Below are 115,081 nucleotides of genomic sequence, written 5' to 3' on the forward strand. Positions count from 1 at the left end.
CGCATCAAGCTGAAGCTAAAAGGGCTGAGTCCTGTGATGTACAGAACTCAGCCCTCACGGCCCTAGCCTAAAACTGTCCAACTTTGCGGGGTCAGTTCAGCCGCCTCGTGCGGCTTTTTTTATCAACTCAGCTGCAAAAGCGAAGCGGCTACTGCAGTTGCGAGCGGAAGAGGTTGAGTAAAAGAGATTCTGATTCAGAGAGTCAAAGTAACGCAGACGGGGGCAAGTCTTGATGCCGGAAGGAGGCGGAATGAAGCAGGATCTAGCAGCAAGTGCTGCGAAGGCGATGCCTGTAGTTGGTGGAAATTATTGGCTGTGGCTCAGCAGCCATGACATCAATTGGTGGGTGGCCGTCGCAACGCTTGCGTACATCGGAGCTAGCTTCGTATTCGCGTTGAGAAAAGACCGCCGTGCGCGGAGGGCAATGGCTCGCGACTAGTTTGAACGTGCACGTCGTCAACGTTCGGACCCGATAAGGCATCCGGGCATCTTCGTTTCTGGAGCACCGAATGGCTATTGTGGAACAGAGGGGGGTAGTAGCGTTGGTGGGAGCCAGCGTCGCTGTAGTTCTATACTGCATTGTGCCGCGATTTGAGGGCGTTTCTCCTCACGGATACGTGGATCCGGCGGGCGTCGCAACAAAGTGTAGTGGCGATACGCAGGATGTTGTCGTCGGAAAGCAATACACCACCGGCGAGTGTCAGACATCATTGAACGAAGCGCTACGCACGCATGCTACGGATGTGCTTAGATGTACCCCTGGACTGAAAGGTCATCCGAATTAACTTGCGGCTGCTGTGAGCTTTGCCTATAACATCGGCGGGCGAGCTTACTGTAACAGTACGACCGCGAAGCGGTTCAATTCTCACGACTGGCGAGGCGCCTGCCGCGCGATGAATCAGGCGGACGACGGAAGAGCGCAATGGATTACTTCTCACGGTAGGGTGCTACCTGGTCTGGTGAGGCGTCGCGCTGAGGAACGCGCTCTCTGCGAACTAAATTTGTGACGAGGCGTGTCCATTGAAACAGTTGGACAGACGTCGTGTTCCCATTGTGAGATTTCGCGAAGAGCCTGCTCAGTCCGGTGTCTTTGCGTGCTTTACCGGCATTATGTACTGTGCATGCGGTATGCCCGAATTCGTTTCGGGTTGAAGTAGGACGGACTTGGTCAGGGCCCCAGCGGTTGAATTTGGAAGCTGCAATGACTCGCCTGCGTCCAAGTACGGCTTCGCAAGAACAACCACCCTTCTGGTGGGGAGCAACTCCAGGAACGGGGAAATCCGCACTTGGTCGTCGGTTGGATTCGTAATTCGAAGCGTCCCGTTTTCCTCCCGGAATAGTAGCTTGGTCCATGGCTCTGTGTTTCCTTTTAACTCGGCTGGTCCCGAGGAGAGCGTGGTTGGGATTGTTCCAGCACTTGACCAAAGAGTTGAACTGATAGACTGGGATCTCGCTTCGGAAGATCGTGTGTTCTCACGAGGTGCGAGAGATATGACGTCGACACTCAACGGCTTGGCTTCGGGTGAACATCGTTTGGAGCGATTGCATTTAGCAATTTGATAAAAACTATGATCGATATAGCGATTGCTGTGGACGGGCGCCTGTCCGAGAAGAAGCCATGTCAAGATGGTTGATATGAGATCGTCGGTTGTCATTCTTATAGCGTTGAGAGCCAAAGCAACTAAGGTAAGAGATAGCGCAGACAACATCAATCAGACGCTTTACCGACATGAGTCGGACATGTACTAAAGAGCGTCTTTTCGGTCTGGTCGTGCTACGGCCCGCGCGTTTTAGGTTGCCATTTTTGAAAAGGGAGGAGAAGGATGTTCGTGAGCCCTGCATGTCGATTGCGGCGGTTCTCGAAGCCTTAGATTGTTCATGTGTTCTCACGTCATATCGGGACTTGTTGCCGGTGCCGTTGGCCTTGTAATCGGAGGCACTATCATTCACGCAGCTGATGGTGTACAGCTTGCGAAGGAGGAAGCTGTTCATGCACGCGACAGTGAAGCGTGCGCGCAAAAGATCAAGACTTATTCGGAGGGCGTTGCGAGGGCAGTCACGGATTCGATCGCCACCCACAACGCGGCAGTTGCTCGTATTGACGCACTCGATAAGCAACTTCACGCTGAAAAGACACTCCATGACGTGGAAAATGCTAAGAATCGTGCCGCTATCGCTGATGGCATTCGCCGGCTGCGCGTTGCAGCCGCGAGTTTGCCCGCCTCAAATCATATCGACGCCTCGAATCCAAGTTCCGCCACCGGCGTCCTGGGCGATGGAACCAGTGCGCAAGCCGAGCTATCACCAGCAGTTGGAAGAGCTCTTTTCGCAATAGTGGATGACGCCGACGAAGACGCGCGCGCAAAAGCCGGATATCTGCAGCGCTATATCTGCGCGCTACAGCAGGAACAGATCATTGCTGGTAGCTGCAAAGACTCGGCTCTCCCGGAGTGACATCTTCCGGGATTGCTTGTTTTGGCGTTTTGACGAGGCTATGTTAGGTCGAATCACAAATCGCTGAGCAATGGCTCTGTGTTGTGCACGCTTTAACAGTTACGAGGCCCGATCGCTCTTCGTAAGAATTCGAACTTTATTGCCTCACTACGTGCGACCTGCACCGGCTTCATTCCCGCACCGTGGCCTCCTTCGTTTACTTCACGATACCAAACGTTGCTGTGTCCTTGCGCCTGCATTTTCGCCACCATCTTGCGGGCATGAGCCGGATGCACGCGGTCATCGCTTGTCGATGACGTGAAGAGCGCTGGAGGATATGCGACGTGTGCATCCACGTTCTGGTAAGGAGAATAGGATAATAGATAGCGAAGATCATTTTCGTCGTTCGGGTCGCCGTATTCGTCGATCCATGATGCGCCCTGCAGCAGCAAGTGAAACCGCGCCATATCGGTAAGTGGCACTTCCGACAGCACCGCGCCGAACAGATCGGGGCGCTGCACCATGCACACTGCGGTGAGCAAGCCGCCGTTGCTGCCGCCTCGAATCCCGAGTTGCTTCGGCGACGTGACGCCCGAGTCAATCAGCGCCTGCGCCACCGCGATGAAATCTTGAAATGACACTTGCCGGTTTTCGCGCAGCGCCGCCTGGTGCCACGCTGGTCCGAATTCGCCGCCGCCGCGAATATTGGCAACCGCGTACAGGCCGCCACGCTCCAGCCATGCGATACCCGTGGTCGCCTCGTATCGCGGTTCGAGCACGACTTCGAAGCCGCCGTATCCATAAAGAAGGCAGGGCCGTGGGGCGGTGTTCCTCTCGATATCCTGACCGATCAGCCAGTAAGGAATACGCTCGCCGTCTTGCGCAATAGCGTGACGGCGCACGACTGACATGCCGTTCGCGTCGAATTGAGCGGGCAATCGCGCTAGCGGCTGCCATGGCGCGTCGTTGGCCAGATCGGCATAATAAAGCGTCGGAGGAGTGAGGAAATGTTCGACTAGAATAAGGACTGTGTCGTCGCGTTCACTGTCGATTGCACTCACCCATGTTGGGTTTGCTTCTGGCATGGGAAAACTGTGCCGCTGCCAGGAGGAGTTAAAAGAAAATGGTGGGCGCATGATCGTCACATGCGACCTACCATTCTCCATCTCAGAGACAATCAACCAGTTTTTGGTGTGATCGATTCCTGCGAGCACCCGACTATTGGAGGGCGTAAACAGCGCTGAAAAGTCTCGTGCCCCAGCAAGGAAAGCGTCTCGTCGGATGACAATTAGCGACCCTGCCTCATGGCGTCTCCCACCAACTGTCCATTGCTTACGCAGTGTTACCAGAAGCCAGCCGTCCCAATAGTCAGTTTCAGCATGCGTTGGCAGGTCATATTGCATCCAACGACCTACGGTCTCATCAAACCAAAAGTGCATCGTGTCGTAGAACGTCGTGGTACGCAATGCAGAATCCAACTTTGCGATTGGATCATGGAAGGCTAGCGCAACCATATCGCTCTCCGCGCCTTCGAATACCACGGGTGCATGGGCGAGATGCGTACCGCGGGTCCAGAGGCGCGATTGCCGGGGTAACCCCGACGTTGTCACAGCGCCATTAGTATTGATAAGGCTATCGTCCCAACCGACGTAGACAGCGTCGCGGTTGATCCATGAAATGATGTGCTTTCCGACGTTGAGCACGTTGAAGCCGTCGTCTATGAACTGCTTTGTTTCAATATCGAACTCACGCACTATGCATGCGTCGGACCCCCCGGGAGAGATTCTGATCAACGCACGCTCATAGTTCGGATACAGCAAGGCGTAACTACTCATCGTCCAATGGATGTCATCCTTCTTGGATACGTTTAGGTCAAGCGCGCCGACATCCAAGATGGTTTCCCATTCCGGTCTACCAGCAAGCCATGCAGACCAGGCCGTGCGTCGTAGAATGCCCAGAGGATGCTCGTCGTCCTTCCATGTGTTGTAGGCCCAATCGCCATAGCGCCCGCACATAACAATCCGGCCCTGCGACGTATAAGCCCGTTCGAGTCGCGCTGTGAGTGCGCGCGCGTCAGGTGACTCGCCGAAATCGGCTTCAGTGCGGGAAGTCTGGGCTTGAATCCAAGCCTGTGCGCACGGATCGGTGCACGACTCCAGTCCTATGAAAGGATCGGGATCTCTGGACCGCGGCCGGACGAGACCGTCGCAATGGCTTTTATTCAAGGTCATCATTGAGGAAGATTCTAAGGTTCTTTTGGAGTCCAGCCGGCGACTCGGAGACAGCGTTAACTTCAGTGAGCGCTGCGCATTTAAGTGTCACTGCCGTGCAGTCGATTTGCCGGCGACTTCCCAGTTAAGGTCGGCTAGACAGTTCTCTTTTGGGTCAGCGCCGTGCCGTCATTTGAAGGTTCGAAGCCTAAAATGTTCGGCTGCTAGCCACGGTCGCAGCTGCAGATCGACCGACGATGTAGGAATACCGGTCGATGTTTCGACGGAAATACGAATTGCGGATGGCGTTACGCCCAACGCGACTCCACGGCAGAGCTGCCACGACTGCGGTGCGATGTAACGTTGCGGAAGCACAAAAGTCCGGCGGCAGGGAACCAAGGCGACGACCGGCGAAAGAAAGGCGATATGTGCGCTACGATTTTCGATAATCACGTCGCCAAATTTGTTCATCGAAGCACAAAGCGATTCGCATGGGTGGTCTTCCGGTGTTAATCCTGCCGGCCGAACCAGCAAGGGAATGGATGTTTCTGCCTCTTGCGTGGCAGCGTTGGCGTAGGACTGGAACCATTCGAAACGCGCTCGGAACAACTGTTCGGTTTCGGCGTCTGCCGTAAGCAGAATGTATTCGACTGCTGCAGACTCTCCACTTTGCAACTCCATCATGAGTGGCGTGACCATGACGGAGGTCGTCTGCGTTTCGGGGAATCGTTGAATTGACGGTAGAAGTACTATTGCAGAATCGCCCACGTTTTGGACGGCCAATTTCGCCTGCTTTGAGTTCGTATCGATGGTAATGGAGCGCGCGCCGATGGCTAGAGAGTTAAACAGCGCGGCACTTTCGCTATTTTGACTCGAGATCGTGTTTTCCTTATTTGACACCGTCTTCCCTCTATCCAAGAAAAGCTTCTTTCCGCGATGAAGTCTAGAAATAATCGATCGTGATTTGGAAATCAGCGATTGGGTCGACATATAATTTCCCTCCCTCGTTTGTGTTTCTCATTAGCTGCCGCAGCCTGTGTTGCGCTGTGCCTAGGTAGTTTGGCTTGGTCTTGGAGCAGAAACAATCGGACCGATCGCGCTATCGACTCGAATGTGTCCGACGCGATACCAGCACGAAGTCAGTCCGATTGCAGTTTCCCGGGCAGTATCGCCACGCTCGACGGTAAATTCGTACGAGTCAGATTGAGGGCAGCCGCTCATTCATTTAATCTGACTGGCTTTCGTCTGTAGGGTGACGTGCGATGCTCTGCGGTATACATCGACGCTTCATGGGTTGGCTATAAATGTGTATAAAGGTTATCTCTGCTGAAAGCCACCCGCTGACAGCGCTTGGAATCGAAGCTCTCATTCAGCGCTACAAGGGAATGCACTTAGTGGCTGCTGTGCGAACAAGTAAAGAATTACCAACCGTCGTGTCGACTCACGATTTCCACGTGGTAATTACAGATCAGGAGGCGGCGTGTGAGACAGTTGAAGGGTCGTTCAGACCATTGCTGAAAATAATCCTGGAAGACCATCCCGCAGTCGGGGTGGTCCTCCATTCCTGCATCCGTAATCCAGCATATGTTTCGACTCTAGCGCAACTAGGCGTTCATGCGATTCTAGACAAAGAGGACATAATCGAATTCCTGCCGGTCGCTATACTGGCCGCTTACGCAAAAGCTAACTATATATCTCCTAAATTAGCGAGTTTCGCGAGTGCGCCAGCTTCAGCCGCTGATGTCAGACCGTTGTCTCGATGCGAAATAAATGTGCTGAAGTCGGTCTTGGCGGGATTGTCGGTGAAGGAGATATCACTGACTCTATACAGATCGAAACAGACAGTGAGCACGCACAAAAAGAACGCAATGCGGAAACTGCAAGTTAGCTCTGACGCAGAATTATTTCGGGCTTTTTCAGAGCGAGACTTTGCGATTGTTGAGTTGGGATCGTCTTATATGAGTAATTCTGTAAAATGCAACTAGAAAGCCGTGCGACTGTGCCTGAAAGCTGCAGGATATTGAATTTATTGGCAATTGGCCTTATCGTTATTCTGATAATGTCTGGTTGTACGAATTTGCGCGAGGAGAACTATCAGGCGTTTAAAGTAGGTTCTGAAGCATCGCCGACAAATGCTGTTGGAGAAATAGAGGTGTATCGAGCTGAGGATCTTTCAAGTCGAGTCAAGGAGTTCTTGGCGCACGGCTACGTCGTTGTAGGTGTTACCGCTTTGGTCAAACGCGACGAGAGTAATGACCGCGACGAGATAACCCGCTTCGGAAAGGATAACGACGCCAACATCGTGATTATGTGGGACGTACCTGCCAAAGATTCAAGCAGAGTTATACCCTCTGGCCTTCCACCGCAATTTTGTCGGTTCGCAGGTAGCCAGTGTGGTGCAACTAGCATGCTCTGGGCAAATCGCGCCTATGTATATGTCGCAATGGCCAAAGCGTCTCACGACAGGAACACGGAGCCACTGGCTCGTCAAGAACCTGCCATGTCTGACACGGCTCTTCGTGCGGGACGGGCGAGGGCGTCCTAACTGACTAGGTATCCACCGACCGCGGTTTCATCAGGGTCCCGCATCGATCTTGAGGCGGCCCTTTTTTGCGATGTCGGCGACACTTAAGTTCGTATAGCGCTTCAAGTTACGCCAGTCCTTGTGACCGGTGACGGCCGCAACTTCGGGAATGTCCCAGCCTGCCTCGAAGAGAGCGCTCGTGGCTTCATGCCGAAGATCATGTAGCCGAAGACCGACTATTCCCTTCGCGTCGCAAGCTTGCTTGAAGTATTTGCTCGCAGTGCTCTTGTTGAAGCGAAAAATAAACTCATTCTTGTGCGGCGGTAGGCTTGGGTCTGCAGCCCGCCTAATCGCGTAGTCTTCTGGGACTGGATAGCGCGGCTGCCTTGTGATGATCTCGAATGAATTGCCGATGAGCGGGACCCATTCATTGTTGCCAACCTTCTGCCTCGGATGTTTTCGGTCTCGTACAAGCGCCAAGTGCCTCTCGGTGTCGATGTCGTCCCAGCGTAGGGAGAACAATTCCCCGCGGCGGAAAGCGCACTGTATGGCGATTCGCAGAAGATCTGGCATGGCTTGCTCACGCTCAGGGTGTTCGGCAAACCAAGCCAGAATTTGTTCGATCTCCCCGTTGGAAGGACGGCGATCGCGCTTTTTTCCTGGTCCGATCAAGTCCAAATGGTGCAGGGCAGGCCGCGCAGTGCCGACTGCGTCGGGTAAAACAATGTCCAGGAGGGAAGCGGTGTGACGCATCACTGTGCCGAGCTTCGACAGGTCCATGTCGATCGTGTAACCGCCAGCACCGCCCGCTTTGCGCGCTTGAGCGAACTTGACGATACGCTGCGTGTTGAGCTGCGTTGTTAAGCAGTCACCGAACGCATCGGCAAGTCGTTGCAGAATATAGTCCTCATTCGACTTTGGTTTGACTACGCGGCCAGACTCGGCACGGGCCTCGCGATATTTGCTGATCAACTCGTCGACGGTGACCGCGTGCGCGTCGATCGCAGTTTGCCCCTTGTCGATCGCCGTTTCCTGTTCACGCGCCCATGCTTGGGCTGCGCTTTTGGTCTTGAAGGTCTTTGTTATACTCTGCCCGCGACGGCGCACTTGGGCGCGCCAGCGGCTACCAATTTGCAAGATTGAAGCCACTCGTTGTCTCCGAGGTTGTAGCAGTGCCAGATCAGTGAAACAGCTCTTCGGTGAAATTCGTAGCAAAATTGTAGCAAGCGAAGCGGTACATTGGTTCAAACTGCGTGTCACGGTGCTTCATTTAGGGTGAAGGCGAAAGGCCGGAGACGCAGGCGGGGAAAGGGCGGAGGCTGGTTGAGCGGTCTTCTGGTGCTTCCCACTGCAAGTACTATCTCCCCGTAGTTCAATGGATAGAACGAGTGCCTCCTAAGCGCTAGATGCAGGTTCGATTCCTGCCGGGGGGACCACGGCCCTCTCATGCATTCCGGATGAATTCGCCATCCGCGTCGCCCATCTCCCGCTGTCGAGCGGGACGACATTCGCCATTCCAGCATTCCCCCTCATTACCAGGCGCGCTTCAGCACGCTCCCGCGTTGTTTTCCCTTCGTCGTTGCAACGATCTCCACACTCGTGCCTCGCGCCTGAATGGTGCGAGCGTTTAAGAATCGTCCTAGATTCATCTCAAGAAAATTCTTATAAAGTCCTACAAATTCCTGACGAATGCTGTCAGATGAATTTCAAAAACACACGTTGATCCCGGCGCCCAACGCTGGCGATCGCTTCGTCAAGATCAATCAGGACAAAGAATGAAAAAGAATGTGCTCACACTCGTCGTCATGCTGAGCGGCGCCGCTTGCGGTGCGGCTCATGCCTCTGGCGGCACGTTGACGATCAACGGCCAGCTCACGGCCAGCACCTGCCAGATCAGCGGCAACGGCGGAACCGGTGACGACACCGTCCCGCTGCCGACCATCGCGGCATCGGACTTCACTGAAGCCGGGCGTTCCGGCGGCAACACGTCGTTCAACCTCGCGTTGACCAATTGCACACCGGACACGGGCAACGTGCATGCCTTCTGGGAGAGCGGCGCCAACACGCTGCCCAACGGCAATCTCAAGAACACCGGGACGGCGACCAACGTCGAAGTCCAGCTGGTCGACGTCAACAACGGCACGAAGGTGATCGACGTGAGCAAGACCGACGGCGCGCAGAACGCGCAAAACGTCGCGATCGCAGGCGGCCGGGCGACGCTCCGGTACGCGGCCCAGTACGTCACGCCCGCAGGCGGCGCGACGGCCGGCACGGTGAGCACGGTCGTGACCTACTCGATGTCGTATCAGTGACCGGCTCCAGCCGGGCCTCGGAGACAAGCCAGATGACGTTCCGACGACGAGCCCGCGAGCCCGCGTTCATCGGCCTGCTTGTGTCGGTCTGGCTGGTGCTGACGCTGACGGCGTTTCCGGCATGCGCGTCCGTCGTCATCGCGGGTACGCGGGTGGTCTATCCGGCCGCGGAGCAGGAGGTGACGCTCAGGCTGTCGAATGTCGGCAAGTCGCCGGCGCTTGCCCAGGTGTGGCTCGACGAGGGTGATCCGAAAGTCGATCCGAGCCTGCTCAATCTGCCGTTCATGCTGACGCCGGCGCTCGCGCGCCTCGACCCGGGCAAGGCGCAGACGGTCCGCATCGTCTACACCGGTGAGCCGATGCCGCCGGATCGCGAGAGCCTACTGTGGTTCAACCTGCTCGAAGTGCCGCCCAGTCCGGCCGAAGCCGTGACCGGCCCCAACTACGTGCAGCTCGCCTTCCGCACCCGGCTCAAGTTCTTCTTCCGCCCGGCGGGCCTGGCGGGCCGGGTCGAAGACGCGCCGGACGCGCTCGAGTGGCGCATCGTCACGGAAGGCGGCAAGTCTGCTCTGCGGGTTTCGAATCCGTCGAGCTACTACGTGACGATCATTTCGGCCCGCGTCGGCGGGAGCGATCCGGCCGCGCGCTTCGATGCCGGCGACATGGTCGCGCCCGGCGGCGCGGTCTCGCTGCCGCTGTCGGCCACGCCCGCGCCGGGTGGCAACGTGTCCTTCACCACGCTCGATGACTACGGCGCGCCGGTGAAGCACGAAGCGTCGCTCAAGTAGCACGCGGCCGGCGGGACCGGATGGTCTCCCATCCGCCGCCGCGCCGGTCTTCGGATTACCGCATTCGGTTCCATCAACCCTCGCACCCCGATGCCGGAGCGTTCTCGCTGCGGCAGGGGGCGCTTTCGCCTGTTCGCCGGGCATTCATGAAGAAGAATCGCTGCTCGAGGCCGCGTGCGTCCAACCCCGACTTCCTGTCGCTGAACCCGGCCGGCGTCGCGGTGTTGCTGGCGGTCGTCGCCACGAATGCCGATGCGGACAGCACGGCGCTCGCGCCGCCCCCCGAGACGGTGCGCTTCAACGCACGCTTCCTGAGCGGCAGCGCGGCGGCGCAACTCGATATCAGCCGCTTCGACCGCGGCAATCTCGTCGCGGCGGGCACGTATCGCGCGGAACTGAACGTGAACCAGACCTGGATCGGCACGTCCGATGTCACCTTGCGCGAAGTGAACGGCCCCGGCACGGCTGCGCAGCCGCTCTTCGACCGCGCGCTGCTGACGCGTATCGGCGTGGATCTCACGAAGCTGGGCGATGCCGCGCACGCGACGCTCGACACCGCGAAGTCCGCCGTGCTGCCCGAGCTGATACCCGGCGCGAGCGCCGTGTTCGACATGGGCGAACAGCGCCTCGACGTCAGCGTTCCGCAGGCGTGGATGAGCCGCACCGCGCGCGGCTGGATCGATCCGAAGTTCTGGGACGACGGCGTCCCGGCCGCGCTCGTGCAGTACAGCGGCAATGTGTATCGCTCGAACGGCAACGGCGTGTCGAACACGCAGAGCTATCTCGGCGTGAATGCCGGTGTGAACCTCGGTCCGTGGCGCTTTCGCTATGGCGGCAACCTCACCAGTGCGACCGGCGCGGGCGTGCGCGGCCAAAGTATCCAGGGCAATGCGCAGCGCTCCATCGTGCGGCTGAAGAGCCAGTTCACGCTCGGCGACACCTACACGGACGGCTCGGTCTTCGATTCGTTCGGCCTGCGCGGCGTGCAGATCGGCACTGACGACCGGATGTATCCCGAGTCGCAACGCGGCTATGCGCCGACCGTTCGCGGCATCGCCAACACGAACGCCCGGGTGCAGGTCACGCAGCGCGGCAACCTGATCTACGAGACCACGGTGGCGCCGGGGCCGTTCGAGATCGACGATCTCTACGCGACGGGCTACGGCGGCGACCTGCAAGTCACGGTGACCGAAGCGGACGGCAGCCGGCACACGTCGCTGCTGCCCTATGCCGCGCCTGTCAACGCGCTGCGCGAAGGACGCTGGCGCTACAGCGTCGCTGCGGGCCAGTACCGCAACACCAGCGGGAGCAACACGCCGTTCGTGTTGCAGGGCAATCTCCAGCACGGCCTCAATCGGTTCATGACGCTCTACGGCGGGACGATCGTGTCTTCGGGCTACTGGTCGGCGGCGGCGGGCGTGGCGCTCGACACGCCGGTCGGCGCGTTCGGCTTCGACGTGACCCAGGCGAACACGTCTCTGCCGAATGTGCCGCCGCGCGGCGGCCAGAGCCTGCGCGTGTCCTATTCGCGCAGCTTCACGCCGCTGCAAACCGATGTGACGCTCGCCGCGTACCGCTATTCGACGCAAGGCTTCCTGAGCTTCACGGATGCGATGACCCTGCGCGATGCCGCGACGTCGGGCAATGCGTCCGCGCTGACGGGTAGGCAGAAGGGACGTCTGCTGCTGACCGTGAACCAGAGCCTGTGGAAGTACGGCTCGATGTACCTGTCAGGTTCGACGCAGATCTACTGGAACCGCACCAGCCGCGACACGTCGTTCCAGGCCGGCTACAACACGTCGATCCGTCGCGTGGGGGTGAACGTCTCGGTGTCGCGGGAACTCGATTCGAGCACGTCCCGCTGGGGCACGCGTTTCATGGTGAGTCTCTCCGTGCCGCTGAGTCTCGGCGCGAGCCACGCTCACTCGGTGACGAGCTTCACGCGCGATTCCCGCGACGGCAGCAGTCAGCTCCAGGCGTCCTTCACCGGCGCCGCCGGCGCGAACCATCGCCTGAACTATGGCGTCACGACGGGGCGGCAGTGGCGCGGCCCGCAGACGGACGACAGCATCAACGCGAATCTCGGCTTCCTGTCGCCGGCGGCGCAGATGCAGCTGAATGCCGGCCGCGCCAACGGTTATACGCAGGTGGGCGGCGGGCTGTCAGGGTCGATCGTCGCGTATGGCGACGGCGTCGTGTTTTCGCCGCAGAGCGGTGACACCTTCGCCGTGATCGAGGCCGACGACGCCACGGGCGCGAACGTATCGAGTTCGCCGGGCGTGCGCATCGACGGAAGCGGCCATGCGCTGATCGCGGGCTTGCAGCCGTACGCGCTTAACCAGGTGGGCATCGACGTGAAGGGACTGCCGATCGGCCTGCGCCTGAAGACCACGGAACAGCGCTTTGCCCCGACCGCCGGCTCGGTCGTGCGCGTGCAGTTCGACACGGAAGATCGCGGACCGGCGATGGTCGTGCGCCTCAGGCGCGCGGACGGCCAGCCGCTGCCGTTCGGCGCGGAAGTGCTGAATCCGCAGGGCGATGTCGTGGGCACGGTGGGGCAGGGCAGCCGCGCGCTGGTCTACGGCGGAACGGACGGCGACGAATGGATGGTGAAGTGGGGGGAAGGCGCCGACAGACAGTGCCGGGTGCGCGTCGCATGGCCGGCTGCATCGAAGGCGCAGACCCGGGCGATCGCGGCGTTCACGGAAGCGAGTTGCCGATGAGGTTGGCAGTCCCCACACGAGCAAGCAACAGGGAGATGGACATGATTGCGCAGCGCTTCAGCTTCAGACCGGCCGCATGGTTGCGGCTCATCGCACTGATGGCGGCGGGGATCGCCCGGACAGCGTCCGCGTGCGACCAGGACCCTTCCGCGACCTGCTACAGCTGCTGGCCTCCGCAGTCGCTCACGCTGCCCTCGGGCGTTTCGGTGGCGGCCGACCTGCCGCCCGGCGCGCTTCTGACGCAATGGGTCACGAGCCAGCTCGTGGAGTTCGTCTGCAGGCCGCAGAACAACACGGTGGGAATCGGCATGTATCTGAGCGGCGATGCGAGCGTGCGCACGGGCATCGAGGTTTCCTACAACGGCGCGAGCATTCCCGTGCTGGCCACTGGCGTTCCGGGCGTGGGTATCGCCATAGCCATGCAGTTCGAATCGGCCGACGGCTCCCGGACCGCATGGCAGGGTACACAGCGAGGCGGGCCGATGAATTACGACGCGTGGAGCCCGATGCTCGCCGGTCAGTCCGGGTCGAAGACGGTCGGCGCCCAGACGGCGATCGCCCTGGTCAAAACCGGCCCCCTCATGAGCAGCGCCTGGGTGAGGGGCAACCAGATCATGCTGTTGCAGCCTTATGTGGACGCCGTGGTTCCGCCGACCGTCGACATCTCGACGACCTCCATCATGTTCACGCCGATGACCTGCACGACGCCGGACCAGAGTGTCGACGTCGGCACGTTCTCGGCCTCCGATTTTCCGGCCGTCGGCTCGCTGTCGCCGCCGCAGGCGGGCAAGGGCATGTTGAACGTGCAGTTCCTCAACTGTCCCGGCGGATCTGACGACCCTGGCACGTCGACGGGCCTGATTCACTCCGTCACGTACACCATTTCTCCGCAATACGGCGAGGCCGTGAACAATGTCGCCGCCTTGCAGCCCGGCGCCGGCTCGGCGACCGGCATTGGCGTGCAGTTGCTCAATGCCGCCGGCAAGGTCGTGCCGTTGAACACGCCGCAGACGCTGAGCGGTTATAGCAGTCTCTTCGGCGGCACCTATCAGGTGCCGCTGACCGCGCGTTTCTACCGGACGGGCCCGGTCACGCCGGGCAACGCGAGCACGGTCATGACCATGACCGTGCTGTACCAATGACGGGCGCGTGCCCGCAAATTCCCGACGGAGCGTACCGAATGCGCGGCATCCGGCTCATGGCGGCAGTTTCGATGATGCTGTGCGCCCGCGCGGCGCTGGCAGGTTCGCAGGCCACCTTCAGTTTCTACGGCTCGATTCTCGCGCCGTCCTGCGTCCCTGATCCCGCAACGCTGCCGCAGGTCATCACGCTCGCCACCGTGCCGGTCGCGGAATTCGTCGCCACCACGAGCGGCGCGAAGGCGTTCGTCATCGAGCTGTCCGGCTGCCAGCCGCAGACGCCGGTGAGCATGTCCGTGAGCGGCACGATCGATACGTTTCCCACCGTGCTCAAGAACCTCAACGGCAGCGCGACGCAGGTGGGCGTGCAGCTGCTGCTGGCGAGCGGGCCGGGGGCGACCACCGGCACGCCCATTCCGGTCAATGGCGACGCCGTAGCGCTGGGCACCAGCGGCCCGACCGGCACGATGATCATCCCGCTGGTGGCGCAGTACTACCGCCTCGGCGCGTTGTCGGCGGGGACGGTCGGCGTGATGGCGACCGTGACCTTCACTTACAACTGAAGCCGCGGGAATTATTCAGGGTTTGAAACGAAGCGCGCCATTTCCACCCATAATGCGCATGTCCCGGCCACGCCCATCCGGCTCAAGCGCTCATGACGGAAATCCAGACCGCGGTGCTCGTCTTCGTGCTCCTGCTGGCCAGCACGGGGCTGGGCGCCATCGTGCGGCCGCTGTTGCCCGAGGAACACAAGGCGCAGGAAACGGTGCAGCTGCTCCAGTTGCTGGTCGGCATGCTGGTGACGTTTGCGGCGCTCGTACTCGGCTTGCTGACTGCCTCGGCGAAGACTGGCTTCGACACGACCAACAACGACATGCGCACCTATGCCACGGTGCTCATCGAGCTCGACCGCACGATGCGCGACTACGGTCACGATCTCGACGAAGCCCGCGCGCTGCTGCGCGCCTATACGGCGGCGGCGATCGCCAGCACCTGGCCCGACGAGCCGCATCCGCCGGGCGACTATCCGGCCATTGCGCCGACCCCCAAGAACGGCGATCTCGCGAGTTCCGAACTCGGCACGCTGCTCGGCCAGGCCCAGCACCGCGTGCGTCTGCTGCAGCCGGCCGACGCCTACCACCACGCGCTCGCCAACGAAAGCGCCGAGCGTTTCGAGCAGCTCATTGCGCTGCGCTGGAAGCTGATCGAGGAGGCGCACGGCACGCTGTCCTATCCGTTCGACCGCATCCTGGTGGGATGGCTGCTCATCATCTTCCTGTGCTTCGGCCTGATCGCGCCGCGCAACGCGCTCTCGCTGGTGACGATCATGCTCGGCGCGCTGTCGATCGCGTCCGCCGTGCTCGTGATCGTCGACCTCGACACGCCCTTCACCGGTCCGATCATGATCGCCAGCCAGCCGTTGCGCGACGCGCTCGCTTATCAAACTCACTGATGCTCTATACCGATCCGCGCCTGGTCGCGCTCTACGACGTCCTCAATCCGTTCGCCGCCGATACGGCGTTCTATCTGTCACTGGCCGATGGGGCCGCGCACGTCGTGGATCTCGGCTGCGGCACCGGGCTGCTCGCCTGCGAAATGGCGAAGCGCGGCGTGCGCGTGACCGGCATCGATCCGTCGCCGGAGATGCTGCGCGTGGCGCGGGCGCGTCCGGAAGGCGACCAGGTGACGTGGATCGAAGGCGACGCCGGGGCGCTGCCGTTCGTCGGCACGCCGGCGGATCTGCTGGTGATGACGGGGCACGTCGTGCAGGTGTTGCTCGACGACACCGCGTTGCTGGCGGCGCTGCAGGCCGCGCGGCGCGCGCTGCGTCCCGGCGGGCGCATCGCGTTCGAGAGCCGCCATCCGGCGGCGCGGGCATGGGAGGACTGGACGCCTGAGCGTTCGATGAAACGCATCGAGGCGCCCGGCGGCGGCACGGTCGAAGTCTGGCAGGAACGGCATGCGCAACCCGATCCGGCGTCGACCGGCCGCGTCGCGTTCACGACGCATTACCGGTTCTTGTCGACAACGGGTGGGGCGGATGGCGCGGAAACGCTCAGCGCCGAAAGCGAGTTGGGCTTCCGGACGGCCGATGCATTGACGGACTTGCTGAAGCGCGCGGGTTTTGCGCACATCGACTGGTATGGAGACTGGACGCGCGCGCCGCTGGATGAGACGAGCCGCGAGTTGATCGCGGTGGCGCGCTGACAGCACGTGCGCCGCGCCGAGCGCGCGGCGGCAACGATCAGAATTCGACGGCGACGAAATCCGCCTTGCCGACGTCGCACAGCGGGCAGCGCCAGTCGGCGGGAATGTCTTCGAAACGGGTTCCGGCCGCAATGCCTTCGTCGGGCAGGCCTTCTTCCTCGTTGTAGACCCAGCCACAGATCAGGCAGACCCAGCTTTTGAATGCGATGACTTCGCTCACGGCAGACTCTTGATTCAGAAAGAATGAACGGGCCGCACTGTACACGCCCGGCCGACCGGACGCTTGACTGCGCACCCGTGCGGCGAGCCGCATCTTACAGGAATCTGCGCTTTCGCCGTGCGGGCGCGACGGCGTGCCGCGGCGCTCAAGCTTTGCAGCGGTGCTTCGCAGTGGTCCCGATGTGAGGCCCGGGACGCCCGGTGTATGCTGCTGCGAGTTCCGGACGCCATCGACCGGTTTACCTTGCATGGAGAACACGATGCTGAAGAAGACACTGTTGGGTGCGGTGCTGTCGGGCGCGATGCTGATGTCCTTCACGAGCGCCGCGCAGGCGCAGGCGCGGGTCTATTTCGTCCAGCCGAAGGACGGCGCGACGGTCACGAGCCCGGTGCATGTGCAGTTCGGCGTCGACGGCATGTCGATTGCGCCCGCCGGCACGATGACCGAGGGCACCGGCCACCACCACGTGCTGGTCGACGGCAAGCCGCTGCCGAAAGGCACCGTGATTCCGGCGAACGATACCTCGCTGCATTACGGCAAGGGCCAGACCGAGGCCGACATCAAGCTGCCTCCCGGCGATCACACGCTGACGCTGCAGTTCGGCGACGGCGCGCATCGCTCGTACGGTCCGGAAATGAGCCAGACCATCAAGATCCACGTGCAGTAACCCGCGCAACGGCCGGCCGCGCCGTTGCGGTCGTCCGTTCGGCCAGCACCGGGGGCGCGCGACCCTCGCGCCCGGCACGCCCGGTACAATGGACGCTTCCCTTGATTGCCGGGCACGCCGGCAATCCTTCGCCATTCATCCGGTTTTCCCATGTCGCTTTATTCCATTTCGGACGCGCAGCTCGCGTTCGGCCACGTTGCATTGCTGGACCACGCCGACTTCTCGCTCGAAGCGGGCGAACGCGTCGGGCTGATTGGCCGCAATGGCGCGGGCAAGTCGTCGCTGCTCAAGATCGTCGCGGGCCTCGCCGCGCCCGATGACGGCCTCATCACGCGTCAGGGCGAGCTTTCCACGGTCTACGTGCCGCAGGAGCCCGAATTCGATCTCGACGCCACCGTGTTCGACATGGTGGCCTCGGGCCTCACGGAGGCACGCGCGCTGCTCGACGAGTTCGACGCCGTCACGCATGCGCTCGCCGACACGCCCGAAGGCGCCGAGCACGACACGCTGCTGTCGCGCATGAACGTGCTGCAGGCGGCGCTCGACACGCGCGATGCCTGGAACTGGCGTACCCGCGTGGCCACGACGCTCGCGCAGATCGGCCTCGATGGCGACGCCCGCACCGGCGCGCTGTCCGGCGGCATGAAGAAGCGCGTGGCGCTGGCGCGCGCGCTGGTGGTCCAGCCGGACGTGCTGCTGCTCGACGAACCCACCAACCATCTCGACTTCGAAGGCATCCGCTGGCTGGAGGAACTGCTCGTCACGCTGCGCTCGGGCCTGTTGTTCATCACCCACGACCGCGCGTTCCTCGACCGCGTGGCCACGCGCATCGTCGAACTGGATCGCGGGCGCTTGCTGTCGTATCCGGGCAATTTCAGCGCGTACCAGACGCGCAAGGCGCAACAGCTCGAAGTCGAGCAGGTCGAACAGGCGAAGTTCGACAAGCTGCTCGCGCAGGAAGAAGTGTGGATCCGCAAGGGCGTCGAGGCGCGCCGCACGCGCAGCGTCGGGCGCATTGCGCGGCTGGTCGAGATGCGCAATGAACGCGCCGAGCGCCGCAACGTGCAGGGCAACGTCAGGCTGGACGTCGGCCAGGGCGAGAAGTCGGGCAAGATCGTCGCCGAGCTGACCGAGGTGACCAAGCGCTATGGCGCGCGCACCATCGTCGACCAGTTCACGGCCACCGTCATGCGCGGCGACAAGATCGGCTTCGTCGGTCCGAACGGCGCGGGCAAGACCACGCTGCTCAAGCTGATCCTGGGCGAACTGCAGCCCGACGAAGGCCGCGTGCGCACCGGCACCAACATCCAGGCGGCGTACTTCGACCAGATGCGCGCCCAGCTCGATCTCGACAAGTCGCTCGCCGACACCATCAGCCCGGGCAGCGAATGGGTCGAGGTGAACGGCGTGAAGAAGCACGTGATGAGCTATCTCGGCGACTTCCTGTTCGCGCCGGAGCGCGCGCGTTCGCCGGTGCGTTCGCTGTCGGGCGGCGAGCGCAACCGCCTGCTGCTGGCGCGGCTGTTCGCGCGGCCCGCCAACGTGCTGGTGCTCGACGAACCCACCAACGACCTCGACATCCCCACGCTCGAACTGCTCGAGGAACTGCTCGCCGACTACGACGGCACCGTCCTGCTCGTGAGCCACGACCGCGCGTTCCTCGACAACGTCGTGACCTCGGTGTTCGCGGCGGAGGGCGGCGGTTTGTGGCGTGAATACGTCGGCGGCTTTTCCGATTGGCAGGTTCAGCGCGAACGTTCGGAGCGCATCGCGGAAGAGGCGGCGCGCCAGACGGCGAAGGAAGCGCCGAAGGATGAAACGCCGAAGGACAGCGCGGCAGGCCGCAATGCGCAGCGCACCGTGAAGCTGTCGTTCAAGGAGCAGCGCGAGCTGGAGGGGCTGCCGGCGCGCATCGCCGCCCTGGAAGAGGAGCAGAAGTCGATCGGCGCGCAGCTCGAGGACGGCTCGATCTTCGCGCGCGACGCGAAGGAAGGCGCGCGTTTGTCGGAGCGGCACGCGGCGATCGAAGACGAATTGCTCGTGGCGCTGGAGCGTTGGGAGGAACTGGAAGCAAAACGGAAGTGACGCGCTTGCCGGGCGTCCGCATCCGGCCTGAGCCCGTTTCACAGACCGCTTGACTGCCCCGCCAGCCGGGTGTTTTACGCTCCCGAGGTGGGCGCGGCGAGCGAAAACCGCTATTCTCCTAGCGCGGCACGGAGCGCCGGGCGGGTCGATACCCCGCCGCAGGCCGTTCCGGCCAGGCAATTTCATCAGCATTCGCCGGCATGCCGGGCGTCACGCGAGCGTCACGTTGCAGCAATTCCGCGCGCGCCCGAGTGCCGGATCAACGTTCAACTATGTCCACGAAAAAATCCAGCGCAATGGCGACAGGAACCGACCGAGGCAAGCGGCCTGTCATGCATGCCAAGGCAGCCGGTTACAGCGAAGCATCGATCAAGGTGCTCAAGGGCCTGGAACCGGTCAAGCAGCGGCCCGGCATGTACACGCGGACCGAGAATCCGCTGCACATCATTCAGGAAGTGATCGACAACGCCTCCGACGAGGCCTTGGGCGGCTACGGCAAGCAGATCACCGTCACCGTGCACAATGACAATTCCGTGTCCGTCGAAGACGATGGCCGCGGCATTCCGTTCGGCCTGCATCCGGAAGAAGGCGTGCCGGTCGTCGAGATCGTGTTCACGCGGCTGCACGCGGGCGGCAAGTTCGACAAGGCCGCAGGCGGCGCCTATACGTTCTCGGGCGGGCTGCACGGCGTCGGCGTGTCGGTGACGAATGCGCTCGCCACGCGTCTCGAAGTCACCGTCTGGCGCGACAACAAGATCGCGCAACTGGCGTTCGCCAATGGCGACGTCGTCGAGGAACTCACGACGCGCGCGGGCGAACGCGGCGCGAAGAAGAACGGCACACGCGTGCGCGCGTGGCCGAACCCGAAATATTTCGATTCGGCGAACCTGCCGCTCGGCGAACTGCAACGTCTGCTGCGCTCGAAGGCCGTGCTGTTGCCGGGCGTCGAAGTCGTGCTCGTCATCGAGAAGACCGGTGAGCGCCAGACCTGGAAGTACGAAGACGGCCTGCGCGGCTATCTGCTCGAAGGCATGGGCGGCAGCGAACTGCTGATTCCGCTTTTCGAAGGCGAACGCTTCGCCGAAAGCTCGAAGAACACCGAGGAAACCTTCGCGGAAGGCGAGGGCGCGTCGTGGGTCGTCGCGTGGAGCGAGGAAGGGCCGCTGCTGCGCGAATCCTATGTGAACCTGATTCCGACGCCCGCCGGCGGCACGCACGAATCCGGCCTGCGCGACGGCCTCTTTCAGGCCGTGAAGAACTTCGTCGAGATCCACAACCTCCAGCCGAAGGGCGTCAAGCTGCTCGCCGAAGACGTGTTCGCGCGCGTGTCCTTCGTGCTGTCGGCCAAGGTGCTCGACCCGCAGTTCCAAGGCCAGATCAAGGAACGTCTCAACAGCCGCGACGCCGTCAAGCTCGTGTCGTCGTTCTCGCGGCCCGCGCTCGAGTTGTGGCTCAACCAGCACGTCGAATTCGGCAAGAAGCTCGCGGAACTCGTGATCCGCCAGGCGCAGGCGCGCACCCGCGCCGGCCAGAAGGTCGAGAAGAAGAAGAGTTCAGGCGTCGCGGTGCTGCCCGGCAAGCTGACCGACTGCGAGTCCACGGATATCAGCCGCAACGAGATCTTCCTCGTCGAGGGCGATTCGGCGGGCGGCTCCGCGAAGATGGGCCGCGACAAGGAATTCCAGGCCATCCTGCCGTTGCGCGGCAAGGTGCTGAACACCTGGGAAACCGAGCGTGACCGGCTCTTCGCGAACAACGAAGTGCATGACATCGCGGTGGCCATCGGCGTGGATCCGCACGGTCCGGACGAGCAGGTCGACTTGTCGAATCTGCGCTACGGCAAGATCTGCATCCTGTCGGACGCGGACGTGGACGGCGCGCATATCCAGGTGCTGCTGCTCACGCTGTTCTTCAAGCATTTCCCGCAGCTGATCGAACGCGGCAATGTGTGCGTCGCGCGTCCGCCGCTGTTCCGTGTCGACGCCCCCGCGCGCGGCAAGAAGCCGGCGCAGAAGCTCTACGCGCTCGACGAAGGCGAACTCGAAGCGATTCTCGACAAGCTGCGCAAGGACGGCGTGCGCGAAACGGCGTGGACCATCAGCCGCTTCAAGGGCCTGGGCGAGATGAGCGCCGAGCAGCTCTGGGACACGACCATGAACCCCGACACGCGCCGCCTGCTGCCGATCGCGCTGGGCGATCTCGGCTTCGACCTCACGGTGTCGCGCATGACGATGCTGATGGGCAAGGGCGAAGCGGCATCGCGGCGCAGCTGGCTCGAAGAGAAGGGCAACGAGGTCGAAGCGGACATCTGAGCCTGCTCAGAACTCGACCTGAGATACGCATAACGGAAATTCGATGGGAACCACAGACGATCTCTTCGCCGCCCAGACCGCACCGGACGGCGAACAACTGATGCTCGGCGAGTACGCCGAACGCGCTTACCTGTCCTACGCGGTGAGCGTGGTGAAGGGCCGCGCGCTGCCGGACGTGTGCGACGGCCAGAAGCCCGTGCAGCGCCGCATCCTGTTCGCGATGAACGAGATGGGCTTGTCGAACAACGCGAAGCCGGTGAAGTCGGCGCGCGTGGTCGGCGACGTGCTGGGCAAGTATCACCCGCACGGCGACCAGTCGGCGTACGACGCGCTGGTGCGGCTCGCGCAGGACTTCTCGATGCGCTATCCGCTCATCGACGGGCAGGGCAACTTCGGCTCGCGCGACGGCGACGGCGCCGCGGCCATGCGTTACACGGAAGCGCGCCTGACGCCCATCGCGCATCTGCTGCTCGATGAAATCGACCAGGGCACGGTCGACTTCATGCCGAACTACGACGGCTCCTTCGAAGAGCCGAAGCTGCTGCCCGCGCGGCTGCCGTTCCTGCTGCTGAACGGCGCGTCGGGCATTGCGGTGGGTCTCGCGACGGAAGTGCCGTCGCACAATCTGCGCGAAGTCGCGCAGGCGGCCGTCGCGATGATCCGCGATCCGAAGATCGGTCACGCCGGCCTGATGGAAAAGCTGCCGGGACCGGACTTTCCGGGCGGCGGGCAGATCATCTCGTCGCAGGCCGAGATTTCGGCGGCCTACGAAAGCGGACGCGGCAGCCTCAAGGTGCGCGCGCGCTGGAAGATCGAGGACCTCGCGCGCGGACAGTGGCAGGTGGTGATCACCGAACTGCCGCCGGGCGTGTCGAGCCAGAAGGTGCTCGAGGAAATCGAGGAACTCACCAACCCGAAGATCAAGCTCGGCAAGAAGACGCTCACGCCCGAGCAGGCGCAGACCAAGCAGACCCTGCTCGGCCTGCTCGACGCCGTGCGCGACGAGTCCGGCAAGGACGCGCCAGTGCGGCTCGTGTTCGAGCCGAAGTCGAGCCGCCTCGACCAGACCGAGTTCGTCAATTCGCTGCTCGCGCATACGAGCCTCGAATCGAATGCGTCGATCAACCTGGTGATGATCGGCGCGGACGGCCGGCCGCGGCAGAAGGGCATCGTCGAGATCCTGCATGAGTGGATCGGCTTCCGCTTCGTCACCGTGACGCGGCGCACGCAGCATCGGCTCGGCAAGGTCAACGACCGCATTCATATTCTCGAAGGACGGATGATCGTCTTCCTGAATATCGATGAAGTCATCCGCATCATTCGCGAATCCGACGAACCGAAGCAGGCGCTGATCGCGCGTTTCAATCTTTCCGAACGCCAGGCCGAGGACATTCTCGACATCCGCCTGCGCCAGCTGGCAAGGCTGGAAGCGATCAAGATCGAACAGGAATTGAAGGACCTGGGCGAAGAGAAAGCCAAGCTCGAAGAACTGCTCAACAGCGATGCCGCGATGAAGCGTCTGCTCATCAAGGAAATCGAAGCCGATGCGAAGCAGTACGGCGACGACCGCCGCACGCTGATCCAGCAGGCCACGCGCGCGACCTTCGAGGCGCGCGTCGTCGATGAACCGGTGACGGTCGTCGTGTCGCAGAAGGGCTGGGTGCGGGCGCTGAAGGGACATGGACTCGATCCGGCCGGCTTCACCTTCAAGCAGGGCGATGGCCTCTACGCGGCCTTCCAGGCGCGTACGCCGGATTCGCTCATCGCGTGGGGCAGCAAGGGCCGGGTGTATTCGGTGTCGGTTGCGGCGCTGCCAGGCGGACGGGGCGACGGCGTGCCGGTCACGTCGCTGATCGAACTCGAATCGGGCACGCATCTGCTGCATTACTTCGCAGCGAACGCAGAGCAGCAACTGCTGCTGGCGTCGAGCAACGGCTTCGGCTTTATCGCGAAGCTGGGCGATCTCGTGAGCCGCCAGAAGGCGGGCAAGGCGTTCATGACCATCGACGAAGGCGCCGCGCCGCTCGCGCCGATGCCGGTCATTCCGGGCGCGGCCTATGTGGCGTGTCTGTCGAGCGCGGGGCGTCTGCTAGTGTTCGGCATGGACGAGATGAAGACGCTCTCCGGCGGCGGGCGCGGCGTCACGCTGATGGCGCTCGATCCGAAGGAAACGCTGCGGCAGGCGCTTGCCATCGACGCGCGCGGCGTGGTGATGATCGGCACGGGACGCGGCGGCAAGATCAGGGACGAGAAGCTGGCTGGCTCGCAACTGCAACTGCATCTCGGCAAGCGGGCGCGGAAGGGACGGGCGCCGGATTCGACGCTGAAGGTGGCGGAATTGAGGCCGGTGTTCGAGGGATAAGCTTCAAGACTGCTTCGGCATCGTATGGAACGCCTCGTCGCACGCATGCGGCGAGGCGTTTTTATTTGGCTTCTTGCCGAATACACAGGAACTGGTGGGCAGCGTCCTAGTCGAACGGCCAAACTTGAATCCCCAAGCCCACGACGTCAGCCCAACAACACAATGAACAAAGCCATCGAAGCCGCGCTCTTCCTGCATCTCCTCGGCGTTGCCGTATGGATTGGCGGCATGATCTTCGCGCATTTCTGCCTGCGTCCCGCGCTCGGCGACCTCACGCCGCAACTGCGCCTGCCGCTGTGGGAAGCCGTCTTCACGCGCTTTTTCAACTGGGTTGCAGCGTCGGTGCTCGTCATCCTGCTCTCGGGCGGCTTCCTGCTCGCCGAGTTCGGCGGCACGCACGCTGCGTTGCCGCTGCATGTGATGGCCGGACTCGGCGTCGTGATGATGCTGATCTTCGGGCACATCCGCTTTGCGGTGTTTCCGCGCATCCGGCGCGCGGTGCAGGCGCAGAACTGGCCCGACGGCGCACGCGCCGTCGGAACCGTGCGCAGGCTCGTCGTGATCAATCTGGTGTTGGGTATCGTGACGATTGGTGCAGCGGTGTTGTCACGCGGTCTGTGAAGAGCGCTTGAGGTTGCGGCTGCGGCGGGGCTTGCGGCTCCAGTTGCGGACCGTCCTTCAGATAGCCTTCCTTTGAAGGATCGCGCATGCACAGCGACACCAGCCCGGCCACGGCGCACAGGGCGGTGACGTACCAGTAGAACATGCTTTCGATGCCTGCCTGCTTGAGCCACAGCGCCACATATTCCGCCGAGCCGCCGAAGATCGCATTCGCCAGCGCATAGGACAGGCCCACGCCGAGCGCGCGCACGTGCACCGGGAACATCTCCGCCTTGATCAGGCCGCTGATCGACGTATAGAAGCTGACGATGCACAGCGCCGTGACGATCAGCGCGAACGCCGCCAGCGGATTGCTGACATCCTTGAGCGTGTGCATGAGCGGCACCGTGCACAGCGTGGCGAGCGAGCCGAAGCAGATCATCGACTTGCGCCGCCCGATGCGGTCGGACAGCGCGCCGAACAGCGGTTGCAGCAGCATGAACACGAACAGCGCGGCCGTCATCACGTGGCTGGCGGTCTTTGCGTTCATGCCGGCCGTGTTGACGAGATACTTCTGCATGTAGGTCGTGAACGTGTAGAACACGAGCGACCCGCCGGCTGTGAAGCCGAGCACGGTGACGAAGGCGCCCTTGTGCCGCCAGAGCCCGCTGAACGAGCCGGCCTCGCTGCTGCGGCGGGATTCGGCCGTGGTGGTTTCATCGAGCGAACGTCGCAGCAGCAGCGCGATGACCGCCGCGGCCGCGCCCACCAGGAAGGGAATGCGCCAGCCCCAGGCCTTGAGGCTTTCCGTGCTGAGGGTCTGCTGCAGGATCACCAGCACGAGCAGCGCGCAGAGTTGCCCGCCGATCAGCGTGACATATTGAAACGACGCATAGAAACCCCTGCGGCCTTCGAGCGCGACCTCGCTCATGTAGGTGGCGCTCGTGCCGTATTCGCCGCCCACCGAGAGTCCCTGGAACAGACGCGCGATCAGCAGCAAGGCGGGCGCGAGCGCGCCTATTTCGGCGTAGCCGGGCAGCAGCGCAATGACGAGCGAGCCGCCGCACATCATCAATACCGACACCATCATCGACGCGCGTCGTCCATGCTTGTCCGCGAGACGGCCGAAGAACCAGCCGCCGATGGGACGCATCAGGAAGCCCGCGGCAAACACGCCCGCGGTGTTGAGCAGTTGCGTGGTCGTGTTGCCTGCGGGAAAGAACGTGGACGCGAAGTAAATGGCGCAGAACGAGTAGACATAGAAGTCAAACCATTCCACGAGATTGCCTGACGACGCCCCGACAATGGCGACGATGCGGCGTCGTGTATCCCGTTTATCTCTCGTATTAGTTGGGCCGGTCATTTGCGGGTCAGTTGATTCCTTCATTGCTGATTATCTCCATGGTTGTCATCAAGCAGGTGGATTGAAAATCGCTCTTAGAAAAGTCTTAATTGTTATGGGGCCACGTTTAGGAATTATTCTTGTATTTTTCTTAAGCCACGCTAAATATAGGCAAAAAAATCAGTCATCCTTTATACAGGATATTAAAAAGCGATTTGTATAAAAATTCATCGCATGAGCTAGTGAAATTGCGTCGACCATGGCATTTCGTCTTTTCCAAAAAAGACGGCCGCTCACATCCCTCTCGATCAATTTCCTTTGCGGAGCTCGTATGATTTCAGTGTCCAGCGACTATTCGAGAAGCACTCAGACGTCGGGGGCATCCAGCGACACCTCGGATGATCCGCCGCCGGCCCAGCAGCAGCCTTCGCCGGACGCGCAAGGGTCGTCCTCGCAAGGTTCGGACGGCTCGGCTTCGGGATCGGCGCAGACGGATTCGGCCTCCGAGTCCTCGCAAAAGTCGTCGGCTTCGGCGAGCCCGGAAGATGCTCAGGATGCCCAGGCTATGCAGAACTCGCAGAATGCGCAGACCCCGTTGCCCTCGTCGGATACACAAGCCGGGCAGATGTCTCCGAACGAGCAGGGCGTCAAGGATCAGCGCGCATCGGGTGTCGGAACGCAGGAGCAGCTGTCGCTCGAACAGCCGTTGCCGGACAAGCAGTCTGCACCGGACTCCGGGTCTTCAACGACGACATCGGACAAGCAGCCTGCACCGGACTCCGGGTCTTCAACGACGACGTCAGGCACACAGCAAACCGCGACCGACAAACCGGTTGACGCGATGAATTCGCGCGATCTCGCGGACTCGCTCGTCTGGCAAAACGACCTGGCGGCGGCCGGCGATCGCTTCGATTCCGCGGTCGATGACTCCATGAAGGACGTGAAGGACGGCAAGGACACCACCGACCATGTCATCGCAGCGGGCAAGGCGCTCGATGACGTTCAGGACATCATGGGGCAAGACAAGCTGAACAGCGAGCAGCAAGACAAGTCCGACCGCCTCGCCAAGGCATTGGACAACCGGAAGGACAATGACACGCTCGAAACCCTCGGCAAGAACGCCAACGTCGATCTGAAGCCGCTGGCGAAGAACCATGATCTCGACAACTTCAACAAGTATGGGAAATACCCGAGCATCTTCGCGCGGTCGACGCTTTTCGACGAAGGCCGTTTCAACAATTCTCAGGTGCTGAAGAACTGGGGCTGGTTGTCGAAGTATCAGACTCCCGGGCAGAGCCGCTTCGACTGGATGGGTCCCAAGGGCCGGCTCGCGGTGCTGCTGGGTTCGCGGATGCTGGCGGCGACCAACATCTTCACGAAGGCGGGCTCGATGTTCATGTCGGGCATCCAGAAACTGAAGGACGGCAAGGATCCCACCGACGACTTCATCGGCGGAGGCGCGGCGATGGGGCAGGGCTTGAACGAGGTCACGATCGGCGCCGGTACGGATCTCGGGAACCACGCGGCCAAGCAGTGGCAGCAGAAACAAGCGCAAGCGGCCAAGACAGAACCCGCCACAGGCCCGGAGAACGGCACGAACACCAATGGCACGTCGCCTGCTCAAAACGGCGGAAACACCAACGGCACGTCGAGCCAGCAGATCGGCCCCTCAACGAGCGCGGAGGATACCCGCTCGATCCAGTCGCTGAACGAGCAGGTCGACACCGATCTCGGCCATGTGAATGGCGATATCGACGGGCAGGTCACGGGTCGTCAAAACGAACTCCAGAAAAGTGTTTTTGACAGGCTGCAAAGCACGCATCCCGATAACCGGCGGCTGATCCTGCAGCGCGGGGTCGCGGAAGTCTTCCCCGAATACAACGGCATGGCGCAATTGGGCGACCAACTCAAGAACGCCGCGAAGGAAGATGCGCAAAACGCCCACGAGAATCTCAAGAAAATAGAATCCGATTCGCAAGCCGAGATGCAGAAGCTCCACGATCTGGGCTTCGAGACCGTCGATGCAGCGCGCAAGTCGGAGAACGCCGCTGCACTGGAGTCGGTCAGCCGTCTGGACAATCTGGGCCAGCTCAAGCATGACGCCTACGACCAGTTCGATCGTGCGATGAACGAGCGGGAGGCGCTGATGAAGGACGCCCCGGCCTCATACAGGGAGTTGGGACAGGCGTTGAACAATGTGGATCCGGAGGTCCGGCAGTCCAGGCTCTCCGAGTGGATGGATAGTTACGGCAAGAAGTTCACCCAGTACCAGGATACCTTTCTCGCGCATACCGATGCGTATCCCGACTGGTTCAAGATCTCCAAGCCCTTGCGCACGCAGCTGGTGCCGTCGATGATCGGCACCGCGTTCGGCGCGCTCGGTTTTGGCGCCTCACTCCACTCCTATCTGCAGAAGCAGCAAGCGGGCACATTGACCCCACAGGACAAGATCAATCTGGGGGCGCAGGTGTTCAATCTGGTGGGCGGCATCGTGGGCTTCGTGCCGTTCGTCGGGCCGGTTGCAAGCATCATTGCCACGGTGATCGGCGGGGTCATGGGCGGTATCGCCGATGGTTATCAGGGCTACCAGCTGAGCGAAGCTCAAAACGATCTGCTGAACAAGTATCGCGACCAATGGAACAATACCCACTCCCAGGCGGACCAGATCTGGGATGGCTTCGATGGAGGTTGATCGTTCCTGGCCATGCCGCGTTCGCCGGCAGCATGGCCGCCGGCCCGTCGTTCGTGCGGGCAGCCGCCCCTACCGTCCGCCGGGCTCGTCCGTGAGCGCGGGGCTCGACGGTTCCCGGCCGGCATCATTGCGTGAACGCGGCGCCTGTCCGCGCGGCCAGCCGCATACGCCGAAGCGGTCGAGCAGCGCCTGCACGCCGTCCGCCGGCACGGGCCGCGAGAACAGGAAGCCTTGCGCTTCCACCGGACCCAGCGCTGCAAGCCACGCGATCTGCTCGTCGCGTTCAGTGCCTTCCACCACGACCGTCAACCCAAGCGAACGCGCGAGATTGACGATGGCCGACACCATCACGCACACGCTGCGATCCTCGGGAATCGCCTGGATGAAGGAGCGGTCGACCTTGAGCGTATCGACGGAAAAGCGGTTCAGATACGACAGCGACGAATAGCCGGTGCCGAAGTCGTCCAGCGCGATGCGCACGCCCAGGCGCTTCAGCGCGACGATCTTCTCCTGCACGAGCTCCGGATATTCGACCATCACGGTTTCGGTGATTTCGAGTTCGAGCTTGTCCGGCGGAATGCCGCTCGCCTCGATCGCGCGTGCCACCGTCTCCAGCAGATCGCCGCGCCAGAACTGCACCGCCGAGATGTTCACGGCCAGCGACAGCCCCGTGTAGCCGTCCTGCTGCCATTGCGCGAGCTGCCTGCACGCGGTGTGGATCACGAAATCGCCGACTGCGACGATCAAGCCCGTGGATTCCGCCACCGGAATGAACTCGTTCGCCGGAATGAGCCCGTGCTGCGGATGATTCCAGCGCACCAGCGCCTCGAAGCCGGTGATGCAGCGGCGCGTCAGATCGATCTTCGGCTGATAGACGAGGAACAGTTGCTCCTCGGTGAGCGCGACGCGCAGCTGCTGTTCCCACTTCATCAAATGATCCGCGCGATGCGACAGCTGCGGCGAGTAGAACTGATAGCAGTTGCGGCCCGCGTCCTTGGCGCTGTACATCGCGAGGTCGGCCTTTTTCAGCAAGTCGATCTCGCTCTCGTTCGACACCGAGAACAGCGCAATGCCGATGCTCGCATGCAGCACGAACGCGCTGCCGCGTACGTCGAAGGGCGTGGCGAACATGGTGGAGATGTCGTCGGCGAGCGTGACGGCGCGCTGCTCGACTTCGTCGCCCTTCACGACCACTACGAACTCGTCGCCGCCGATGCGCGACAGCGTGCCGCTCTGACCCACCGTCTCCGCGAGCCGCGAGGCCGTCATCTGCAGGACGATGTCGCCGGCATTGTGGCCGAGCGTGTCGTTGACGGTCTTGAAGTTGTCGAGGTCGATGAAGAGCAGCGCCAGCCGGCCGATGTTCTCCTGCTGCGCGACGTCCTGGCGCAGCGCGCGCAACGTGGAGTAGCGGTTGCGCAGGCCGGTGAGCAGGTCGTACTCGACCAGGTGCGTCATCTCGCGCTCGCGTCCGAGCAGCTTGCCGATCAGACCGGTCGCGACCGCGAAGAAGCCGAGCATGGCGAGCGAGATGAAGCTCGCCATCAGCAGATAGACGTTGCGCGTGTGGTTGTAGTCGATCATCTCTTCGCGTTCGGAGAGACCGACGAGCACGCCGAGCGGATATCCGTCGATATGCCGGTACGACACGATGCGCTTCACGTGATCGATGGGATCCACGTAGATGCCCGACGCGTGATCCAGCGTGGGATACACGCCGCTCGCGGTGAAGTCCGCGCGGGCGCGGCTGCTGGCGGCAGCGCTTGCATCGCCGCCGTTGCCTTGCGCTGCGGCCGTGGCGGCTGCGGCGCCATCGGCCAGGCCGCCGCCCGTGCTGCGCGCGAGCACCGAGCCGCTGTCCGACACCACGGCGATCACGCCCTCGCGGCCGATCGACGCGACGTTGTAAAAGTCGCTCGTGAAATAGGCCGGGTCTTCCGACACCACCACCACGCCGGCGAACGAGCCGTCCGGATGATTGAGCCGCCGCGTGAACTGCAGCGTCCACAGGCCGGACACGCGGCCGCGCACCGGGCGGCTGACGTAGAGGAGGTCGTCGTTGGAATGCGCGTGGACCTTGAAGTGCTCGCGGTCCGACAGGTCGATGGGTTTCGGATGCGGGTCCGAGGTGTTGCCGACCAGCGTGCCGTATTCGTCGATCAGCGAGACCTGCACCAGCGTGTCGCTCTGCACGACGCCTTTCTCGACGGTGGCGATCAGATCGAAGTTGTCAGGCGATTTCTCGTATTCGTATTTGACGAAACGGGTGATCTGGTCGACCTGATGAATGGCCTTGATGGTGTGCTGCTCGAGCGCCGCCGACAGAATGGCGGCGGAAGACATGGATTCGTGAGTGGTGGCTTCGCGCTCGACCGAGAGCCGGGCGAAGATGACCGCCCACAGCAACACGAGCACAAAGGTGCCCAGCACCGGAATGGCCAGCAACGCCCGCCGCCGCCGCGCCGCCGGGGCGCTTGTGAGGGTGTCCGGGACGGCATGCGTGCGCGCCCGCTTCATGGCGCTCCCTGCAACGCTGGATCGCGTAGCGCCTGACGTGCTGCGAACTGCGCGAAGTGGATGAAGCGATGCATGTGCGGAGGCGTTCGGCCGAAACGAGTGACTATACCGCGCGCAGTACGCCGCGGCTGAGGGATGGACATTCTTTGGCAGATCCTGTCCGCGGCGTCATCCTTGCGGGTGACTTTCGCTTTGCTCACCGTTCTCGACAGCGTTTGCCGTTGCGCTGGCGCCGCTGCAGGATTATTCGAGTCCGGATTCAAGCCGCGCCCCTGCCGGGTCCGTCGCATTGCCGCCGCCACGTCCGACGCTTCTTTTTATCCCCATTGGTCAGATAGTAGCGAAGGCTCCTGCTTTAAGAAAGAGGCCGCCTTTGGGGGTATACGCGCGCCGGAGGGGAAATGCGCAGGTCATTGTTTCAGCTACGGAAATTACCGTCGATCACAGTTACCGAATGGCCGCCGATCCACACCGGCGCGCCATCCGCCTGGTCGTCGTAAGTGACGCTCACGCGGCCGTCGCGGCCCAGCGCGGTGCCCTGACGAACCGTGTAGTGCGCGCCCGGACGCTTGCCTTGCTGCGTCAGCAGCATGGCGAGGGCGGCATTCGCGCTGCCCGTGACCGGATCCTCGATGTTCTCCGCACCCAGCAGAAGCGCGCGCAGTTCGAAGGTCGCCGGTCCGCCGGGCGCGTGCGGCCCGTAGATCACGATGCCGTGCGTGCCCGTCTCGGCGACGATCTGCCGGACTGCTTCGCGCGACTCGCCGGCCAGCGTCAGCGCAAGACACTGCGACGCGTCGCGCACGCGCACCACGAGCCAGGGCGCACCGTTGTCCACCGCGGCGGGCGGCGCTTCGGGATCGAGTGCTGCGGGGGCGAGCGCGGCCGCAAGACGGGCGTTCTGCGCTGCGGTCAAAGGCGTGATGCGAGCCGGCGGCGCGGCGAAGGCCCACTCGCCGCCGGCGCGTTCGGCGAGTGTCACCAGGCCGACGCCGCATTCCTGCACCAATCGTCCGGGCGTCTTCGGCGTATAGCCGGCATCGATGAGCGCGTGCGCGCTGCCGAGCGTCGGATGCCCGGCGAACGGCAATTCCACCGCGGTCGTGAAGATGCGCACGCGGTAGTCGGCGCGGGCGTCGGTCGGCGGCAGCAGGAAAGCGGTTTCGGACAGATTGGTCCAGCGCGCGATCTGTTGCATGCGTTCGGTGGAGAGGCCGTCGGCATCGAAGATCACGGCAAGCGGGTTGCCCTTGAACGGCACGGAGGTGAAGACATCGACCTGCTTGAACTGGACGACCCGTTGGTCGGCGGGTGAGGACATGAGCTTTTTCTCGCTGGAGCAGGGCATAAAAAAACCCGACGCATCGCTGCGTCGGGTTTCGCGGATGAACGGCGAACGGACGCGCGCTTCAGTTGACTTCGGCGACTTCCGCAATCAGTTCGATCTCGACGCACGCGCCGAGCGGAATCTGCGCGACGCCGAAGGCGGAACGCGCGTGCTTGCCGGCATCGCCGAACACGTCCGCGATGAGCTCGGACGCGCCGTTCGTCACGATGTGCTGCTCGGTGAACTCGAAGGTCGAATTGACGAGGCTCATGACCTTGACGATGCGCTTGACGCGGTTCAGGTCGCCGACGTGCGCGTGCAGCGTCGCGATCAGGTCGATGGCCACATTGCGCGCGGCCGCCTTGCCTTCTTCCGTGGAGATGTCGGCGCCGAGCTTGCCGGCGTGCACCTTGCCGTCCTTCTTCGCGATATGCCCGGACAGATAGACCGTGTTGCCGCTCTGCGCGCTCATCACGTAGGCGGCCGCCGGCGCGCCTGCCGTGGGCAGGTCGATGCCGAGTTCCTTCAGCTTGTCGTACACATTCGATGCCATCGGTTGCTCCTTGACTTCAAGCGGGTGAAGGGGCGCGCGGCGCCCCGGAAAATCAGAGGCTCGCGCGGATCAGCGTGCCGAGCCGGCCGACGCCTTCGTCGATCGTCGCGGGCGGCACCGTCACGAACGACAGGCGCAGCGTGTTGTGCGCGGCTGTGTTGGCGTAGAACGGACCGCCCGGCACGAAGGCCACGTTCTGCGCGACGGACTGTTCGAGCAGCTTCATCGTGTCGATGTGCTTCGGCAGCGTCAGCCACACGAACATGCCGCCTTCAGGACGATTCCATTCGACGCCGGCGGGCATGTGGCGTTGCAGCGCGTCGAGCATCGCCTCGCACTGGTCGCGATACAGCGTACGGATCTTCGGCACGTGCTGGTCGAGGAAGCCGTCCTTCACCACTTCGTAGACGATGCGCTGCGTGAGGCTCGGCGTGTGCAGGTCGGTGGCCTGCTTGGCCTGCACGAGTTTGTAGTGCAGCTCCTCGGGCGCGATGATGTAGCCCACGCGCAGGCCCGGCGCCAGCACCTTCGAGAACGAGCCGAGATGCACGATGTGATCGGGCGCCATCGAAAGCAGCGTGGGCAGCGGGGCGCCGGCGTAGTCGAGCGCGCCGTAGGGATCGTCTTCGATCACCGGGAAGGAGGCGGTCTTCGCAAGGGCGGCGAGCGCCTGGCGGCGCGCGAGCGGCAGGCGGCGGCCGGTCGGGTTCTGGAAATTGGGCTGTGCGTAGAGCAGGCGCGCGCCGGCGGTGAGCGCGGCGTCGAGGCCTTCGGGAATCAGGCCGGATTCGTCGGTGGGCACCTGCACGTAGTCAGGCTCGAACAGCGAGAACGACTGGAGCGCGCCGAGATAGGTCGGCGTTTCGACCAGCACGCGGCTGCCCGGATCCACCAGCGTCTTGCCGAGCAGGTCGAGCGCCTGTTGCGAGCCGGTCGTGATCAGCACCTGCGACGGACGGATCGACGCGCCGTTCACCGAATAGCGCGCCGCCACCCATTCGCGCAGCGGCAGGTAGCCTTCGGTCGCGCTGTACTGGAGCGCCGCGGACGGCTGGTCGCGCAGGATGCGCTCGGACGCGTGACGCATTTCCTCGACCGGAAAGGTCGCGGGCGAGGGCAGGCCGCCCGCGAAGGAAATGACCTCCGGCCGCTCCGTGACTTTCAGGATTTCGCGAATCGCCGAGCTGGTGAGCTTGCGGGCGCGTTCGGAGAGTTGCCACGGGGTGGCGCGGAGATCGGCTTGATTCATGGGGTGCCTCGGTTGGCTTTGGAATGGTCCCGCGTTGGGTCAGAAATCGGGGTGCGCGGGCGAGCGGCGCACGCGCAATCCAGCATTATCGCGCGTGCGCGTCATCTTGCGTGCGTCGGGCGGGCGGCGGGCGCCGGCACTGCCTGAGTCTGCAGCGGCGCGGGACGCACGGCGGCGCGGCGGCCGAGCACGACGGTCACGATCACCGCGGCCGCGTATAGCCACGTCGAGCCGCTCACGTGCTCGCCGAAGAACAGCGCGGAGAAGGCCATCGTGAAGAAGATCTGCAGCAGCTGCACCTGGCCCACGCGCGCGATGCCGCCCATCGCCAGGCCGGCGTACCACGCGAAGAAGCCGATGAACTGCGAGAACAGCGTGACATAGCCGAAAGCCAGCCACACCTTGAGCGAGAGCGGCCCGGGATGCGCCGCGTGATGCGCCCACGCGAGGCCGCCGACCGGCAAGAGCAGGAACGGCGCCGACAGCACGAGCGCCCAGCAGATCACCTGCCAGCCGCCCATCTGGCGGGCGAGCCGTGCGCCTTCCGCATAACCGAGCGCGCCGATGCCGACCGCGACCAGCATCAGCAGGTCGCCCGCCTGCAGGCCGCCGCCGCCCGTCTGCACTGCGAATGCGACGACGATTGCGCTGCCCGCGAGCGCGCTGACCCAGAACAGCTTCGACGGCCGTTCGTGCGAGAGCCACGCGGCATAGATCGCGACGCACAGCGGCTGGAGCCCGTTGACGACCGCGCCGTGCGACGCGGGCACGTATTTCATCGACCACGCCGAAAACACCGGAAACGCGATGATCACGCCCAGCGACACCACCGCCAGGCTCCTGACTTGCGGCCAGGTGGGCCACTTTTCGCGCCGCCACGCGAGCAGCGCGGCGGCGGGCAGGGCTGCGACGAGCGCGCGGCCGAGACCGTTGAGCAGCGGATGCACCTCCGCGACGACGATGCGCGTCATCGGCAGCGTCAGGCTGAAAATGACGACGCCGATCAGGCCGAGCAGCATGCCTTCGGTTTCGCGGGTTCTCATCGTGGGGTGTCTCCTCGGATCGGATTTAGATGTCTTGTGGGGGTGTGCCGGGCAGGTCGAGTTGCTGCGGCGCCTGCGTATCCGTTTTCTTCGCGCGGCGGCGTCTGGCTGCCTGCAGCGCCTCTTCCTCGCGCGCCTGGGCCTGTTCCGCGGATTCGCCGAGCGTGAGCGTCGAGCCGTCCGGCAAGTCGAATTCCGCCACCAGCACCGGCGCGCCGGAGGTCGCCTCGATGTGGATCAGGTGCGCCGCGCCGAGCCACGCGAGCTGTTCGGCGATGCGCGCGGCATCGGCATGAAAGCCGCTCAATGCGCGCAGTGCGATGCCGCTGGGAGGCAGCACGTCGCCCGGCAGCAGCGGCGTGTCCCACTGGATCAGCGACGGCAGCACGCCTTGTCCGGCGCCTTGCCACGCGGGGAACGCGCCGTCGTCGGGGACGGTCAGGCCCCAGGTATTGGCGCCGCGCGACATCGCCGCGACCGGCGCGATGCGTTCGGGATACTGCTCGCGCCAGCGCGTCAGCGACTTTGGCCGCTCCACGCGCGCCACCCAGTGCACCAGCTGCGGACCGTGTTCCGCGATGCGCTGTTGCTGCGCCGGATCGTCTAGCCCGAAGAGACGCGGCCGCGGCGTTGCCACGGCGGGCGCGGCCGGATCGATTGCGATCACTTCCAGATAGGCGCCGCCCCACAGGTTCAGCAGGCGATTGTGCGTGCGCATCGACGGATGCGCGCCACCGGGCGCCGTCTCCACGCCGAACTTCGTGGCAACGAATTGCGCGCCTTCTTCAAGCGTGCGCGCGGCGATGACGAGGTGGTCGAGTTTGAATCGGGAATCGGTCATGACAGGCGCGGTTGGACTGGAAGGGCCGCCTGGCATGACGCAACGCTCAAGCATTGCGTCATTCGGCGACCCCGAAAGGAGAATGTAGCGTCTCCTACCATAACAGTAACGGTACAATCGACCCAGCCGTGTTCGGTACAGTTTTTGATGAATTCAGAACATTCCAGAACGCATCGGCAATGCATCGGCAACCCGCCCGGAGGTCCGCATGTCCGTCCCGCTCGACCAGATTCCCGCCCCCCACGACGCCGCGCAGCTCACCCTCGTGGACCAGCTCGTGCAATGGGGCCGCCGCCGCATCGACGAACGCGTGTTCCGGCCCGGCATGCGCATGCCGTCCATCCGCAAGCTCGCGCTCGACAAGGGCGTGTCGCGTTTCACCGTGGTCGAGGCCTATGAGCGGCTCGTCGCGCATGGCTATCTGGATTCGCGCCGCGGTTCCGGCTTCTATGTGCGCGAGCGGGCCGCGCCGTCGCTCGTCGCCCGGGGCGAGGCGCCCGCCGCCGCTTCGGAGCGCGAGCCGTTGCAGAACACCATCGACGTGGTCTGGCTGCTGCGCAACATGCTGCACACGTCGAGTCCGGAGAAAGGGCCGGGCCTGGGCTATCTGCCGGGCCGCTGGCTCGACGGCGAACTGATCACCAACGCGCTGCGCGCGCTGTCCCGCCTGAGCGGCGCGCACATGCTCGGCTTCGGCACGCCGCAGGGCTTCCTGCCGCTGCGCCAGCAGTTGCAGACGCGGCTGGAAGAACTGGAGATCGGTGCGTCGGCGGCGCGGCAGATCGTGCTGACTTCGGGCATCACGCAGGCCATCGACCTGATCGCGCGGCTCTATGTGAAGCCGGGCGATGCGGTGATCGTCGGCGATCCGGCGTGGTTCCAGATGTTCGGGCGTTTCGCCTCGCAGGGAGCGCGGCTCGTCGGCATGCCGTACACGCCGGACGGCCCCGACCTCGACGCGCTCGAGACGCTCGTCGCCACCTGGCGGCCGAAGATGCTGATCATCAACTCCGTGCTGCAGAACCCGACCGGCACTTCGCTGACGGCCGCGCAGGCATACCGGATCCTGCAACTGGCGCAGGAATACGACTTCATCGTCGTGGAAGACGATGTCTACGGCGACCTGTGCCCGACCAACTTCCCGGCCACGCGCCTGGCCTCGCTCGATCAGCTGAAACGCGTGATCTTCCTGGGCAGCTTCTCGAAGACGCTCGCGGCGAACCTGCGGGTCGGCTATATCGCGGCCGCGCCGGACGTCGCGAAGGCGCTGGCCGATCAGAAGATGCTCGTCGGCATGACCAGTCCGGAGTTGAACGAGCGGGTCGTCTACAAGATCCTGACCGAAGGACACTACCGGCGGCATGTCGAGCGCCTGCGCACGCGGCTCGACGGCGTGCGCGACAAGACTGCGCGCATGCTCGAGAAAACCGGCCTGCGGCTGTTCTCGACGCCGTCGGCGGGCATGTTCCTGTGGGCTGACGCGGGGGTCGATTCCGACGGTCTCGCTGCCGCCGGCCACGAAGCCGGCTTCCTGCTGACGCCGGGCAGCCTGTTCTCGCCGCAACAGTCGCCGACCACCTGGATGCGCTTCAATGTCGCCAATTGCGGCGATCCGGCGCTGCCGGAAATGCTGTCGAATTATCTGGACCGTGCGTCGCGGCGCAGCGCCTGAAGTCTGAAGCGGGGCGCTAACGCCTTCGTCCGGGCAGATTGCGCCGCGCGGACGGCGTCCGGATGAATTCGGCCAGCACGGTCTCGAACAGCGCGAGCGCGCCGGGCATCTGCCGGTAGCGCTGCTCGTAGAGCCGGTGCTGGCCGTCGCAGAAGCGCAGCGCGAAATAATCCGCGAGCAGGTTGCCTTGCGCTTCCATGTTGAAATCGGCGAGACGCTTGCCGGCGGCCAGCCGGTAGGCATAGGACAGCCCGATGCGCAGCGCGCCGCGCCATCGGACCGGATAGCCGAGCTGGAATTGCCAGACGTGCGTCATCTCGTGAATGAACCACATGCGATTGCCGAGGTCGCAGCACGAGAAATCGTCCTGACAACAGGCGCGCGGAAAATAGAGGTGGCCGTTGGGCGCCATCGCGGTGCGCGGCGGCTGCAGGCCGAACGGCAGATAGGCGCGGGCATGGACGCGGACCGCCGCATAGTCGATGGCGTCGCCGAACACGAGCCGCGCCATGCCGGTTTCGCCCGGCGTGAGCGGACGGCCTGGCGGTGCGCGGCGGAACAGGAGCGGCATGAGGGTACGGGCGATGCGGCGAGGTCAAAGACGCATCATAAGACCTGGCCTGGGACGGCCCTTGAAAAACGCGGGACCGCCCCGATATCGCTCGGATTGACGGCTCAGGCGGCGCGCGTTTCGCCGCCCGGGCCGTCAGCATCACTTCAACACAGATAAATCAACACAGAGGACCCGGACATGGCGCAAGAAACCATGAGCTTTCAGGCAGAAGTGAAACAGCTTCTGCACCTGATGATTCATTCGCTGTACAGCAACAAGGAAATCTTCCTTCGCGAACTCATTTCCAACGCCTCCGACGCCGCCGACAAACTGCGCTTCGAGGCCATCGAGAACAGCGCGCTGTACGAGAACGATCCGGACCTGCGCATCCGCGTATCGTTCGACAAGGCCGCGCGCACCGTGACCATCGACGACAACGGCATCGGCATGAGCCGCGACGAAGCCATTTCGCATCTCGGCACGATCGCGCGTTCGGGCACCAAGGAATTCTTCTCGAAGCTCTCAGGCGACCAGCAGAAGGATGCGGCGCTGATCGGCCAGTTCGGCGTGGGTTTCTATTCGGGCTTCATCGTCGCGGACAAGATCACGGTCGAAACGCGTCGCGCCGGGCTGCCGGCGGAGCAGGGCGTGCGCTGGACCAGCGCGGGCGAGGGCGATTTCGAAGTCGAGGACATCGAGCGCGCGCAACGCGGCACCACCATCACGCTGCATCTGCGTGCTGACGAAGACGACCTGCTGTCGTCGCACAAGCTCAAGTCGATCATCCAGAAGTATTCGGATCACGTTGCGCTGCCCATCCTGATGAAGAAGGAAGAATGGGACGCGGAAAAGAGCGAGATGGTCACGCAGGACGAAGACGAGACCGTCAACCAGGCGAGCGCGCTGTGGACGCGGCCGAAGAGCGACATCAGCGACGAGCAGTACACGCAGTTCTACCAGCACATCTCGCACGACCACGACGAGCCGCTCGCGTGGACGCACAACCGTGTCGAGGGGCGCAGCGAGTACACGCAACTGCTGTACGTGCCGAAGCACGCGCCGTTCGACCTCTGGAACCGTGAGCATCGCGGCGGCCTCAAGCTGTACGTGAAGCGCGTGTTCATCATGGACGACGCCGAACAACTGCTGCCCGCGTATCTGCGTTTCGTGAAGGGCGTGGTGGATTCGGCGGACCTGCCGCTCAACGTCTCGCGCGAAATCCTGCAGGAGAGCCGCGATGTGAAGGCGATCCGCGAAGGCGTGACGAAGCGCGTGCTGTCGATGCTGGAAGATATCGCGAGCGCATCGGCCGAAGCCACCGACGACGCCGGCAAGCAGAAGTACGCGAGCTTCTGGAGCGAGTTCGGCCAGGTGCTGAAGGAAGGCGTCGGCGAGGACTTCAGCAACCGGGAACGCATTGCGAAACTGGTGCGTTTTGCCTCGACGCACAACGACAGCAGCGAGCAGACCGTTTCGCTCGCGGAGTACGTCGCACGCATGAAGCCCGAGCAGACGAAGATCTACTACGTGACCGCCGACAGCTGGCAGGCCGCGAAGAACAGCCCGCACCTTGAGGTGTTCCGCAAGAAGGGCGTGGAAGTGCTGCTGCTGACGGATCGCGTCGACGAATGGATGCTGTCGTTCCTCAATGAATTCGACGGCAAGCCGCTCGCGAGCGTTGCGCGCGGCGACCTCGATCTCGGCGCGCTCAACGACGAAGAGAAGCAGCAGCAGGAGAAGGTCGGCGAGGACATGAAGCCGCTCGTCGAGAAGATGAAGGAAGCGCTGGAAGGCAAGGCGAAGGATGTGCGGCTCACGTTCCGTCTCACTGATTCGCCCACCTGCCTGGTGGCAGACGAAGGCGACATGAGCGGCTATCTGCAACGCATGCTGAAGGCCGCGGGCCAGCAGGCGCCGGAGATGCAGCCGATTCTGGAAGTGAATCCGGAGCATCCGCTCGTGAAGGCGCTCAACGCCGACAACGCCAACTTCGCGGACTGGTGCCATCTGCTCTTCGATCAGGCCATGCTGGCCGAAGGCGGCACGCTGGAAGATCCGGCGAGCTTCGTCAAGCGGACCAACGCGCTGCTGCTCGCGCGCTGAACAGTCTGAAAGCAGGGTGATGCAGGCGCCGCCGGGCAACCGGCGGCGCCTGTTTTCATTTGCGCTTGCGCTCCTTGTTCGACTGCGCGAGCACGGACGCGGCGAGCTTTTTGGTGTCCGGCGCGTATTTGCTGCTATGGAGCACTTCGCTGGCTTTGTGCTCCATCTCGGCACCGGTTTGCTTGCGCGTATGCGATTGGGCCAAGGCGGATGCAGCAAGGCTCTTGGCCGTTGCCGACGCCTTCGGGTCATGCAATGTTTCCGACGCCAGATGCGCAACCGGTCTGGACGTTTGTTTCTTGTTTATCGACATTCTATTTGCCTCTCGGGATGAAGCCGGCGCGGCGCGCGACCGGCATTTCAGTCTCCGCTTCTGACATGCCGCGCACCATACGATTCGTCCTAAGCTGCGGTCGGCATGGGTGTATGGCGGGCGTTGGCAGGCGGCCTTTATAATCGCCGCCATGTCCATGCCGACCGATCCCACCGACGCGCACTGGCGCGTCGTCCCCTGTGCCGTTCTCTCCGATGCTCAACAAGACTGGCTGACGCGCGGCGGCTCGCTGACTGCGCATCTGCGCACGCTGGGCGCCGTGACCGTCGATGTCACACGCGAAGCCGTCAGTCTTCCCTGGCGGGACGAAGCCCGCGCGCTCGGCATCACGCCGCGTACGCCGGTGTGGCTGCGCGAAGTGGCGTTGAAGGTCGACGGCACGCCCTTCGTCGTGGCGCACAGCATCGTGCCGCTGGCGGTCAGCACTGGCACATGGCAATCGATGCGCCGCCTGCGCACGCGTCCGCTCGCCGAACTGCTGTACAGCGACAGCAGCGTGTCGCGTTCGGCGCTCGCGAGCCGCAGGCTGACGGCGCGCCATCCGCTCTACCGGCTGGCTTTGCAGCAATCGCACGATGTCTCACCTACGCTCGTCGCGCGCCGTTCGGTGTTCGAGCGGCACGGTGCGCCGCTGATGGTCACCGAGTGCATGCTCGATGCGCTATGGACCAGGCTCGCCACGCTCCATGGTCCGCATCGGCGCGAACATGCGCGCGCGTATGGGCATCTGAGTTCGCATGCGAAGCGCGTCGTGCGCGGCGAAGCGAAATGACGCTCGCCGGATTCGAGCCGATCGGCGATCACGCCACGCATACGCTGATTCTCGGCAGCTTTCCGGGCGTCGCTTCGCTGGCGGCGGCCCAGTACTACGCGCATCCGCGCAATCAGTTCTGGCGCCTGGTGGGCGCAGCGATCGGCGAGCCGCTGCACGAACTCGCCTACGACGACCGACTCATGCGGCTTCTGGCGCATGGCATCGGCCTGTGGGACGTGCTGGCGGCCTGCGAGCGCGAAGGCAGCCTCGACAGCGCGATCCGCCATGCGTCGCCGAATGACTTCGCCGTGTTCCACACGCGCTTTCCGGCGCTGCGCCGCGTCTGCTTCAACGGCAAGACCTCGGGTCGCTTCGCGCCGGTGATCGGCGCCGCGGGCTACGCGACGCGGGTGCTGCCGTCGTCGAGTGCGGCCAATGCTATGCTCTCGTTCGACCAAAAACTGCGTCTCTGGCGCGACCTCCTCACCCATGACGACACTGATCAAACGCGCCTCCGCTGAAGCCCGCGCGTTCGGACGCAAGCAGGACTCCAAGCACGCCGGCAAGCAGAAGCAAAAGCAGAAGCGCGCCGCGCGCGAGCACGATGACGACGATCTCGCGCACGCGCCGCGCATCGAGGCGCCGCGCAAGCCGCGCTTCGCGCCGGTGACGTTCTCGGAAGAGGGCGGCGTGCGCTACCTGCACTTCGGCACGGAATGGGTGCAGGGCGCGATGCGTCTCCGCAAGCCCGATCAGATCGAACTCGAATACGTGCAGCAGATGATGGCCTGGCTGCTGTTCATCGAGACGCCGGAGCGGATCGTGCAGCTCGGGCTGGGCGCGGCGGCGCTGACCAAGTTCTGCTACCGCTTCCTGAAGCGCGCACAGGTCGAGGCGGTGGAAGTGAATCCGGCGGTCGTGATCGCGGCCCGCGCGATGTTCGACCTGCCTTATGACGATGCGCGCCTCACCGTCACCGAGCGCGACGCCTGGGAGTTCGTCAACGATCGCGCGAATCACGGCACGACCGGCGCCATGCAGATCGACGTGTATGACGCCGCGGCACAGCGTCCGGTGCTCGACAGCGTGTCGTTCTATCGCGCCTGCCGCGCGTGCCTGACGCCGGCGGCGGGCGTCGTCACGGTGAACCTGTTCGGCGATCATCCGAGCTTCGTGCGCAACATGCGGCATCTGAACGAGGCATTCGATCATCGCGTGATCGCGCTGCCGGAAGTGCACGACGGCAATCGCGTCGCGCTGGCCTTCGCGGGGCCCGCGCTCGACGTGCCGCTCAGTGCGCTCGAGGCGCGTGCGAAGCTGATCGAGGATCAGCTGGGATTGCCCACGCGCAAGTGGGTGAAAGGTCTGGTCGAAAGCGCGGGCCTCAAGCCAGGCGAATCCTTTCGGATCTGACGACGCTGGCCCAACGCAAAAACGCAACACAAAAGCGCGACGCCCAGGCGCAATGCCGCGCTGGTCACGCCTCCCGGCGTGATTACAAAATTCTTTCAAATCAGGGGAATAGTCGGGATTCCCCTTGCTTGACCGGGTTTTAAGGGTCCATATACTCCTCCTGTTATTTCGGGGCGCTTTCAACGGCCGCCAGGCCAGTAACGTGGCGTGCAAACCGATACGACAACCGGCACGTCATCCGTCCGGACCGTAGACCAAAATCAAACAAGAGGAGAGGACCGTTCATGGCTCAAGAAGCTGCGACCGGCACTGGACAACCGCGCAACAAGCACTGGCTGTGGCTTTTGATCCTTCCGTGGATCGGTGTGGTATGGGTGCCGTTTTATAACAAGATCGAGCCCGTGTTGTGGGGCTTCCCGTATTTCTACTGGTACCAGTTGTTGTGGGTGCTGATCAGCGCGGTGATCACCGCGGTCGTCTATAAGAAGACCAAGGCGCTGCCCTCGAATCGCAAGAGCGGAGGCGCGCGATGATGAATTCCACCGCAACCTTCGTCTTCGTCCTCTTCTTCGTCGGCGTCACGATTCTCGGCTTCATCGCCGCGCACTGGCGCAAGGGCGATCTCGCCCAGCTCGACGAATGGGGTCTCGGCGGCCGTCGCTTCGGCACCATCGTCACCTGGTTCCTGCTCGGCGGCGACCTCTACACGGCCTACACCTTCGTCGCGGTTCCGGCGCTCGTGTTCGGCGCGGGCGCGACCGGCTTCTTCGCGCTGCCGTACACCATCCTCATCTATCCGTTCGCGTTCGTCGTGTTCCCGAAGCTGTGGAGCATCGCGAAGCGTCACGGCTATGTGACCGCCGCCGACTTCGTGCATGCCCGCTACAACAGCCGCATGCTGGCGCTGGCCGTCGCGCTGACCGGCATCGTCGCGACCATGCCGTATATCGCGCTGCAACTGGTCGGCATCGAAGTGGTGATCGGTGCGCTCGGCTTCTCCACGCAGGGCCTCGTCGGCGATCTGCCGCTCATCATCGCCTTCGCGATTCTCGCCGCGTACACCTACACCTCAGGTCTGCGCGCACCGGCGATGATCGCCGTGGTGAAGGACGTGCTGATCTACATCACGATCATCGCCGCGATGATCGTGATTCCGGCGCAGCTCGGCGGCTTCGGCCACATCTTCGGCATCGTGCCGCCCGAGAAGATCCTGCTGAAAGCGCCCGACGCCGCGAGCCTCAACGGCTACAGCGCATATGCGACGCTGGCGGTGGGTTCCGCGCTCGCGCTGTTCCTGTACCCGCACTCGGTCACGGCCATCCTGTCGTCGAATTCGGGCAACACGATCCGCCGCAACATGTCGCTGTTGCCGGCGTATTCGCTGGTGCTCGGCCTGCTGGCGCTGCTCGGCTACATGGCGCTCGCCTCGGGCGTGAAGGACATGCCGGAATACGCGCCGTACTTCAAGGCCTACGGCGCGAACTTCGCCGTGCCGGCGCTGTTCCTGCACTACTTCCCGTCGTGGTTCGTGGGCGTGGCGTTTGCGGCAATCGGCATCGGCGCGCTGGTGCCGGCGGCGATCATGTCGATCGCGGCCGCCAACCTGTATACGCGCAACGTGCACCGCGAGTTCGTCAATACGTCGATGACGCCGGAGCAGGAAACCAACGTCGCCAAGCTGGTGTCGCTGATCGTGAAGGTGGGCGCGGTGGTGTTCATTCTCGCGCTGCCGCTGACCTATGCCATCCAGCTGCAACTGCTCGGCGGCATCTGGATCATCCAGACGCTGCCCGCACTGGTGCTCGGCCTCTACACGCGCGTGCTCGACCATCGCGGCCTGCTGATCGGCTGGGCGGTGGGGATCGGCGTCGGTACCTGGATGGCCGTGTCGCTGCAGCTGAAGGGCTCGATCTATCCGCTGCATCTGTTCGGCTATGTCGTGCCGGGCTACGCCGCCGTGTGGGCGCTGATCGCCAACCTGATCGTGTCGATCGCCGTCAGCCTGCTCGTGCGCGTCCTGGGCCTCAAGCGCTCGGAAGACCGCACGCGTCCGGAAGATTATCTGGACATCGTGGAAAGCTGATCGAGCCGTCGCTGATGCCGCTTTTGCCGCACCGGGCGCTGACCCGGCGCGGCTCACGAAAAGCTGGTAAAACGCCCGTAGCAGCCGCTGGCCGCTACGGGCGTTTTGTTTGTGCGACGCGCGAGCCGGCCGGACGAACGATCATGTTCATCGACGCGAGCGAACCATGTTTTCTCCGACATCGACGTCAGTCAGACACGGCCGTCTGTCGCGTCTGTTCAGCTGGATTGCATCGCCGTACTTTCGCTATCGCCACGCCAACCTGATCCACGGCGTGCGGGTCGCGCTGGCCGTGGCGATGTCGATTGCCGTGACCACCGGCATCGACGTGCCGCACGGCGTGTGGGCGACGGTCTCGGTGCTGGTGGTCGTCGGCGGCTTGCAGCACTACGGCAACATTCGCAAGAAAGCCGCCGAACGCGCGATCGGCACGATGCTCGGCGCGGCGTTCGGGCTCGTGCTGATCGCGGCGCAGGCGCTGACCGGCTCGCTGATGCTGTTCTTCGTGCTGATGTGCGCGATCGCGGGCGGCTGCGCCTACTATGCGATCGGCAAGGCGGGCTACGTCGCGCTGCTCACGGCGATCACCATGGTCATCGTCTCGGGCCACGGCGACCTGCCGTTCACGACGGGCCTGTGGCGCACGGCGAACGTGATGATCGGCGTGGTGATCGCGCTCGGCTTCTCGTTCGTGCTGCCGCAATACGCGACCTATTCATGGCGCTACCGGCTCGCCGACAATCTGCGCGAAGGCGCGAAGATCTACGGCGCACTGCTCGAAGGCGTGCCGCTGCTGCCGGAGGACATGGCGAAGCGCTTCTTCCGCATGAGCCAGCGGCTCGTGCAGTCGCGTGGCCTGCTGGAATCGGTATCCAAGGAAACGAACCTGCCGATGGCGCGGCTCGAGGAAATCCAGCGGCTGCATCGCGCGATGCTCGCCGCGCTCGAAATGCTGGTCACGTCGATGCCGGAAGTGACCTCCGTAGGCGGACATCGTTTTGCGCTCGGCTGCTCGCCGGGCGAAGTCGCGGTGCGCCGTCAGTTGCTGCAGATGGCGCGCGCGCTGCGCTTCGGCCGCGTGAGCCTGCTGCATCATGCGCTGGAGATGGAGACCGCGGCCGTGGAATCGGCGGTGTGCGCCGAGACGCCCGGCGATCACGTCACGGAAGGCATGCACTGGCTCGCGATGCGCTTCGTCGAACAGGCGGAGCGCTTGCGGCTGCGACTATCGGAAGTGGAACGGCAGTGGAACATCGAGGGCGCGCGGCCGTTCGGCGCGTGATGCTCTCGGCGCTTCCGGAAATGAAAAAGGACCGCGCACCGGATCGGTGCTGCGGTCCTTCTTATCTCAGGCGAGGCCGGCGTTACTGCAGCGCGGTGATCAGCTTCTCGAGCTTGATGGCGTCGGCAGCGAAGGCGCGGATGCCTTCCGCGAGCTTCTCGGTGGCCATGGCGTCGTCGTTGACGGCGAAGCGGAAGGTCGGCTCATCCACCGCGATTTTCTCGACGTTCTCGTTCTTGCTCGCTTCCGGAGACAGCTTGCGCTCGACGGTGTCGTTGCTGTCGGCGAGTTTCTTGAGCAGGTCGGGGCTGATGGTCAGCAGGTCGCAGCCCGCCAGTTCCGTGATCTGACTCACGGTGCGGAAGCTCGCGCCCATCACCTCGGTCTTGTAGCCGAACTTCTTGTAGTACGCGTAGATGCGGCGCACCGACTGCACGCCCGGATCGTTCGCGCCGCCGTTCTTGACTTCGTCCCATTCGGCGCCGGCCGACTTCTTGTACCAGTCGTAGATGCGGCCGACGAACGGCGAGATCAGTTGCGCGCCTGCGTCCGCGGCGGCGACGGCCTGCGCGAGCGAGAACAGCAGCGTCATGTTGCAGTGGATGCCTTCCTTCTGCAGCACTTCGGCGGCGCGGATGCCTTCCCACGTCGAGGCCAGCTTGATGAGCACGCGCTTGCGGTCGATGCCGGCGTTCTCATACAGCTTGATAATCTCGCGGCCCTTGTCGATGGACGCCTTGGTGTCGAACGACAGGCGCGCATCGACTTCGGTCGAGACGCGGCCCGGGACGATCTTGAGAATTTCGGTGCCGAAGGCGACGAGCAGATTGTCGATGATCTGCGGCATCGGCTTCTTCGCGTGCTCCTTGACGGTCTTTTCGAGCAGCGGCTTGTAGTCGTCCTTCTGGACGGCCTTCAGGATCAGCGACGGATTGGTGGTCGCGTCTTCCGGCTTGAACGCGATGAATTGCTGGAAATCGCCCGTGTCGGCGACGACGGTCGTGTACTGCTTGAGCTGGTCGAGAGCGGATGTCATGTCGAGTCTGAGACGCGTGGCGCCTTGTCAAAGTGCGGTAACAAACCCGCGGATTGCCCATGATTGCGACGCCGCGCGGCGATTTTGATGGCAGTTGCCATTGAAATCACGATCGCGCGGCGCGCCCCTGAAAACCATTCCGTCATTCTAGTCCCGCGCGCGGAAAACGCGCTGATCGCGTGCGCGTCCGGTTCGACCGGGCGCGGGCTTTACCGTTCATCGCGCATTTCTTGTGCCGTCGCGCGGCACGTCTCAATCGGCGGACGAATCACGCGCGCCGGGCATTGAGCACCAGATGCGTCGCCAGGCCCGCGATCAGCCCCCAGAACGCCGGTCCGATCGACAGCAGCGTGAGTCCTGACGCCGTCGTCATGAAGGTGACGAGCGCCGGTTCGCGCTGCCGCGGATCCTGCATCGCATTCGTAAGGCCGCTCATGATCGAGCCGAACAGCGCCAGCGCGGCCACCGACACGACCAGCGCCTTCGGAAACGACGCGAACAGCGCGGCGATGGTCGCGCCGAACACGCCGGCGACGAGATAGAACACGCCGCACCACACCGCCGCCGTATAGCGCCGGTTGCGGTCCTCGTGGGCCTCGCGGCCGGTGCAGATGGCGGCCGTGATGGCGGCCAGATTCACGCCGTGCGAACCGAACGGCGCGAGCAGCAGCGAAGCGAAGCCGGTGGCCGAGATGAGCGGGGCGGACGGCGTGGTGTAGCCGTCGGCGCGCAGGACGGCGATGCCGGGCACGTTCTGCGAGGCCATCGCGACCACGAACAGCGGAATGCCGATGCTGATCGCAGCCGACACGGAGAACGCGGGCATCGTAAAGACGGGATGCGCGAGCGCGACGTGAAAGCGCGAGAAATCGAGCAGCCCGAGCGCGCCCGCCATGGCGATGCCCGCGGCGAGCGTCGCGGGAATCGCGTAGCGCGGCGCGAGGCGCTTGCCGGCGAGATAGGTGAAGAACATGACGAGCACGAGCGGCGTCTGCGCCTGCGCGGCGTGAAAGATCTCGATGCCGATCTCGAACAGGATGCCCGCCAGCAGCGCCGCCGCGATGCCGCCGGGAATGCGCTTCATCAGCGTGTCGAACCAGCCGGTGAGGCCGACGGCGGTCAGCAGCGCCGCGCACACGACGAACGCGCCGATCGCTTCCGCGTACGGGACGTTCGGCAGCGAGGAGACGAGCAGCGCGGCGCCCGGCGTGGACCAGGCGATGACGATCGGAGCGCGGTAACGCAGCGACAGTCCGATGGTGCACACCGCCATGCCGATGGACAGCGCCCAGATCCACGACGAGATCTGCGCATCGCTGAGATGCGCGGCCTGGCCGGCCTGGAACATCAGCACGAGCGAACTGGTATAGCCCGTCATCATCGCGACGAAGCCGGCGACGATGGTGGAGAGGGACGAGTCGAACAACGGGCGCAGCGCGACGGGCGCCGCAGACGGGGCTTTCATGGTGGTTCTGCTTCTGTGCTTTTTATGGATTTATTTCGACAGCGCGCGCATCGCGCTTTCGAGGCCGGACATCGTGAGGCCGTACATGCGATTGCCGAGGATCTGGCGGATCGCACCGATCGACTGGCGGTATTCCCACAGGCGCTCGGGTTCGGGGTTGAGCCACGCGTGATGCGGGAACTGGTCGGCGAGCCTGCGCAGCCACACGGCGCCCGCTTCGGCGTTGTTGTATTCGACCGAGCCGCCCGGCTGCAACACCTCATACGGGCTCATGGTGGCATCGCCGACGAAGATCAGCTTGTAGTCCGGCGTGAACTTGTGCATGACGTCGAGCGTCGGCGTGCGTTCCTGATGACGGCGCCGGTTGTGCTTCCACAGGTAGTCGTACACGCAGTTGTGGAAGTAATAGAACTCGAGATGCTTGAACTCGGCCTTGGCCGCGGAGAACAGCTCTTCGACGCGCTTGATGTGGTCGTCCATCGAGCCGCCGACATCGAGCAGCATCAGCACCTTCACGTTGTTGTGACGCTCGGGCACCATCTTGATGTCGAGCCAGCCGGCGTTGGCAGCGGTGCTGCGGATGGTGTTGAGGAGATCCAGTTCTTCGGCCGCGCCTTCGCGTGCAAAGCGCCGCAGCCGCCGCAGCGCGACCTTGATGTTGCGCGTGCCGATCTCGACCTGGTCGTCAAAGTCCTGATAAGCGCGCTGGTCCCACACCTTCACCGCCGTGCGGTTCCCCGACGATTCCCCGCCAATGCGAATCCCTTCCGGGTTGTAGCCGCCATGTCCGAACGGCGACGTGCCGCCGGTGCCGATCCACTTGCTGCCGCCTTCGTGACGTTCCTTCTGTTCGTCGAGCAGGGCCTTGAGACGCTCCATCAGCTTGTCGAGACCGCCGAGCGCCTCGATGCGCTTCTTTTCCTCGGCGGTGAACTCGCGATCGAGACGCTTCTTGAGCCAGTCGAGCGGAATGTCGAAGGCTTCGTCGGACAGTTGCGCGAGCCCGTGGAAGTAGGCGCCGAACGCGCGATCGAACTTGTCGAAGTACTTTTCGTCCTTCACGAGCGTCATGCGCGCGAGGAAGTAGAACTCGTCGAGCGACGGCGCGATCACCTGCGCCTTCAGCGCCTCGAGCAGCGTCAGGTATTCCTTCACCGAGACGGGCAGCTTCGCGTCGCGCAGCGAATAGAAGAAGTCGATCAGCATGGCGCGCTCACCATCGGCTCAACGATGATTGCGGTTCATGAACAGGAGCCGCTCGAACAGCGCGACATCCTGCTCGTTCTTGAGCAAGGCGCCGTGCAGCGGCGGCACGATCTGCTTGTCGTCGGCCGAGCGCAGCGCCTCGGGCGCGATGTCTTCGGCGAGCAGGAGACGCAGCCAGTCGAGCAGTTCGGACGTGGACGGCTTCTTCTTCAACCCTGAAACCTGGCGCAGCTCGAAGAAGCTCTGCATCGCCGCGGCGAGCAGGTCCTGGCGGATGTTCGGAAAATGCACCTCGACGATGGCCTTCATCGTCTCGGCATCGGGGAAGCGGATGTAGTGGAAGAAGCAGCGGCGCAGGAAGGCGTCGGGCAGCTCCTTCTCGTTGTTCGACGTGATGATGACGAGCGGGCGCTGCTTTGCCTTGATCAGCTCGCGCGTCTCGTAGACGTAGAACTCCATGCGGTCGAGTTCGCGCAGCAGATCGTTCGGAAATTCGATGTCGGCCTTGTCGATTTCATCGATCAGCAATACGCTCGGCTGGTCGGATTCGAAGGCCTGCCACAGCACGCCCTTGACGATGTAGTTGCGGATGTCCTTCACGCGTTCGTCGCCGAGCTGCGAGTCGCGCAGGCGCGAGACGGCGTCGTATTCGTACAGACCTTGCTGGGCCTTCGTCGTGGACTTGATGTGCCATTGCAGGAGCGGCATGCCGAGCGCGCCGGCCACTTCCTCGGCCAGCATGGTCTTGCCGGTGCCGGGTTCGCCCTTGATCAGCAAGGGCCGCTGCAGCGTCATCGCGGCGTTCACCGCGAGCTTGAGATCGTCGGTTGCGACGTACTGCGATGAGCCCTCGAAACGCATGACGAAGATCCGGTCGGAGAAAAAAATCCCAGTATAAGTCAGAAGCCCTTTCGGCATCGGGGGCCGCCGGGTATCGTGTGAGCCGCTTCATGCGCAGGTTCGGCGCTGCGCCGGGGTGGGTCCGGAGCGAGCGCGCAGGCGGGCTCGTTGCTTGTACAGGGACGAATTGTCGCAGCGAAGCGCGGTCCTTTTCAGGCGATTCCCCTTGCCAGCAAGGCTGCGAGAGGGTGCGCGTGTGGACGGAGGGTAGGTCGCGCGGTACAATTAGCGCGATTTTTTTGGCCTGCGTGGCGCCAGACCCTGCAGCAGCAAACAGTCCCGAGAAGGTTGTATGCGCTCGGCGCGGGCCGCGGCCTTGTGAGCGCCGGATTTCCCCTCAAGCCAGGTTAGAAGAGCTATGAACAATTTTGTCGGCAAATGTGCCGTGATTGCAGCGCTGTCCGGTCTCGCCGGCTTCGCGACCCAGGCGTCGGCCGACGTCGTCGGTAACGCGAAGGCCGCAGAGGGCAAGGTTGCGATGTGCATCGGCTGCCACGGCATCCCCGGCTATCGCACCGCGTACCCTGAAGTCTACGAAGTGCCGATGCTGGGCGGCCAGAACGCGCAGTACATTGCCAATGCGCTGAATGCCTACAAGAAGGGCGACCGTCATTTCGACACGATGCGCGCCATCGCGACCACGCTGTCGGATCAGGATATCGCCGATATCGCCGCGTACTACGCCGCGCAGACTCCCCAATCAAAGAACAATCCCGACAAGTAATCCGCGCGTGACACCGCAAAGCGACAACGGGAAGGAGAATTCATGAAGCCCTCGAAGGCACTTCGCAGCATCAAGGCAGCATGCGCGGCGGCGCTGATCGGCATGACGGCGTTCGGCACGGCGCACGCGGCCGACATCAGCAACGGCAAGGCGCTGTCCGACAGCCACAACTGCGCGGCCTGCCACGGCCCCGGTCTCAACAAGCCGGTGAGCGGAGAGTATCCGCGGCTCGCGGGCCAGCATGCCACGTATATCTACTGGGCACTGCGCCAGTATCAGATCGGCGGCAACAATCCGAACTTCGGCCGCAACAACGCCATCATGTCGGCACAGGTGCAGAGCCTCTCGCCGAGCGACCTGAAGGATCTCGCGGCGTACATCGAGTCGCTCGACGGCAATCTCGTGCTGAAGAAGTAAGGGCTGAAGCCCCGGCAGTTCAATCGACACCCCGCGCATGCGGGGTGTTTCATTTGGTGCGGCGTGCTGCGGAGCTCAGTCGCGCGAGGCGCGCCGTTCGATCAGCGCGAGATAGGCGTCAGTATCGGGCGGCGTGTTCGAGCGCTGCGCTTCCCAAATGACCTGGCCGAGACAGTCCATGATCGCGTGCTGCGCGTCGTGCGGCGAACCGAGGCGCGCGACCAGTTTGTCGTGTGCGCGCCGGATGCCCGGCGGCTGGTCGATGGACAACTGTTCGCTGATGGCGAGGTGCATCGACAGATGCAGGAACGGATTGGTCTGGCCGCGATCGGGCGAATAATCGGCGTCGCGCGCTTCGGGATGGGCCAGTGCGTCGTGATATTCCGGATGCTCGCTGATCCAGTCGGCAGCCATGCTTTCGAGCGGCGTCAGGATCTCGCCGGCGCGCTCCTTGCGCCAGGCGTCAGTGAAGAACTGGCGAACTTCGTCGCGGCTGGGATTGAACATAAGGTGCTGATTCGATTGCGGGTTTTCGTAGCCCGGTATTGTACGCCCGCAGTGCTTTTCGACGCTCAAACCCGGCTCACTCCACCGGCGCGGGCGTCTTCGGACGGTACTCGCACAGCGGCTCGATCACGCAATGCCAGCACTCGGGCACGCGCGCCTTGCAGACGTAGCGGCCGTGCAGGATCAGCCAGTGATGCGCGTCGTGGAGGAATTCCTTCGGTGTGAATTTCTCGAGCGCGCTTTCCACTGCGCGCACGTCCTTGCCGGGGGCGAGACCGGTGCGATTGGCGACGCGGAAGATATGGGTGTCGACGGCGATGGTCGGTTGCCCGAACGCGATGTTCAGCACGACATTAGCCGTCTTCCTGCCGACGCCCGGCAGCGCTTCGAGCGCTTCGCGATTGTCGGGCACCTCGCCGCCGTATTGATCGATGAGAATGCGGCACGTCGCGATCACGTTCTTCGCTTTGGTGCGATAAAGCCCGATCGTGCGGATATGTTCCGTCACGCCTTCTTCGCCGAGCGCCAGCACGGCCGCCGGCGTGTTCGCGAGCGGAAACATCTTGCGCATCGCCTTGTTGACGGAGACGTCGGTGGCCTGCGCGGAGAGCATCACGGCGATCAGCAACTCGAAGGGCGTCGTGTATTCGAGTTCGGTGACCGGGTGCGGATTCAGGCTCTGCAGCGTTTCGAAGATCGCGTGGCGCTTCCTGGCGTTCATGGGTCGAGGTCCGTGTTCACGCGGGTTTATCGGGATCCGGCTGCGCGGGCGTGCTGTCTTCTTTCAGGCCGAGACGGCGACGGCGCGCGTCGGCGGCGTCGATCTGCGCCTGCACCGCGGGGCTCACGTGCTCCGTATTCTTCGGTCCCGCACCGAGCTTCGCCATCTCTTCCTTCTTCTTGCGCGCGCGGTCCAGCGCGGCCTGGATGATCGCGCGCTTCTTCGCTTCGGGATCGTCTGCCGGGGCGGGCGGCGCGAGCGGCGCAGTCTGCGGCGTGGAGGCCGCCGCGCTGGCCTCCGCTGCCTGCGCGGTGCGCGATGCCTGGCGCGCGTTCGCCTTCGCTTCGGCGGCGGCGCGCTCGCGCTCGAGACGCGCCGTGCGGCGGTCGTGACGCGTGCGGGCGGCATCGGCTTCGGGCTGGCTCCAGGCGTCCCAGCCGGTGCGCGTGCCAGTGACGGGAATCATCGCGATGCAATCGACCGGGCAGGGCGGCACGCACAGATCGCAGCCCGTGCACAGTTCCGTGATGACCGTATGCATCTGTTTCGCCGCGCCGACGATGGCATCGACCGGACACGCCTGCATGCACAACGTGCAGCCGATGCACACGCTTTCGTCGATGACGGCCACCGGCCGCGGCCGTTCGATGCCATGCGTCGTGTCGAGCGGGATCACCGGCTTGCCAATCAGCGCCGCAATGCGCGCGATGCCTTCGGCGCCGCCCGGCGGGCACTGGTTATGGTTGGCCTCGCCGGCGGCGATGGCTTCGGCATAAGGCCGGCACGCCGGGTAGCCGCACTTGGTGCATTGCGTCTGCGGCAGCAGGTCTTCGATGCGCTCGGCGAGCGTCCTGGAAACGGTTGCGGTCACGGGGGAAGTGCTTTGATGCCGGGGAATGGCGCAGCGTGGATGCGGAGGGTGCCGCGTTGGCCGGATGCTTCGAAGGCGCCGAAATTGCCGAAAGCGCTGCGGGTTCGAAGCAGCTCGCACACTGCCAATTCCAGGCCGGTTGCATGTGGGTGGGTCGCGCGTCCCGTCAGCGGGCGCGCGCCCGGTTTTGTCCGTCATTATCGCCGAAGTCGGCAGGGGCGTGACGGCTAGCTTTCAATCCCAATTGCCAACGTTCTTCGATATGCGCATAATCAAATCGCTTTCGATTGACCGCAGGACGGTGTTCCCCAATCACCTTGGCGCGCCCGTTCACGTCATGTCTCCCGTCCCGGGTTGCGTGACGCTCATCCGGCAACGCGGCTCCCGAATCATGCCACCATGAATCAGCCGAAAATCAAAAGAGATCCTGAAGGCACCCGGCGTCGTATCCTGCTTGCCGCCGCGGAGGAGTTTGCAGCCGGTGGCCTGTTCGGCGCCCGCGTCGACCAGATCGCGCGCCGGGCCGAAACCAATGAACGCATGCTCTATTACTACTTCGGCAGCAAGGAGCAGTTGTTCACGGCGGTCCTGGAGCATGCGCTGTCCGCGCTCGTCGAAGCCGAGCGCACGCTCGAACTGGATGGCGTCGCGCCCATCGAAGCCATGACGCGGCTCGCGCATTTCGTCTGGGATTACTATCGCGATCATCCCGAACTGCTGCGTCTCATCAACAACGAGAACCTGCATGAAGCGCGCTACATCAAGGGATCGAACCGGATCCGCGAGCTGATTTCGCCCATCGTCACGACGCTGACCGCCATTCTCGAACGCGGCCAGAAAGCCGGGTTGTTCCGCAATGACGTCGAACCGCTCAAGTTCTACGTCACGCTCTCGGGTCTCGGTTATTACATCGTGTCGAACCGCTTCACGCTGGAAGCGACTTTCGGACTGGACTTCAACGAAGCCCATCAGCGCGAGCAGATCGTGCGCATGAATACCGAACTGTTATTGGCCTATCTGACGCGGCGCTGAAGGCCGTGTGGGTCGCAGAAAACAAAACGTCGCGCCTGGAAGCAGGCGCGACGTTTTTGTTGATGCTGCGCTGAAAGCGGACTTCAGGCGGGCACGGCTTCGCTCTTCGGCTGCTTGTCGTGTTCGAGGATGAACTCGCGCAGTTGCGGATACACCATCGTGCGCCAGCGGCGGCCCGAGAAGATGCCATAGTGGCCGGCCTTCTCTGCCGTGAAGTGGCGCTTGTTCTTCGCAGGCAGGCCGGTGCACAGGTCATGCGCGGCGCGCGTCTGGCCGCTGCCGGAGATATCGTCCAGCTCGCCTTCAATGGTGAACAGCGCCGTGTGCTTGATGTCCTGCGGACGCACCATCTCGCCATTCACTTCCCACGTGCCTTCCGCGAGCCGGAACTCCTGGAACACGATGCGGATGGTCTCGAGGTAATACTCGGCGGCCATGTCCAGCACGGCGTTGTATTCATCGTAGAAGCGGCGATGTTGCTCGGCGTCGTCGTCGTCGCCGCGCAGCAGGTTCTGATAGAAGTCCCAATGCGCGGTCAGATGGCGCTCCGGATTCATCGCGACGAAGCCCGCGTGCTGCAGGAAGCCCGGATAGACCTTGCGGCCGACGCCCGGATAGTTCGCCGGCACCGTATAGATGACGTTGTTCTCGAACCATTCGTAGGAATGCTCGTTCGCCAGCGAGTTGACCGACGTGGGGCTGCGGCGCGCGTCGATCGGGCCGCCCATCATCGTCATCGTGCGCGGCGTGTCTTCGCCGCGGCTCGCCATCAGCGAAATAGCGGCGAGCACGGGCACGGTCGGCTGGCACACCGAGATCACGTGCAGGTCCTTCGCGCCGATGTGACGGATGAACTCCTGGATGTACTCGACGTAGTCGTCCAGATGGAACGGACCGTTTTCGATCGGCACCATGCGGGCGTCGAGCCAGTCGGTGATGTAGACCTTGTGATCCTGCAGAAGGGTTTTCACCGTGTCGCGCAGCAGCGTCGAGTGATGGCCGGACAGCGGCGCGCACACCAGCACGATGGGTTCGTTCTTCAGCTTGGTGACGGTGGCGCTGTCGTCGGCGAAGCGCTTGAAACGGAGCAGCCGGCAGAAGGGCTTTTCGATGACCGTCTGCTCGACGATGGGAATGTTGTGACCGTCCTTGACGATCTGATGCAGTTCGAACTCCGGCTTTTCGTAATCCTTGCCCAGCCGATAGAGCAGTTCGTAAGCCGCGGCGAAGCGCGTGGAGCCGGGCACGTAGGCGAGGGGGCTGGCCGGGTTGACGAAGGACTTCGATGCGGCCTGAGCCCATGCTGTGAGGGGAGACAGCACGGCTCGCTGGAATTCGTGAATTTGATAGAGCATGGTTGCCCCGGTAACTCCGGTCGGAACCGGTACCCCGTTGATGCCTGCGACCCGAAAGACGGCCCGGCGACGACGTTCAACGGTACTGGATGATCCCCGGCTGCGCGGCGGGCTGACGCCGCACGACCGAGGCACTGTCTTTCTGCGATCACTGACGCTTCACAGGAAGCGATGCGCTTTGAACACTAACGAAACTTAACGACCGCAGCTTCTTCGATCTTGAGTGCAAGATTTTCCGGCTAATGCGCGTTCGATTCAATCGGTCGGTCGAAACTGCCGGCTTTTACACAACACTTCAGATATTGCTTAAAACAGGATACTTTTTGTGCGTTGCACCAATATTACCGTCCGAGCATTATTCTCGCCAGCAAAAACAAGCATTTAGGACTGCCCCGAGGCTGCGTCGATCTCCGCCTGCGCCGCGTCTTCCGCGTGGCCTTCGGAGCCGGAGGGCTGGCCGGTCGCCTTCGCCATCTCCTCTTCGTGACGCATCAGGTTCATCCCGGTGTGCACGAGCGCCACGTGCGTGAAGGCTTGCGGGAAATTCCCCACCATCCGGCGCGCCACGGTGTCGTATTCCTCTGCCAGCAGGCCGACATCGTTCGCCAGGCCCACGAGCCGCTCGAACATCGCGTGCGCTTCGTCGATCCGGCCCTGCAACGCCAGGTTGTCTACCAGCCAGAAGCTGCAAGCCAGAAATGTGCCTTCCCCCGGCGGCAAGCCATCCTCGACTTCGGTCGTGTGATAGCGCTTGACGAGACCATCGTGCGTCAAAGTGGTCTCGATCGCATGTACGGTGCCGATTACTCGCGGATCTTTTGGCGGCAGGAAACCCAGCAACGGGATCAGCAGGAGGTTGGCATCGAGCGCTTCGCTGCCGTAAGCCTGCGTGAACGAGTTGAGCTTCGGGTTCCAGCTCTTCTTCAGCACCTCGGCGCGGATGCGCGAGCGCATGTCGCGCCAGTGATCGATCGGGCCCGGCAGCTCGAAGGTTTCCGCCGACTTGATCGCGCGATCGTACGCTACCCACGCCATCACCTTCGAAAACGTGAAGTGCTGACGGCCGCCGCGCACTTCCCAGATGCCTTCGTCGGGTTCCTGCCAGACGGTGTCGAGATGCTGGAGCATCGCGCACTGGATCGACCAGGCGGTTTCGTCGCTCTGCAGGCCGCCCACGCGCGCGAGGTGCAGCGCGTTCATCACTTCGCCGTAGACATCGAGCTGCAACTGGTTGACCGCGCCGTTGCCGATGCGCACCGGCGCCGCGCCCTCGTAGCCCGGCAGCCAGGGCACTTCCCACTCAGGCAGGCGGCGCTCGCCCGCGATGCCGTACATGATCTGGATCTGCGCCGGCGAGCCGGCCATCACGCGGCCCAGCCAGGCGCGCCAGGCGCGGGCTTCGTCGTAGTAGCCGCCGCGCATCATCGCAAGCAGGGTGATGGTCGCGTCGCGCAGCCAGCAGTAGCGATAGTCCCAGTTGCGCGTGCCGCCCAGCTGTTCCGGCAGCGAGGTCGTCGGCGCGGCGACGATGCCGCCGGTCGGCTCGTAGGCCAGCGCCTTCAGCGTGATGAGCGAGCGGCGGATGGCCGGCGCCCACTGGCCGGTGAGTTCGCTGTGGCTCGACCATTCGCTCCAGTGGTTTTCGGTGCGGGCGAGCTGGGTGTGGGGATCGTGCGCGGGCGGCACGCGCAGGTGCGATTGCGAATAGCACAGCGAGAAGGGCACGCGTTCGCCCGGGCTGATATCGAAGCACGCGGTCGTGCGCATGTTCTCGCCGACGAGATCCACCGGCGTGCGCAACACGGCGAGATCGGGACCGGCGATCGCGCGGATGCCGCTGTCGTCGGGAAGACGGCTGACCCAGGGCACCGCCGAGCCATAGTCGAAGCGCAGCACCAGTTCCATCTTCATGCGCACCGTGCCGCGCCGTCCGACGACGATGCGCACGAGTTCCGAATGGCCATTGCGCAGGGGCATGAAGTCGATGATCGTCACCGCGCCCTGGGGCGTCTCGAAGTCGGTCTCGAGCACCAGCGTGTCGCCACGATAACGCCGCGTGATGACGGGCGTTTCGCCATCGGGCATCTCGGGGGCGAGCAGCCAGCGGCCATGTTCGGGCGTGCCGAGCAGCGCGGCGAAGCAGGCGGCGGAGTCGAAGCGCGGCCAGCAGAGCCAGTCGACCGAACCGTTGCGGGAGATCAGGGCGGCCGTGTGGCCGTCGCCGACCATGGCGTAGTCTTCAATCAAAGCGGGCATAAGCGAACATCTTCCTGCTTGCGGCGTGCGTAATGGGTCCACGCGCGCCGTGGGTTGAGCAAAGGATCCGGGACGCTGCACATCCTGGACGAAGCGCGGCGTCGTCGGACAAGGGTTTTGGATCGCGCCGCGTGCATGCCTTCTGGCCGCATTCTGCCGCAATCGTTCGATACGGGCAGGGAAACGCGCCATCTGGAAGCACGTCGTGTCGGCTCAGGCATGCGACTGCATGCCGCGCCGGTCTGGCGGAAAAAGACGGATCCAGCGCCGTTCCAGCCATTGATCCGCCTTTCGGCTGATGTTTAGAATGAGGTTTCGTGAAAGGATGCAGCGCCGATTCACGGGCGTAGCGCGATAAGCTGCTTTCACGAGTCTTTCCGTTGTGTTGCATTCGTCCTGTTTAATTGGTCCTGCTCATTGTCGCCACACGTGCGCAACGAGTACCGCCTTTAACGTAGCGTTTTCGAGGAACGGAATTCCATGCTCTATCCGTCGAAAGCCGATTGCATCGCCATTCTTTCTGCCGCCAGCGACATGCCGGACACGCAAGCGCTGCTCACGCTCGATCATCGGCATCTGGGCCTGTCGCGTAACGCCATGGAAACTGCCGCCGCTTTTCTCACTGAGCGCGGCTGCTTCAACCGCTACACCTTCGGCGTGAGCGGGGTATCGGTGGGCGCGCTGTCGCTGCAAGGGCGGCTGCGTCTGGATCGGCTCGCCAACGGCTGAGCCGCTGTTCCCGGCACACTTGCGCCGGGCTTTTCCGACTGAACACCTCTGACGCGGATGCGCGGCGCGAGCCGTGCATCCGCGTTCGCGCGTCTGTCGCAGCGGGAAAGGCGTGCGCGCCGCAGTGCTCAGAAATGCGTCGAGCCCATGCCGAACAGGCCGATCAGCCCGATGACGATCAGATAAATCGCGACAATGAAATTCAACAGTCGCGGCATGATGAGAATCAGGATCCCGGCGATCAGCGAAACCAGCGGTCCCAGTGCGAGATGTACGGTCATGGCGGCAACTCCTGTTGTTGGTTCGAATCGGTTGGCCCGTCGTGCGTGGTGTATCTTGGACTCGACACTGTCTTCTTGAAGTCCCGAAGCCGTCATGCGCCTTGCATGCCGTCGCTACCTTCGAGGCGCTTTGGAGCAGAACTTGCTCCCGCACGTCGTCGGCCATGCGAGGCCCGCGCAGGCTACGGTCGCGCATCGCCCCCTGAACAACACGCAGCAAAAAGACGATGAGGAGGTTTCATGCATTCGAGCCCAATCGGCGCATTCGGCGGCGTCACCACGCTCCCCCGCACCTTGCAAGACGCGCGCCTGACGCGCCGCAGGCCGGTGGCCTGGGTGCGCGGGATTGCGCTGATGCTGTCGCTGGCGGCAGCGCAGAGCTTCGCGCAAACGCCCGCCGCGCCGGCCTCGACGAGCAGTGCGGCGGACGGCGCGGCGGGCAATGCGGCCGGCTCGCAGGTCTTCGATCTGCTCATCGGCACCTATACGGCCGGCGGCAAGAGCGAAGGCATCTACGTCTATCGTTTCGACACGGCCAACGGCGAACTGTCGCGCATTGCGTCGGCGCAGACGGTAAATCCGTCGTATCTCGTCGTGAGCCGCGACCGGAATTACGTGTACGCCGTGAACGAATTGCCCGGCGACAACGGCCCCGCCTCGCAGCGTGGCGGCATCAGCGCGTTTCGCTTCGATCGCGCGAGCGGACAGCTGAGCTTTCTCAACCGGGTCTCTTCGGAAGGCAACGATCCCTGCTATCTCGCGATCTCGCCCGACGGCAAGTATCTGCTGACAGCCAACTACTCGGTCGCGTCGAATCCGGGCGGCAGCTTCGCGGTGTTCCCGCTGGCCGCCGATGGCCGAGTAGGCACCTCCGTCCTGACCGTGCATCACGAGGGCGCCGGTCCGGTGAAGGGACGCCAAGACAATTCGCACGTCCACTCGACGGTGTTCTCGCCTGACGGCAAGTATCTGTTCGCGCAGGATCTGGGCGTCGACAAGGTGTTTTCCTACCGCTACACGCCGGACCCGGCCGCGAGCAGCCGTGGCCTGTTCGGCCCGACCGAAGCGCGCTACACGCCGATCAAGCCAGGCTCCGGCCCGCGCCATCTGGTGTTCGACGCCAGCGGCCGGCACGCGTATCTGACGACGGAACTGAGCGCGTCCGTGCTCGTGTTCGACTACCGCGACGGCAAGCTGACGCAGACGCAAAGCGTGCCGATGTTCGCGTCGGGCTTCCGGGGCAAGATTGGCGGCGGGGCGCTGCATCTCTCGCCGGACGGACGCTTCCTGTACGCGACCAATCGCGGCGACGCGAACGAACTGGTCGCGTTCTCGGTCGATCCGTCGAACGGCCAGCTGAAGCTGCTGCACCGTTATCCGACGCTCGGCAAGACGCCGCGCGAATTCGCGATCGATCCGACCGGGCGCTGGCTCGTCGTCGGCAATCAGGAAAGCGACAGCGTCTACTTCTACCGGCGCGATCCGCAGACGGGCGAGCTTGCGTCGGATCCGAAGCAGCTGTCGATCGGCTCACCGGTCGATTTCAAGTTCGTTTCGCCTTCCTGAACGCGGGCGTTTGACGCGCCGGCGTTCCGACGACGATGAAGCGAAGCCTCCTCATGCTGTTCACGGCGTTTGCGCCGTGCGCGCCGCTCGTGGCGCATGCGGCCGATGGCCAGTGCGACTACCAGCGCGACTGGATGGCGTCGGCGTGCGAGCGGGTGACGCGCGTCGCGCGCGACGGCACCTGGGATCTCTACGTGACGGGCTATGGCTGGCACATCGACGGCTTCGACAACCGCAAGGAACTGAATCCGTGGTCATACGGCGGCGGCCTGGGCAAGCACTGGACGGGCGCCGACGGCAACGAGGACATCCTGTTCGCTTTCGCGTTCTCGGATTCGCATCACAACGTCGAGCCGATCGGCGGTTACGCGCGCCAGTGGTACACGAAGCCGGTGCTGGGCGGTTTGCAGGCGGGCGGGGGATTCTTCGTCGGCGTGACCGCGCGCAGCGACGTGGCGCACTATGCGCCGTTGCCGCTCGCGTTGCCGGTGGGTTCGGTGCGATACCGGCGCGCGTCCGTCATGGCGACGATCATCCCGCGCATCCCGGGCCTCAACGACGGCGACGTCGCGTTCTTCTGGGGGCGCTACGAGTTCTAGTACGATGCGACGCACCGCCGTTCTTCGGCTCTCATGCAGCGAAAGCCTCGGTTGATGCAGACACAAGGCAACAGCAGGGAAGCACTTTGAATACGACCAGACCGATCGAAGCGCGCGAACGCGCGACGGACTCTCACCACCCCGGCGAAAAAAGCGACGCCTCGGCGCCGCCGGGTTTCATCACGGCATTTCGCTTTACCGGCGGCCAGGCGCTGCGGCTGACCTGGGACGAGGCGCGTGCGTCGATCGTCGGCGAGAACATGACGTGGCTGCATCTGTCCGCCAACGACGACACCGTCGAAGGCTGGCTCGAAGGCGTCGCGTCGATGCCGGATGTGGCGCGCGAATTCCTGAACGGCGAGGACAAGCGGCCGCGCGTGCATATCGGCACGAACTTCATGTATGGCGTCGTGGCGGATCTCGAACTCGTCGCGAAGACGGCCAATGCGGCCGCGCCCGATGCGCGCGAGGCGAACCGCGCGACCGGCGCGCTGCGCTTCTATGTCGACCGGCACCGGATGATCACGGTGCGCGCGCGGCCGCTGCAATCCACCGACCGCCTGCGTCATGCGCTGCTCGAAGGCACGACCTTCCGCGATCCGGTGGATCTCTTCGCGGGCCTGATCCGCGCGCTGAACGACACCTTCGCGGATCGCATCGACGAACTCGGCGACTGTCTCGACGATGTCGAGGAAACCGTGCTCGAAGGCGGGCATTCACGCTGCCGCGCGCTGCTGGGCGATGTGCGGCGGCGCATCGTGGAGGTGAAGCGCTTCATCGATCCGGAGCGCAATGCGCTGACCCAGCTCGTGCTGCGCCGGCTCGAATGGGCCGAGCCGCGTTCGATGGAAGCGCTGGTGCAGGCGATCCAGGTGCTCAATGGCCTCGGCGGCGGGCTTGAAGGACTTTACGAGCGCGCCAAGCTGCTGCAGGACGAGATCGCGGCGGCGCTCTCCGAGGACATCAACCGCAAGCTGCTGTGGCTGGCGATCATGTCGGCCTTGCTGTTGCCGGCGACGCTCGTGACCGGCATCTTCGGCATGAACGTGGCGGGACTGCCGGGCACGAAGGACCCGGCGTCGTTCTGGGTGGTCGTGGGCGTGATGACGGCGTGCGCCGCCATCACGATCTTCCTGCTGCGCCGCTTGCGGCTCTGGTGAGGTCCGGGCCCGCGCCCGGACGCCGGCCTTACTCGCCCGGTCCGGGCGGCGCGAGCACTTCGCGGTTGCCGTTGCTGCCCATCGGCGAGACCAGGCCGGCGCTTTCCATCTGCTCGACCAGCCGCGCCGCGCGGTTATAGCCGATGCGCAACTGCCGCTGCACCGACGAAATCGACGCGCGCCGCGTCCGCACGACGAAGGCCACGGCTTCGTCGTAGAGCGGATCGGCTTCGGCGTCCGGCGTGTCGCCGAACAGGTCCTGGGTGCCGCCTTCCGATGTCGGACCCGACAGGATGCCTTCCTCGTATTCCGGCTCGCCGAACTGCTTCAGATGCTCGACCACGCGATGCACTTCGTCGTCGGCGACGAACGCGCCGTGCACGCGCTGCGGATAGCCGGTGCCGGGCGGCAGGAACAGCATGTCGCCGGCGCCCAGCAGCGATTCCGCGCCCATCTGGTCGAGGATCGTGCGCGAATCGATCTTCGATGACACCTGGAACGCCACGCGCGTCGGAATGTTCGCCTTGATGAGGCCGGTGATGACATCGACGGACGGACGCTGGGTAGCGAGAATCAGGTGGATGCCGGCCGCGCGCGCCTTCTGCGCGAGCCGCGCGATCAGCTGCTCGATCTGCTTGCCGGCGACCATCATCAGGTCGGCCAGTTCGTCGATGATGACGACGATGAGCGGCAGCGTCGAGAGCGGCTCGGGCGCGTCGGGCGTGAGCGAGAACGGGTTCGAGAGCTTCTTGCCGGCGGCTTCGGTGTTGCGGATCTTCTGGTTGAAGCCCTGCAGGTTGCGCACGCCGACCGCCGACATCAGGCGATAGCGCTTCTCCATCTCGCCGACACACCAGTTGAGCGCGTTCGACGCGAGCTTCATGTCGGTCACGACGGGCGCGAGCAGATGCGGGATGCCTTCGTAGACCGAGAGCTCGAGCATCTTCGGGTCGATCATGATGAGGCGCACGTCCTCGGGCTTCGCCTTGTAGAGCAGCGAGAGGATCATCGCGTTGACCGCGACCGACTTGCCCGAGCCGGTCGTGCCCGCGACCAGCATGTGCGGCGCCTTCGCGAGATCCGTGACCACCGGATTGCCGACGATGTCCTTGCCCATCGCGATGGTCAGGTTCGACTTCGACGTGCGATAGACGTCGTCGCGGAGGATCTCCGAGAGGCGGATCATCTGGCGCTTCGGATTGGGCAGTTCGAGGCCCATGCAGGTCTTGCCGGGAATCGTCTCGACGACGCGGATCGACGTGAGGCCGAGGCCGCGCGACAGATCCTTCATCAGGCCGACGATCTGGCTGCCGCGCACGCCGAGCGCCGGCTCGACCTCGAAGCGCGTGATCACCGGTCCGGCCGATGCGCCGACCACCGTCACCGGCACCTTGAATTCCTGCAGGCGTTGCTCGATCAGCTGGCCGGTTTCGAGCAGACGCTCTTCGGATACGGGCTCGCTTTCGTCGGCGGCGGGCTCGAGCAGGTCGAGGCCGGGCAATTCGACGGGCGACGCGTGCGGTGCGTGGAATTCGAATTCGGTCGAGGTGAAGCCGCGTACGGGCGCGCGGGGTTCGGCCGGGGAGGGCGCTGGGGCCGGTGTCGAGGCCGGTGCTGCAGCCGGTGTGGCGGTCGTCGTGATCGGAAAGCGCACGATGTTCGAGCGCGACGCCCATTCGTCGCCCGCCACCTGGCGCCAATCCTCGTCTTGCTCATCCTCCAGCGCTTCCTCGACGGGTGCGTCGAGCATGTGCAGGCGCGGCGGCGCCGGCGGCTCGACGCTGTCGAGCACGGTTTCGGGCAGGTCCAGCCACGGCGGCGTCTGGTCGGCGTCGCGCAGGGCTTCGTCGGGCGGCGTCACGGCAGCAGACGGCTCGCTGATTTCAGGCAGCGGCGGTTCCGGCGGGAGGGCGGCTTCCGGTGCAGGCTCTGCGGCGTGTGCGTCGATTTCGGGTTCGGGTTCGGGCGGCGCGGGCGGCATGACAGGCAGCGGCGATGCCAACGGCTCAGGCACGCGCATCTCGAATAAAGGCGCAGGTTCGACGAGCGCCGGCGCAATCAGGTGCGCGTCGATCAGCGGGGTGTCGGTGAAATCGTCGTGCTCGCGATGTGCGTGCGGTTCGGCAATCGCTGTCTGCTCGACATCAGTCTCGCTCGACTCGTGCGAGGTGGACACGGTCTGAGCGGGCAAGGTTTCGTCGCTCGCCGGCTGGCCCGATCTCGCCATCGCCACGTGTCCGCGCGCGAGGCTCGCGCCGGCCAGCGAGGTCCACAAGGCCGTTTTCTCCTCGATGGAACGCAGCGTCGCCTGAATCGATTCGGGCGCGGGCGGAGGGCCGGCCGGTGCGGGCGGCGTCGGCGGACGGGAAAACGCGGGCGCGACCAGCGGGGCGGGCGTGAATTCGCGCGCGACGGGTGCAGCGCCCGGATTCAACGGTGCGCGTCTGACGCCGCCGGATGCAGGTTGCGAACCCGTGACCGGGCCGCGTGCAGCGGTGCGCGCGCCTGCGGCGGCGGGCGCGGGCGCCGTGGCGAATGCGCTCACCGAACTCGCCGCGGGCACAGTGCGCTGTGCGGGCATCGACGTGGGGGTTCCGCGCGGGCGGTTCACGCCCGGATTCACGCCCGGGTTGATGGGAGCGGGCTTAGGGGTGGCGGGCGCGTCGGCGGCGATGGAGGCCCGCAGGCCCGAACCCGACGCCGCGAACGCGGACGCCTGGCGCGCCGGATAAGGTGAACGGCCGTCGCGGGCGGCGACGGAAGACGGCGTACCGGGCTTCAGCCAGCCAGCAGGCGCGACGGGTTCGCTCGGTTGCGGACGGAGCGCGGCATCGCCGATGTCGGCGGCTCCGTGCGTGTTGCGGGTAGCGCTCTTGCCCACGGCGGGCGGGCGCCACGGCGTCGGCCGTTGATAGCGGCTGCCGCGTCTGGCCGTAGGCAGGCCGAGCGTCGGTTCGTCGGGCGGTACGCGCGACGACGGCGCGTCGAAGCGCTCGGCACGCACGCTGCGCTCTGGGACATCGCGCGGGGCACGCGTGGCGCGGGCCTGCGCGCGGCGCTCGAACCAGCCGGCCGACTTGTCGCGGGCCGATTGCGCTGATTGCGCTGATTGTGCTGATTGTGCCCGGCTTTCCCGGGGCCGCGCTTCGGCGGAACGTTCGCGGGGCGTGAGCCAGCTTTGCGGCAAGCCGAAGCCGAAGGCCTCGTCGGCCCAGGCGAGCACGCTGCGCCAGCTGAACTCGACCAGCCACGGCAGGAAGATGGCCAGCACCAGCGCGGCCAGCGCGCCCGCGCCGGCCGGATGCGCCAGTTCGCTCAGGGCCGATGCGAGCGCGCGCCCGCATCGGTTGATGTTCAACTGCGTCTCGAGCGAACGAGTCAGCGTTCCTTCGAGGATGCTGCTTGAAAGCAGCACGGCGATGAAGCCGAGCCAGAGGCGGATCGTGCCGGGGCCGCGGCGCGCGGCGCCGCCCGGCAACGCCAGCCTGACGAGGCGCCAGAGCAGGAAGCCGAACCAGATGACCGATGCACCGAACCAGCCGAGAACTACCATGTGCATGCCTGAGATTGAACCAATGTTGAATGAGACTGGAAGTGCTGCCCGGCCGGGCGTGTTGCGCGAGGAGGCCGGGCGGTTGGAGCGAGCAGTTTAACGGGTGGCGCGTCTGCCCATGTGCCTGCGCATGTGCTTGCCCCTGTGCCTGCCGCAAGCACGCAACACATGCGTTCATGGATTCGCCATGTTCGCTGTGCGCACGCCGGGTTCACTTGGCGTGCGGCGCGAAGACGAGGACCTGGCCGTCCTCCAGCGTGAGCTGCAGCGACTGCGGCGGATTCATCTGCACGCCGCTTTTCGCGACATGCGCGAGGCCGTCCAGATAGGGCTGCTCGAGCGCGGCACCCGTGCCGCCCGGGCAAGCCATGCGTGTGCCCGCGAGCGGACCGAAGCTGAGCTTGCCGTCCTTCAGGTCGTACGTGCCGGCAAAGCGGTTGCAGCCCGCGAAGCCGCTCGCGCGTCGGCGGCCGCTGGAGGTCGAGAAATCGAGCGTGAGGGGCTGGCCGGAACGGGCGGCATCGGTTTGAGCGGTGCCCTGGACATCGCCCGGGAGCGCGCGGGTCTGGCCGTTCGCATCGGTCCAGCGGGTCAGCTGCCATTGGGTGTCGTCGAGCAATTGCGTCGCGGCGGGATTGTACGGATCGGTGGGCGGTGCGCTCGCGTCCGAATGTTTCGGGATCGCGCAGCCGGCAACCAGGCTCGCGACCACGAACGCTGCGCCCGCTCCGGCGGCCGTGCGCGTGACCCGCGAGAAGAAGCGCGACGAAAAACGGGACGATGGACGCGCAGCGGATGCGCGAAAGAGGGACGTGAGCATCGATGATCCTGGAGCGGGCGAAACCGTAAGCGTATCGCACTCGTCCTACGATTTGTCCAGCGACAAAGCGCAACAAGCAGCAACAAGCGGCAAGTGAATTGTCGCCGCAACGATTGCGACGGGCAGGGAATTCAATCGTGCCGATGCAGGTCAACCGGCGAAATGCCGAGGCCGCCGGCGAACTTTCGGTTCTGTCCGCTGGCCAAACGGACGAGTCTCGCGGCGCGGACGCTGCGTGTTAACATCCGGCCCAATTCTGCGGATTCCGCCGCCGCAGCACGTTCAGCATTCAACACTTCACGTTTCATTCCGGAGCACGTCATGTCCATCGTTTCACCCCGCACAGCCGCGACCGGCCCGCAAGCCGCCAACACGGGCGCATCGCGCATCGGCACGCCGCTGTCGGCGCACGCCACGCGCGTCATGCTGCTGGGCGCGGGCGAGCTCGGCAAGGAAGTGATCATCGCGTTGCAGCGGCTGGGCGTGGAGGTGATCGCCGTGGACCGTTATGCGAATGCACCGGGTCATCAGGTCGCGCATCGCGCCCATGTGATCGACATGACCGACGCCGCCGCGCTGCAAGCGCTGGTCGAACAGGAACAGCCGCATCTGATCGTGCCGGAGATCGAGGCCATCGCCACGGACGCGCTCGCGGCCATCGAAGCGGCGGGCCAGGTCACGGTGATCCCGACCGCGCGCGCCACGCAGCTCACGATGAATCGCGAGGGCATTCGCCGGCTCGCCGCCGAAACGCTCGGCCTGCCCACTTCGCCTTACGCCTTCGCCAACTCGCTCGACGAACTGAAGGCCGCGATCGGCCGGATCGGTTTTCCGTGCGTGGTGAAGCCGGTGATGTCGTCGTCGGGCAAGGGGCAGTCGGTGCTCAGGAGCGAGGCCGACGTCGAGCCCGCATGGCAGTACGCGCTGGCCGGCGGGCGCGTGAATCACGGGCGCGTGATCGTCGAGGGGTTCGTCGATTTCGAGTACGAGATCACGCTGCTCACAGTGCGTGCGGCGGACCCCGTCAGCGGCGCGACGCAGACGTATTTCTGCGAGCCGGTCGGCCACGTGCAGGTGGCGGGCGACTATGTCGAGTCCTGGCAGCCGCAGGCCATGAGCCCGGTCGCGCTCGAACGCGCGCGCGAGGTGGCGGCCCAGGTGACGACGGCGCTCGGCGGGCGTGGCTTGTTCGGCGTCGAGCTGTTCGTGCGCGGCGACGACGTGTGGTTCTCGGAAGTCAGCCCGCGCCCGCACGATACGGGGCTGGTGACGCTGGCCACGCAACGTTTCTCGGAGTTCGAACTGCACGCGCGGGCCATCCTCGGCTTGCCCGTCGATACGGCCTTGCGCACGCCCGGCGCGTCGGCTGTGATCTATGGCGGGCTGGACGAAGCGGGCATCGCGTTCGAGGGTGTCGCGGAGGCGCTCGCGGTGCCGGGTGCGGACCTGCGCCTGTTCGGCAAGCCTGAGAGCTTCGTGAAGCGCCGCATGGGCGTCGCGCTGGCGACGGGCGCTGATATCACCGAAGCACGCGAACGCGCGCGCGAGGCGGCGTCGAAGGTGCGGCCTGTGAAGGTTGAATGAAGCGGGTTGAATGAATGCGCGGCTGATCGGGCCGACGGGAGCAGACAAGTGAAAGCAAGCATGCTGGCCGCGCTGATCGCGGTCACCCTGGGTCTCTCGGGATGCGGACTGGCGGCCGCGCCGTGCCGGATTGCCTCGGCGGGACTGAAGATCGTGCCGGTGGTCGGGCATGTGGCGGCCGCGCCCACCGACGCCTGCGCCGACGTCATCGATCCCTGACGGCGGAACACCTGCCGGATGCACATGCGAAGCCACCGCGCCGACCTCAACACGAACCCGAAACGAACCATGAAGACACTTCCCGCATTCGCCATTGCCATGGTGCTCGGCGCGCTGGGCGCCCAGGCCGCGCAGGCCATGCCGCTGACCGTGCCGCAAATCCAGACGGCAACGACGCAAAATGTGCGCTACGACTGCAAGGACGGCAAGACCGTGTCCGTGCAGTACACCAACGCGCGGAATCATCAGAGCTTCGCAACGCTGACCGTCGACGGGCGCAAGCTGCTGTTCGTCGGTGTCGTCGCGGCATCGGGCGCGAAATACGTCGCCGATCAGTACACATGGTGGACCAAGGGCCCGCAGGCCAACCTCTACGATGAGATGGCCGCGAAAGACTCGCCGCCGCTGCTGGCCGATTGCGTCGAACGCAAGTAATACGGTTAGTACGGCCGGGAGCCAGGGCATCGGAACCTGCCCAAGCGTGCGGCAGGCTCCGCGCCGCTGCGGGCGGCCCGCCGATGCGGCCGGAGCGCTTGTGCAGGCGGTGCTACAATATGCGGCTTTACGGCCTCGGTAAGTGCGTGGTCGGGCAGTACCCGGTGGGGTGGCGTCGCTTGCGGCCACGCTGTCGGAGCCAGGCGCCAGCGGCCAACCGAGCATTGCCGCAGTGGTCCGGGGCTGAAATAGCTGGCCAAGGGCCTGCAGCGAAATGGCTCATTCGCGGCTCATTCGCCCGCTGCACGGCGCCCGACAGGCCGGCAACGCTTCTCCGTCCGGCGGCGACGCTGCCATGGAAACGTCACGGAAAGCGTGTTCCATCGACGCAGACCTGCAAGCCGCAGATTCCGCAATTGAACAGGGCGACCCGGGCTCGCTCACGAACGCAGTGCCCGGCATCACGCGCCCGCGCGCGTCCGACGCGCCGCGAACGCACCGAAACACATCCGCGTAGGGAACCGGACTGGACCCGGACTGGACCGAATGCCACCGAAGTCATCGGTCGCGCCAGATCGACCGGTTCCTTATGCTTTCCGCATCGAGCGGATTTTTAGCGATAGCCAAATATAGTCACCATGTCCGATTCCGTCGCCACGAACCCGTCCACCGCCGAGGCCGCCGCGCCTACGTTCGACCAGTTCGGTTTGTCCGCCGACATCCTGAAAGCGGTGCGCGAGTCCGGCTACACCACGCCGACGCCCATCCAGGCACAGGCCATCCCGGTCGTGCTCGCCGGCCGCGACGTCATGGGCGCCGCCCAGACCGGCACCGGCAAGACCGCCAGCTTTTCGCTGCCCATCATTCAACGGCTGTTGCCGAACGCCAATACCAGCGCGTCGCCGGCGCGCCATCCCGTGCGCGCGCTGATGCTCACGCCGACGCGCGAACTCGCCGACCAGGTCGCCGCAAACGTGCAGACCTACTCGAAGCACACGCCGTTGCGCAGCACGGTGGTGTTCGGCGGCGTCGACATGAATCCGCAGTCGGACGCGCTGCGCCGCGGCGTCGAGATCGTGATCGCAACGCCGGGGCGTCTGCTCGATCACGTCCAGCAAAAGACGGTGAATCTCGGCCAGGTGCAGATGCTCGTGCTCGACGAAGCCGACCGCATGCTCGACATGGGCTTCCTGCCGGACCTGCAGCGCATCCTGAACCTGCTGCCGAAGGAGCGCCAGACCTTGCTGTTCTCGGCCACCTTCTCGGGTGAGATCAAGAAGCTGGCGTCGACCTACCTGCGCAACCCGCAGACCATCGAGGTTGCGCGCAGCAACTCGACGAACGCGAACGTGCGGCAGATCGTCTACGAAGTTCACGAGAGCGACAAGTCGGGCGCAGTCGCGCAACTGATCCGCGACCGCGAGCTCAAGCAGGTCATCGTGTTCTGCAACAGCAAGATCGGCGCGAGCCGTCTGGCGCGCGTGCTGGAACGCGACGGCATTGTCGCTACCGCGATTCACGGCGACCGCTCGCAGAGCGAGCGCATGCAGGCGCTCGACGCGTTCAAGCGCGGCGAAGTCGAAGCGCTGGTCGCGACCGACGTGGCCGCGCGCGGGCTCGACATCGCCGAGCTGCCCGCCGTCATCAATTTCGACCTGCCGTTCAATGCGGAAGACTATGTGCACCGCATCGGCCGCACGGGGCGCGCGGGCGCATCGGGCGACGCGCTTTCGCTGTGCAGCGCCAACGAGCGCAAGCAACTGGCGGACATCGAGAAGCTGATCAAGCGTCCGCTCGAAGTCGAGCCGCTGGAAGTGAAAATGCCCGCTCGTCGCGACGGGTCGGGTTCGTCTTCGCCGCGTCGTGAAGAGCGCTTCGGCCGTGCGGAGCGGGGCGAGCGCAGCGAGCATCGTCACGCGCCGCGCGAAGACGGTGCTCGCCGTCGCGGGCCGGCCGGGCATGATCGTCCGCGCGGCCGCCAGCAGCCGGTCGACGAGTTCTTCCTGAAGCCTTACGAGCCGTCGCCGTCGGCGATCAAACGTCAGGACGAAACGGTCGAACCCGAACGCAAGAGCACGCCGAAGCAGCCGCTCGCAGCCTTGCTCGGCGGGCTGGGAATGCCGCGCAAGACGTCGTGACGTCGTGATGTCCTGATTGCATTGCTGAGTGAATGAACAAGGCAGCCCGCGCGGCTGCCTTTTTCTATTGCGCGTTCTATTACACGTCCGGCCCGTAGCGTTTCGCCCATGCGCTGGTCGCTGCGCGATAGAAGGCGTCGAGCGTATCCGCCGACACCTCGATGCCCAGATGCCGCGCGGCCTCGATCAGCGCGCCGAGCGGCGCGTGACGGTCGAGCGGCGCGGCGCCCGTCTGCTTGCTGAGCTTCTCGCCGCTCGCGCTGTTGACCACCGGCACATGCAGATAGTCCGGCGTCGGCACGCCGAGACACCGTTGCAGATAGATCTGCCGCGCGGTGGAGTCGAGCAGATCGGCGCCGCGCACGACATGCGTGATGCCGGCTTCGGCATCGTCGACGACGACCGCCAGCTGATACGCCCACAGTCCGTCCGCGCGCCGCAACGCGAAATCGCCGACTTCGGTCGCGAGATTCTGGGTCTGCGGATCCTGCCAGCGATCGATGAAACGGATGCATGCCGCATCGCCGTCCGGCACGCGCAGGCGCCATGCGCGCGCGGGTTTGCCATGCAGACCGTCGCGGCACGTGCCGGGGTAGGCGAGCGTTGCGTGGCGTTCATGGGCCTGCACGAGCGAATCCGCGATCTCGCGCCGCGTGCAGCCGCACGGATAGACGAGCCCGGTCGCCTGCAAGCGCTCGAACGCGGCCTGATACGCGGCGTCGCGCGTGCTTTGCCAGACCGGCGGCGCATCCGAATTCATGCCGAAATGCGCGAGCGTCGCGAGTATCTCGTCGGCGGCGCCGGCGACGGTGCGCGGTGCATCGACGTCCTCGATCCGCACGATCCAGCTGCCGCCGTGTGCCCGCGCATCCAGGAAGCTCGCGAGCGCGCTCACGAGCGAGCCGGCATGCAGCGGACCGGTCGGCGAGGGCGCGAAGCGGCCGCGGTAGGTCATCGGGCGTGGCTCAGGCCGCCTGGCTGTCACCGGTCTTTGCGTCCGGATGGCACGCGGGACAGGTCTTGCCCGGCGTGTAGTACGGCGACTTCTGTGCTTCGGCCGGCACCACCGCGCGGCAGCCGAAGCATTGCGCGGTTGCGGTCGGCTGGAGCTCGGGGTTGAGCGCGGTGCGGTAGTCGAACACGAAGCACTCGCCCGCGTAGTGCGCGCCGCCGACTTCCTCGAAGTATTTGAGAATGCCGCCTTCGAGCTGATACACGTGATCGATGCCCACTTCCTTCATGTGGATCGCGGCCTTCTCGCAGCGAATGCCGCCGGTGCAGAAGGACACGACCGTCTTGCCTTCGAGATCCGCGCGATTCTGCTCGATGACTTCCGGAAACTCGCTGAATTTCGTGATGCGGTAATCGAGCGCATGCTCGAACGTGCCGACATCGACCTCGAACGCATTGCGCGTGTCGAGCATCACAACCGGACGGCCTGCGTCGTCGTGGCCGCGGTCGAGCCAGGCTTTCAGCGTGGGGGCATCGACGGAAGGTGCGCGGCCGAGTTCCGGCCGGATGGCGGGCTTCTTCATCGTGATGATTTCGCGCTTGAGCTTCACCAGCATGCGGCGGAACGGCTGCTTTTCGGAGAGGCTTTCCTTGAACTGCAGGTCGGCGAAGCGGCCGCCGAAGAGCGCGTCGCCGCGCAGGTAATCGATGAAGGCGCGGACTTCGGCAATCGGCCCGGCGATGAAAAGATTGATGCCCTCCGGCGCCAGCAGGATCGTGCCCTTGAGGCCGAGCGCGTTGCAGCGTTCGGTGACGAGCGGCCGCCAGGCCGGGCCGTCTTCGATGGTGACGAATTTATAGGCGGAGAGGTTCAGGATGCTCATGATCGGACGGCGCGCGAAACGGCTGTAACGGGTAAAAAGTGCGGCGGGAAGCAGCCGCGCAAAGGCCGTATTATCTCGCAAACGGCGCGCGTGTTCGTCGCGCGCCGCAAGGCTCGTCCGGCCGTTCCGCCAAGGCTTGCGATTGCGCAAGCTGGCCGCGTGGCCAGGGCCTTGTCCGTTCGGCCAGCGCGCCCGCCCGCCGGTTCGCGCGAACGACCCGCATGTACAATACCGCCATGTCAGATCCCCGCTTCGTTCATCTCCGCGTCCACTCCGAATTCTCGATTGCCGACGGCATCGTGCGGCTGGACGACGTCGTCAAAGCTGCCGCAAAAGACGGTCAGGGCGCGCTCGCGCTGACCGACCTCGGCAACGCCTTCGGGCTCGTGCGTTTCTACAAGGAAGCGCGTGGCAAGGGTGTCAAGCCCATCGCCGGTTGCGACGTCTGGATCACCAATCCCGCCGACCGCGACAAGCCCGCGCGCCTGCTCCTGCTCGTGCGCGACAAGCAGGGCTATCTCAACCTGTGCGAGCTGTTGAGCCGCGCATGGCTGACGAACCAGTATCGCGGCCGCGCCGAGGTGCTGACCGAGTGGCTCGAAGAGGGACTCGCCGAAGGTCTGCTGGCGCTGTCCGGCGCGCAGACGGGCGATATCGGCATGGCGTTCGCGGCCGGCAATGCGGCCAGCGCGCAACGTCACGCGGAACGCTGGGCCAAACTGTTTCCGGATGCGTTCTATATCGAACTGCAACGCGCCGGCCAGCCGGGCGAGCAGGCGTATATCCAGGAAGCGGTCAGGCTCGCGGCGAAGCTGCGCCTGCCGGTGGTCGCCACGCATCCGATGCAGTTCATGACGCCCGACGACTTCACCGCGCACGAAGCGCGCGTGTGCATTTCGGAAGGCGACATCCTGGCCAATCCGCGTCGGCAGAAGCGTTTCACGCAGGACCAGTTTTTCCGCACGCAGGACGAGATGTGCGCGCTGTTCGCGGACATTCCTTCCGCGCTCGCGAATACGGTCGAGATCGCGCGGCGCTGCAACCTCACGCTCGAACTCGGCAAGCCGAAGCTGCCGCTGTTCCCGACGCCGGACGGCATGTCGCTGGACGACTACCTCGTGCAGCTGTCGAAGGAAGGGCTCGAAGTCCGTCTGGAACAGCTGTATCCGGATACCGCCGAACGCGACGCGCAGCGCGAGACCTATTACGCGCGGCTCGACTTCGAATGCGGCACGATCATCAAGATGGGCTTTCCGGGCTACTTCCTGATCGTCGCCGACTTCATCATGTGGGCCAAGAACAATGGCGTGCCGGTGGGTCCGGGCCGCGGTTCGGGCGCCGGCTCGCTGGTCGCGTATGCGCTCGGCATCACGGACCTGGACCCGCTGCGCTACAACCTGCTGTTCGAGCGCTTCCTGAATCCGGAACGCGTGTCGATGCCCGACTTCGACATCGACTTCTGCCAGGAAGGCCGCGACCGCGTCATCCAGTACGTGAAAGGCAAGTACGGCGCGGACGCCGTGTCGCAGATCGCCACCTTCGGCACCATGGCCGCGAAGGCAGCGGTGCGCGACATCGGCCGGGTGCTCGATCTCGGCTACATGTTCACCGACGGCGTCGCGAAGCTGATCCCGTTCAAGCCGGGCAAGCACGTGACCATCGCGGACGCGATGAAGGAAGAGCCCACGCTGCAGGAACGCTTCGACGCCGAAGACGAAGTGCACCAGCTGCTCGAACTTGCGCAGCGCGTGGAAGGGCTGACGCGCAACGTCGGCATGCACGCGGGCGGCGTGCTGATCGCGCCGGGCAAGCTCACCGACTTCTGCCCGCTCTATACGCAGGGCGAGGACGGCGGCGTCGTCAGCCAGTATGACAAGGACGACGTGGAAGCGGTCGGCCTCGTCAAGTTCGACTTTCTGGGCCTGACCACGCTCACCATCCTGGACTGGGCCGAGCGCTACATCCGCCGTCTGGATCCTTCGAAGCAGGACTGGAATCTCGCGCAGGTGCCGCTCGACGATCCGGCTTCGTTCTCCATCCTGAAGAAGGCCAACACGGTCGCCGTGTTCCAGCTGGAAAGCCGCGGCATGCAGGGCATGCTGAAGGACGCGCAGCCGGACCGCTTCGAGGACATCATCGCGCTGGTGGCGCTGTACCGGCCGGGCCCGATGGACCTGATCCCCAGCTTCTGCGCGCGCAAGCACGGACGCGAGATCGTCGAGTATCCGGACCCGCGCGTCGAGCCTGTCCTGAAAGAGACCTACGGCATCATGGTCTACCAGGAGCAGGTGATGCAGATGGCGCAGATCATCGGCGGCTACTCGCTCGGCGGCGCGGACTTGCTGCGTCGCGCGATGGGCAAGAAGAAGGCCGAGGAGATGGCGCAGCATCGCGAGATCTTCGCGGAAGGCGCGGCGAAGAACGGCCTCGCGCGCGCCAAGTCCGACGAGATCTTCGACCTGATGGAGAAGTTCGCGGGCTACGGCTTCAACAAGTCGCACGCAGCGGCCTACGCGCTGCTCGCCTATTACACGGCGTGGCTCAAGGCGCATCATCCGGCGGAATTCATGGCGGCCAACATGTCGCTCGCCATGGACGACACCGACAAGGTCAAGATCCTCTTCGAGGACTGCGCGACCAACGGCCTCAAGGTGCTGCCGCCGGACATCAACCAGTCGGCGTACCGCTTCGAGCCGGTCGCGGAAGCCAGTGGCGCGCGCTCGAAGACCATCCGCTATGGTCTCGGCGCGATCAAGGGCAGCGGGCAGAACGCCATCGAGGAAATCCTGCGCGCGCGCGCGGACGGGCCGTTCACCGACCTGTTCGACTTCTGCGAGCGCATCGACCGCCGCGTGGTGAACCGCCGCACGGTGGAAGCGCTGATCCGTTCGGGCGCGTTCGACACCATGCACGCGAACCGCGCGCAACTGCTCGCCTCCGTGCCGATGGCAATGGAAGCCGCGGACCAGGCAGCCGCCAATGCGATGCAGGCCGGACTCTTCGACATGGGTGACGCGCCGCTCGCGAAGCACGAGTATGTCGAGGAAGCAGAGTGGTCGGACAAGAAGCGGCTGCAGGAAGAGAAGACCGCGCTCGGCTTCTATCTGTCGGGTCACCTGTTCGACGCCTACAAGGGTGAAGTGCGCCGCTTCGTGCGCCAGAAGGTCGGCGAATTGAAGGAAGGGCGCGACAAGCTGATCGCAGGCGTGATCTCCTCGATGCGCACGCAGATGACCCAGCGCGGCAAGATGCTGATCGTCAATCTCGACGACGGCAGCGGCCAGTGCGAAGTCACCGTGTTCAACGAACAGTTCGAGGCGAACAAGGCGCTGTTCAAGGAAGACGAACTGCTCGTCGTGCAGGGCATGGCGCGCAATGACGCGTTCACGGGCGGCATCCGTTTCACCGTCGATACCGCGATGGACCTGGAGCGCGCCCGCAGCCGCTATGCGCAGTCCGTGAAGGTCGAGATGAACGGCAACGCGGATTCGCTGCGCCTGCGCCGTGTGCTCGAAGCGCACGCGGCGGGCGCGCAGAGCGAAGCGCCGCCGCCCGCGCGCGACAACGGCCGTGAGAATGGCCGCGACGGCGGGCGTTCGCGGCAGCCTGCACCTATCCCGAACGGTTTGAACGTGAGCGTCGTGTATCGCAGCGAGCACGCGGAAGGCGAAGTGCGTCTGGGCGACGCCTGGCGCGTCAAGCCCACCGACGAACTCATCCTGGCGCTGCGCGGCGAGTTCGCGGGCAGCGCGATCGAGATCGTCTACTGATGCGGCTCGGCATTTCAGCGAATGCGCTGAAGCATTCCGGCGGTCTCGAACGCTACGCGATGGACCTCGTGCGCGGCCTCGCCGCCGCCGGCTTCGAATGCCGCGACAAGCCCGCGTTCTTCGCACGCAAGATCGACACTTCGCTGCCGGAGAGCAAGCTCGTCGAGGCGCATCGGATCAAGGTGTCGTTCCTGCCGGGCAAGCTGCGCGACGCGTATTTCTCGTGGACATTGAAGCGCGCCCGCAAGAAGGCAAAGGTGGACGTGCTGATCGGCTGCAATCGCGTCGAGGGGTCGGAGATCGCGATCTGCGGCGGCACGCATATCGGCTTCCTGCGCGCCACCGGGCGGCGCGAGAAAGCGTCGGACACGCGGCAGATCGCGCTGGAACGCCGGCAATACGCGCAGGCCGAGGTCATCGTGGCCCATTCGGACATGATGGCCGACGAACTGCGCACGCTCTATCACGTCGATTCCGCGAAGATCCGCGTGCTGTATCCGCCGGTGGATCGCGCGCGTTTCGCACCGGTGGATGCCGCCGCGCGCGCGCGTTTGCGCGAACAGTTCGGTTTCAAGGAAGGCGAGACGGTGCTGCTGTTTCCGTCGAGCAGTCACGAGCGCAAGGGCCTGCCGCTGATCGAACAGGCGCTGGCCGGCATGAACGTCGTGGTGGCCGTCGCGGGCCGCGCGCCGGACTCGCCCGCCGCGAACGTGCGCTATATCGGCTACGTGAAGAACATCGAGGATGCCTACCGCGCCGCGGATTTCACCATTCTCGCGTCGAGCTACGAGCCGTTCGGGCTGGTCGGCATCGAATCGGTCATGTGCGGGACGCCGGTGATCTTCCCGGCGTGCATCGGCTGCTGCGATGCCATCGCGGACCACGCCAAGCACGTGTTCCAGTCGGGCGACGCGGACGATCTGCGCCGCACCGTGCACACCGCTCTCGCGTCGCGCCGCCCCGGCGAACGCGAACGCGTGGGCGCCGACGCCGTGCGCTATGACGCGGAGGTGGCTTCGCACGTCGGCGCGCTGGTCGAGCTGGCGCGCGGCATCGCCGGGAAACGGCGCTGAATTCGACGCCGGGCGTCAGCGGAACTCGTTCATGTGCGCGAGCTTCAGGAACCGGTAATACACCGTCTGCGCGTTGAAGAGCGCGATCATGAAGCCCGTGCGGCCGTCGAGAAAACCGCGCCGCAGTACATACGTCCGCACGAACGCCCATGCCCCGCGCGCCAGCGCAACGCCGAAGCTGCCGCGTTTGCCGGCGGCGTGGCGCTGCTCGGCGCCGGCGGTCGAATAGGCGTCGAGCTTGCGCAACACCGCTTCGAAATCTTCGTAGGAGTAGTGCATCAGCCGGCCGGACAGGCGCACCACGGGCTTGCTCGTCGAGAGCACGAGCCGTTCGTGGACCAGGTCCGGCGAAAAGCGCGCGGTGCCGCGCCGGAACAGGCGCGGGATCCAGTCCGGATACCAGCCGCTGTGCTTCACCCACACGCCGCAGAAGCTCGACAGCCGGTCCACCGCGTAGACATCCGCCTGCGGATCCGTGATGGCGGCGCGGACCGCGACGGCGAGTTCGGGCGTCACGATCTCGTCGGCGTCGATGGACAGCACCCAGTCTGTGGAAAGGGCGTCGAGCGCGCGGTTCTTCTGCGGGCCGAAGCCGGGCCAGTCGCGCGCGACGATCACGCGCGCCCGATGCGCCTCGGCAATGCCCACGGTGGCGTCGCTGCTGCCGCCGTCCACGACGACGATTTCATCGGCGAAGGAGACGGCCTGCAGGCACTGCGCGAGCCGGGCGGCGGCATTGTGCGTGATGATGGCGATGCCGAGCGTCGGAGGGTTCATGGGGCTATAAAGGGGCGGCGCGCGCCGGGAGAAGCGGTTGAGCGGACCCGCGCGATTATCCGCGCAAGTGCCACTTCAGGAAAAAGAAAGGCGAGAACAGCCACGGACAGGTCGCGTAGACAAACATCCTGACGCGAAAGCCGAAGCTGACCTCCGTGGCCCGCGCAAGCAGCGCCAGCTTGCTGCCGACCGAACCGGTGCCGAACATCGCACTCACGTAGGACTCGCGCGCGGACTTGGTCGCGAGCAGAGTGCGCATCTGGGCGCCGACGCCCACCTTGTCGGCATCGCTCAGCAGCTGACGGGTCTCGCCCGAGCCGTTCAGGTTCGCCAGCCGGATGCGCGCGACGAAATCCGCCGGCGTCCGGAAGCGCCGCTTGCTGGAGAGGCCGCCGCGCCGGTACAGCACGAGCGGCTCGTGCAGCGTGTGCGCGCCCTGGCTCATGATGGCGCGGAACGCCATGATCTGATCCTCGCCGTAGATGCCGGGCGCGATCGGACCGAACGCGTCGAACAGCCGCCGCGCCCAGGCGTGCGCCGCGCCGACCAGATGCGGCCGCTTGCCCGACCACGCCTCGAAGCTGCGATAGCCGTCGAGGTCGGTGACGCGCAGCACGTCGTGGGTCTGGCCTGCGGCGTCGAGGTCCTGCAGGTCGGTGGCGATCAGGTCGTAGCGCCGGCCGCTGTCGAGCCACACGCGCATCACGCGCTCGACCCGTTCGGGCCGCGAGATGTCGTCGCCGGCCGCGATGAACAGCATCTCGCCCGCGGCGCGCGCGGCCAGCGCGCTCAGATGCGCGCTGATGCCGAGATTCTTCTCGTTGCGATACAGCCGCACGACGTGCGGACCGCGATAATCGCGCACGCATTGCTCGGCGGCGGCGAAGGTGGCGTCGCTGGAGGCGTCGTCGGAGATGAGGATTTCGAGCGGCGACCAGGTCTGCGCGAGGGCGCCGCGGATCGCATCGGCGACGGTATTCTGCTGATTGAAGGTGATGAGCAGGAAACTTGCGAGCGGCGCGCCCGGAGTGTCTTGAGGTGTCGCTGGCATTTCAGTTTCACAACGCGTGGATGGCTGGAGCGCCTTGCCGGCTATGGCTTCAAAGTTCCTCGAGCAGCTTCTGAGCGAAGAGCGTGCCAGGCGCCAGCGGCTATAATAACGCGGGTTTTTGGGATGCGCGACCGCCGCCGGCCGGTCCACCCCTGTCAGGTTCACGATTTGGAAAAAAATCTTCGTTACGTCATTGCCAGCATGGTGTTGCTGGCGCCCGCGAGCACGCTCGTCGTACGGGGTGGAACCGGTTATTGCTTTTTCGTGCTGCTTGCCATCGCGCTCTTCGCAGGCTTCAGCCGCGCCTTCCGGCTCAAGGGCAGCCTGCTCGTCAGGGCCTATCCCTGGTACACCGTGGCCATGCTGGGCTTCATGGTCTACCTGCCGCTGCAGCAGGCGACGGACGGCTACTTCCTGCCGCGCGAATTCGACGGCATGTCGCGCTTCACGCTGAGCCTGCCCATCTTTCTCCTGCTCGTGAACCTGCCCATCCGGCATCTGAAGGCGTTCGGCTGGGGCTGCGCGCTCGGTGCGATCGGCGCGGGCGCGTGGGCCGTGGACAGCAGCATCCACATGACGGTCAACGACATCAACCGGCTCGGCAACACCTTCACCAATCCGATTCCCTACGGCAACACCGCGCTGCTGCTCGGCTTCCTTTCGGCGATGACGATCCGCTGGGACGACTATCCGAATGCGCTCGCCCGGCGTCTGGGTATCGCGGTGAAGCTGCTGGGGCTGGCGGGCGGCGTCTACGCGTCCTATCTGTCGGGCACGCGCGGCGGCTGGCTGGCGATTCCGCTGTTTCTCGCGCTGTGCTCGCTGAATTTCGGCTGGGTGAAGCACGCAAAGCACTGGCTCGTTGCGCTGCTGGTCGTGGTGCTGGCGATGGCCGCGCTGTTCGCGTCGCCGCTGGGCCGCGAGCGCGTCCTGGCCACGCAGTCCGATGTCACGCAACTGGCGGAAGGCTCGACCGCCTACAGTTCGATCGGCGCGCGTCTGTTGCTGTGGCGCGCGTCGATTCACCTGTTCGAAGCGCATCCGCTGACGGGCGTCGGCAAGGGGCATTTGGAGTCGTCGTTGCGCGATCTGGCGAAGCAGGGCGAAGTGCCGGCCTATATCGTCAACCAGCGGGCTCACAGCGAATTCTTCTCGACCATCGCGGAACTGGGCGCGCTGGGCGTCGTGTGCCTGGGTTTGCTGTATGCCGGGCCGCTGGTGTACTTCGTGCGCTACAGGAGATCGCCGCACCGCGATGTATCGACGGCCGCTTACTGCGGAATGGCCGTGTCGGGGTCGGTTATCATCTTCGGTTTGAGCATCGACGTGTTCACGGTGGTGATGAGCACCGCACTCATCGCGCTCATCTGGGCCGTGCTGCTCGCGGTCATCACGCACGATACGCGCGAGCCGCGGGGGAAACCGGGACGCGGTCCCATCGGTTGAGCGGGTTGAGCGGCATCCGGCCGGCCATCGCTCACAGCCACCTACACCAGACACCAACACGCGCCGCGCGGCAGGACAAGTCAGCCGCCGGGCGAAGTGGAGATACGCTCTTGAACAAGCAAGCAAGTTTGCGCAAGCCGATCGGCGGCACGGAAAGTTCGTCGCCGGCGGCAGTCATGAAACGGCTATGGCCGTATATCCGCCCGCTGATGGGCATGGTGCTGCTGGGCCTGCTGACGATGGGCATCGTCGCGGCGAGCGAGGCCGGCATCCCGATGCTGCTCAAGCCGCTGCTCGATCACGGCTTCGGTTCGAAGGGCAGCGACCACGCGAAATGGCTCGTGCCGGCTGCCGTGATCGGCCTCGCGCTCGTGCGCGGCTCGGCGCAGTATGCGTCGGGCTACTTCCTCTCCTATGTGACGAACAAGATCCTGCTGCAGCTGCGGCTCGAAATGTTCAACCGCATGATCCACACCAGCGCAGGCTTCTTTCAGCGCGAGACGGCGAGCACGATCATCAACGCCGTCGTCTTCGAGGTGAACCAGATCCTGAGCGTGCTGTCGAGCGTCGTCGTGACCCTGGTGCGCGATTCGCTGACGGTCGTGTTCCTGCTCGGCTATCTGTTCATCCTGAACTGGCGCCTGACGCTGATCGTCGCGGTGATTCTGCCGGCCATCGGCTGGCTCGTCAGCAAGATCAACCGGCGTCTGCGCCGCCTGAATCGCGAGCATCAGACGCTCACCAACGAACTCTCGTATATCGTCGAGGAGACGGTCGGCGGCTACAAGGTCGTTAAGGTGCATAACGGCGAGCCGTATGAGATCGGCCGCTTCACCGAGATGAGCCATCGTCTGCGCGGCTATGCCATGCGCATGCAGGTGTCCGGCGGACTCGCGCAGCCGCTGACGCAGTTCCTCGCGTCCATTGCCCTCGCCATTGTCATCACCATCGCGGTGGTGCAGTCGGCGAGCGACCAGACGACGGTGGGCGGCTTCGTGGCCTTCGTCACGTCGATGCTGCTCGTGATCTCGCCGCTCAAGCATCTGATCGACATCAATCAGCCGTTGCAGCGCGGCATGACCGCGGCGGAGCTGATTTTCGGGCTGATCGACGAGCCGGCCGAACCCGCGGGCGGCGGCAAGCCGCTCGAGCGCGCGCGCGGCGAAGTGGAGTTTCGCGACGTGACCTTCGCGTATGGCTCGGCGGACCGGCCAACGCTCGACCGCGTGTCGTTCAAGGTCGCGCCGGGCGAGATGGTGGCGCTGGCGGGTCCGTCGGGCAGCGGCAAGACGACGCTCGTGAACCTGTTGCCGCGCTTCTTCGATCCGCGCGGCGGACAGGTGCTCGTCGACGGCGTGCCGCTCTCCGAATACAAGCTGCACGACCTGCGCGGCCAGCTCGCGATGGTCAGCCAGGATGTCGTGCTCTTCAACGACACGATCGCGGCGAACGTCGCGTACGGACAGACGCCGGATCGCGACCGGGTGATGTCGGCGCTGACGGCGGCCAATCTCGCGGACGTGGTCAATGCGTTGCCGGACGGAATCGATACCTTGATCGGCGGCAATGGCATGCGCTTGTCGGGTGGACAGCGTCAGCGTCTGGCGATTGCGCGCGCCATCTACAAGGACGCGCCGATCCTGATTCTCGACGAGGCGACGTCGGCGCTGGATTCGGAATCGGAGCGGCATGTGCAGTCGGCGCTCGAGACGCTGATGAAGGGGCGCACGACGCTGGTGATCGCGCATCGGCTGTCGACCATCGAGCGTGCGGACCGCATTCTCGTGATGGAGGCGGGGCGCATTGCCGAGCAGGGCAGTCATGCCGAATTGCTGCGCAAGGATGGCTTGTATGCGCACCTGCACCGGATCCAGTATCAGCAGCAGGCGGCTTGATTGGGGGTGGGATGAGCGTGGAAATTTGCTGCGTAGAAACATAAGAAATATCGCGTTCACACGCGACGCGGCAAACGGGATGATGACGGCTTTTGCACGAGTCGGATCAATCCTATGGCTTATTACCGGTTCCCTCAGTATCTCGATCAGAGCGACCACGCGGCATTCGGGGCGGTCTACGAACCTGGACACGCGACGCCGTTTTCCGGCATCTATCGATGCGAAACGTGCGGTCACAATGCCGTGTCCACCGAAGGGCATCCGCTGCCGCCGCAGAATCATCATCAGCATCCGAGCTGGGAGGAGATTCGCTGGCGGTTGATCGTGGCGGCGCATTGAGCAGCGGTCGCGTTGAAGACCGGACCTGGGGTTGGGAGCTGGCGACGAACGCTGAAGCGTTGGTGACGCATCTGGGCGGCTATTCGTCTTTCCATGATTCTGCAGTGCGTTCGTTGTGCATGAGACGGCTGCGCAAGACTTCCACCGGGCTGGATGGTCAGGATTTAACGCACGGGCTCATGCGGACCATGGTGGACGTGCGGCTGGAAGTGCTTCACAACTGCTATGGGCCGCCGCCTACCAACGGGCGCGTGGATCGAATGGTCGTGATCGATTGTCTCGATGTGCGGCAATCGGAGATCGATGTCGACGCCATGCTCGAAGAAGCGACGATCATGGAGATGACGTTGTCGCGCGTGGACGGGTTGATCAAGCTTGATCTGCTGCCGAATGTCGGGCTCGATGTGAGATTGACATGCGTTCAGGTTGTCATTAGCGACATGCCGCCTTATGTCCGCTCCTCTGTTTGGAAGGCCGACTAGTGATGCGTCGCGCCTGAGGCGCCATCCCAGGTGCTTACCGCCGCTTCTCGTAGTGATTCCCCGTGCGCGAGTTCTTGTACTGGCCGCCCTTGTGCGACGAACCATGGCCGCCGGCGTAGCGACCGCCGCGCGCTTCAGCAATGACAGGAACGATCAGGGATGCGCTGATCAGCGCGGTGATGATTGTCTTCATGGAGTCTCCTTTGTTTGAGAGCTTCACATCAACACAATGTCATATTGTTCCTGCGACAAATTACTCTCCACCTGCAACGACACCGGCTTGCCGATGAAATCCATCAGCATCGCCAGATGCTGCGATTCTTCTTCGAGAAACAGGTCGATGACCTGCTGCGAAGCCACCACCCGAAACTCTCTCGGATTGAACTGCCGCGACTCGCGCATGATCTCGCGCAGCACGTCGTAACACACCGTGCGCGGCGTCTTGACCTGTCCCTTGCCCTGACACACTGGACACGGCTCGCACAGCACATGCGCGAGCGATTCGCGCGTGCGCTTGCGTGTCATTTCCACCAGCCCGAGCTGCGAGAACCCATTGACCGTCACCCGCGTGCGATCGCGCGACAAGGCCTTCTTCAGCTCGCCCAGCACCTGATCCCGATGCTCGACATTCTCCATGTCGATGAAGTCGATGATGATGATCCCGCCGAGATTTCTCAACCGCAGTTGCCGCGCGATGGTATGCGCGGCTTCGAGATTGGTCTTGAAAATGGTGTCGTCGAAATTGCGCGCGCCGACATAACCGCCCGTGTTGACGTCGATGGTCGTCATCGCCTCGGTCTGGTCGATCATCAGATAGCCGCCCGACTTCAGGTCCACGCGCCGCGACAACGCACGCTGGATCTCCGCCTCGATGTTGTACAGATCGAAGAGCGGCCGCTCGCCCGTGTAGTGATGCAGGCGCGACGCCACCGCCGGCGTGAACTCGGCCGCGAAGTCCGCGAGCATCTGATAGGTTTCGCGTGAATCGACCTGGATACGCGTGGTTTCGTCGTTGACGAAATCGCGCAGCACGCGCTGGGACAGATTCAGATCCTGATACAGCAGCGTGGTGGGCGGCACGCGCTGCGCCTGCGCGACGATGGTCGCCCAGGTCTTGCGCAGATAGGCGACGTCGGCGGCCAGTTCCTCGCTCGTCGCATCCTCGGCGATGGTCCGCACGATATAGCCGCCTTTCTCGTCGGCGGGCAACACGGCCGTGAGACGCGCGCGCACGGCCTCGCGCTCCGCTTCGCTCTCGATCTTCTGCGAGATGCCGATATGCGGCTCCTGCGGCAGATAAACCAGCGTGCGTCCCGCGATGCTCACCTGCGTGGAGAGGCGCGCGCCCTTGGTGCCGATCGGGTCTTTCACGACCTGCACCATCAGCGACTGGCCTTCGAAGACGATCTTCTCGATCGGCACATGCGGCGTGGACGCATGCGATTCGCCCGCGATGCGCGGATGCCAGATATCGGCGACATGAAGAAACGCGGCGCGTTCGAGGCCGATGTCGATGAATGCCGACTGCATGCCCGGCAGCACGCGCACGACGCGTCCCAGATAGACGTTGCCGACGCGCCCGCGCGACAGCGTGCGCTCGACGTGAAGTTCCTGAACCGCACCTTGCTGAACCAGTGCGACGCGGCATTCCTGCGGTGTGACGTTGATCAGGATTTCTTCGTTCATGGCCTGTTTAGAATTCGACGCGCGCCACGCGCAAGAGTGCTGCGGTTTCGAAAAGGGGCAGACCCATGATACCCGAATAGGACCCGTCGATTCGCTCGATGAACTCCGCCGCGCGGCCCTGGATGCCGTAGGCGCCGGCCTTGCCGAGCGGCTCGCCGGTGGCGGCGTAGCGTTGCAGCGCAGCACGGTCGGCGGCGGCGAACCGCACCGTCGAGCGCGACAGCGCCGGCGCGAGCAGCGTGCCGTGCGCATCGACGACCGCGAGCGCCGTCAGCACTTCATGCTCGCGCCCGGCCAGACGTTCGAGCATCGCCACGGCGTCTTCCTCGTGCAGCGGCTTGCCGAGGATGAGGCCATCGATGGTCACGGTCGTATCGGCGACCAGTATCGGCGCTTCATGATGACCGCCCGCGAGCAGGCGTGCACGCGCCGCTTGCGCCTTCAGCGTACACACGCGCACGACATAGGCGGCGGCGTCTTCGCCGGGCAGTTCGGCTTCGAGCGCTTCGGCGTCTTCATCGGGGCGGGGCAGCAACAATTCGCAGCGCACGCCGAGCTGGGCAAGCAGCTCCTTGCGACGCGGGCTTTGGGAGGCGAGATAAACGAAGGGATAAGTGGTGGGCATCGTCGGGTTGGATCAGAGTGCGCGCGCGAGCTTGCGCGGCCTTCGAGATTCAACCGCCGGTCCGCCTCACGCGCGATGATAAGGATGATTCTGCGTGATGCTCCACGCGCGGTAAAGCTGTTCGGCGAGCAGCACGCGCACCATGCCGTGCGGCAGGGTCAGGCTCGACACGCGCAACAGCAGTTCGGCGCGCGACTTCACGGCGGGATCGAGCCCGTCCGCGCCGCCGATCACGAACGCGACATCGCGGCCCTCCTGCTGCCAGCCGGGCAGGGCGTTCGCCAGTTGCATCGTGGTCCAGTCGCGGCCGCGCTCGTCGAGCGCGACGATCCGCGCATTCTTCGGCAACGCGGCTTCGATTCGCTGCTTCTCCGCTGCCATCACGCTCTCGGCGTTGCGTCCCGACGAGCGCTGCTCCGGCTTGATTTCCCTGAGCTCGATGCGCAGTTCGGGCGGCATGCGCTTCGCATACTCGTCGAAGCCCTTCGTGATCCAGTCGGGCATCTTGTGTCCGACGGCCAGGATGACGAGCTTCATGAAACAGCGAGGCTCAGGACGCGCGCTTGCGGGCGACGCGCTTGACGGCCGGCTTCGCGTCTTCTTCGTCCTCGTCTTCGTCGTCAGCGGTGACGTTCGCGCCGCCGAACATGTTCGGCTTCTGGAGCTTCACGCGCACCGGCTTGTCGCCCCAGACTTCCTCGAGGTTGTAGTACTGGCGCAGCGCCGGTTGCAGGATGTGCACGACCGCGTCGCCGCAGTCCACCAGCACCCATTCGCCGACCTCTTCGCCTTCCGTGCTGACGATGTCGCCGCCCGCTTCCTTGACCTTCTCGCGCACGCTGTTGGCAAGCGCCTTGGTCTGCCGGTTCGACGTGCCGCTTGCGACGACCACACGGTCGAACAGCGAAGTCAGGTGAGTGGTGTTGAAGACCTTGATGTCCTGCGCCTTGACGTCTTCCAGACCGTCGATGATCGCGCGTTGCAGCTTCTGAATTTCCATGATTGGGGTTTACCGTGTCCGGTACAGGTGATGTTGAACAATATAGTCCCATACTGACTCAGGGACTTCGGCGCGGGCGCGGTCATGTTGTTCCGCTGACGGGTCCGGCGCCTGTGCGTCGCGCATCGTGCGGGCTGCTTCGCGAATGGCCGTGGCGGACACGTCGAGCAGCAGGCTTTCGTCGATGAGCATGTGACCGTGCGTGCTCGCCTGCAATGTTTCGGGCGAGGCGCGGCGCAGTTCGAGCTCCGCGGCGACTTCGGCGGGCAGGGTGGCCACGTCGAAGCCGGCGCGCGTTTCCACGCACACGTGCGCATGCTCGAACAGCTCGCGCCACCGATGCCACGAGTTCAGCTTGACCAGCTGATCCGCGCCCATCAGCAGAGAGATCGACGCCTCGGGGCCTTCGCGTTCCCGCCAGCGCGCCAGGGTATCGACGGTATAGGTGTCGCCCTGGCGATCGATCTCGTCGGTCGCGACGGTCACGGTCGCGCCGGGTATCGACAGCGAACGGGCCGCCGCGCGCGTCATGGCCAGTCTGTGCTCAGGCGCCGACACGCCTTCCTTCTGCCACGGCTGACCCGCCGGCAACAGCACGAGTTCGGTCAGCCGCAGCACCTCGGCGAAGCGCCGCGCCAGCGCCAGATGCCCGTTGTGGATGGGATCGAAAGTGCCGCCGAGCAGTCCGATACGCTTCGCGCACGGCGTGCCATGGCTCATGGCCGGGGTTACAGCCATTCTCGCCGCACCAGGAAGTCATTCACGAGCCTGGCCTCGGGCGTGCCCGGTTCCGCGTTCCAGTCGTAGCGCCAATGTGCCTCGGGCGGCATCGACAGCAGGATCGACTCGGTGCGGCCGCCGCTCTGCAGGCCGAAGTGCGTGCCGCGGTCGAAGACGAGATTGAATTCGACATAGCGGCCGCGCCGGTACGCCTGGAACTCGCGCTCGCGTTCGGTATAGGGCGTATCGCGGCGGCGCTCGATGATCGGCAGATAGGCGTTCAGGAACGCGTCGCCGACGCTGCGCATCATCGCGAAGGAAGCCTCGAAACCGGGTTCGGAGAAATCGTCGAAGAAGATCCCGCCGATGCCGCGCTGTTCGTTGCGATGCTTGAGATAGAAGTACTCGTCGCACCAGGTCTTGAAGCGCGGATACAGCTGCGCGCCGAACGGATCGAGCGCGTCGCGGCAGGTCTGGTGAAAATGCCGCGCGTCGTCCTCGTAGCCGTAGACCGGCGTCAGATCCATGCCGCCGCCGAACCAGAAGATGGGCGCTTCGCCGGCCTTCAGCGCCGTCAGCATGCGCACGTTCATGTGCACGGTCGGGCAGTGCGGATTGCGCGGATGCATGACCAGCGAGACGCCCAGTGCCTCGAAGCCGCGTCCGGCCAGTTGCGGGCGCGCGGCGCTCGCGGAGGGCGGCAGCGCGTCGCCTTGCACGTCCGAGAAGCCGATGCCGCCGCGCTCGAAGAATCCGCCGCCTTCCAGGATGCGGGTCACGCCGCCGCCGCGCAGATGCGCGCCGGGTTCGCGGGTCCAGGCATCGGTGCCGAAGGGCGTGCCGTCGAACGCGCCGAGCGCGTCGGCGATGCGCGTCTGCAAGCCCGTCAGGTAGGCGCGCACGGCCGCGATGTCGCAGGCTGTGCCGGATTCGCCGTGGGTCTGTGCGGTGCGGTTCGTTTCACTCATCGATTGCCGGATTACGCCGCTTCGGCGGCCATGAAAGGACGGGGCTCACCCTCCGTCGCGCATCTCTCAAAAGCACGCTGCCGGACGCGAGGTCCGGCAGCGTGCGTACTCGTGCGGCACGGGCCGCGCCAGGCCGGTATCAGCCGTGCTTTTCCGGCTTGTCGTGCTTGCGGTTCAGCGCGCGATAGCCGATGTCCCGACGGTACTGCATGCCGTCGAAGGAAATCTGGTTGACTGTATCGTAGACCACGGATTGCGCGCCGCGCACGGAATCCGCCAGTCCGACCACGCACAGCACGCGTCCGCCGGAGGTGGTCAGCTTGCCGTCGGCGAGCGTCGTGCCCGCATGGAAAGTCACGGATTGCTCGCTTTCCGCCGGAATGCCGTTGATGCGGTCGCCCTTGCGCGGCGTCTCAGGATAGTTGTGCGCCGCCAGCACCACGCCCAGCGCCGTGCGCCGGTCCCAGTCGAGTTCCACGGCGTCGAGCTTGCCGTCGATCGCCATTTCCACGACCTTCGAAAAGTCGCCCTTGAGGCGCGCCATGATCGGCTGCGTCTCGGGGTCGCCCATGCGGCAGTTGAATTCGAGCGTCTTCGGGTTGCCGTTGGCGTCGATCATCAGGCCCGCGTACAGGAAGCCTGTGAAGCGGATGCCTTCGCTTTCCATGCCGCGCACCGTCGGCTGGATGATCTCGCGCATCACGCGCGCGTGCAGCTGCGGCGTGACGATCGGCGCGGGCGAGTAGGCGCCCATGCCGCCCGTGTTGGGGCCGCGGTCGCCGTCGAGCAGGCGCTTGTGGTCCTGGCTGGAGGCGAGCGGCAGCACGTGCTTGCCATCCACCATCACGATGAAACTGGCTTCCTCGCCAGCCAGGAATTCCTCGATCACGACGCGCGCGCCGGCATCGCCCAGCTTGTTGTCGGCGAGCATGGAATCGACGGCGCCGTGCGCTTCTTCCAGCGTCATCGCCACGACGACGCCCTTGCCGGCGGCGAGGCCGTCGGCCTTGATGACGATCGGCGCCCCTTTCGTATCAATGTAGGCGTGGGCCGCGGCGGCGTCGGAGAAGGTTTCGTACTCGGCGGTGGGGATGCTGTGGCGCTTCATGAACGCCTTGGCGAAGTCCTTCGAGCTTTCGAGCTGCGCGGCTTCCTTGCTCGGCCCGAAGATCTTCAGTCCGCGCGAGCGGAACAGGTTGACGATGCCCGCCGCGAGCGGCTGCTCCGGACCGACGAGCGTGAACGCGACATGTTCGCGCTCGACGAAATCGGCGAGTTCCGCCGGGTCCGTGATGTCGATGTTGCGCAGACGCTCGTCCTGCGCGGTGCCGCCGTTGCCCGGCGCCACATAGACGATCTGCACGCGCGGCGATTGCGCAAGCTTCCATGCGAGTGCATGTTCGCGACCGCCGGAACCGACGACGAGTAACTTCATGTGAATCCCCGAAATCCTGACTAAAAGCGTAAAAACGAGCGGTAAAGACGTGCAAAAAGCAGCTTGAGAGATAGCGGCGGATGCGACGGGCTTCGTCATCAGACGGCGCGCATCCCGTGGCGAAGGCGGCTCGCGCGGACTACGGCAGCGTCACGCGCCTTCCTCGGGGCGATGCCGCGCCGCATGCATCCGGCGGCGCTGCTCCGGCCATCATGCCGAAGCGAAAGGCGTTCCATGCACGGCGGGCAAGGGCGCATTCACCTTGCCCCGCAGCAATCCGAAGCTCAGTCCTCGTTGATCGCCGCGTTGGTATGGACTTCCTGCACGTCGTCGAGGTTTTCGAGCGCGTCGAGCAGTTTCTGCATTTTCACCGCGTCGTCGCCGCTGAACTCGACTTCGGTCTGCGGTTTCATCGTCACTTCGGCGAGCTCCGCCTTGAAGCCGGCGGCTTCGAGCGCGTCCTTCACCTTCTGGAAATCGTTCGGCGGGCAGATGACCTCGATGCTGCCGTCTTCGTTCGTGACCACGTCGTCGGCGCCGGCTTCGAGCGCGGCGTCCATCAGCGTGTCTTCCGGCGTGCCGGGCGCGAACAGGAACTGGCCGACGTGATCGAACATGAACGACACCGAGCCGTCCGTGCCCATGTTGCCGCCGAATTTCGAGAACGCATGGCGCACTTCCGCGACGGTGCGCGTGCGGTTGTCCGTCATCGTGTCGACGATGATCGCCGCGCCGCCGATGCCATAGCCTTCGTAACGGATTTCTTCGTAGTTGGCGCCGTCCACGCCGCCGACGCCGCGCTGGATGGCGCGGTTGATGTTGTCCTTCGGCATGTTGGCGTCGTAGGCCTTGTCGATGGCCAGACGCAGGCGCGGGTTCGAATCGACCTCGCCGCCGCCCATGCGCGCCGCAACCTGGATTTCCTTGATGAGGCGTGTCCAGACCTTGCCTTTCTTTGCATCGGCCGCGGCTTTCTTATGCTTGATGTTGGCCCATTTCGAATGACCCGCCATTACCTTTCTCCATCGCGCGCGGGCTTGGCTCCGGCGCCTAGTGTGCTGTCGTGCTGAATGTGTGGTTCCGTGCCGTTGGCCGGTGCGTTCCGGTATGGGCGTGTGACGGAATGGCGCGTGGACCGCCGAGGCGTTGTCCGGTGCTGCCGACCCGATCGGGAACAGACCGAAATTTTAGCATGGAGGCACCCGTCCCCAGTACCCATGCGCGCGAACCAAACCCGGAAAGCGGACCGAAACTGCACCAAATCCCGGCGATACGCGATGAAAAAACGCAAATTCGTTCGGATACGCAAACCGCCGCGCGGAAGGCGCGCGGCGGTTTGCGGGATCAGACGCGATCTGGGGAAAACTCAGTTCTTCGTGCCGAACAGGCGATCCCCGGCGTCACCCAGGCCGGGGACGATGTACGCGTGGTCGTTCAGATGCGAATCGAGCGAGGCGACGTACAGCTTGACATCCGGATGCGCGTCCTGGAACACCTGCACGCCTTCGGGCGCCGCGACCAGCGCGACGAACACAATGTTCTCGCTCTGCACCTTGCGGCGCTTCATCACGTCGACGGCGTGAACCGCCGAATAGCCGGTGGCGACCATCGGATCGCACAGGATGAAGACGCGCTCCTCCAGATCCGGCGGCAGGCGCACGAGGTATTCGACCGGGCGGTGATCGTCCGCGCGATACACGCCGATATGGCCGACGCGCGCCGACGGCACCAGGTCCAGCAAGCCGTCCGACATGCCGATGCCCGCCCGCAGCACGGGCACGATGGCGAGTTTCTTGCCGGCGATCACCGGCGCGTCGATCTCGACGAGCGGCGTGGCCACGCGCTTGGTCGTCAGCGGCAGGTTGCGGGTGATTTCATAGCCCATCAGCAGCGTGATTTCCCGCAGCAGTTCGCGGAAGGTGCGCGTGGACGTGTCCTTGTCGCGCATGTGCGTGAGCTTGTGCTGGATCAGCGGGTGATCGAGGATGAAGAGATTGGGAAAGCGGCTGTCTTGTGTCATGGGTCTCGCGCGTGCTGCGCGTCCTGCTCGTGTGATGGGCTGCCGGGTTGCGCCCGGGCGCAACGGCGGGTCCGGCGCGATGTCGAAGCGTTGTGACGTCGGGTGCGCCTCGCGCGGACAGTGGCGACAGTTTACCGAAAAGGCCGCCCGAGCCTAAGAAGAATCGCGCGCCGTCGAATGGCTGCGCCGAAGCAGGCGCCGACGTTGCCGCCCCGATTCTTCTAGAATTGCGCGATGGATGAACCCGGGCGGCGAGGGCGGGACGCAGTCGGCGTCCGCCTCGTCTGCCGAACGATCACGGAGAACAGCACGATGGACATGGGAATCGCAGGGCGTACGGCGCTCGTGTGCGCGGCGAGCAAGGGACTGGGACGCGGCTGCGCGGAAGCGCTCGCCGCCGAGGGCGTCAACCTGGTGATCACCGCGCGCACCGCGGAGACGCTCGAAGCGACGGCCGCGCACATTCGCGCGCAATACGGCGTGGACGTGAAGACGGTCGCGGGCGACATCACGACGCCCGCCGGCCACGCCGCCGCGCTCGCCGCCTGCCCCGCGCCGGACATCCTGGTGAACAACGCGGGCGGACCGCCGCCGGGCGACTTCCGCACCTTCACGCACGAGATGTGGATCAAGGCGCTGGAAGGCAACATGCTGACGCCGATCGAACTGATGAAGGCAACCATCGACGGGATGATCGAGCGCGGCTTCGGGCGCATCGTGAACATCACGAGTTCCTCGGTGAAGGCGCCGATCGATGTGCTCGGTCTGTCGAACGGCGCGCGTTCGGGGCTGACCGGCTTCGTTGCCGGGGTGGCGCGCAAGGTCGCCGCGACGGGCGTCACCATCAACAACCTGCTGCCGGGCACGTTCGACACGGATCGCATCGGCGTGACGATGGAAGCGCAGGCCAAGGCGCAGAACGTCTCCATCGACGACATCCGCGCGCGCCGCGCCGAGAGTTTGCCGGCCGGACGCTTCGGCACGCCGGAGGAATTCGGCCGCGCCTGTGCGTTCCTGTGCAGCGTGCATGCGGGCTACATCACCGGACAGAACCTGCTGATCGACGGCGGCGCGTATCCGGGCACTTACTGAAACATCAGCAACACCATAACGACAACGACAGGAGGATGGAGCACATGAGCACACGCGTCGCGCTGATCGCGCACGACATGAAGAAGGACGACATCGTCACGCTGGCGGGCGAGTTCGCCGCCACGCTCGCGCAATGCAGCCTCGTGGCCACGGGCACGACGGGCGGCCGCATCGCGGCGGCGCACGGGCTCGAGGTCGAGCGCAAGCTGTCCGGCCCGCACGGCGGCGACCTGCAGATCGGCGCGGAACTGGCCGAAGGGCGCGTCGACATGGTGATCTTCCTGCGCGACCCGATGACGCCGCAGCCCCACGAGCCGGACATCAACGCGCTGGTGCGCGCCTGCGACGTGCACAACGTGCCGTGCGCGACCAACATCGCGACGGCGCGCATGCTGCTCGACGACTTGCGCCTGCGCTTCGCGCGGGCGTCCTGAACCCGACACGTGACGGAGGTGAACGAGCGATGACCAAGGCAATCCGATTCGACAAGGCAGGCGGCCCGGAAGTGATGAAGTGGGTCGACGTGGAGGTGGGCGCGCCGGGCAAGGGCGAGATCCGCGTCAGGCATCATGCGGTGGGGCTGAATTTCATCGACGTGTATTTCCGCACCGGCCTCTATCCGATGCCGCTGCCCGGCGGGCTCGGCATGGAAGGCGCGGGCGAGGTCACGGCGGTGGGCGAGGGCGTCACGCAGTTCAAGCCGGGCGACCGCGTGGCCTACGCGTCGCGTCCGCCGGGCGCGTATGCCGAAGAGCGCGTGATGGCGGCGGACTACGTCGTCAAGCTGCCGGATGCGATCGGCTATGAAGACGCCGCGTCGATCATGCTGCAAGGACTGACCGCGCAGTATCTGCTGCGCCGGACCTATCGCGTGAAGCCGGGCGATACCGTGCTGATCCACGCGGCGGCGGGCGGCGTCGGCATGATCGCGTGCCAGTGGGCCAAGGCGCTGGGCGCGACGGTGATCGGCACCGTGGGGTCGGACGAGAAGGCCGAACTCGCGAAGGCGCACGGCTGCGACCATCCGATCGTCTACACCCGCGACAACTTCACGCAGCGCGTGCGCGAGATCACCAACGGCGCGGGCGTGCCGGTGGTCTACGACTCGATCGGCAAGGACACGTATATCGCCTCGCTCGACTGCCTCGCGCCGCTGGGCCTGTTCGTGAGCTTCGGCAATTCGTCGGGACCGTTGCCGCCGATCGATTCGTCCGAGTTCGCCGGACGGGGCTCGCTCTTTTTCACGCGTCCGACGCTCTTCAGCTATATCGCCAAACGCAGCGATCTCGACACCATGGCGGCGGAACTGTTCGACGTGGTCGCTTCGGGCAAGGTGAAGACCAACGTGCGCCAGCGTTATGCGCTGGCGGAGGCGGGCCGCGCGCACGAAGACCTCGAGGCGCGCCGCACCACCGGTTCGACCATTCTGCTTCCCTGATGCGGGCGCGGGACGGTTCGTGAACACCATGAACGACTGAAACATGAACGAGCCGTCCCCGACCGTCGTCCTGATCGAAGACGACAAACAGATCCGCCGCTTCGTGCGCGTCTCGCTGGAGGCGCAGGGCATGACCGTGCACGAAGCGCTCAGCGGGCAGCAAGGGCTCGTCGAGGCGGCGACGCGCAAGCCCGACCTCGTAATCGTCGACCTCGGCTTGCCGGATGTCGACGGCATCGACGTGATCCGCGAACTGCGCGGCTGGAGCGGGCTGCCGGTGATCGTGCTGTCGGCGCGCACGCAGGAAGAGCAGAAGGTTGCCGCGCTCGATGCCGGCGCCGACGATTACCTCACCAAACCCTTCGGCGTCTCCGAACTGCTGGCGCGGATCCGTGCCCATCTGCGGCGGCGCAATCAGGCGCCGGCCAGCGAAACGCCGGCGGTCAGCTTCGGCGACGTGAGCGTCGATCTCGCGATGCGGCGCGTGACCCGCAATGGCGAGAGCGTGCATCTGACGCCGCTCGAATACCGCCTGCTCGCGGCGCTCGTGCGGCATGCGGGCCGCGTGCTGACGCATCGGCAGTTGCTGCTCGACGTGTGGGGACCGTCGCATGTGGAGAGCCCCCACTATCTGCGCATCTACATGGCGCATCTGCGTCAGAAGCTCGAACGCGATCCGGCGCAACCCGAGCACATCGTGACCGAGACGGGCGTCGGCTACCGGCTCGTGGGCGTGCAGTGACGCGGTCCTGCTGTGTGATGCAGGGTTAGCGCGTGCGGCGGGTGCGCGGCGTCTACACTCGGCCAGCAGTTCCTTGAGCGCTGTCGGCCCTGATGCACAACCTGCCTGACGATCCGAAGCGCTCCCTCGCGTTGCCTGGGAGAAAGTGATGGGCGTTTCCCGTGTCAGCGGCGCCAGCCCGGGCGCCGGGTCGTTTGCGGCTGCCGAACCGGATGCGTCGCCGCGCGCAGAGACGTCGGACGCGCAAGGCGCAGCGCCGGAGCCGCGCGACAGTCCTCAGAACGCGACCGATTCGGCCGATGCGCGCGAGTCTGCGGATGCCGGTTCGGCTGCGTCGGCCAATGAAGCGGGAACGCCGGCGGACGAATCGAAAGAAACGAACGAAGCGAACGCAGCGAACAAGACCGCCGAGCCGGACAAGATCGATCAGCCGGTTCAGTCGACCGCGTCCCAACTCCAGGCAAGCCAGCGCGAGGACGACGTCGCGCCGGCCGCCACGCCGCCGCTGCCGCGCGCCGATGTCGAAGCCGACTCCCTGCCTTCCAGCGCCGCCGCAACCGAAGATGCGCACTCGCGCGTGGAGCGCGGCGCCTGCCAGGGCACGCCCAGTACGGATATTTTTCGCGAGCGGCGCGGCGGTGAGCGGCTCCGGGCGAGAGCCACGGATTGCGTCAAGTTCGATCAGGCCGACTATCGCAGGAAGTGCGGCTATCCGGAGACGGGCGCGTGCGACGGCATCGTCCTCGAAGCGATGCGGCGCGTGGACCGAGGCGCGCAACTGCCGGAGCGGACCCTGTTCTCGGCGGTCCAGAACATGCGCCTCGACGCCGACGCCGATTCGAACTCATTCGCGCACCGTGACTTCTGCGAGCATGTCGAGAAATTCCAGACCAACGCGTACCGGCTCGGTTTCAGCCACTACACGCCGCTCGTCCCCAACAACCTCAGAGCGCGGTATGCGGCGACCTCCGACCGGCTGCGCGCCATACGCGAAGATTTCGCGCTGATGCAACCGGCCGACATGGCGTACCTGCAGATCGGCATGGAGGCGTCCGGCACCCTGCAGGAACGGGGGCATGCGCTGCTCGTGCAACATGGGGACAGCGACAACTGGACCATCTTCGACCCCAACAACGGCGCCTTCCGGTACGGCAGCCGGATCGACATGCAGCGCTCGCTCGAAGGCTATCTCGATGTCGCGTTTTCCGGCACCGAGTGGCGCGCGTCGCCGGTGCAGATGCAGGTCTATTCGCGAAATGGGCCGGGCGGATCCGATCCCGCGCCCACGCCCGCGCCCGTGCCCGTGCCCGTGCTCGCCTCCCGTCCGGGCACGCCGGGCTCCAATCCGCCGGAGTCGGACTACGACTATCAGCTATACGCGGACACCGCGCTTCGGCCCTATCCGATGACACCCGCCGCCATCTTCGAAGGCGCGCGCTGGCCGCTTGCGGGCGTCGATCGCAACGAGGCACTGGTGTCCTTTGCGTTGCGGATGGTCGGCGATTACGCGACGCCGGATTTCCGCAGCGCACTGGAGCCGCTCGACCCGCGCGCGCCCGATCAGGCGCGCCGCCTGCAACTGATCGACACCCTGCGCCTGCGGCACGGCAACACGCCGTCGGCGTCGTCCGTGGACGTGGCGCGCTACATCCGGCATGCCGGCGAGAGCGGAATGGGCAGCGCGGAACACCTGATCGACAACCTGGCGACGAACTTCGGCTCGAACTACTTCGGCGACAGCGCGACGAACGGTTCGCGCAACACCATGGTCGTGATCGATATGGGGCGACGGTCGCCGCCCGCGGACGGGTCGGCCAGCGGCTTCGCCTACAGCGATCCGCTCCTGATCCGGAGAATCGCGCCGGGCAGCAACTTCCGCAGCGACCGTTACGAACTCCTGGCACCCGACTACGGCTTGTTCGAGTACGCGGACTTCGAACACATGACGTCGGCCGTGCGGCGGGCGTTTCTGTCGGGGCGTCATACGGAAGGTGGCGTGAGGGATGCCGAGACGACGTGGTACGCGGAGGACGACGGCAGCATGCAGGGGGGGCACGCCGCGCTCTCCAATCCGCACGACGCGCTCAATCTCTCGTTTCCGGTCGTGCCGGTGGCGGACCTGCCGCCGCCGGTCGCCACCGCGGTCGACTCGCCTTCCCGCTCCTATCCGCACGCGGATTTCAAGCGCGCGGCAGAACGCCCGACGCGCTACAGCGAGCCTGATTTCCTGTTCAGGCCGTCGACGGTGACGCCTTTCGAGATGAGTGCGGAAGGCGGCTTTCACGTGCTCACGACGTCGCTCAAGGACGTCAATCTGGTCACGCACGACTTCGATGTCGGAGCGGGCAAGCGCGACCCGGACAGCGCCGGTTATCTGGCTACGTTCGCGAGTCCCGGCATCGCGCTCGACCGTCTCGAGCATGAGGCGCGGAGCGGCTTCGTCTACGCGATCTCGCCTGGTCCCAACCTCGTGGACGTCAATGCCACGCTGGGTCCTCACGCCGTGGCGCCGGACAATCACGAGTTCGCGGCGATGGGAACCATCGACGCGACGCAGGTCATCGGATGGTGGGAGATCAAGGACGGCGTCGCGTCCAGTTTCAAGGACAATCCGGCATACCGATGGGACGTGTACGGGACGCAGCGAAGCGCCGGCGCGCAACCGCAGCTCGCGCGCTTTCCGCTGAATTCGAAGGCGTGGCAGGAGCTTGCGTACAAACCGTTCGTCGTGCCCGCCGTGCGCGACGGCAAGGTGGTCGGGTACACGCCGAAGGAGAATCCCAACCTCACCCAGGCCGAATTCTACGGCGATGCCGTCCAGCGGCTCGACGACGCCAGCCGCAGACAGGCCGCGCACGAGGAATATCGAGGACCGATGACGTTGCACGCGTACGGCGGCGGCGCGGATCATCCGGCCATCCTCTACGCGGACGCGTCGGACAATGTCTATGTGAACTGGACCTATCGCGCGAGCACCCAGTACCCCGGCAACACCAAGCAGTTCGTCATGGGGTCGGACGGGCGATTCCACTATCCGCGCGACTGGAACAAGACCTTGCGGGTCGGTTCGGATGGCTACGTGTATGTCGGCTCCGTGCCATCGTCACCGAGCCTCAACGGCGTCTTCCGTTACGACAACGGACGCCTGGTGCATGTCGAAGACGGCAAGTACCTGACCGTGGGTCACACCGTCTATGTGCCCTTCGTCACCACGGCGTTCGAAGGAGCCCGCTCGACGTGGAAACTGACCGGCGAAGGCGGCGTGCCGGTGACGCCGCCCGCCTCGAACCGGAACTCGTACAACTATGCCCGCGACACTGGAACCAGCGAGGAGCTGTACCGCTTCGACCAGCGTCCGGAGTCGCTCTTGCCTCCCGGCACGACGCATTTCGTGACCCACATTCCGACGCTCGGCATCAAGGGCGGGTTTCTCGACTGGATGAATCACCGGCATCAGGATGTGGCCGGCACCATCCAGTGGCTGGAACGGAACAATGCGGCCTTCCTCTTCAGGGACGGCTTCTATGCTTTCGGCGTCGGCGACAACATGCTGGAAGTGCGCACGCTCGGCGGCCGCCGCGCTTACTGGATCGTGCGTGATCCGAAGACGGGGAGCATCGCCGAACTGCCGCAAACGCACATCGCGTCCAACTATTCCGTGCGTGCCGACGTCTGGGAAGGCATCGAGGCGCGGGCGCGACTACGCGAGCGGCTTCGTTTGATGCTTGGAGAGTGAGCGATGCGCTCAGGGTCGACACGCCACCCACGGAAGGAAGCATGCCGCCCGCGCGTCATTCCGCTGCGCCCGCCGGACGCGCACGGCCCTGGCGGCGTGCACGCCGGGCTTCCGCGCGGATGCGGAAGCGGTCCATGTAGAGATAGACGACCGGCGTGGTGTAGAGCGTCAGCATCTGGCTGACGATCAGCCCGCCGACAATCGCGATGCCGAGCGGCGCGCGCATCTCCGAACCCTCGCCGGTGCCGAAGGCGAGCGGCAGCGCGCCGAGCAGGGCGGCGGCGGTCGTCATCATGATCGGGCGGAAGCGCAGCAGGCACGCCTCGCGGATCGCGTCGCGCGGCGTGGCCGCGCCGTGGCGCGTGGCCTCGATCGCGAAATCGACCATCATGATCGCGTTCTTCTTCACGATGCCGATCAGCAGGATCACCGCGATGAAGGCGATGATGCTGAACTCCGTCTTGAAGAGCAGCAGCGCGAGCAGCGCGCCGATGCCCGCGGAGGGCAGCGTCGAGAGAATCGTGATCGGATGGATATAGCTCTCGTACAGCATGCCGAGCACGATATACACCGCGGCGAGCGCCGTGAGGATCAGGATGGGCAGCGTGCTGACCGACTGCTGGAACGCCTGCGCCGTGCCCTGGAAACTGCCGTGGATCGTCTGCGGCACGCCGATCTCGGCCATGGTTTCGTAGATCGCGGCGGTGGCGTCGGAGAGCGACTTGCCGGGCGGCAGGTTGAAAGAGATGGTCGAGGCGACGAACTGGCTCTGGTGATTCACTGACAGCGGCGTGTTGCCCGGTCCGAACTTCGCGATGGCCGACAGCGGCACCATGGTTTCCTTCGACGTGGACACCGCCGCGCCCGACGACGAGCCGCTCTTGCCAGTGGCGGCGATTGCGTTGGTCGCCGAGTTCTTCACCGCGGCCAGCGCGAGCGCCGCGCTGGTGTCCGTCGCGCTGGTGGAAGCGCCGCCCGCGCCGGTCGACCCGGTGGCCGAGGTTGAGGCCGTGGAGGTGGTGCTGGACGTGGTGGTGGATTGCGTCGACGACGAACCGCTTGCCGTGCCGCCCGACGTGCTGATCCAGATCTGCTTGAGCATCTCCGGGTCCTGCCAGTATTTCGGCGCGAGCTCCATGACCACGTGGTACTGCGACAGCGGGTTGTAGATGGTCGAGACCTGGCGCTGGCCGAATGCGTCATACAGCGTGTTGTCGATCTGCGCCGGCTTGATGCCGAGCCGCGCGGCCGTGGAACGGTCGAACGTGACCATCGACTCGAGTCCGCCCTGCTGCTGGTCGGAATTGACGTCGGCGAGTTCGGGGCGCTTCTGCAGCGCGTCGGTGAGAATCGGCCCCCACTTGTAGAGATCGGCGGTCGTGTCCGACAGCAGCGTGAACTGGTACTGCGCGTTGGATTGCCGCCCGCCCACGCGAATGTCCTGCACCGCCTGCAGGAAGGTGCGCGCGCCCGCGACATCGCCGAGCGGCGCACGCAGGCGGTTGATGACCTGATCGGCGGAGACCTTGCGCTCGCTCTTCGGCTTGAGCGAGATGAACATGAAGCCGCTGTTGGTCGAGCGCCCGCCCGTGAAGCCGGCCACGCTGTCCACCGCCGGATCGGCCTCGACGATCTTCATCATCTGCGAGAACTTGCCTTTCATGGCCTGGAACGACGTGCTCTGGTCCGCCTGGATGCCGCCGATGATGCGTCCCGTGTCCTGCTGCGGAAAGAAGCCCTTCGGCACGATCACGTAGAGGAACACGTTGAGGAGCACGGTGGCGAACAGCGTCATCAGGATCAGCAGCGGATGCGCGAGCGACCAGTCCAGCGTGCGCGTATAGCCGCCCTGCAGGCGCTGGAACTGGCGTTCGAGCCATTGCGCGATGCGGCCTTCCTGGCGGCGCTCGCCCGGTTCTTCGAGCAGGCGCGAGCACATCATCGGCGTGACGGTGAGCGACACCACCAGCGACACCGCAATGGCGAGCGACAGCGTCAGCGCGAACTCGCGAAACAGCCGCCCGATGATGCCGCCCATCAGCAGGATGGGCAGGAACACCGCCACCAGCGACACGCTGATCGACACCACCGTGAAGCCGACTTCGCGCGCGCCGATGATCGCGGCCTGCATGCGCGGCACGCCTTTCTCGACATGCCGCGTGATGTTCTCCAGCACGACGATGGCGTCGTCGACGACGAAGCCGGTCGCGATGGTCAGCGCCATCAGCGAGAGGTTGTCGAGCGAGAAGCCCAGCAGGTACATGGCCGCGAACGTGCCGATGATCGAGATGGGCACGGCCACGCTTGGGATCAGCGTCGCGCGCCAGTTGCGCAGGAACAGGAACACGACCATCACGACCAGCGCCACCGCGATCACGAGGGTGGCCTCGGTGTCGTGCAGCGACGCGCGGATGGTGGTGGAGCGGTCGGCGGTCGGCGTGATCTGCACGTCGGCGGGCAATGCGGCCTGCAATTGCGGCAGCATCGCCTTGACGCGGTCGATGGTGTCGATGATGTTCGCGCCCGGCTGGCGATACAGGATCACCAGCACCGCGCGCTTGTTGTTGATGAGGCCGAGATTGCGCAGGTCTTCCACGGAATCGACCACCTCGCCGACGTCCGAGAGCTTCACCGCCGCACCGTTGCGGTACGCGACCACGAGGTCCTTGTACTGCGCGGCCTTGCTCGCCTGGTCGTTGGTGTAGAGCTGGATGCGCGTGCCTTTGAACTCGATCGCGCCTTTCGGGCTGTTCGCATTCGCCGAGGCCAGCGCCGCGCGCACGTCCTCCAGCCCGATGCCGTAGTGGAACAGCGCGCCCGGCTCCAGTTCGACCCGCACCGCCGGATTCGCCGAGCCGCTCACGTCGACTTCGCCGACGCCCGGCACCGTGGACAAGGTCTGTTGCAGCACCGTTGCAGCGGAGTCGTACAGCGCGCCCGGCGTGCGCGTGGGCGAGGACAGCGCGAGCACCAGAATGGGCGCGTCGGCCGGGTTCACCTTGTGGTAGGTCGGGTTGCTGCGCAGTGCGGTGGGCAGGTCGGCGCGTGCGGCGTTGATGGCCGCCTGCACGTCGCGCGCGGCGCCGTCGATGTCGCGGTTCAGGCCGAACTGGAGCGTGATGCGCGTCGTGCCGACCGAACTCATCGAGGTCATTTCGCTGACGTCGGCGATGGTGCCGAGATGGCGTTCGAGCGGACTGGCCACGCTGGTCGCGACCGTCTCCGGGCTCGCGCCGGGCAACGACGCCTGCACCGAGATGGTCGGGAAATCGACCTGCGGCAGCGGCGCGACCGGCAGCCGCACGAACGCGAACATGCCCGCGAGCGCAATGCCGATCGCGAGCAGCGTAGTCGCGACAGGCCGGGCGATGAAGATGCGCGACAGGTTCATGACTCAGCGTCCCTCGCCGGCGGCGGGCGTGCGCGGTGGCTCGCGATGAAAGCGTGCGCGCAGCTTGCGGGCGAGCGAATCGAAGCCGAGATAGATGACCGGTGTCGTGAACAGCGTCAGCAGCTGCGACACGATCAGGCCGCCCACGATCGCGATGCCGAGCGGATGGCGCAGTTCGGAGCCCGCGCCCCAGCCGAGCATCAGCGGCAGCGCGCCGAGCAGCGCGGCCATGGTGGTCATGAGAATGGGCCGGAAGCGCAGCAGGCAGGCCTGGAAGATGGCTTCACGCGGCGGCTTGCCTTCCTCGCGCTCGGCTTCGAGCGCGAAGTCGATCATCATGATCGCGTTCTTCTTCACGATGCCGATCAGCAACACGATGCCGATGATGCCGATGATGTCCAGGTCGTGCCCGGTGATCATCAGCGAGAGCAGCGCGCCGACGCCCGCCGAGGGCAGCGTCGAGAGAATGGTGATCGGATGGATGAAGCTCTCGTACAGCACGCCGAGCACGATGTACATCGTGACGATGGCAGCGAGGATCAGGAACAGCTCGTTCGACAGCGACGCCTGGAACGCGAGCGCCGCGCCCTGGAAGCGGATCTGGAACGAGGCGGGCAGGCCGATGTCCTGCTTCGCCTGCTCGATGGCCTTCACGGCTTCGCCGAGCGACGCGCCCTTGGCGAGATTGAAGGACACCGTCGTGGCCGGGAACTGGCCCAGGTGTGTGACGAGCAGCGGGGCCGCGCGTTCGTGGAACTTGGCGATGGCCGACAGCGGCACCTGTCCGTTGGTCGCGGTGGAGGAGGGCAGGTAGATGCCGTTGAGCGTGTCGCTGTAGTGCGCGTCGCTGGGCTCGGCCTCCAGGATCACGCGGTACTGGTTCGACTGCGTGAAGATGGTCGAAATGATGCGCTGGCCGAAGGCGTCGTACAGCGCGTTGTCGACGGTGGCCGGCGTGATGCCGAAGCGCGCGGCCGTCGCGCGGTCGATCTCGATATACACCGACTGACCGTTCTGCTGCAGGTCGGTCGCGACATCGGTCAGCACCGAGGTGCCTTGCAAACGCGCGACGAGCTTCGGCACCCATTCCGCGAACTCGGACGGATTCGGGTCGGTCAGCATGAACTGATATTGCGTCGGGCTGACGGTGGAGTCGATCGTCAGGTCCTGCACCGGCTGCATGTACAGCTTGATGCCCGGAATGTCCGCCACTTCGCTCTGGATGGCGCGGATCACGTCGCTCGACGTGTCGCTGCGGTCATCGCGCGGCTTCAGGTTGATGAGCATGCGGCCGCTGTTCAGCGTGATGTTGGTGCCGTCCACGCCGATGAACGAGGTCAGGCTTTCCACATCCGGGTTCTGCAGGATCTTCTTCGCGAGCGCCTGCTGCTGGTCCGCCACGGCCTGGTAGGACGCGGCCTGCGGCGCCTGCGTGATGGCCTGGATCACGCCGGTGTCCTGCACCGGGAAGAAGCCTTTCGGAATATAGATGTAGAGCACCGCCGTGAAGACCAGCGTCAGCACGAAGACGAACAGGGTGGCGTGCTGGCGGGCCAGCACCCAGTTCAGCGCCACGGCGTAGCGCCCGATCACGTAGTCGATGAACTGGTGCGCGCGCGCCTCGAAGCGCTTGCTGTCCTTCGGCGGCGTGTGGCGCAGCAGCTTGGCGCACATCATCGGCACGAGCGTCAGCGACACGACCGCCGAAATCACGATGGTCACCGCGAGCGTGATCGCGAATTCGTGGAACAGGCGGCCCACGACATCGCCCATGAAGAGCAGCGGGATCAGCACGGCGATCAGCGAGACCGTCAGCGAGATGATGGTGAAGCCGATTTGCTTGCTGCCCTTGAGCGCGGCTTCGAGCGGCGATTCGCCTTCTTCCACGTAGCGCGCGATGTTCTCGATCATCACGATGGCGTCATCGACGACGAAGCCCGTCGCGATGGTCAGCGCCATCAACGAGAGGTTGTCCAGCGAGAAGCCGCACAGATACATGACCGCGAGCGTGCCGACCAGCGAGAGCGGCACCGAAAGGCTCGGGATGATGGTCGCGTAGACGTTGGCGAGGAACAGGTAGATGACCAGCACGACCAATACGACCGAGAGCAGGAGCTCGAACTGCACGTCGCGCACGGACGCACGGATGGTCGTCGTGCGGTCGGTGACCACGCGCACGTCGAGCGCCGCCGGCAGCGACTGCTGCAACTGCGGCAGGATCTGCTTGATGCTGTCCACTACGGCGATCACGTTCGCGCCCGGCTGGCGCTGCACGTTCAGGATGATCGCGGGCGTCGAATCGACCCACGCGCCGAGCTTGGTGTTCTCCGCGCCCTGCACGATGCTCGCGACGTCGGTGAGCATCACCGGGCGGCCGTTGCGGTACGCGATGACCGCGCTCTTGTAGGCGTCGGCGTCGGTGAGCTGGTCGTTGGCGTTGATGGTGTAGGCGCGCGTCGGACCGTCGAAGTTGCCTTTCGGCGTGTTGACGTTGAGATTGGCGATGGTCGTGCGCAGGTCGTCGATGTTGAGCCCGTACGACGCCAGCGCACGCGTGTTCGCCTGGATCCGCACCGCCGGGCGATTGCCGCCGCTGACCGACACGAGGCCCACGCCCGCCACCTGCGAAATCTTCTGCGCGAGGCGCGTGTCGGCCAGATCCTGCACCTGCGTGAGCGGCAGGGTCTTCGAGCTGACGGCCAGCGTCATGATGGGGGCGTCGGCGGGATTCACCTTCGCGTAGATCGGCGGCGCGGGCAGGTCCGAGGGCAGCAGGTTGCCTGCCGCGTTGATCGCCGCCTGCACTTCCTGCTCGGCGATGTCGAGCGGCAGGTCCAGGCTGAATTGCAGCGTGATGACCGACGCGCCCGCCGAACTCTGCGACGACATCTGGTTCAGGCTCGCCATCTGGCCGAACTGCTTCTCCAGCGGCGCGGTGACGCTCGACGTCATGACGTCGGGTGAGGCGCCTGGATAGAAGGTCTGCACCTGGATGGTCGGATAGTCGACGGCGGGCAGCGCGGACAGCGGCAGGAAGCGCAGCGCGACCAGTCCGACCAGCATGATTGCCGCCATCAGGAGCGCCGTGCCGACCGGACGCAGAATAAAAAGACGAGATGGGTTCATGCGGTATTCGTGACCTGAAGCTCGGGGTTACTGCTGCGATTGCGTCTGCTGACGCCGATGCCCGCCGTGATGCGCGCCCGACGCACCCGAGGCCGCGGCGGCGCCTGAAGCACCCGAGGCGCCTGAAGCACCCGAAGCCGCGTTCGCCTTCTCGGCCGGGATGGTGATCTTTGCGCCTTCCTTGAGGCGGTCGGAACCGTCGATCACCACGCGCTCGCCCACTTGCAGGCCGGACTTGATGCTAGTGCGCTCGCCATCGACCGGACCGGCCTTCACGTTGCGCACGGTCACGGTGTTGTCCGGCTTCACGACATACACGAACGCGCCCGACGAGCCGTTCAGCACGGCCGGCGTCGGCACGATGGTCGCGTTCTTGATCACATCGACGAGCAGCTTCGTGTTCACGAACTGATTCGGAAACAGCATGCTGCCCTTGTTGTCGAAGGTCGCGCGCAGCTTGACCGTGCCGGTGGTGGTGTCGATCTGGTTGTCCACCGTCTCCAGATAGCCGGATTCGAGCGCCGTGGTGTTGGCGCGGTCGTAGGCCGTGACCGACATCTTCGTGCCCGCGTGCAGCGGCTTCAGGATGGCGGCGAGGTTGTCCTCGGAGGTGGTGAAGATGACGCTGATCGGCTGCAACTGCGTGATGACGACCACGCCGTTGGTGTCGCCGGTCGTCACGTAGTTGCCCGGATCGACCTGGCGCAGGCCCACGCGTCCCGACACCGGCGCCGTGATGCGCGCGTAGGTCAGGTCGAGCTTGTAGGTATCGACGTTGGCCTGGTCGGACTTGACCGCGCCTTCGTACTGCTTCACGAGCGACGCCTGCGTGTCCACCTGCTGCTTCGCGATGGAGTCCTGCGACAACAGGGTCTGGTAACGCTGCAGGTCGAGGCGCGCGGTCTGCAGCAGCGCTTCGTCGCGCGCGAGCTGGCCTTGCGCGTTGCGAAGCGAGATCTCGTACGGACGCGGGTCGATCTGCGCGAGCAGGTCGCCCTTCTTGACCATCTGGCCTTCCTGGAACGCGACATCCATCAGCGTGCCGTTCAGCTGCGTCTTCACCGTGACGTTGGCGAGCGGCGTGACGGTGCCCAGCGAGTCGATGACCACGGGCATCTCGCCTTGCGTGACGCTTGCGACATGCACCGGCTGCGGCTGGTTCGTCGCGTTCGCGGCGCCGCGCCGGCCGCCTTGCCGCGCTTCATGCTGGGCGCCCGGGGCGCTCGTGCCATTGCGGTTCCATGGATGCCACCAGGCCAGCGCGCCTGCCACGATCAGCACCGCGATGATCAGCGGCACGATTCTGCGACGGCGCGTGGTTGCGTGAGGGTGGGCAGCCGGCGAAGCGGGCGAGGGAGGCGTCGGGCGCGGTTGCCCTGAAGGATTCTTGTGGTCGTCCATCTGTTCGGTGGCTGGGTCTTTCGATTCTGTCTTGCAAGGACGCGGATGAGGAATCAATCACGGTTCGGAGACGCGCGGCGCGCTGCACGTGCAACGCCGGGCAGCGCAGGCTCCGGCGCATGACGGGACCGGCGGGCGCGGCTGGAAGCGGTTGCCCTTTAGCGAAGGTGTCGCCTCAGGCGCAAAGCAGAGCCGCCTTTAGCAAGCTGCAAGCCCGGCGGGGCGCCGACATGCGCGAAGCATGATGCTACGTCCCGCGTCCGGACGCGTCCACCGGTCATTCTTTCGGCTGATTACGACTGTTACACGGCAGACCGGCGCGCCTTCGACGGCTTTCGAAGAGCCTGCGCCGGGCGCAGGCTGTTGGCATGACGGGCCGCGTAGTTTAACCGGCCCGTGTGACTCAATCGGCGGCGTGGGCGGTGTGGGCGGCGGGCGCCGGATGGGTGCCGCCAATCTCTCGCACGATGTGCTCGACGCATTCGAGCAGCGCGGGAGCGACGGTGTCGAGCAGTTTTTCGCGCGGGCATTGGTAGGCAGCGCCGCCGCAATTGACCGCGTAGCGTTCCTCGGACGGACCCACGAAGCCCGCCGCGACCGCGTTCAGTCCGTCGTGCCACTCGCCGACCGACATGGCGAAGCCGCGCTGCAACGCGTCGTCGAGGCCGAGTTGCAGGCTGCTTGCGATGGACGGCCATTCGTCGCCCGAGGCGGTCTGCAGGCTGCCGATGAGCGCGCGCCGGTCGGTTTCGGCCAGCGCCGCGAGATAGGCGCGCCCGACCGAGGTACGGGTGAGATCCATCCGGCCGCCGACTTCGAGCCGCGAGACCAGAACGGCGGAGCGCGGACGGATGGCGTCGATGACGACCATTTCCAGACGGTCGCGCACGGCGAGATGCACCGAAAGTCCGGTTCGCTCGGCTAGCTGAATCAGAAAGGGGCGCGCGCGAGCACGAATATCGAAATTGCGTAAGAATCCGTTGCTGAGTTCAAGCACGGAAGCAGTCAGGACGAAGCGTTCGCTGTCCGGAAGCCGATACAGCAGGCCGGCGCCGACGAGCGTTGCGGTGATGCGCGAGACGGTCGGCTTTGGAATGCCCGTCCAGTCGGTCAGTTCTCGGTTGCTGACGGGCGCATGGGCGGCTGCGATGCGGCGCAATACGTCGAGGCCCCGCGCGAGCGCGGTGACTTCTTCGCCGTCTTTTTCTCGGGTTCTCTCTTTACCCGTGGACCGGTCATTTTGCATGTGGGCCTGTTTTTAATGAAACGTTGTTCCGAAGGTCGGGGGCGCGACATTCTACCGGGACAGATCTCAAAGCTTGCAAGCGATGCAAGGCATGACGATAAGCTGTATCACAGATGAACTTTTTTGGTACAGCGCTTTTTATTCGGTAATAAAGTTGGGCAGTTGCCCGGAGTCAGAAATTTTGCTTGACTTGGGCAACGTTCCCATAAAAAATGGAATTGAATTTCGAAACTTGATAGCGACGTGCGCTGTAGTGCTTCCCGCTCTCAGACTTCGGGATACCGTCTCTCAGGTTCTAGCACGGCCCTCGGAATGGCTAGAACTTTTAAGGCGCTGCGGAAACGCAGCGCCTTTTTTTTGCCCGACGCAGTTTGACGCTTTGACCCGAATATACCTGCAAAGCAGCGCGGCAAGTGGAACGACATGCTCGCTTTCACGCAAATGACGCGGTCCGTAACGCAAGCCTGACTGACGGCAGTTGGTTACAGGCGCAAGAGGGTCTGCACGCGTTCAGGTTCAATGATTGAAAACACGGCGCTCTTTCAGGATACGTCGGCCACGAAGCAGCCAGTAAATGCTCGCGAGCGTCAGGAGCACGGCGACGCACATGACGAACAGCGGCGAGTTGCGTTCAGGCGCGGGCGGGCTGGTTGCCACGAGCAGCGCCGTGAAGAGTGCGACGCCGGCCTGGAAGAAGGAGCGGGCGGCCACACTGCGGCGCAGGCGGAGCGTGGTGAAGCGGGAAACAGGGGGGCGGGCGAACGGTTCGAACAGCATCATCCCTGCGGTGAGGGCGATGGCGGCACTCATGAAATACATGGTGGAAGACTTTCGTGAAGGGCGGGACGCGAGGAAATATAGGCGACCGCGCAGCCTGCCAGAACTAGATGTCTCCTAAATGTAGAAGAATTCTTCTATCTGAAATGGTTGGTCTGATTTTTTCGAAAAACTGATCGGGCGCGACTTTTTCGCGCGCAGAGGGCCATAGTCAGGGTTTTCCTTTGATGCAAGGTTGGATTGGTATCGCAGGCGCAGAGCCTTTTGCCGGCCTCGGGAAGGCGCGTTTGACGAAGGCTGGACAACAGCAGCGTATGATGTGCGCCAGTTTTGCTCGGGATTCAGCCCTTGCGACAGACGACAGACGATGGAAGGCAATACATGCAGATGACTCCCCTGACCCGCATCGCGGCCGCGCTCGGAGCGCTCGCTCTTCTCGCCGCCTGCGAAAAGCACGACGCCACGGCCGGCCAGGCGGTCGGCGCATTCAATAATCTGGCGAGCCAGACGGGTCAGAAATTCGATCAGGCGGCGAGTTACGTCGGCCAGAAGGTCGATGCGGCGAAACAGTCGGCGCAGCAGAATTTCGACAACGCCGGTTCGATGCCCGATATTTCCGCGAGCGGCGTCGCGGCCTCGGCGCGCGCCAACTTCGACAACGCCGCAAGCGCCACTCAGGCCGCGATCAACAACGCGGCAAGCGCGACGGGTGCGGGCCTGCAATCGGCGGGGCGCAAGCTGCAGGACTGGTCGACGCGTCCGGACGGCGCGCAGGCGAGCAGCCAGACGGGCGTCCAGGCGTCCGGCGCGACCGCCAGCTCAGACCCGGGCAACGCGCGCGCCGAAATGGACAAGTAACGCCTTCCCGCATGGCAGCGCTTGCATCCGAACAATCTGATGAATCGGCCTGCAACCGATGGCTAACATTCGGTTACGTCCGCATCGGACGGACCGCAGTTCGCAGCCGCTAAACTGGCGGTCTTTTGAAAACCGGTATCGTCATGAAGTCATGCAAACGCGCGCGTGACGGCGCGTGGGCGTTCGTTGCGATCTTCTGGCTGGCGACCTGCGCGCGCGCGCGGCGAGCGTCGCCGGCACCGCTGTTCGCTGTCCTGCTCTCCTCCGTTTCTTTCGCGCACGCCGCACCCGCGCTCACCCTGCCTTCCTTCGAAGAGCTGATCAAGCCCGCGGCGCCTGCATCGGCGCCGGACGCGGCGTCGAACGCAGCGACGCCCACGGCGTCCGACGCCGACATGGTGCGCTCGCTCGACACGCTCATCGCGACGCTCGACAGCGACCGGCAACGCACCGCACTGGTCGCGCAACTCAAGCGGCTGCGCGATGCGAAGCGCGCGGCCCTGGCCGGCGTCCCCGCGCCAGGCGCCGCAGCCGCGCCGGCCGGCGCCGACACAACGGACGCGAACCCCAGCACCAGCGCCGACGCCGCGAGCAGCGCGAGCGATGCGACATCGGCAGCGGTCGCGCCGGCATCGTCGAGTTCGTCGGCGGCGGCGGTCGTCGCGAAAATGGCGCAGAACGCCGGGCTGCTCGGCGCGATTGCCTCGGCGGTAACCAACATCGAAGCCGACGTCAGGCGCGGCAAGACGCCGCTCGCCTACTGGATTGGCCGCTTCAACGCCGCCGGCAACGAGCTCTTCACCATTGTCACGAGCCAGAGCCGTGAGTCCTTCGGCCGCACGCTCTTCAATTACTTCGCGACGCTCGCCGGCTGGGGCGTCTGCGCGTTCGTGCTGGTCTATATCCAGCGCCGCGTGCAGGCGCGCTACGGCATCGACATGGGGCTGCATTCGAATCCGACGACGGGCGAACTGCTGCGCTTCACGCTGCGCCGCGTCGCGCCCTATCTGTTCGCATTCCTCGCGGCACTGAGCTTCACCCATTACATGCCACTGTCGCTCGGCCGCACGCTGGCCATGGTGACCGCCTACGCGATCGTCGCGGGCGCGGTGTTCTCGGCCATCTGCCTGATCATGTTCTCGCTGTTCGGCTCGGCGCACCGGCGCGTGGCGGTCAACCTGCTGATCGTGCGCGCGCGCCGGCTGTTGTTCGTCATCGGCACGCTCGGCGCGCTCGGCGATGCCGCCGCGAACTACGACGTCGCCCAGCAGCTCGGCACCAATCTCTCGGCGCTCATCTCGACCTTCGCGAACATGGGCGCGGCCGGCCTGACTGCTTATTTCGCGCTGGCCTTCCAGCGGCCCGTCGCGCATCTGATCCGCAGCCGCAGCTACGAGCAGCGCAACACCCGCAAGGCCGCGACCGAAACCTTCGAGGTGGTCGCCTCGCTGTGGCAACTGCCGCTGTTGCTGCTGGCGTCGGCGTCGGTGGTGGCGACGCTGATGGGCATCGGCACGTCCGAGAACGTGTTGCAGATGGCGATCGCGACCGCCGGTCTGCTGGTCGTCGGGTTCTTCCTCTCGGCGATCGTCGTGCGCGTCACGCGTCCGAAGTCGCGCAAGCCGCGCCGGCAGTCGGCATATGTGCGCAGGCTCGTGAAGTTCGTCGGGACGATGATCGTGGTCGGCGTGTGGCTCGTGTTCCTCGAACTGTCGTCGCGCTTCTGGGGCTTCTCGCTCGCGCACATGGCCGAGGAGAGCGTGGCCGCGCGCGGCATCACGCATGCCGTCGCGATGATCGTGCTGACCTTCTTCGTCGTGTGGCTCGTGTGGATTTTGATCGACACGGGCATCCAGGAAGCGCTCAAGCCGGACTCGACGCGGCGCGGCGGACGCGGCCCGAGCATGCGCGCGCGCACGATGCTGCCGCTCGTGCGCAATGTCGTGTTCGTGTTCCTGCTGACGGTGGCGGCCATCGTCACGGCGGCGAACCTCGGACTGAACGTGACGCCGCTGCTGGCGGGCGCGGGCGTGATCGGCCTGGCGGTGGGCTTCGGCGCGCAGTCGCTGGTCGCCGACCTCATCACGGGTCTGTTCATTATCATCGAGGACACCATTTCGGTGGGCGATTCGATCGAAGTGGAGGGCGGTCACGCGGGCATCGTGGAAAGCCTGACGATCCGCACCGTGCGCCTGCGCGACGGCCAGGGCGCGGTCCACGCGATTCCGTTTTCGCAGATCAAGACGGTGAAGAACCTGTCGCGCGATTTCGCGTATGCGGTGTTCGAGGTGCGCGTGCCGTTCTCGGCCGATGTCGATGAAGTCACGCAGATGATCCGCGAAGTCGGCGCGGACCTGATGTCCGACTTCCGTTACCGGATGGAGATGCTGGGTCCGGTGGAAGTGTGGGGACTCGATCGCTTCGATCCGAACTGGATGGTCGTGAAAGGCCAGATCAAGACGCGGCCGCTGCAGCAATGGAGCGTCGCGCGCGCGTTCAATCTGCGCATCAAGCGCAAGATGGACGAGGCCGGCATGGACATTCCGGTGCCGCAGATGCACGTGCAGATGACGCGCGACACGCTGGCCGGCGATGCAGCGGCGGCCGGGCACGAGCGCGCGCGGCGCATCTGGACCGGCGAGGCGCCGCCGGCAGAGGAACCCGAGGAGGCGATGGCGGGTCCGGAACCCGCGCGTCAGAGTCAGATGAAGGGCGAGACGGCGGCGCTGCGCGACATTTCGCACGATCCGCAGGCCGCGCCGCCGCCGACGGATCAATCGGTGCAGATTCCGCCGCAGATTCCCACTGCGTCCGAGCCAGGGAAGGGCTGAACGGCGTGTGTCCGTGGCGACGCGCGGGCGTCAGGCGGCGAGCAGATCGTTGACGTGCGTGGCTATCTCCGCGCCCGCGACGCCGTAGACGTGCAGCGAGATGGCGCGGGTGGCGGCATCGGCGGGATTGCCGAGTTGATGGATCGCGCCGCGTCCTGCTTCGACGCACGACACCGCACCTGCCGGGCGCGCGTGACGGCGGACCGGCACCGCGCTTTGCGTATCCATGTCCCAGCGATACAGCGTTTCTTCCAGCGTGCCTTCGATGACCGCATAACCGCACCACGTCAGATGGCCATGCACCGGGCTGGCTTGCCCCGGCGTCCAGACCAGCGCGGCGATCGCGTAACGGTTGAGCGGATCGGCGGCGAGAAGGTGGCGGCAATAGCGCTGTGCTTCGGCGGCGCGCTGCTCGGGACGCAGCAGATCGGGCGCGGCGATCGCGCGACGCAGCGCCGCGCGCACGCGTTCTCCGAAGGCATGGCGCGGGCCGGTCGACGTGGCGTCGAAGGCGGCATCGAGTTCCTGGCACAAGGCGGCGAGCGCATCGCCGGGCCGGGTTGGCATCGCTGCGAAAGGCCGCGCCGGGCGGCTGACGTGTTCGGATTGCATGGTGTCGGAACCGTGATATTCGTTGAAAAAGGCACGGTTCATTTATACCGGCTTGCCTCCAGAATTGGTTTCCATATAATTCCGCTCGGACATCCAGAAAGAGAATAATTTCCTACCGGGGGTGCAGCATGGGAATGGACCTCATCGACCGCAAACTGCTCGAGCTGCTGCAGAACGACGTAACCATGCCCATCGCCGAACTGGCGCAGCGCGTGAACCTGTCGCAGACGCCGTGCTGGAAGCGGGTGCAGCGCCTCAAGGAAACCGGCGTGATCCGCGCGCAAGTGGCGCTGTGCGATCCGAAGAAGCTGGGCGTGGGCACGACGGTGTTCGTCGCGGTCCGCACCAATCAGCACACGCAGACCTGGGCCGAAGATTTCACCCGTGCGGTGCGCGACATTCCGGAAGTGGTCGAGGTCTACCGGATGAGCGGCGAGACCGACTATCTGCTGCGCGTCGTGGTGTCAGATATCGACGACTACGACCGCGTCTACAAGACCCTGATCCGCGCGGTGCCGCTGTACGACGTCAGTTCGAGCTTCGCGATGGAGCAGATCAAGTATTCGACGGCGCTGCCGGTCCGACCCACCGCCGAGTTTCCTTGACCTGACTTTCCTGGAGAAAGGCGCCGGCACGGCCCGTGCGACATCATCCCGCAATCCAGTTGAAAACCATCGCGGGTACCATGTCGGGTCTTTCCGAACCTGCGTCACCAAGCGCATTGCCCATGATCGACGATCCCCGCCGCCCCGCCGGCAAGCCCAGAAAGAATCCGACGCGCGCCATCAGCGTGT

General features: G+C 64.7%; 96 protein-coding genes, 1 tRNA gene and 2 pseudogenes (1 of these 99 cut by a window edge). 53 read left to right on the forward strand and 46 right to left on the reverse strand.

The genetic code is table 11. From position 1 onward, the window contains the following. The first annotated feature begins 509 nt into the window (after positions 1-509). Together QCE83_RS04005 and QCE83_RS04010 are read left to right on the forward strand one after the other, a co-directional pair. Positions 510-1,007, forward strand: a pseudogene (locus QCE83_RS04005) (lysozyme). Between the two features lie 871 nt (positions 1,008-1,878). After that, positions 1,879-2,454: a lysis system i-spanin subunit Rz gene (locus QCE83_RS04010; RefSeq protein ID WP_309807759.1), complete on the forward strand. Its 576-nt coding sequence runs from the start codon at positions 1,879-1,881 to the stop codon at positions 2,452-2,454. A 92-nt stretch (positions 2,455-2,546) separates the two neighbouring features. Here QCE83_RS04010 and QCE83_RS04015 read toward each other — a convergent pair whose 3' ends face one another. Then, a complete protein-coding gene (locus tag QCE83_RS04015) occupies positions 2,547-4,667 on the reverse strand; it encodes a prolyl oligopeptidase family serine peptidase (protein ID WP_309807761.1) in 2,121 nt (706 codons plus the stop codon). Positions 4,668-4,832: 165 nt separating this feature from the next. Continuing rightward, the gene (locus tag QCE83_RS04020) at positions 4,833-5,633 is read right to left on the reverse strand and encodes a fimbria/pilus periplasmic chaperone (RefSeq protein WP_309807762.1); all 801 of its coding nucleotides are present in this window, start codon (positions 5,631-5,633) and stop codon (positions 4,833-4,835) included. A gap of 395 nt (positions 5,634-6,028) precedes the next feature. Here QCE83_RS04020 and QCE83_RS35110 point away from each other — a divergent pair, with 395 nt between their 5' ends. Continuing rightward, positions 6,029-6,628: a LuxR C-terminal-related transcriptional regulator gene (locus tag QCE83_RS35110; protein ID WP_404984719.1), complete on the forward strand. Its 600-nt coding sequence runs from the start codon at positions 6,029-6,031 to the stop codon at positions 6,626-6,628. After that, positions 6,619-7,188: a hypothetical protein gene (locus tag QCE83_RS04025; protein ID WP_309807763.1), complete on the forward strand. Its 570-nt coding sequence runs from the start codon at positions 6,619-6,621 to the stop codon at positions 7,186-7,188. The genes QCE83_RS35110 and QCE83_RS04025 overlap by 10 nt, the downstream gene beginning before the upstream one ends. A gap of 30 nt (positions 7,189-7,218) precedes the next feature. On the opposite strand, the gene QCE83_RS04030 is transcribed toward QCE83_RS04025, so the two are convergent. Next, positions 7,219-8,316: a tyrosine-type recombinase/integrase gene (locus QCE83_RS04030; protein WP_309807764.1), complete on the reverse strand. Its 1,098-nt coding sequence runs from the start codon at positions 8,314-8,316 to the stop codon at positions 7,219-7,221. A 212-nt stretch (positions 8,317-8,528) separates the two neighbouring features. On the opposite strand from QCE83_RS04030, the gene QCE83_RS04035 reads away from it, so the two are divergent. The 8 genes from QCE83_RS04035 to QCE83_RS04070 all read left to right on the forward strand — a co-directional run bounded on the left by QCE83_RS04035 (position 8,529) and on the right by QCE83_RS04070 (position 16,337). Beyond that, positions 8,529-8,603, forward strand: a tRNA-Arg gene (locus QCE83_RS04035). A gap of 339 nt (positions 8,604-8,942) precedes the next feature. Further along, positions 8,943-9,479: a fimbrial protein gene (locus tag QCE83_RS04040; protein ID WP_309807765.1), complete on the forward strand. Its 537-nt coding sequence runs from the start codon at positions 8,943-8,945 to the stop codon at positions 9,477-9,479. Positions 9,480-9,511: 32 nt separating this feature from the next. Continuing rightward, positions 9,512-10,267: a fimbria/pilus periplasmic chaperone gene (locus tag QCE83_RS04045; protein ID WP_309807767.1), complete on the forward strand. Its 756-nt coding sequence runs from the start codon at positions 9,512-9,514 to the stop codon at positions 10,265-10,267. Between the two features lie 146 nt (positions 10,268-10,413). Beyond that, complete coding sequence (locus QCE83_RS04050; protein WP_309807768.1) at positions 10,414-12,990, forward strand: fimbria/pilus outer membrane usher protein; 2,577 nt, start codon at positions 10,414-10,416, stop codon at positions 12,988-12,990. A 41-nt stretch (positions 12,991-13,031) separates the two neighbouring features. Continuing rightward, on the forward strand, positions 13,032-14,132 hold the full coding sequence (locus QCE83_RS04055; RefSeq protein ID WP_309807769.1) for a fimbrial protein: 1,101 nt from the start codon (positions 13,032-13,034) through the stop codon (positions 14,130-14,132). 38 nt (positions 14,133-14,170) lie between these two features. After that, entirely contained in the window at positions 14,171-14,692 is a 522-nt protein-coding gene (locus QCE83_RS04060) for a fimbrial protein (RefSeq protein ID WP_309807770.1), read from the forward strand. Between the two features lie 92 nt (positions 14,693-14,784). Further along, complete coding sequence (locus QCE83_RS04065; RefSeq protein WP_309807771.1) at positions 14,785-15,582, forward strand: hypothetical protein; 798 nt, start codon at positions 14,785-14,787, stop codon at positions 15,580-15,582. Further along, the gene (locus tag QCE83_RS04070) at positions 15,582-16,337 is read left to right on the forward strand and encodes a class I SAM-dependent methyltransferase (RefSeq protein ID WP_309807772.1); all 756 of its coding nucleotides are present in this window, start codon (positions 15,582-15,584) and stop codon (positions 16,335-16,337) included. The genes QCE83_RS04065 and QCE83_RS04070 overlap by 1 nt, the downstream gene beginning before the upstream one ends. Before the next feature lie 37 nt (positions 16,338-16,374). On the opposite strand, the gene QCE83_RS04075 is transcribed toward QCE83_RS04070, so the two are convergent. Continuing rightward, positions 16,375-16,557: a rubredoxin gene (locus tag QCE83_RS04075; protein ID WP_309807773.1), complete on the reverse strand. Its 183-nt coding sequence runs from the start codon at positions 16,555-16,557 to the stop codon at positions 16,375-16,377. A gap of 259 nt (positions 16,558-16,816) precedes the next feature. Between QCE83_RS04075 and QCE83_RS04080 the strand changes: the two genes are divergently transcribed. The 5 genes from QCE83_RS04080 to QCE83_RS04100 all read left to right on the forward strand — a co-directional run bounded on the left by QCE83_RS04080 (position 16,817) and on the right by QCE83_RS04100 (position 24,604). After that, a complete protein-coding gene (locus QCE83_RS04080; RefSeq protein WP_309807774.1) occupies positions 16,817-17,224 on the forward strand; it encodes a DUF4399 domain-containing protein in 408 nt (135 codons plus the stop codon). A gap of 150 nt (positions 17,225-17,374) precedes the next feature. Further along, positions 17,375-19,309, forward strand: a complete 1,935-nt coding sequence (locus QCE83_RS04085) for an ATP-binding cassette domain-containing protein (RefSeq protein WP_309807775.1) — start codon at positions 17,375-17,377, stop codon at positions 19,307-19,309. A gap of 332 nt (positions 19,310-19,641) precedes the next feature. Further along, a complete protein-coding gene (locus QCE83_RS04090) occupies positions 19,642-21,621 on the forward strand; it encodes a DNA topoisomerase IV subunit B (RefSeq protein WP_309807776.1) in 1,980 nt (659 codons plus the stop codon). A gap of 43 nt (positions 21,622-21,664) precedes the next feature. Then, positions 21,665-23,983 (forward strand): DNA topoisomerase IV subunit A, encoded by a 2,319-nt coding sequence (gene parC / locus QCE83_RS04095; RefSeq protein WP_309807777.1) that lies wholly within the window; start codon positions 21,665-21,667, stop codon positions 23,981-23,983. Positions 23,984-24,145: 162 nt separating this feature from the next. Continuing rightward, complete coding sequence (locus QCE83_RS04100; RefSeq protein WP_309807778.1) at positions 24,146-24,604, forward strand: CopD family protein; 459 nt, start codon at positions 24,146-24,148, stop codon at positions 24,602-24,604. Positions 24,605-24,650: 46 nt separating this feature from the next. Here QCE83_RS04100 and QCE83_RS04105 read toward each other — a convergent pair. After that, a pseudogene (locus tag QCE83_RS04105) lies at positions 24,651-25,946 on the reverse strand (MFS family transporter); the annotation flags it as partial. Positions 25,947-26,256: 310 nt separating this feature from the next. Here QCE83_RS04105 and QCE83_RS04110 point away from each other — a divergent pair. Then, positions 26,257-28,617 carry a hypothetical protein gene (locus tag QCE83_RS04110; protein ID WP_309807779.1) on the forward strand — a complete coding sequence of 787 codons (2,361 nt, stop codon included), beginning with the start codon at positions 26,257-26,259 and terminating at the stop codon, positions 28,615-28,617. A gap of 69 nt (positions 28,618-28,686) precedes the next feature. Here the strand turns inward: QCE83_RS04110 and QCE83_RS04115 are convergent, their stop codons facing one another. From QCE83_RS04115 to QCE83_RS04140, 6 genes are all read right to left on the reverse strand, one after another. Beyond that, positions 28,687-31,134 (reverse strand): EAL domain-containing protein, encoded by a 2,448-nt coding sequence (locus QCE83_RS04115; protein WP_309807780.1) that lies wholly within the window; start codon positions 31,132-31,134, stop codon positions 28,687-28,689. Positions 31,135-31,552: 418 nt separating this feature from the next. Beyond that, the gene (locus QCE83_RS04120) at positions 31,553-32,455 is read right to left on the reverse strand and encodes a PhzF family phenazine biosynthesis protein (RefSeq protein ID WP_309807781.1); all 903 of its coding nucleotides are present in this window, start codon (positions 32,453-32,455) and stop codon (positions 31,553-31,555) included. 88 nt (positions 32,456-32,543) lie between these two features. Next, a complete protein-coding gene (locus QCE83_RS04125) occupies positions 32,544-33,014 on the reverse strand; it encodes a RidA family protein (RefSeq protein ID WP_309807782.1) in 471 nt (156 codons plus the stop codon). A gap of 52 nt (positions 33,015-33,066) precedes the next feature. Beyond that, entirely contained in the window at positions 33,067-34,263 is a 1,197-nt protein-coding gene (locus QCE83_RS04130; protein ID WP_309807783.1) for a PLP-dependent aminotransferase family protein, read from the reverse strand. A 101-nt stretch (positions 34,264-34,364) separates the two neighbouring features. After that, the gene (locus tag QCE83_RS04135; protein WP_309807785.1) at positions 34,365-35,306 is read right to left on the reverse strand and encodes a DMT family transporter; all 942 of its coding nucleotides are present in this window, start codon (positions 35,304-35,306) and stop codon (positions 34,365-34,367) included. A 25-nt stretch (positions 35,307-35,331) separates the two neighbouring features. Continuing rightward, positions 35,332-36,147 (reverse strand): VOC family protein, encoded by an 816-nt coding sequence (locus QCE83_RS04140; RefSeq protein ID WP_309807786.1) that lies wholly within the window; start codon positions 36,145-36,147, stop codon positions 35,332-35,334. A 208-nt stretch (positions 36,148-36,355) separates the two neighbouring features. Between QCE83_RS04140 and QCE83_RS04145 the strand changes: the two genes are divergently transcribed. Next, complete coding sequence (locus tag QCE83_RS04145; protein WP_309807787.1) at positions 36,356-37,819, forward strand: PLP-dependent aminotransferase family protein; 1,464 nt, start codon at positions 36,356-36,358, stop codon at positions 37,817-37,819. Between the two features lie 16 nt (positions 37,820-37,835). Here the strand turns inward: QCE83_RS04145 and QCE83_RS04150 are convergent, their stop codons facing one another. Next, entirely contained in the window at positions 37,836-38,390 is a 555-nt protein-coding gene (locus QCE83_RS04150) for a Rhs element Vgr protein (RefSeq protein WP_309807788.1), read from the reverse strand. Positions 38,391-38,570: 180 nt separating this feature from the next. Between QCE83_RS04150 and htpG the strand changes: the two genes are divergently transcribed. Continuing rightward, the gene (htpG, locus tag QCE83_RS04155; protein ID WP_309807789.1) at positions 38,571-40,475 is read left to right on the forward strand and encodes a molecular chaperone HtpG; all 1,905 of its coding nucleotides are present in this window, start codon (positions 38,571-38,573) and stop codon (positions 40,473-40,475) included. Positions 40,476-40,530: 55 nt separating this feature from the next. Here the strand turns inward: htpG and QCE83_RS04160 are convergent, their stop codons facing one another. Next, on the reverse strand, positions 40,531-40,788 hold the full coding sequence (locus tag QCE83_RS04160) for a hypothetical protein (protein WP_309807790.1): 258 nt from the start codon (positions 40,786-40,788) through the stop codon (positions 40,531-40,533). Positions 40,789-40,939: 151 nt separating this feature from the next. Here QCE83_RS04160 and QCE83_RS04165 point away from each other — a divergent pair, with 151 nt between their 5' ends. From QCE83_RS04165 to QCE83_RS04190, 6 genes are all read left to right on the forward strand, one after another. After that, complete coding sequence (locus QCE83_RS04165; protein ID WP_309807791.1) at positions 40,940-41,581, forward strand: chorismate lyase; 642 nt, start codon at positions 40,940-40,942, stop codon at positions 41,579-41,581. Continuing rightward, positions 41,578-42,084: a DNA-deoxyinosine glycosylase gene (locus QCE83_RS04170; RefSeq protein ID WP_309807792.1), complete on the forward strand. Its 507-nt coding sequence runs from the start codon at positions 41,578-41,580 to the stop codon at positions 42,082-42,084. Before QCE83_RS04165 ends, QCE83_RS04170 begins: the two co-directional genes overlap by 4 nt. Continuing rightward, positions 42,053-42,976, forward strand: a complete 924-nt coding sequence (locus QCE83_RS04175) for a spermidine synthase (protein WP_309807793.1) — start codon at positions 42,053-42,055, stop codon at positions 42,974-42,976. The genes QCE83_RS04170 and QCE83_RS04175 overlap by 32 nt, the downstream gene beginning before the upstream one ends. Before the next feature lie 284 nt (positions 42,977-43,260). After that, a complete protein-coding gene (locus tag QCE83_RS04180; RefSeq protein ID WP_309807794.1) occupies positions 43,261-43,509 on the forward strand; it encodes a DUF3311 domain-containing protein in 249 nt (82 codons plus the stop codon). Continuing rightward, a complete protein-coding gene (gene mctP / locus QCE83_RS04185) occupies positions 43,509-45,059 on the forward strand; it encodes a monocarboxylate uptake permease MctP (RefSeq protein ID WP_309811446.1) in 1,551 nt (516 codons plus the stop codon). The genes QCE83_RS04180 and mctP overlap by 1 nt, the downstream gene beginning before the upstream one ends. Before the next feature lie 166 nt (positions 45,060-45,225). Then, positions 45,226-46,341: an FUSC family protein gene (locus tag QCE83_RS04190; protein WP_309807795.1), complete on the forward strand. Its 1,116-nt coding sequence runs from the start codon at positions 45,226-45,228 to the stop codon at positions 46,339-46,341. An 82-nt stretch (positions 46,342-46,423) separates the two neighbouring features. Here the strand turns inward: QCE83_RS04190 and tal are convergent, their stop codons facing one another. Next, a complete protein-coding gene (gene tal, locus QCE83_RS04195) occupies positions 46,424-47,377 on the reverse strand; it encodes a transaldolase (protein WP_309807797.1) in 954 nt (317 codons plus the stop codon). Positions 47,378-47,464: 87 nt separating this feature from the next. Here tal and QCE83_RS04200 point away from each other — a divergent pair, with 87 nt between their 5' ends. Then, positions 47,465-47,665, forward strand: a complete 201-nt coding sequence (locus QCE83_RS04200) for a hypothetical protein (protein WP_309807798.1) — start codon at positions 47,465-47,467, stop codon at positions 47,663-47,665. On the opposite strand, the gene QCE83_RS04205 is transcribed toward QCE83_RS04200, so the two are convergent. From QCE83_RS04205 to QCE83_RS04215, 3 genes are read right to left on the reverse strand one after another with little or no spacing between them, the layout of a single operon-like run. Next, positions 47,646-48,842 carry a benzoate/H(+) symporter BenE family transporter gene (locus QCE83_RS04205; RefSeq protein ID WP_309807799.1) on the reverse strand — a complete coding sequence of 399 codons (1,197 nt, stop codon included), beginning with the start codon at positions 48,840-48,842 and terminating at the stop codon, positions 47,646-47,648. The two genes, QCE83_RS04200 and QCE83_RS04205, sit on opposite strands and share 20 nt — an antisense overlap. Before the next feature lie 30 nt (positions 48,843-48,872). Continuing rightward, complete coding sequence (locus QCE83_RS04210) at positions 48,873-50,048, reverse strand: VWA domain-containing protein (protein WP_309807800.1); 1,176 nt, start codon at positions 50,046-50,048, stop codon at positions 48,873-48,875. An 18-nt stretch (positions 50,049-50,066) separates the two neighbouring features. Beyond that, entirely contained in the window at positions 50,067-50,909 is an 843-nt protein-coding gene (locus QCE83_RS04215) for a MoxR family ATPase (RefSeq protein WP_309807801.1), read from the reverse strand. Between the two features lie 397 nt (positions 50,910-51,306). Here QCE83_RS04215 and QCE83_RS04220 point away from each other — a divergent pair, with 397 nt between their 5' ends. Next, positions 51,307-51,672, forward strand: coding sequence for a c-type cytochrome (locus tag QCE83_RS04220; RefSeq protein WP_309807802.1), 366 nt, complete (start codon positions 51,307-51,309; stop codon positions 51,670-51,672). A gap of 42 nt (positions 51,673-51,714) precedes the next feature. After that, on the forward strand, positions 51,715-52,089 hold the full coding sequence (locus tag QCE83_RS04225; RefSeq protein ID WP_404984119.1) for a c-type cytochrome: 375 nt from the start codon (positions 51,715-51,717) through the stop codon (positions 52,087-52,089). A gap of 75 nt (positions 52,090-52,164) precedes the next feature. Here QCE83_RS04225 and QCE83_RS04230 read toward each other — a convergent pair whose 3' ends face one another. The 4 genes from QCE83_RS04230 to QCE83_RS04245 all read right to left on the reverse strand — a co-directional run bounded on the left by QCE83_RS04230 (position 52,165) and on the right by QCE83_RS04245 (position 54,522). Beyond that, positions 52,165-52,596, reverse strand: a complete 432-nt coding sequence (locus tag QCE83_RS04230; RefSeq protein ID WP_309807803.1) for a DUF1841 family protein — start codon at positions 52,594-52,596, stop codon at positions 52,165-52,167. A gap of 76 nt (positions 52,597-52,672) precedes the next feature. After that, a complete protein-coding gene (nth, locus tag QCE83_RS04235; protein WP_309807804.1) occupies positions 52,673-53,317 on the reverse strand; it encodes an endonuclease III in 645 nt (214 codons plus the stop codon). Positions 53,318-53,333: 16 nt separating this feature from the next. After that, the gene (gene rsxB / locus QCE83_RS04240; protein WP_309807805.1) at positions 53,334-54,188 is read right to left on the reverse strand and encodes an electron transport complex subunit RsxB; all 855 of its coding nucleotides are present in this window, start codon (positions 54,186-54,188) and stop codon (positions 53,334-53,336) included. Between the two features lie 166 nt (positions 54,189-54,354). Further along, a complete protein-coding gene (locus tag QCE83_RS04245; RefSeq protein WP_309807806.1) occupies positions 54,355-54,522 on the reverse strand; it encodes a hypothetical protein in 168 nt (55 codons plus the stop codon). Between the two features lie 65 nt (positions 54,523-54,587). Between QCE83_RS04245 and QCE83_RS04250 the strand changes: the two genes are divergently transcribed. Then, on the forward strand, positions 54,588-55,220 hold the full coding sequence (locus QCE83_RS04250) for a TetR family transcriptional regulator (RefSeq protein WP_309807808.1): 633 nt from the start codon (positions 54,588-54,590) through the stop codon (positions 55,218-55,220). Between the two features lie 83 nt (positions 55,221-55,303). On the opposite strand, the gene QCE83_RS04255 is transcribed toward QCE83_RS04250, so the two are convergent. Both QCE83_RS04255 and QCE83_RS04260 read right to left on the reverse strand, forming a co-directional pair. Further along, on the reverse strand, positions 55,304-56,575 hold the full coding sequence (locus QCE83_RS04255) for a polyhydroxyalkanoate depolymerase (RefSeq protein ID WP_309807809.1): 1,272 nt from the start codon (positions 56,573-56,575) through the stop codon (positions 55,304-55,306). A 381-nt stretch (positions 56,576-56,956) separates the two neighbouring features. Then, positions 56,957-58,831 (reverse strand): glycoside hydrolase family 15 protein, encoded by a 1,875-nt coding sequence (locus tag QCE83_RS04260; protein WP_309807810.1) that lies wholly within the window; start codon positions 58,829-58,831, stop codon positions 56,957-56,959. Between the two features lie 480 nt (positions 58,832-59,311). Here QCE83_RS04260 and QCE83_RS04265 point away from each other — a divergent pair, with 480 nt between their 5' ends. Then, a complete protein-coding gene (locus QCE83_RS04265; protein WP_309807811.1) occupies positions 59,312-59,560 on the forward strand; it encodes a hypothetical protein in 249 nt (82 codons plus the stop codon). Positions 59,561-59,688: 128 nt separating this feature from the next. On the opposite strand, the gene QCE83_RS04270 is transcribed toward QCE83_RS04265, so the two are convergent. Then, the gene (locus QCE83_RS04270; protein ID WP_309807812.1) at positions 59,689-59,841 is read right to left on the reverse strand and encodes a DUF3096 domain-containing protein; all 153 of its coding nucleotides are present in this window, start codon (positions 59,839-59,841) and stop codon (positions 59,689-59,691) included. Positions 59,842-60,081: 240 nt separating this feature from the next. Between QCE83_RS04270 and QCE83_RS04275 the strand changes: the two genes are divergently transcribed. From QCE83_RS04275 to QCE83_RS04285, 3 genes are all read left to right on the forward strand, one after another. Next, the gene (locus QCE83_RS04275; RefSeq protein ID WP_309807813.1) at positions 60,082-61,407 is read left to right on the forward strand and encodes a lactonase family protein; all 1,326 of its coding nucleotides are present in this window, start codon (positions 60,082-60,084) and stop codon (positions 61,405-61,407) included. 35 nt (positions 61,408-61,442) lie between these two features. Then, positions 61,443-62,006 carry an antimicrobial peptide resistance and lipid A acylation PagP gene (locus QCE83_RS04280; protein WP_309807815.1) on the forward strand — a complete coding sequence of 188 codons (564 nt, stop codon included), beginning with the start codon at positions 61,443-61,445 and terminating at the stop codon, positions 62,004-62,006. Positions 62,007-62,092: 86 nt separating this feature from the next. Next, the gene (locus tag QCE83_RS04285) at positions 62,093-63,166 is read left to right on the forward strand and encodes a transporter (protein WP_309807816.1); all 1,074 of its coding nucleotides are present in this window, start codon (positions 62,093-62,095) and stop codon (positions 63,164-63,166) included. Positions 63,167-63,194: 28 nt separating this feature from the next. Here the strand turns inward: QCE83_RS04285 and QCE83_RS04290 are convergent, their stop codons facing one another. Both QCE83_RS04290 and QCE83_RS04295 read right to left on the reverse strand, forming a co-directional pair. After that, positions 63,195-66,719, reverse strand: coding sequence for a DNA translocase FtsK (locus QCE83_RS04290; RefSeq protein WP_404984120.1), 3,525 nt, complete (start codon positions 66,717-66,719; stop codon positions 63,195-63,197). A gap of 211 nt (positions 66,720-66,930) precedes the next feature. Beyond that, a complete protein-coding gene (locus QCE83_RS04295) occupies positions 66,931-67,539 on the reverse strand; it encodes an META domain-containing protein (RefSeq protein ID WP_309807818.1) in 609 nt (202 codons plus the stop codon). 321 nt (positions 67,540-67,860) lie between these two features. Between QCE83_RS04295 and purT the strand changes: the two genes are divergently transcribed. The 4 genes from purT to QCE83_RS04315 all read left to right on the forward strand — a co-directional run bounded on the left by purT (position 67,861) and on the right by QCE83_RS04315 (position 71,915). Further along, positions 67,861-69,123 (forward strand): formate-dependent phosphoribosylglycinamide formyltransferase, encoded by a 1,263-nt coding sequence (gene purT / locus QCE83_RS04300; protein WP_309807819.1) that lies wholly within the window; start codon positions 67,861-67,863, stop codon positions 69,121-69,123. A gap of 60 nt (positions 69,124-69,183) precedes the next feature. After that, the gene (locus tag QCE83_RS04305) at positions 69,184-69,342 is read left to right on the forward strand and encodes a DUF6726 family protein (RefSeq protein ID WP_309811450.1); all 159 of its coding nucleotides are present in this window, start codon (positions 69,184-69,186) and stop codon (positions 69,340-69,342) included. 69 nt (positions 69,343-69,411) lie between these two features. After that, the gene (locus QCE83_RS04310; protein ID WP_309807821.1) at positions 69,412-69,777 is read left to right on the forward strand and encodes an MliC family protein; all 366 of its coding nucleotides are present in this window, start codon (positions 69,412-69,414) and stop codon (positions 69,775-69,777) included. 638 nt (positions 69,778-70,415) lie between these two features. Further along, positions 70,416-71,915, forward strand: a complete 1,500-nt coding sequence (locus QCE83_RS04315; RefSeq protein ID WP_309807822.1) for a DEAD/DEAH box helicase — start codon at positions 70,416-70,418, stop codon at positions 71,913-71,915. A 79-nt stretch (positions 71,916-71,994) separates the two neighbouring features. Here the strand turns inward: QCE83_RS04315 and gluQRS are convergent, their stop codons facing one another. Beyond that, positions 71,995-72,870, reverse strand: a complete 876-nt coding sequence (gene gluQRS, locus QCE83_RS04320) for a tRNA glutamyl-Q(34) synthetase GluQRS (protein WP_309807823.1) — start codon at positions 72,868-72,870, stop codon at positions 71,995-71,997. Positions 72,871-72,880: 10 nt separating this feature from the next. Continuing rightward, the gene (locus QCE83_RS04325; RefSeq protein WP_309807824.1) at positions 72,881-73,750 is read right to left on the reverse strand and encodes a sulfurtransferase; all 870 of its coding nucleotides are present in this window, start codon (positions 73,748-73,750) and stop codon (positions 72,881-72,883) included. A 221-nt stretch (positions 73,751-73,971) separates the two neighbouring features. On the opposite strand from QCE83_RS04325, the gene dnaE reads away from it, so the two are divergent. Together dnaE and QCE83_RS04335 are read left to right on the forward strand one after the other, a co-directional pair. Next, positions 73,972-77,520 (forward strand): DNA polymerase III subunit alpha, encoded by a 3,549-nt coding sequence (gene dnaE / locus QCE83_RS04330; RefSeq protein ID WP_404984121.1) that lies wholly within the window; start codon positions 73,972-73,974, stop codon positions 77,518-77,520. Continuing rightward, complete coding sequence (locus QCE83_RS04335; RefSeq protein WP_309807826.1) at positions 77,520-78,593, forward strand: glycosyltransferase family 4 protein; 1,074 nt, start codon at positions 77,520-77,522, stop codon at positions 78,591-78,593. The genes dnaE and QCE83_RS04335 overlap by 1 nt, the downstream gene beginning before the upstream one ends. 15 nt (positions 78,594-78,608) lie before the next feature. Here the strand turns inward: QCE83_RS04335 and QCE83_RS04340 are convergent, their stop codons facing one another. After that, complete coding sequence (locus tag QCE83_RS04340) at positions 78,609-79,370, reverse strand: glycosyltransferase family 2 protein (RefSeq protein WP_309807827.1); 762 nt, start codon at positions 79,368-79,370, stop codon at positions 78,609-78,611. A gap of 55 nt (positions 79,371-79,425) precedes the next feature. Beyond that, entirely contained in the window at positions 79,426-80,421 is a 996-nt protein-coding gene (locus QCE83_RS04345; protein ID WP_309807828.1) for a glycosyltransferase, read from the reverse strand. Positions 80,422-80,589: 168 nt separating this feature from the next. Between QCE83_RS04345 and QCE83_RS04350 the strand changes: the two genes are divergently transcribed. The 4 genes from QCE83_RS04350 (at position 80,590) to QCE83_RS04365 (ending at position 84,583) form a co-directional block, all read left to right on the forward strand. Beyond that, the gene (locus tag QCE83_RS04350; protein WP_309807829.1) at positions 80,590-81,867 is read left to right on the forward strand and encodes an O-antigen ligase family protein; all 1,278 of its coding nucleotides are present in this window, start codon (positions 80,590-80,592) and stop codon (positions 81,865-81,867) included. A 176-nt stretch (positions 81,868-82,043) separates the two neighbouring features. Next, complete coding sequence (gene msbA / locus QCE83_RS04355; protein ID WP_404984722.1) at positions 82,044-83,762, forward strand: lipid A export permease/ATP-binding protein MsbA; 1,719 nt, start codon at positions 82,044-82,046, stop codon at positions 83,760-83,762. Between the two features lie 114 nt (positions 83,763-83,876). Continuing rightward, positions 83,877-84,101 (forward strand): hypothetical protein, encoded by a 225-nt coding sequence (locus QCE83_RS04360; RefSeq protein WP_309807831.1) that lies wholly within the window; start codon positions 83,877-83,879, stop codon positions 84,099-84,101. Beyond that, positions 84,098-84,583 (forward strand): hypothetical protein, encoded by a 486-nt coding sequence (locus QCE83_RS04365; RefSeq protein ID WP_309807832.1) that lies wholly within the window; start codon positions 84,098-84,100, stop codon positions 84,581-84,583. The genes QCE83_RS04360 and QCE83_RS04365 overlap by 4 nt, the downstream gene beginning before the upstream one ends. Before the next feature lie 34 nt (positions 84,584-84,617). Here QCE83_RS04365 and QCE83_RS04370 read toward each other — a convergent pair whose 3' ends face one another. The 10 genes from QCE83_RS04370 to upp all read right to left on the reverse strand — a co-directional run bounded on the left by QCE83_RS04370 (position 84,618) and on the right by upp (position 93,037). Continuing rightward, entirely contained in the window at positions 84,618-84,776 is a 159-nt protein-coding gene (locus tag QCE83_RS04370) for a hypothetical protein (protein WP_309807834.1), read from the reverse strand. Positions 84,777-84,799: 23 nt separating this feature from the next. Continuing rightward, positions 84,800-86,269, reverse strand: a complete 1,470-nt coding sequence (gene rng, locus QCE83_RS04375) for a ribonuclease G (protein WP_309807836.1) — start codon at positions 86,267-86,269, stop codon at positions 84,800-84,802. 7 nt (positions 86,270-86,276) lie between these two features. After that, positions 86,277-86,894 (reverse strand): Maf family protein, encoded by a 618-nt coding sequence (locus QCE83_RS04380; protein WP_309807837.1) that lies wholly within the window; start codon positions 86,892-86,894, stop codon positions 86,277-86,279. A 66-nt stretch (positions 86,895-86,960) separates the two neighbouring features. Further along, on the reverse strand, positions 86,961-87,431 hold the full coding sequence (rlmH, locus tag QCE83_RS04385; RefSeq protein WP_309807838.1) for a 23S rRNA (pseudouridine(1915)-N(3))-methyltransferase RlmH: 471 nt from the start codon (positions 87,429-87,431) through the stop codon (positions 86,961-86,963). A 13-nt stretch (positions 87,432-87,444) separates the two neighbouring features. Beyond that, positions 87,445-87,894 carry a ribosome silencing factor gene (gene rsfS, locus QCE83_RS04390; protein ID WP_309807839.1) on the reverse strand — a complete coding sequence of 150 codons (450 nt, stop codon included), beginning with the start codon at positions 87,892-87,894 and terminating at the stop codon, positions 87,445-87,447. A gap of 9 nt (positions 87,895-87,903) precedes the next feature. Next, positions 87,904-88,632 (reverse strand): nicotinate-nucleotide adenylyltransferase, encoded by a 729-nt coding sequence (locus QCE83_RS04395; RefSeq protein ID WP_309807840.1) that lies wholly within the window; start codon positions 88,630-88,632, stop codon positions 87,904-87,906. Next, a complete protein-coding gene (hemF, locus tag QCE83_RS04400; protein WP_309807841.1) occupies positions 88,623-89,582 on the reverse strand; it encodes an oxygen-dependent coproporphyrinogen oxidase in 960 nt (319 codons plus the stop codon). The genes QCE83_RS04395 and hemF overlap by 10 nt, the downstream gene beginning before the upstream one ends. A gap of 139 nt (positions 89,583-89,721) precedes the next feature. Further along, entirely contained in the window at positions 89,722-91,017 is a 1,296-nt protein-coding gene (gene purD, locus QCE83_RS04405; protein WP_309807842.1) for a phosphoribosylamine--glycine ligase, read from the reverse strand. Positions 91,018-91,301: 284 nt separating this feature from the next. Then, positions 91,302-92,030 carry a YebC/PmpR family DNA-binding transcriptional regulator gene (locus QCE83_RS04410; RefSeq protein WP_309807843.1) on the reverse strand — a complete coding sequence of 243 codons (729 nt, stop codon included), beginning with the start codon at positions 92,028-92,030 and terminating at the stop codon, positions 91,302-91,304. A 353-nt stretch (positions 92,031-92,383) separates the two neighbouring features. Beyond that, positions 92,384-93,037, reverse strand: coding sequence for a uracil phosphoribosyltransferase (upp, locus tag QCE83_RS04415; protein ID WP_309807844.1), 654 nt, complete (start codon positions 93,035-93,037; stop codon positions 92,384-92,386). 312 nt (positions 93,038-93,349) lie between these two features. On the opposite strand from upp, the gene QCE83_RS04420 reads away from it, so the two are divergent. The 5 genes from QCE83_RS04420 (at position 93,350) to QCE83_RS04440 (ending at position 100,045) form a co-directional block, all read left to right on the forward strand. Next, entirely contained in the window at positions 93,350-94,129 is a 780-nt protein-coding gene (locus QCE83_RS04420) for an SDR family oxidoreductase (protein ID WP_309807845.1), read from the forward strand. A 44-nt stretch (positions 94,130-94,173) separates the two neighbouring features. Further along, positions 94,174-94,563, forward strand: a complete 390-nt coding sequence (locus QCE83_RS04425) for a methylglyoxal synthase (RefSeq protein ID WP_309807847.1) — start codon at positions 94,174-94,176, stop codon at positions 94,561-94,563. 29 nt (positions 94,564-94,592) lie between these two features. Then, positions 94,593-95,567: a quinone oxidoreductase gene (locus QCE83_RS04430; protein WP_309807849.1), complete on the forward strand. Its 975-nt coding sequence runs from the start codon at positions 94,593-94,595 to the stop codon at positions 95,565-95,567. A gap of 43 nt (positions 95,568-95,610) precedes the next feature. Then, positions 95,611-96,309 (forward strand): two-component system response regulator KdpE, encoded by a 699-nt coding sequence (gene kdpE, locus QCE83_RS04435; RefSeq protein WP_309807850.1) that lies wholly within the window; start codon positions 95,611-95,613, stop codon positions 96,307-96,309. Between the two features lie 148 nt (positions 96,310-96,457). Then, on the forward strand, positions 96,458-100,045 hold the full coding sequence (locus QCE83_RS04440) for an enterotoxin A family protein (RefSeq protein ID WP_309807852.1): 3,588 nt from the start codon (positions 96,458-96,460) through the stop codon (positions 100,043-100,045). A 55-nt stretch (positions 100,046-100,100) separates the two neighbouring features. On the opposite strand, the gene QCE83_RS04445 is transcribed toward QCE83_RS04440, so the two are convergent. From QCE83_RS04445 to QCE83_RS04465, 5 genes are all read right to left on the reverse strand, one after another. After that, positions 100,101-103,436, reverse strand: coding sequence for an efflux RND transporter permease subunit (locus QCE83_RS04445; protein WP_309807853.1), 3,336 nt, complete (start codon positions 103,434-103,436; stop codon positions 100,101-100,103). 3 nt (positions 103,437-103,439) lie between these two features. Beyond that, on the reverse strand, positions 103,440-106,562 hold the full coding sequence (locus tag QCE83_RS04450; RefSeq protein WP_309807854.1) for an MdtB/MuxB family multidrug efflux RND transporter permease subunit: 3,123 nt from the start codon (positions 106,560-106,562) through the stop codon (positions 103,440-103,442). A gap of 27 nt (positions 106,563-106,589) precedes the next feature. Then, positions 106,590-107,963 (reverse strand): MdtA/MuxA family multidrug efflux RND transporter periplasmic adaptor subunit, encoded by a 1,374-nt coding sequence (locus QCE83_RS04455; RefSeq protein ID WP_309807855.1) that lies wholly within the window; start codon positions 107,961-107,963, stop codon positions 106,590-106,592. A gap of 403 nt (positions 107,964-108,366) precedes the next feature. Then, positions 108,367-109,209, reverse strand: coding sequence for an IclR family transcriptional regulator (locus QCE83_RS04460; RefSeq protein WP_309807856.1), 843 nt, complete (start codon positions 109,207-109,209; stop codon positions 108,367-108,369). A 516-nt stretch (positions 109,210-109,725) separates the two neighbouring features. After that, positions 109,726-110,019 (reverse strand): hypothetical protein, encoded by a 294-nt coding sequence (locus QCE83_RS04465; RefSeq protein ID WP_309807858.1) that lies wholly within the window; start codon positions 110,017-110,019, stop codon positions 109,726-109,728. A gap of 348 nt (positions 110,020-110,367) precedes the next feature. On the opposite strand from QCE83_RS04465, the gene QCE83_RS04470 reads away from it, so the two are divergent. Both QCE83_RS04470 and QCE83_RS04475 read left to right on the forward strand, forming a co-directional pair. Further along, positions 110,368-110,844 carry a hypothetical protein gene (locus QCE83_RS04470; protein WP_309807859.1) on the forward strand — a complete coding sequence of 159 codons (477 nt, stop codon included), beginning with the start codon at positions 110,368-110,370 and terminating at the stop codon, positions 110,842-110,844. Positions 110,845-110,987: 143 nt separating this feature from the next. Beyond that, positions 110,988-113,675, forward strand: a complete 2,688-nt coding sequence (locus tag QCE83_RS04475; RefSeq protein WP_309807860.1) for a mechanosensitive ion channel family protein — start codon at positions 110,988-110,990, stop codon at positions 113,673-113,675. A gap of 30 nt (positions 113,676-113,705) precedes the next feature. On the opposite strand, the gene QCE83_RS04480 is transcribed toward QCE83_RS04475, so the two are convergent. Next, on the reverse strand, positions 113,706-114,329 hold the full coding sequence (locus tag QCE83_RS04480) for a cysteine dioxygenase (RefSeq protein WP_404984122.1): 624 nt from the start codon (positions 114,327-114,329) through the stop codon (positions 113,706-113,708). Positions 114,330-114,421: 92 nt separating this feature from the next. On the opposite strand from QCE83_RS04480, the gene QCE83_RS04485 reads away from it, so the two are divergent. Together QCE83_RS04485 and QCE83_RS04490 are read left to right on the forward strand one after the other, a co-directional pair. Further along, a complete protein-coding gene (locus QCE83_RS04485) occupies positions 114,422-114,892 on the forward strand; it encodes an Lrp/AsnC family transcriptional regulator (protein ID WP_309807861.1) in 471 nt (156 codons plus the stop codon). A 122-nt stretch (positions 114,893-115,014) separates the two neighbouring features. Beyond that, positions 115,015-115,081, forward strand: the start of a protein-coding gene (locus QCE83_RS04490) for a hypothetical protein (RefSeq protein ID WP_309807862.1). 140 nt of this gene lie beyond the right edge of the window; only the first 67 of its 207 coding nucleotides appear in the window; it begins with the start codon at positions 115,015-115,017; the stop codon falls past the right edge of the window.

Origin of the sequence: Caballeronia sp. LZ034LL, assembly GCF_031451215.1 — a bacterium.
Taxonomy (GTDB): domain Bacteria; phylum Pseudomonadota; class Gammaproteobacteria; order Burkholderiales; family Burkholderiaceae; genus Caballeronia.

Excerpts from the sequence above, each read along its gene's own strand:
- QCE83_RS04465 (WP_309807858.1), bottom strand. The coding sequence starts at position 110,019 with ATGAGTGCCGCCATCGCCCTCACCGCAGGGATGATGCTGTTCGAACCG.
- QCE83_RS04225 (WP_404984119.1), top strand. The coding sequence starts at position 51,715 with ATGAAGCCCTCGAAGGCACTTCGCAGCATCAAGGCAGCATGCGCGGCG.
- rlmH (WP_309807838.1), bottom strand. The coding sequence starts at position 87,431 with ATGAAGCTCGTCATCCTGGCCGTCGGACACAAGATGCCCGACTGGATC.
- dnaE (WP_404984121.1), top strand. The coding sequence starts at position 73,972 with ATGTACAATACCGCCATGTCAGATCCCCGCTTCGTTCATCTCCGCGTC.
- QCE83_RS04460 (WP_309807856.1), bottom strand. The coding sequence starts at position 109,209 with ATGCAAAATGACCGGTCCACGGGTAAAGAGAGAACCCGAGAAAAAGAC.
- QCE83_RS04125 (WP_309807782.1), bottom strand. The coding sequence starts at position 33,014 with ATGGCATCGAATGTGTACGACAAGCTGAAGGAACTCGGCATCGACCTG.
- QCE83_RS04295 (WP_309807818.1), bottom strand. The coding sequence starts at position 67,539 with ATGCTCACGTCCCTCTTTCGCGCATCCGCTGCGCGTCCATCGTCCCGT.
- QCE83_RS04290 (WP_404984120.1), bottom strand. The coding sequence starts at position 66,719 with ATGGTAGTTCTCGGCTGGTTCGGTGCATCGGTCATCTGGTTCGGCTTC.
- QCE83_RS04220 (WP_309807802.1), top strand. The coding sequence starts at position 51,307 with ATGAACAATTTTGTCGGCAAATGTGCCGTGATTGCAGCGCTGTCCGGT.
- mctP (WP_309811446.1), top strand. The coding sequence starts at position 43,509 with ATGAATTCCACCGCAACCTTCGTCTTCGTCCTCTTCTTCGTCGGCGTC.
- QCE83_RS04450 (WP_309807854.1), bottom strand. The coding sequence starts at position 106,562 with ATGAACCCATCTCGTCTTTTTATTCTGCGTCCGGTCGGCACGGCGCTC.
- QCE83_RS04050 (WP_309807768.1), top strand. The coding sequence starts at position 10,414 with ATGAAGAAGAATCGCTGCTCGAGGCCGCGTGCGTCCAACCCCGACTTC.
- QCE83_RS04260 (WP_309807810.1), bottom strand. The coding sequence starts at position 58,831 with ATGCCCGCTTTGATTGAAGACTACGCCATGGTCGGCGACGGCCACACG.
- QCE83_RS04100 (WP_309807778.1), top strand. The coding sequence starts at position 24,146 with ATGAACAAAGCCATCGAAGCCGCGCTCTTCCTGCATCTCCTCGGCGTT.
- QCE83_RS04230 (WP_309807803.1), bottom strand. The coding sequence starts at position 52,596 with ATGTTCAATCCCAGCCGCGACGAAGTTCGCCAGTTCTTCACTGACGCC.
- QCE83_RS04305 (WP_309811450.1), top strand. The coding sequence starts at position 69,184 with ATGCTGGCCGCGCTGATCGCGGTCACCCTGGGTCTCTCGGGATGCGGA.
- QCE83_RS04110 (WP_309807779.1), top strand. The coding sequence starts at position 26,257 with ATGATTTCAGTGTCCAGCGACTATTCGAGAAGCACTCAGACGTCGGGG.
- QCE83_RS04165 (WP_309807791.1), top strand. The coding sequence starts at position 40,940 with ATGTCCATGCCGACCGATCCCACCGACGCGCACTGGCGCGTCGTCCCC.
- QCE83_RS04115 (WP_309807780.1), bottom strand. The coding sequence starts at position 31,134 with ATGAAGCGGGCGCGCACGCATGCCGTCCCGGACACCCTCACAAGCGCC.
- QCE83_RS04270 (WP_309807812.1), bottom strand. The coding sequence starts at position 59,841 with ATGACCGTACATCTCGCACTGGGACCGCTGGTTTCGCTGATCGCCGGG.
- QCE83_RS04015 (WP_309807761.1), bottom strand. The coding sequence starts at position 4,667 with ATGATGACCTTGAATAAAAGCCATTGCGACGGTCTCGTCCGGCCGCGG.
- QCE83_RS04335 (WP_309807826.1), top strand. The coding sequence starts at position 77,520 with ATGCGGCTCGGCATTTCAGCGAATGCGCTGAAGCATTCCGGCGGTCTC.
- msbA (WP_404984722.1), top strand. The coding sequence starts at position 82,044 with ATGAAACGGCTATGGCCGTATATCCGCCCGCTGATGGGCATGGTGCTG.
- QCE83_RS35110 (WP_404984719.1), top strand. The coding sequence starts at position 6,029 with ATGCACTTAGTGGCTGCTGTGCGAACAAGTAAAGAATTACCAACCGTC.
- QCE83_RS04025 (WP_309807763.1), top strand. The coding sequence starts at position 6,619 with ATGCAACTAGAAAGCCGTGCGACTGTGCCTGAAAGCTGCAGGATATTG.
- QCE83_RS04470 (WP_309807859.1), top strand. The coding sequence starts at position 110,368 with ATGCAGATGACTCCCCTGACCCGCATCGCGGCCGCGCTCGGAGCGCTC.
- QCE83_RS04010 (WP_309807759.1), top strand. The coding sequence starts at position 1,879 with ATGTGTTCTCACGTCATATCGGGACTTGTTGCCGGTGCCGTTGGCCTT.
- QCE83_RS04455 (WP_309807855.1), bottom strand. The coding sequence starts at position 107,963 with ATGGACGACCACAAGAATCCTTCAGGGCAACCGCGCCCGACGCCTCCC.
- QCE83_RS04210 (WP_309807800.1), bottom strand. The coding sequence starts at position 50,048 with ATGCTGATCGACTTCTTCTATTCGCTGCGCGACGCGAAGCTGCCCGTC.
- QCE83_RS04190 (WP_309807795.1), top strand. The coding sequence starts at position 45,226 with ATGTTTTCTCCGACATCGACGTCAGTCAGACACGGCCGTCTGTCGCGT.
- purT (WP_309807819.1), top strand. The coding sequence starts at position 67,861 with ATGTCCATCGTTTCACCCCGCACAGCCGCGACCGGCCCGCAAGCCGCC.
- rng (WP_309807836.1), bottom strand. The coding sequence starts at position 86,269 with ATGAACGAAGAAATCCTGATCAACGTCACACCGCAGGAATGCCGCGTC.
- QCE83_RS04275 (WP_309807813.1), top strand. The coding sequence starts at position 60,082 with ATGCATTCGAGCCCAATCGGCGCATTCGGCGGCGTCACCACGCTCCCC.
- QCE83_RS04205 (WP_309807799.1), bottom strand. The coding sequence starts at position 48,842 with ATGAAAGCCCCGTCTGCGGCGCCCGTCGCGCTGCGCCCGTTGTTCGAC.
- QCE83_RS04020 (WP_309807762.1), bottom strand. The coding sequence starts at position 5,633 with ATGTCGACCCAATCGCTGATTTCCAAATCACGATCGATTATTTCTAGA.
- kdpE (WP_309807850.1), top strand. The coding sequence starts at position 95,611 with ATGAACGAGCCGTCCCCGACCGTCGTCCTGATCGAAGACGACAAACAG.
- QCE83_RS04280 (WP_309807815.1), top strand. The coding sequence starts at position 61,443 with ATGAAGCGAAGCCTCCTCATGCTGTTCACGGCGTTTGCGCCGTGCGCG.
- rsfS (WP_309807839.1), bottom strand. The coding sequence starts at position 87,894 with ATGGAAATTCAGAAGCTGCAACGCGCGATCATCGACGGTCTGGAAGAC.
- purD (WP_309807842.1), bottom strand. The coding sequence starts at position 91,017 with ATGAAGTTACTCGTCGTCGGTTCCGGCGGTCGCGAACATGCACTCGCA.
- QCE83_RS04180 (WP_309807794.1), top strand. The coding sequence starts at position 43,261 with ATGGCTCAAGAAGCTGCGACCGGCACTGGACAACCGCGCAACAAGCAC.
- QCE83_RS04055 (WP_309807769.1), top strand. The coding sequence starts at position 13,032 with ATGATTGCGCAGCGCTTCAGCTTCAGACCGGCCGCATGGTTGCGGCTC.
- QCE83_RS04445 (WP_309807853.1), bottom strand. The coding sequence starts at position 103,436 with ATGAACCTGTCGCGCATCTTCATCGCCCGGCCTGTCGCGACTACGCTG.
- QCE83_RS04380 (WP_309807837.1), bottom strand. The coding sequence starts at position 86,894 with ATGCCCACCACTTATCCCTTCGTTTATCTCGCCTCCCAAAGCCCGCGT.
- QCE83_RS04090 (WP_309807776.1), top strand. The coding sequence starts at position 19,642 with ATGCATGCCAAGGCAGCCGGTTACAGCGAAGCATCGATCAAGGTGCTC.
- QCE83_RS04200 (WP_309807798.1), top strand. The coding sequence starts at position 47,465 with ATGGCAGTTGCCATTGAAATCACGATCGCGCGGCGCGCCCCTGAAAAC.
- QCE83_RS04425 (WP_309807847.1), top strand. The coding sequence starts at position 94,174 with ATGAGCACACGCGTCGCGCTGATCGCGCACGACATGAAGAAGGACGAC.
- QCE83_RS04410 (WP_309807843.1), bottom strand. The coding sequence starts at position 92,030 with ATGGCGGGTCATTCGAAATGGGCCAACATCAAGCATAAGAAAGCCGCG.
- QCE83_RS04150 (WP_309807788.1), bottom strand. The coding sequence starts at position 38,390 with ATGCCGCTCCTGTTCCGCCGCGCACCGCCAGGCCGTCCGCTCACGCCG.
- QCE83_RS04130 (WP_309807783.1), bottom strand. The coding sequence starts at position 34,263 with ATGAATCAAGCCGATCTCCGCGCCACCCCGTGGCAACTCTCCGAACGC.
- QCE83_RS04440 (WP_309807852.1), top strand. The coding sequence starts at position 96,458 with ATGGGCGTTTCCCGTGTCAGCGGCGCCAGCCCGGGCGCCGGGTCGTTT.
- parC (WP_309807777.1), top strand. The coding sequence starts at position 21,665 with ATGGGAACCACAGACGATCTCTTCGCCGCCCAGACCGCACCGGACGGC.
- QCE83_RS04135 (WP_309807785.1), bottom strand. The coding sequence starts at position 35,306 with ATGAGAACCCGCGAAACCGAAGGCATGCTGCTCGGCCTGATCGGCGTC.
- QCE83_RS04360 (WP_309807831.1), top strand. The coding sequence starts at position 83,877 with ATGGCTTATTACCGGTTCCCTCAGTATCTCGATCAGAGCGACCACGCG.
- QCE83_RS04250 (WP_309807808.1), top strand. The coding sequence starts at position 54,588 with ATGAATCAGCCGAAAATCAAAAGAGATCCTGAAGGCACCCGGCGTCGT.
- QCE83_RS04085 (WP_309807775.1), top strand. The coding sequence starts at position 17,375 with ATGTCGCTTTATTCCATTTCGGACGCGCAGCTCGCGTTCGGCCACGTT.
- QCE83_RS04255 (WP_309807809.1), bottom strand. The coding sequence starts at position 56,575 with ATGCTCTATCAAATTCACGAATTCCAGCGAGCCGTGCTGTCTCCCCTC.
- QCE83_RS04070 (WP_309807772.1), top strand. The coding sequence starts at position 15,582 with ATGCTCTATACCGATCCGCGCCTGGTCGCGCTCTACGACGTCCTCAAT.
- QCE83_RS04315 (WP_309807822.1), top strand. The coding sequence starts at position 70,416 with ATGTCCGATTCCGTCGCCACGAACCCGTCCACCGCCGAGGCCGCCGCG.
- QCE83_RS04140 (WP_309807786.1), bottom strand. The coding sequence starts at position 36,147 with ATGACCGATTCCCGATTCAAACTCGACCACCTCGTCATCGCCGCGCGC.
- QCE83_RS04175 (WP_309807793.1), top strand. The coding sequence starts at position 42,053 with ATGACGACACTGATCAAACGCGCCTCCGCTGAAGCCCGCGCGTTCGGA.
- nth (WP_309807804.1), bottom strand. The coding sequence starts at position 53,317 with ATGAACGCCAGGAAGCGCCACGCGATCTTCGAAACGCTGCAGAGCCTG.
- QCE83_RS04145 (WP_309807787.1), top strand. The coding sequence starts at position 36,356 with ATGTCCGTCCCGCTCGACCAGATTCCCGCCCCCCACGACGCCGCGCAG.
- QCE83_RS04215 (WP_309807801.1), bottom strand. The coding sequence starts at position 50,909 with ATGCGTTTCGAGGGCTCATCGCAGTACGTCGCAACCGACGATCTCAAG.
- QCE83_RS04120 (WP_309807781.1), bottom strand. The coding sequence starts at position 32,455 with ATGTCCTCACCCGCCGACCAACGGGTCGTCCAGTTCAAGCAGGTCGAT.
- QCE83_RS04325 (WP_309807824.1), bottom strand. The coding sequence starts at position 73,750 with ATGAGCATCCTGAACCTCTCCGCCTATAAATTCGTCACCATCGAAGAC.
- QCE83_RS04265 (WP_309807811.1), top strand. The coding sequence starts at position 59,312 with ATGCTCTATCCGTCGAAAGCCGATTGCATCGCCATTCTTTCTGCCGCC.
- hemF (WP_309807841.1), bottom strand. The coding sequence starts at position 89,582 with ATGAGTGAAACGAACCGCACCGCACAGACCCACGGCGAATCCGGCACA.
- QCE83_RS04310 (WP_309807821.1), top strand. The coding sequence starts at position 69,412 with ATGAAGACACTTCCCGCATTCGCCATTGCCATGGTGCTCGGCGCGCTG.
- QCE83_RS04040 (WP_309807765.1), top strand. The coding sequence starts at position 8,943 with ATGAAAAAGAATGTGCTCACACTCGTCGTCATGCTGAGCGGCGCCGCT.
- QCE83_RS04065 (WP_309807771.1), top strand. The coding sequence starts at position 14,785 with ATGACGGAAATCCAGACCGCGGTGCTCGTCTTCGTGCTCCTGCTGGCC.
- QCE83_RS04170 (WP_309807792.1), top strand. The coding sequence starts at position 41,578 with ATGACGCTCGCCGGATTCGAGCCGATCGGCGATCACGCCACGCATACG.
- QCE83_RS04370 (WP_309807834.1), bottom strand. The coding sequence starts at position 84,776 with ATGAAGACAATCATCACCGCGCTGATCAGCGCATCCCTGATCGTTCCT.
- QCE83_RS04430 (WP_309807849.1), top strand. The coding sequence starts at position 94,593 with ATGACCAAGGCAATCCGATTCGACAAGGCAGGCGGCCCGGAAGTGATG.
- QCE83_RS04060 (WP_309807770.1), top strand. The coding sequence starts at position 14,171 with ATGCGCGGCATCCGGCTCATGGCGGCAGTTTCGATGATGCTGTGCGCC.
- QCE83_RS04340 (WP_309807827.1), bottom strand. The coding sequence starts at position 79,370 with ATGAACCCTCCGACGCTCGGCATCGCCATCATCACGCACAATGCCGCC.
- QCE83_RS04395 (WP_309807840.1), bottom strand. The coding sequence starts at position 88,632 with ATGGCTGTAACCCCGGCCATGAGCCATGGCACGCCGTGCGCGAAGCGT.
- QCE83_RS04480 (WP_404984122.1), bottom strand. The coding sequence starts at position 114,329 with ATGAACCGTGCCTTTTTCAACGAATATCACGGTTCCGACACCATGCAA.
- QCE83_RS04080 (WP_309807774.1), top strand. The coding sequence starts at position 16,817 with ATGCTGAAGAAGACACTGTTGGGTGCGGTGCTGTCGGGCGCGATGCTG.
- QCE83_RS04420 (WP_309807845.1), top strand. The coding sequence starts at position 93,350 with ATGGACATGGGAATCGCAGGGCGTACGGCGCTCGTGTGCGCGGCGAGC.
- htpG (WP_309807789.1), top strand. The coding sequence starts at position 38,571 with ATGGCGCAAGAAACCATGAGCTTTCAGGCAGAAGTGAAACAGCTTCTG.
- gluQRS (WP_309807823.1), bottom strand. The coding sequence starts at position 72,870 with ATGACCTACCGCGGCCGCTTCGCGCCCTCGCCGACCGGTCCGCTGCAT.
- QCE83_RS04475 (WP_309807860.1), top strand. The coding sequence starts at position 110,988 with ATGAAGTCATGCAAACGCGCGCGTGACGGCGCGTGGGCGTTCGTTGCG.
- QCE83_RS04160 (WP_309807790.1), bottom strand. The coding sequence starts at position 40,788 with ATGTCGATAAACAAGAAACAAACGTCCAGACCGGTTGCGCATCTGGCG.
- QCE83_RS04345 (WP_309807828.1), bottom strand. The coding sequence starts at position 80,421 with ATGCCAGCGACACCTCAAGACACTCCGGGCGCGCCGCTCGCAAGTTTC.
- QCE83_RS04485 (WP_309807861.1), top strand. The coding sequence starts at position 114,422 with ATGGACCTCATCGACCGCAAACTGCTCGAGCTGCTGCAGAACGACGTA.
- QCE83_RS04045 (WP_309807767.1), top strand. The coding sequence starts at position 9,512 with ATGACGTTCCGACGACGAGCCCGCGAGCCCGCGTTCATCGGCCTGCTT.
- upp (WP_309807844.1), bottom strand. The coding sequence starts at position 93,037 with ATGACACAAGACAGCCGCTTTCCCAATCTCTTCATCCTCGATCACCCG.
- tal (WP_309807797.1), bottom strand. The coding sequence starts at position 47,377 with ATGACATCCGCTCTCGACCAGCTCAAGCAGTACACGACCGTCGTCGCC.